89 protein-coding genes, 1 tRNA gene, 1 other RNA gene and 5 pseudogenes (1 of these 96 running past the window's edge) are annotated in these 95,527 nt (G+C 40.8%); 86 read left to right on the top strand and 10 right to left on the bottom strand.

Going from position 1 to position 95,527, the window contains the following annotated elements:
• Positions 1–457 precede the first annotated feature (457 nt).
• The 18 genes and pseudogenes from tet(O) (at position 458) to C1G49_RS05850 (ending at position 12,865) form a co-directional block, all read left to right on the top strand.
• The gene (tet(O), locus tag C1G49_RS05945) at positions 458–2,377 is read left to right on the top strand and encodes a tetracycline resistance ribosomal protection protein Tet(O) (RefSeq protein ID WP_105124962.1); all 1,920 of its coding nucleotides are present in this window, start codon (positions 458–460) and stop codon (positions 2,375–2,377) included.
• Between the two features lie 51 nt (positions 2,378–2,428).
• Positions 2,429–2,602, top strand: coding sequence for a cysteine-rich KTR domain-containing protein (locus C1G49_RS05940; RefSeq protein ID WP_011528024.1), 174 nt, complete (start codon positions 2,429–2,431; stop codon positions 2,600–2,602).
• Between the two features lie 489 nt (positions 2,603–3,091).
• Positions 3,092–3,601, top strand: coding sequence for a sigma-70 family RNA polymerase sigma factor (locus C1G49_RS05925; RefSeq protein ID WP_000872511.1), 510 nt, complete (start codon positions 3,092–3,094; stop codon positions 3,599–3,601).
• 94 nt (positions 3,602–3,695) lie between these two features.
• A pseudogene (locus C1G49_RS05920) lies at positions 3,696–4,111 on the top strand (sigma-70 family RNA polymerase sigma factor).
• Positions 4,112–4,194: 83 nt separating this feature from the next.
• Positions 4,195–4,668, top strand: a complete 474-nt coding sequence (locus C1G49_RS05915) for a sigma factor-like helix-turn-helix DNA-binding protein (RefSeq protein ID WP_105124961.1) — start codon at positions 4,195–4,197, stop codon at positions 4,666–4,668.
• A gap of 55 nt (positions 4,669–4,723) precedes the next feature.
• A pseudogene (locus C1G49_RS11510) lies at positions 4,724–4,846 on the top strand (helicase SNF2); the annotation flags it as partial.
• A 70-nt stretch (positions 4,847–4,916) separates the two neighbouring features.
• Positions 4,917–5,216, top strand: a complete 300-nt coding sequence (locus C1G49_RS05905; protein WP_000194866.1) for a DUF5962 family protein — start codon at positions 4,917–4,919, stop codon at positions 5,214–5,216.
• A gap of 13 nt (positions 5,217–5,229) precedes the next feature.
• On the top strand, positions 5,230–5,520 hold the full coding sequence (locus C1G49_RS05900) for a DUF5966 family protein (RefSeq protein WP_024413658.1): 291 nt from the start codon (positions 5,230–5,232) through the stop codon (positions 5,518–5,520).
• 95 nt (positions 5,521–5,615) lie between these two features.
• A complete protein-coding gene (locus C1G49_RS05895) occupies positions 5,616–6,254 on the top strand; it encodes a hypothetical protein (protein ID WP_024413657.1) in 639 nt (212 codons plus the stop codon).
• A 39-nt stretch (positions 6,255–6,293) separates the two neighbouring features.
• On the top strand, positions 6,294–7,370 hold the full coding sequence (locus C1G49_RS05890; RefSeq protein WP_105124960.1) for a toprim domain-containing protein: 1,077 nt from the start codon (positions 6,294–6,296) through the stop codon (positions 7,368–7,370).
• Between the two features lie 53 nt (positions 7,371–7,423).
• A complete protein-coding gene (locus C1G49_RS05885) occupies positions 7,424–7,651 on the top strand; it encodes a DUF5965 family protein (protein ID WP_031912843.1) in 228 nt (75 codons plus the stop codon).
• Complete coding sequence (locus C1G49_RS05880; protein WP_105124959.1) at positions 7,648–8,037, top strand: DUF5945 family protein; 390 nt, start codon at positions 7,648–7,650, stop codon at positions 8,035–8,037. The genes C1G49_RS05885 and C1G49_RS05880 overlap by 4 nt, the downstream gene beginning before the upstream one ends.
• A 49-nt stretch (positions 8,038–8,086) precedes the next feature.
• A complete protein-coding gene (locus C1G49_RS05875) occupies positions 8,087–8,383 on the top strand; it encodes a hypothetical protein (RefSeq protein ID WP_161941140.1) in 297 nt (98 codons plus the stop codon).
• A 177-nt stretch (positions 8,384–8,560) separates the two neighbouring features.
• A complete protein-coding gene (locus C1G49_RS05870) occupies positions 8,561–9,628 on the top strand; it encodes an Abi family protein (RefSeq protein WP_105124957.1) in 1,068 nt (355 codons plus the stop codon).
• A gap of 53 nt (positions 9,629–9,681) precedes the next feature.
• On the top strand, positions 9,682–9,924 hold the full coding sequence (locus C1G49_RS05865) for a hypothetical protein (protein WP_002936408.1): 243 nt from the start codon (positions 9,682–9,684) through the stop codon (positions 9,922–9,924).
• A gap of 343 nt (positions 9,925–10,267) precedes the next feature.
• Positions 10,268–10,630 (top strand): SAG1252 family conjugative relaxosome accessory protein, encoded by a 363-nt coding sequence (locus C1G49_RS05860; protein WP_105124956.1) that lies wholly within the window; start codon positions 10,268–10,270, stop codon positions 10,628–10,630.
• 2 nt (positions 10,631–10,632) lie between these two features.
• Positions 10,633–10,998 (top strand): MobC family plasmid mobilization relaxosome protein, encoded by a 366-nt coding sequence (locus C1G49_RS05855; RefSeq protein WP_105114595.1) that lies wholly within the window; start codon positions 10,633–10,635, stop codon positions 10,996–10,998.
• Positions 10,985–12,865 carry an SAG1250 family conjugative relaxase gene (locus C1G49_RS05850; RefSeq protein ID WP_105124955.1) on the top strand — a complete coding sequence of 627 codons (1,881 nt, stop codon included), beginning with the start codon at positions 10,985–10,987 and terminating at the stop codon, positions 12,863–12,865. Before C1G49_RS05855 ends, C1G49_RS05850 begins: the two co-directional genes overlap by 14 nt.
• A gap of 138 nt (positions 12,866–13,003) precedes the next feature.
• Here C1G49_RS05850 and C1G49_RS05845 read toward each other — a convergent pair whose 3' ends face one another.
• The 3 genes from C1G49_RS05845 to C1G49_RS05835 are packed head-to-tail and all read right to left on the bottom strand — an operon-like array spanning position 13,004 to position 17,305.
• A complete protein-coding gene (locus C1G49_RS05845; protein ID WP_105124954.1) occupies positions 13,004–13,801 on the bottom strand; it encodes a hypothetical protein in 798 nt (265 codons plus the stop codon).
• Between the two features lies 1 nt (position 13,802).
• The gene (locus C1G49_RS05840) at positions 13,803–15,926 is read right to left on the bottom strand and encodes a peptidase domain-containing ABC transporter (protein WP_105124953.1); all 2,124 of its coding nucleotides are present in this window, start codon (positions 15,924–15,926) and stop codon (positions 13,803–13,805) included.
• Positions 15,923–17,305 carry a hypothetical protein gene (locus tag C1G49_RS05835; protein ID WP_105124952.1) on the bottom strand — a complete coding sequence of 461 codons (1,383 nt, stop codon included), beginning with the start codon at positions 17,303–17,305 and terminating at the stop codon, positions 15,923–15,925. Before C1G49_RS05835 ends, C1G49_RS05840 begins: the two co-directional genes overlap by 4 nt.
• 193 nt (positions 17,306–17,498) lie before the next feature.
• On the opposite strand from C1G49_RS05835, the gene C1G49_RS05830 reads away from it, so the two are divergent.
• The 3 genes from C1G49_RS05830 to C1G49_RS05820 all read left to right on the top strand — a co-directional run bounded on the left by C1G49_RS05830 (position 17,499) and on the right by C1G49_RS05820 (position 20,576).
• Positions 17,499–17,693: a hypothetical protein gene (locus C1G49_RS05830; protein WP_105124951.1), complete on the top strand. Its 195-nt coding sequence runs from the start codon at positions 17,499–17,501 to the stop codon at positions 17,691–17,693.
• Between the two features lie 234 nt (positions 17,694–17,927).
• The gene (locus tag C1G49_RS05825; protein ID WP_238595850.1) at positions 17,928–19,634 is read left to right on the top strand and encodes a hypothetical protein; all 1,707 of its coding nucleotides are present in this window, start codon (positions 17,928–17,930) and stop codon (positions 19,632–19,634) included.
• Positions 19,635–19,640: 6 nt separating this feature from the next.
• Positions 19,641–20,576: a glycosyltransferase family 2 protein gene (locus tag C1G49_RS05820; protein ID WP_105124950.1), complete on the top strand. Its 936-nt coding sequence runs from the start codon at positions 19,641–19,643 to the stop codon at positions 20,574–20,576.
• 366 nt (positions 20,577–20,942) lie between these two features.
• On the opposite strand, the pseudogene C1G49_RS05815 reads toward C1G49_RS05820, so the two are convergent.
• A pseudogene (locus C1G49_RS05815) lies at positions 20,943–21,805 on the bottom strand (IS982 family transposase).
• A 75-nt stretch (positions 21,806–21,880) separates the two neighbouring features.
• Positions 21,881–23,223: pseudogene (locus tag C1G49_RS05810) on the bottom strand (IS3 family transposase).
• A gap of 190 nt (positions 23,224–23,413) precedes the next feature.
• Between C1G49_RS05810 and C1G49_RS05805 the strand changes: the two are divergent.
• The 10 genes and pseudogenes from C1G49_RS05805 (at position 23,414) to galE (ending at position 31,927) form a co-directional block, all read left to right on the top strand.
• Positions 23,414–23,617, top strand: a complete 204-nt coding sequence (locus tag C1G49_RS05805) for a helix-turn-helix domain-containing protein (protein WP_105114600.1) — start codon at positions 23,414–23,416, stop codon at positions 23,615–23,617.
• Between the two features lie 267 nt (positions 23,618–23,884).
• A complete protein-coding gene (locus C1G49_RS11160; RefSeq protein WP_165865314.1) occupies positions 23,885–24,025 on the top strand; it encodes a hypothetical protein in 141 nt (46 codons plus the stop codon).
• 100 nt (positions 24,026–24,125) lie between these two features.
• Positions 24,126–25,700 carry a recombinase family protein gene (locus tag C1G49_RS05800; protein ID WP_105114601.1) on the top strand — a complete coding sequence of 525 codons (1,575 nt, stop codon included), beginning with the start codon at positions 24,126–24,128 and terminating at the stop codon, positions 25,698–25,700.
• Positions 25,700–27,304 (top strand): recombinase family protein, encoded by a 1,605-nt coding sequence (locus tag C1G49_RS05795; protein ID WP_105114602.1) that lies wholly within the window; start codon positions 25,700–25,702, stop codon positions 27,302–27,304. The genes C1G49_RS05800 and C1G49_RS05795 overlap by 1 nt, the downstream gene beginning before the upstream one ends.
• Positions 27,297–28,733: a recombinase family protein gene (locus C1G49_RS05790; RefSeq protein ID WP_105114603.1), complete on the top strand. Its 1,437-nt coding sequence runs from the start codon at positions 27,297–27,299 to the stop codon at positions 28,731–28,733. Before C1G49_RS05795 ends, C1G49_RS05790 begins: the two co-directional genes overlap by 8 nt.
• Positions 28,734–28,837: 104 nt before the next feature.
• Positions 28,838–29,167 (top strand): annotated as a pseudogene (locus tag C1G49_RS05785) (NUDIX domain-containing protein); the annotation flags it as partial.
• Between the two features lie 9 nt (positions 29,168–29,176).
• Positions 29,177–29,950 (top strand): TIGR01457 family HAD-type hydrolase, encoded by a 774-nt coding sequence (locus C1G49_RS05780; RefSeq protein WP_105124949.1) that lies wholly within the window; start codon positions 29,177–29,179, stop codon positions 29,948–29,950.
• On the top strand, positions 29,940–30,554 hold the full coding sequence (locus tag C1G49_RS05775; RefSeq protein WP_105124948.1) for a TIGR01906 family membrane protein: 615 nt from the start codon (positions 29,940–29,942) through the stop codon (positions 30,552–30,554). The genes C1G49_RS05780 and C1G49_RS05775 overlap by 11 nt, the downstream gene beginning before the upstream one ends.
• Before the next feature lie 83 nt (positions 30,555–30,637).
• Positions 30,638–30,814: a 30S ribosomal protein S21 gene (rpsU, locus tag C1G49_RS05770; RefSeq protein WP_000048054.1), complete on the top strand. Its 177-nt coding sequence runs from the start codon at positions 30,638–30,640 to the stop codon at positions 30,812–30,814.
• Between the two features lie 99 nt (positions 30,815–30,913).
• Positions 30,914–31,927: a UDP-glucose 4-epimerase GalE gene (gene galE, locus C1G49_RS05765; RefSeq protein ID WP_105124947.1), complete on the top strand. Its 1,014-nt coding sequence runs from the start codon at positions 30,914–30,916 to the stop codon at positions 31,925–31,927.
• A gap of 88 nt (positions 31,928–32,015) precedes the next feature.
• Here the strand turns inward: galE and mscL are convergent, their stop codons facing one another.
• Positions 32,016–32,375, bottom strand: coding sequence for a large conductance mechanosensitive channel protein MscL (mscL, locus tag C1G49_RS05760; RefSeq protein ID WP_105124946.1), 360 nt, complete (start codon positions 32,373–32,375; stop codon positions 32,016–32,018).
• A gap of 182 nt (positions 32,376–32,557) precedes the next feature.
• Between mscL and dnaG the strand changes: the two genes are divergently transcribed.
• The 9 genes from dnaG to aguB all read left to right on the top strand — a co-directional run bounded on the left by dnaG (position 32,558) and on the right by aguB (position 43,466).
• Complete coding sequence (dnaG, locus tag C1G49_RS05755) at positions 32,558–34,345, top strand: DNA primase (RefSeq protein ID WP_105124945.1); 1,788 nt, start codon at positions 32,558–32,560, stop codon at positions 34,343–34,345.
• Positions 34,346–34,347: 2 nt separating this feature from the next.
• A complete protein-coding gene (rpoD, locus tag C1G49_RS05750; protein WP_105124944.1) occupies positions 34,348–35,466 on the top strand; it encodes an RNA polymerase sigma factor RpoD in 1,119 nt (372 codons plus the stop codon).
• 380 nt (positions 35,467–35,846) lie between these two features.
• Positions 35,847–36,170 carry a metal-sulfur cluster assembly factor gene (locus C1G49_RS05745; protein ID WP_024379411.1) on the top strand — a complete coding sequence of 108 codons (324 nt, stop codon included), beginning with the start codon at positions 35,847–35,849 and terminating at the stop codon, positions 36,168–36,170.
• 518 nt (positions 36,171–36,688) lie between these two features.
• Positions 36,689–38,137 carry an aminotransferase class I/II-fold pyridoxal phosphate-dependent enzyme gene (locus C1G49_RS05740; protein WP_105117992.1) on the top strand — a complete coding sequence of 483 codons (1,449 nt, stop codon included), beginning with the start codon at positions 36,689–36,691 and terminating at the stop codon, positions 38,135–38,137.
• 2 nt (positions 38,138–38,139) lie between these two features.
• Positions 38,140–38,997, top strand: a complete 858-nt coding sequence (gene speE, locus C1G49_RS05735; RefSeq protein ID WP_105117991.1) for a polyamine aminopropyltransferase — start codon at positions 38,140–38,142, stop codon at positions 38,995–38,997.
• Positions 38,997–40,256 carry a saccharopine dehydrogenase family protein gene (locus C1G49_RS05730; protein WP_105117990.1) on the top strand — a complete coding sequence of 420 codons (1,260 nt, stop codon included), beginning with the start codon at positions 38,997–38,999 and terminating at the stop codon, positions 40,254–40,256. The genes speE and C1G49_RS05730 overlap by 1 nt, the downstream gene beginning before the upstream one ends.
• Positions 40,257–41,384 carry a carboxynorspermidine decarboxylase gene (nspC, locus tag C1G49_RS05725; protein ID WP_105117989.1) on the top strand — a complete coding sequence of 376 codons (1,128 nt, stop codon included), beginning with the start codon at positions 40,257–40,259 and terminating at the stop codon, positions 41,382–41,384.
• Entirely contained in the window at positions 41,381–42,484 is a 1,104-nt protein-coding gene (gene aguA / locus C1G49_RS05720) for an agmatine deiminase (RefSeq protein ID WP_105117988.1), read from the top strand. The genes nspC and aguA overlap by 4 nt, the downstream gene beginning before the upstream one ends.
• A gap of 106 nt (positions 42,485–42,590) precedes the next feature.
• Positions 42,591–43,466: an N-carbamoylputrescine amidase gene (aguB, locus tag C1G49_RS05715; protein WP_105124943.1), complete on the top strand. Its 876-nt coding sequence runs from the start codon at positions 42,591–42,593 to the stop codon at positions 43,464–43,466.
• A 39-nt stretch (positions 43,467–43,505) separates the two neighbouring features.
• Here the strand turns inward: aguB and C1G49_RS05710 are convergent, their stop codons facing one another.
• A complete protein-coding gene (locus tag C1G49_RS05710) occupies positions 43,506–44,099 on the bottom strand; it encodes a TVP38/TMEM64 family protein (protein ID WP_105124968.1) in 594 nt (197 codons plus the stop codon).
• Positions 44,100–44,209: 110 nt separating this feature from the next.
• Here C1G49_RS05710 and ssrA point away from each other — a divergent pair.
• The 3 genes from ssrA to add all read left to right on the top strand — a co-directional run bounded on the left by ssrA (position 44,210) and on the right by add (position 45,805).
• Positions 44,210–44,557, top strand: a transfer-messenger RNA (tmRNA) gene (gene ssrA / locus C1G49_RS05705).
• A 2-nt stretch (positions 44,558–44,559) separates the two neighbouring features.
• A tRNA-Ser gene (locus C1G49_RS05700) sits at positions 44,560–44,647 on the top strand.
• Between the two features lie 150 nt (positions 44,648–44,797).
• Positions 44,798–45,805 carry an adenosine deaminase gene (gene add, locus C1G49_RS05695; protein ID WP_105124942.1) on the top strand — a complete coding sequence of 336 codons (1,008 nt, stop codon included), beginning with the start codon at positions 44,798–44,800 and terminating at the stop codon, positions 45,803–45,805.
• Positions 45,806–45,852: 47 nt separating this feature from the next.
• On the opposite strand, the gene C1G49_RS05690 is transcribed toward add, so the two are convergent.
• From C1G49_RS05690 to C1G49_RS05680, 3 genes are read right to left on the bottom strand one after another with little or no spacing between them, the layout of a single operon-like run.
• Positions 45,853–46,635: an ABC transporter permease gene (locus C1G49_RS05690; protein ID WP_105124941.1), complete on the bottom strand. Its 783-nt coding sequence runs from the start codon at positions 46,633–46,635 to the stop codon at positions 45,853–45,855.
• 16 nt (positions 46,636–46,651) lie between these two features.
• On the bottom strand, positions 46,652–47,359 hold the full coding sequence (locus C1G49_RS05685; RefSeq protein ID WP_024379421.1) for an ABC transporter ATP-binding protein: 708 nt from the start codon (positions 47,357–47,359) through the stop codon (positions 46,652–46,654).
• Positions 47,352–47,726 carry a GntR family transcriptional regulator gene (locus tag C1G49_RS05680; RefSeq protein WP_044689247.1) on the bottom strand — a complete coding sequence of 125 codons (375 nt, stop codon included), beginning with the start codon at positions 47,724–47,726 and terminating at the stop codon, positions 47,352–47,354. The genes C1G49_RS05685 and C1G49_RS05680 overlap by 8 nt, the downstream gene beginning before the upstream one ends.
• 154 nt (positions 47,727–47,880) lie before the next feature.
• On the opposite strand from C1G49_RS05680, the gene C1G49_RS05675 reads away from it, so the two are divergent.
• The 43 genes from C1G49_RS05675 to C1G49_RS05465 all read left to right on the top strand — a co-directional run.
• Positions 47,881–50,991, top strand: coding sequence for a DNA polymerase III subunit alpha (locus tag C1G49_RS05675; RefSeq protein ID WP_105124940.1), 3,111 nt, complete (start codon positions 47,881–47,883; stop codon positions 50,989–50,991).
• An 82-nt stretch (positions 50,992–51,073) separates the two neighbouring features.
• Positions 51,074–52,084, top strand: a complete 1,011-nt coding sequence (pfkA, locus tag C1G49_RS05670) for a 6-phosphofructokinase (protein WP_105124939.1) — start codon at positions 51,074–51,076, stop codon at positions 52,082–52,084.
• Between the two features lie 64 nt (positions 52,085–52,148).
• Positions 52,149–53,654 carry a pyruvate kinase gene (gene pyk / locus C1G49_RS05665; protein WP_105124938.1) on the top strand — a complete coding sequence of 502 codons (1,506 nt, stop codon included), beginning with the start codon at positions 52,149–52,151 and terminating at the stop codon, positions 53,652–53,654.
• Positions 53,655–53,881: 227 nt separating this feature from the next.
• Positions 53,882–56,752, top strand: coding sequence for an IdeS/Mac family cysteine endopeptidase (locus C1G49_RS05660; protein WP_105124937.1), 2,871 nt, complete (start codon positions 53,882–53,884; stop codon positions 56,750–56,752).
• A 249-nt stretch (positions 56,753–57,001) separates the two neighbouring features.
• Entirely contained in the window at positions 57,002–63,859 is a 6,858-nt protein-coding gene (locus C1G49_RS05655; RefSeq protein WP_105124936.1) for a ZmpA/ZmpB/ZmpC family metallo-endopeptidase, read from the top strand.
• A gap of 590 nt (positions 63,860–64,449) precedes the next feature.
• On the top strand, positions 64,450–64,956 hold the full coding sequence (locus C1G49_RS05650) for a GNAT family N-acetyltransferase (RefSeq protein WP_161942092.1): 507 nt from the start codon (positions 64,450–64,452) through the stop codon (positions 64,954–64,956).
• Between the two features lie 64 nt (positions 64,957–65,020).
• Positions 65,021–65,926: a hypothetical protein gene (locus C1G49_RS05645; RefSeq protein ID WP_105124935.1), complete on the top strand. Its 906-nt coding sequence runs from the start codon at positions 65,021–65,023 to the stop codon at positions 65,924–65,926.
• Between the two features lie 122 nt (positions 65,927–66,048).
• Positions 66,049–66,516, top strand: coding sequence for an 8-oxo-dGTP diphosphatase (locus C1G49_RS05640; protein WP_105124934.1), 468 nt, complete (start codon positions 66,049–66,051; stop codon positions 66,514–66,516).
• Positions 66,517–66,695: 179 nt separating this feature from the next.
• A complete protein-coding gene (locus C1G49_RS05635) occupies positions 66,696–67,166 on the top strand; it encodes a EutP/PduV family microcompartment system protein (RefSeq protein WP_238142210.1) in 471 nt (156 codons plus the stop codon).
• Positions 67,167–67,175: 9 nt separating this feature from the next.
• On the top strand, positions 67,176–68,270 hold the full coding sequence (gene cobD / locus C1G49_RS05630) for a threonine-phosphate decarboxylase CobD (protein ID WP_105124933.1): 1,095 nt from the start codon (positions 67,176–67,178) through the stop codon (positions 68,268–68,270).
• Positions 68,263–69,129, top strand: a complete 867-nt coding sequence (locus C1G49_RS05625) for a kinase (RefSeq protein WP_105124965.1) — start codon at positions 68,263–68,265, stop codon at positions 69,127–69,129. Before cobD ends, C1G49_RS05625 begins: the two co-directional genes overlap by 8 nt.
• 19 nt (positions 69,130–69,148) lie before the next feature.
• Positions 69,149–70,195: a nicotinate-nucleotide--dimethylbenzimidazole phosphoribosyltransferase gene (gene cobT, locus C1G49_RS05620; protein ID WP_419579753.1), complete on the top strand. Its 1,047-nt coding sequence runs from the start codon at positions 69,149–69,151 to the stop codon at positions 70,193–70,195.
• Between the two features lie 15 nt (positions 70,196–70,210).
• On the top strand, positions 70,211–70,819 hold the full coding sequence (locus tag C1G49_RS05615; protein ID WP_105124931.1) for a cob(I)yrinic acid a,c-diamide adenosyltransferase: 609 nt from the start codon (positions 70,211–70,213) through the stop codon (positions 70,817–70,819).
• 181 nt (positions 70,820–71,000) lie between these two features.
• Positions 71,001–72,356, top strand: coding sequence for a cobyrinate a,c-diamide synthase (locus C1G49_RS05610; RefSeq protein WP_105124930.1), 1,356 nt, complete (start codon positions 71,001–71,003; stop codon positions 72,354–72,356).
• Positions 72,357–72,359: 3 nt separating this feature from the next.
• Positions 72,360–73,307 carry an adenosylcobinamide-phosphate synthase CbiB gene (gene cbiB / locus C1G49_RS05605; RefSeq protein WP_105124929.1) on the top strand — a complete coding sequence of 316 codons (948 nt, stop codon included), beginning with the start codon at positions 72,360–72,362 and terminating at the stop codon, positions 73,305–73,307.
• Between the two features lie 9 nt (positions 73,308–73,316).
• Entirely contained in the window at positions 73,317–74,000 is a 684-nt protein-coding gene (locus C1G49_RS05600; protein ID WP_105124928.1) for a cobalt-precorrin-8 methylmutase, read from the top strand.
• 9 nt (positions 74,001–74,009) lie between these two features.
• Positions 74,010–74,705: a cobalt-precorrin-8 methylmutase gene (locus tag C1G49_RS05595; RefSeq protein ID WP_105124927.1), complete on the top strand. Its 696-nt coding sequence runs from the start codon at positions 74,010–74,012 to the stop codon at positions 74,703–74,705.
• Between the two features lies 1 nt (position 74,706).
• Positions 74,707–75,831 (top strand): cobalt-precorrin-5B (C(1))-methyltransferase CbiD, encoded by a 1,125-nt coding sequence (gene cbiD / locus C1G49_RS05590; RefSeq protein ID WP_105124926.1) that lies wholly within the window; start codon positions 74,707–74,709, stop codon positions 75,829–75,831.
• Positions 75,822–76,436, top strand: coding sequence for a cobalt-precorrin-7 (C(5))-methyltransferase (locus C1G49_RS05585; RefSeq protein ID WP_161942091.1), 615 nt, complete (start codon positions 75,822–75,824; stop codon positions 76,434–76,436). The genes cbiD and C1G49_RS05585 overlap by 10 nt, the downstream gene beginning before the upstream one ends.
• On the top strand, positions 76,426–76,989 hold the full coding sequence (locus tag C1G49_RS05580; protein WP_105124924.1) for a decarboxylating cobalt-precorrin-6B (C(15))-methyltransferase: 564 nt from the start codon (positions 76,426–76,428) through the stop codon (positions 76,987–76,989). The genes C1G49_RS05585 and C1G49_RS05580 overlap by 11 nt, the downstream gene beginning before the upstream one ends.
• A gap of 5 nt (positions 76,990–76,994) precedes the next feature.
• Positions 76,995–77,768 carry a cobalt-precorrin-4 methyltransferase gene (locus C1G49_RS05575; RefSeq protein ID WP_105124923.1) on the top strand — a complete coding sequence of 258 codons (774 nt, stop codon included), beginning with the start codon at positions 76,995–76,997 and terminating at the stop codon, positions 77,766–77,768.
• The gene (locus C1G49_RS05570) at positions 77,743–78,804 is read left to right on the top strand and encodes a cobalt-precorrin 5A hydrolase (RefSeq protein WP_419579750.1); all 1,062 of its coding nucleotides are present in this window, start codon (positions 77,743–77,745) and stop codon (positions 78,802–78,804) included. Before C1G49_RS05575 ends, C1G49_RS05570 begins: the two co-directional genes overlap by 26 nt.
• 20 nt (positions 78,805–78,824) lie before the next feature.
• Positions 78,825–79,550 (top strand): precorrin-3B C(17)-methyltransferase, encoded by a 726-nt coding sequence (gene cobJ, locus C1G49_RS05565; RefSeq protein WP_105106638.1) that lies wholly within the window; start codon positions 78,825–78,827, stop codon positions 79,548–79,550.
• Positions 79,547–80,320, top strand: coding sequence for a precorrin-6A reductase (gene cobK / locus C1G49_RS05560; RefSeq protein ID WP_105124922.1), 774 nt, complete (start codon positions 79,547–79,549; stop codon positions 80,318–80,320). Before cobJ ends, cobK begins: the two co-directional genes overlap by 4 nt.
• A 17-nt stretch (positions 80,321–80,337) precedes the next feature.
• Positions 80,338–81,792, top strand: a complete 1,455-nt coding sequence (gene cobA / locus C1G49_RS05555; protein ID WP_105124921.1) for a uroporphyrinogen-III C-methyltransferase — start codon at positions 80,338–80,340, stop codon at positions 81,790–81,792.
• Complete coding sequence (locus C1G49_RS05550; protein WP_105124920.1) at positions 81,789–82,556, top strand: sirohydrochlorin cobaltochelatase; 768 nt, start codon at positions 81,789–81,791, stop codon at positions 82,554–82,556. The genes cobA and C1G49_RS05550 overlap by 4 nt, the downstream gene beginning before the upstream one ends.
• Before the next feature lie 9 nt (positions 82,557–82,565).
• Positions 82,566–83,261, top strand: a complete 696-nt coding sequence (locus C1G49_RS05545; RefSeq protein WP_105124919.1) for a cobalt-factor II C(20)-methyltransferase — start codon at positions 82,566–82,568, stop codon at positions 83,259–83,261.
• A gap of 19 nt (positions 83,262–83,280) precedes the next feature.
• Positions 83,281–84,003: an energy-coupling factor ABC transporter permease gene (locus tag C1G49_RS05540; protein WP_105124918.1), complete on the top strand. Its 723-nt coding sequence runs from the start codon at positions 83,281–83,283 to the stop codon at positions 84,001–84,003.
• Position 84,004: 1 nt separating this feature from the next.
• Positions 84,005–84,286 (top strand): energy-coupling factor ABC transporter substrate-binding protein, encoded by a 282-nt coding sequence (locus tag C1G49_RS05535; protein WP_105116866.1) that lies wholly within the window; start codon positions 84,005–84,007, stop codon positions 84,284–84,286.
• Positions 84,273–84,938: a cobalt ECF transporter T component CbiQ gene (gene cbiQ, locus C1G49_RS05530; RefSeq protein ID WP_105116865.1), complete on the top strand. Its 666-nt coding sequence runs from the start codon at positions 84,273–84,275 to the stop codon at positions 84,936–84,938. Before C1G49_RS05535 ends, cbiQ begins: the two co-directional genes overlap by 14 nt.
• A 9-nt stretch (positions 84,939–84,947) precedes the next feature.
• On the top strand, positions 84,948–85,787 hold the full coding sequence (locus C1G49_RS05525) for an energy-coupling factor ABC transporter ATP-binding protein (RefSeq protein WP_105124917.1): 840 nt from the start codon (positions 84,948–84,950) through the stop codon (positions 85,785–85,787).
• Positions 85,750–87,237 (top strand): cobyric acid synthase, encoded by a 1,488-nt coding sequence (locus C1G49_RS05520; protein ID WP_105124916.1) that lies wholly within the window; start codon positions 85,750–85,752, stop codon positions 87,235–87,237. The genes C1G49_RS05525 and C1G49_RS05520 overlap by 38 nt, the downstream gene beginning before the upstream one ends.
• Positions 87,238–87,257: 20 nt before the next feature.
• The gene (locus C1G49_RS05515) at positions 87,258–87,842 is read left to right on the top strand and encodes a cob(I)yrinic acid a,c-diamide adenosyltransferase (RefSeq protein ID WP_105124915.1); all 585 of its coding nucleotides are present in this window, start codon (positions 87,258–87,260) and stop codon (positions 87,840–87,842) included.
• 2 nt (positions 87,843–87,844) lie between these two features.
• Positions 87,845–88,279: a precorrin-2 dehydrogenase/sirohydrochlorin ferrochelatase family protein gene (locus tag C1G49_RS05510; RefSeq protein ID WP_105124914.1), complete on the top strand. Its 435-nt coding sequence runs from the start codon at positions 87,845–87,847 to the stop codon at positions 88,277–88,279.
• 16 nt (positions 88,280–88,295) lie between these two features.
• Entirely contained in the window at positions 88,296–89,555 is a 1,260-nt protein-coding gene (gene hemA / locus C1G49_RS05505) for a glutamyl-tRNA reductase (protein ID WP_105124913.1), read from the top strand.
• Positions 89,542–90,450: a hydroxymethylbilane synthase gene (hemC, locus tag C1G49_RS05500; protein ID WP_105124912.1), complete on the top strand. Its 909-nt coding sequence runs from the start codon at positions 89,542–89,544 to the stop codon at positions 90,448–90,450. The genes hemA and hemC overlap by 14 nt, the downstream gene beginning before the upstream one ends.
• Entirely contained in the window at positions 90,447–91,169 is a 723-nt protein-coding gene (locus C1G49_RS05495) for a uroporphyrinogen-III synthase (RefSeq protein WP_105124911.1), read from the top strand. The genes hemC and C1G49_RS05495 overlap by 4 nt, the downstream gene beginning before the upstream one ends.
• The gene (hemB, locus tag C1G49_RS05490) at positions 91,156–92,130 is read left to right on the top strand and encodes a porphobilinogen synthase (protein ID WP_105124910.1); all 975 of its coding nucleotides are present in this window, start codon (positions 91,156–91,158) and stop codon (positions 92,128–92,130) included. Before C1G49_RS05495 ends, hemB begins: the two co-directional genes overlap by 14 nt.
• A gap of 4 nt (positions 92,131–92,134) precedes the next feature.
• Positions 92,135–93,421 carry a glutamate-1-semialdehyde 2,1-aminomutase gene (hemL, locus tag C1G49_RS05485; protein ID WP_105124963.1) on the top strand — a complete coding sequence of 429 codons (1,287 nt, stop codon included), beginning with the start codon at positions 92,135–92,137 and terminating at the stop codon, positions 93,419–93,421.
• Positions 93,414–93,998, top strand: coding sequence for a bifunctional adenosylcobinamide kinase/adenosylcobinamide-phosphate guanylyltransferase (gene cobU / locus C1G49_RS05480; protein ID WP_105124909.1), 585 nt, complete (start codon positions 93,414–93,416; stop codon positions 93,996–93,998). The genes hemL and cobU overlap by 8 nt, the downstream gene beginning before the upstream one ends.
• Entirely contained in the window at positions 93,995–94,717 is a 723-nt protein-coding gene (gene cobS / locus C1G49_RS05475; protein WP_105124908.1) for an adenosylcobinamide-GDP ribazoletransferase, read from the top strand. Before cobU ends, cobS begins: the two co-directional genes overlap by 4 nt.
• Positions 94,714–95,319 carry a histidine phosphatase family protein gene (locus C1G49_RS05470; RefSeq protein WP_105116854.1) on the top strand — a complete coding sequence of 202 codons (606 nt, stop codon included), beginning with the start codon at positions 94,714–94,716 and terminating at the stop codon, positions 95,317–95,319. Before cobS ends, C1G49_RS05470 begins: the two co-directional genes overlap by 4 nt.
• A protein-coding gene (locus C1G49_RS05465) for an NADH-dependent flavin oxidoreductase (RefSeq protein WP_105116853.1) crosses the window boundary here: on the top strand, positions 95,300–95,527 show its 5' portion. 873 nt of this gene lie beyond the right edge of the window; 228 of the gene's 1,101 nt are visible here — the first part of the coding sequence; the start codon lies at positions 95,300–95,302; its stop codon lies off the right edge, out of view. The genes C1G49_RS05470 and C1G49_RS05465 overlap by 20 nt, the downstream gene beginning before the upstream one ends.

Genomic DNA, 95,527 nt, shown 5'->3' with positions numbered 1-95,527 from the left:
TGTTTTTCATTATTAGTTACCAACTTGTCCCATAGTAAGTTCTAGCTTATTTTTTTGTCTCAGTCTAATTTCCAGTTTTGGCGTTAGACTAGAACTTACTTTGAGAATTTAGGAAATCCTGCCGCTTTTTCTGCTTTAGTTTGTCAGCTTGACAAATAAAGGGTTAAGGAATATAATTAGATTCAGTATTATACAAGGAGTTGATAAATATGCGGCAAGGTATTCTTAAATAAACTGTCAATTTGATAGTGGGAACAAAAAGTAGCAGTCCCGTTTCACTTTTAATATGGGGCTTAGTTTTTTGTACCCAGTTTAAGAATACTTTTATCATGTAATTTTATATGCCCGAAAACATATAAGTGTTTTGGGGCTATTGGAGTTATTTACCCAGTGATAGGAGTATTTATCACTGGGTATTTTTATGCCCTTTTTTGGGTGTTGATAGGAGGAAAATCACATGAAAATAATTAACTTAGGCATTCTGGCTCACGTTGACGCAGGAAAGACAACATTAACGGAGAGTTTATTGTATACCAGTGGTGCAATTGCAGAACCAGGGAGCGTAGATAAAGGCACAACAAGGACAGATACAATGAATTTGGAGCGTCAAAGGGGAATCACTATCCAGACAGCAGTGACATCTTTTCAGTGGGAGGATGTAAAAGTCAACATTATAGATACGCCAGGCCATATGGATTTTTTGGCGGAAGTATACCGTTCTTTATCCGTATTAGACGGAGCAGTATTATTAGTTTCTGCAAAGGATGGCATACAGGCACAGACCCGTATACTGTTTCATGCACTACAGACAATGAAGATTCCGACAATTTTTTTCATCAATAAAATTGACCAAGAGGGGATTGATTTGCCAATGGTATATCAAGAAATGAAAGCAAAGCTTTCTTCGGAAATTATAGTGAAGCAAAAGGTTGGGCAGCATCCCCATATAAATGTAACAGACAATGACGATATGGAACAGTGGGATACGGTAATTATGGGAAACGATGAACTATTAGAGAAATATATGTCAGGGAAACCGTTTAAAATGTCAGAACTGGAACAGGAAGAAAACAGGAGATTCCAAAACGGAACGTTATTTCCCGTTTATCACGGAAGCGCTAAAAACAATCTGGGGATTCGGCAGCTTATAGAAGTGATTGCCAGTAAATTTTATTCATCAACGCCTGAAGGTCAATCTGAACTATGCGGGCAGGTTTTTAAGATTGAATATTCAGAAAAAAGGAGGCGTTTGGCTTATGTGCGTCTGTACAGCGGCGCATTGCATTCGAGGGACGTTGTCAGAATATCAGAAAAAGAGAAAATAAAAATTACAGAGATGAGTATTCCTACAAACGGTGAATTGTGTTTAGCAGATACGGCTTACTCTGGTGATATTGTAATTTTACCAAATGATGTTTTGCAGCTAAACAGTATTTTGGGGAACGAAATACTGTTGCCGCAGAGAAAATTTATTGAAAATCCGCTCCCTATGCTCCAAACAACAATTGAAGTAAAGAAATCCGAACAGCGGGAAGTGTTGCTTGAGGCACTTACAGAAATCTCAGATGGCGATCCTCTTTTAAAGTATTACGTGGATACTACAACGCATGAAATTATACTTTCCTTTTTGGGGAAGGTACAGATGGAAGTTATTTGTGCCATTCTTGAGGAAAAGTATCATGTAGAGGCAGAAATAAAAGAACCTACTGTTATATACATGGAAAGACCGCTTAGAAAAGCAGAATATACCATCCACATAGAAGTCCCGCCAAATCCTTTCTGGGCTTCTGTCGGGTTGTCCATAGAGCCGCTCCCTATTGGAAGCGGAGTGCAGTATGAAAGCAGAGTTTCACTTGGATATTTAAATCAATCGTTCCAAAATGCGGTTATGGAGGGGGTTCTTTATGGTTGCGAGCAGGGGCTGTATGGATGGAAAGTGACAGACTGTAAAATCTGTTTTGAATATGGATTGTATTATAGTCCTGTAAGTACCCCCGCAGACTTTCGGCTGCTTTCCCCTATCGTATTGGAGCAGGCTTTAAAAAAAGCAGGGACAGAACTATTAGAGCCATATCTCCACTTTGAAATTTATGCACCGCAGGAATATCTCTCACGGGCGTATCATGATGCCCCAAGGTATTGTGCAGATATTGTAAGTACTCAGGTAAAGAATGACGAGGTCATTCTGAAAGGAGAAATCCCTGCCAGATGTATTCAAGAATACAGGAACGATTTAACTTATTTCACAAATGGGCAGGGAGTCTGCTTGACAGAGTTAAAAGGATACCAGCCAGCTATTGGTAAATTTATTTGCCAACCCCGCCGCCCGAATAGCCGTATAGATAAGGTTCGGCATATGTTCCACAAGTTAGCTTAACAGCTTGCAAAAGTCATATAAAATGAGATTTGAAAGGATTAGAGACTAATTATGATGAAATGCGAATGGATATTGTGTCCTGTTTGTGGGAGCAAAACCCGTAATAAAATTAGGAAGGACACTGTTTTGGAGAATTATCCCCTTTATTGTCCAAAATGCAGACAAGAAAGCTTGATTAAAGTTGACAACTTGAAGATAACTGTCATCAAAGAGCCAGACGCTTAAGACGCAGAGCCGATGAAATTGTGGAACAATTCACGAATCATCGGCTCTTTTTGTTTCGTATTTGAAAGAACAAACTCACCAAATAAAAAAAACGATATTCGGGTGGGTTATTTTGTTATACCCTAAATTACCCTCTGAATTTGTTTTTAAATTTGGAGGGATTTTTTTATGTTCTTTTTTCGGGCGGTTATTCATCTGCTCATACGAAGTAAAATTTATCAATACATAGCATATCAGAGAATGGCAGGAAACCAGTTAAAAAAATTTCTGCCAGTGCAGCGGTACTTCTCACCTTGAAAGTGGAAGTACAATCTCCATACAACAGAATTTGTATTTCCCATAACCGTGAAGGTCACAGAGCCTTTGCGGTTTTTCTTTTGTCGTTTTTTGTTGGAAAGTGCCGCAGGGCTGTTTCTGGTGTGCGTTGCCGCTCCCCGCCTCTCCATCTGGATTTTTACATTTCAAAAATTCAGATTGGAGGTATTAGCGGTGAAATACGCACCAAGAAAAGTATATATCAAAGAAAGCGGCGGCTATGTGGAACTGTCCTATACGGATTTCTGCCGCCGCAGGCAAGCCGACAAGGGATATATGGACAAGCTGTTTATCCCCGTCCAAGGTTGTCTGCTTGAAGTCGTAAGGGAGCAATATGCGGACTTCTACCGTGACAGGGAGCGGTGGCGTTACCTGCAAAAATTAGATGCGAGGAACAGCCTGCTATCTCTGGACGGATTTACGGACAGCGAGGGGAATCCTCTGGACTTTATCGCTGATGAAGCGGCGGACATTGCGGAAACCGTTGTCAATGCTGTTATGGTGGACAGGCTGAAAGCCGCCCTGCCTTTGTTGTCGGATAGTGAGCAGGAGTTGATACAGGCAATCTTTTTTGACGGACTTTCCGAGCGTGAAGTCGGGGCGAGGTTAGGCATAACCCAGAGCGTTGTGAACAAACGCAAAGCCAGAATCCTAAGAAAACTAAGAAAGATAATAGAAAATTAAAATTTAAGGCGTTCAGCCCCCTTGTTTTTTCCTTTGGGAAAATGAGGGGGCTTTTCTCTGCCCTCTCAATCAATTCTGATTGGAGGAAGAAAGAATGGCATACAACCACGGACGGGAGGACAGGAAATGGCGTATCTGGAAAGAAGCGGAGGAAAAGCTGCTGCGTGAGTGCGGCGTTGCATTGAGCAGATACGCATAGCGGACAGGGCAGACTTCAATTCCAACAGGCGGTTTTACCGATGGACGAATGACGTTGCGGAATACCTTGAGGACATGGCAGACAGGGAGCGGCAAGCGGAGGTGAATACAGTTGCGGAGTTACTGGACGAGATTGAGAGCGAAAATCTCTATCAAGTATTAGTCACGGTGGACGGGCGTACCTTGAAAATCGTCCTGCTGAAAATGCAGGGGTATTCCACAAAGGAGATTGCCCCACTTGTGCATTTGACGACTGGTGCCATCTATGCGAGGTTAGACCATCTGCGGAAGAAGCTTCGGAAAATTTTGTAAGCGTCTAATACATCCCATTATTCTGCGGGCTACTGGGTGGGGAGTGGAATCTCCCCGCTTATTTTTGGCAGGAGGAAAACGGGATGGCATATAAAGCTAAGGCGTACACGCTTCGGGAGGAATCCACGGAAAGCGGTATAAGGTATTTTATCAGTTTTAAGGACGGGCAGGGGGAACACCACGAACTGGAAGTATCCGAGCAGTTATTCTTTGAATTTCGGCAGATGGAACGCAGGAACAGGAATCTTCTCCAATGGGACGAGCGGCACAGGGAGTTTTCGGAAGTATGGGACGAAACGCTGAACAGGCGGGCGTTAAAGCTGCCTAAGAGCATTGAGGAACAAATGATTGAAGCAGAACGGGCGGAACTGCCCTGTAAGGCGGTTGACAGACTGCCAGAGATACAAAGGCGACGTTTCCTGCTCTACTACGAGTATGAGTTCAATTTTTACCAAATCGCCGCTATGGAGCATTGCACCGCTTCTGCAATACAGAAATCCGTTGCTGTTGCAAAGAAGAAAGTAAAAGCGGAAATGAGGAAATATCTCCAACCATGACCGACACCGCCCGAAAAAGAAATGGCATTTAGCAAAAACGTATGTTGACGATGGCTATGATGTTTTAGCTCCCTTGGTTGAAAAAGAAGCAGAGATTGAAGAGATAGATGCAGCTTTGGCCAAGTTTAGTGAAGATACAACACCCCAAAAGAAGCAACAAATAGCACTTGAGATATAAGAAAAAAGGCTGACAAATAATTTTGAACGCGGTAAAATGAAGTCAAGAAATCACAAAAGGAGAATAGATCATGACCCAAACACTAGAAGAAATGCGTTATCAACTAGAAGAATGGTTGTCACAAGGCTTTACGAGTTCAGAAGATAGGGCAAACTACCAAACTTTAAAGGAACAGTATGAAGATGAGACCTTTGATTACAGTTTTTCAAGGCGTGAAATTACTGGACAGCTGGAACTCATCATCACAAGTCGTGAGAATGATTTTCCTAGCTTAGATGAGGTGACAAAGACGGAATACCTTGATTTGGTTGCCCAACTAGATGATTTAGACAAGAGACAGGCTGACTACTATCGCAAGCAATTAGCCTAGAAAGAGGTGTAAGATGTTGGAGCAAATTCTACAAAGCCTTTTGATTATCGCAGCAATAGGACTGATGTTGCTCGTCCTTTATCGGATTGTGAAAGTTTCAGTTGCTTTGTTTCTTATCGGACTCATCAGTGGATTAGTCTTTATAGAAATCTATGGAATCTACCTCTTCTTTACTGAGAGATACCTCTATACAGAAGATTTAGCCACCAATGGTATTTGGAGTTTTACAGGATTTTTTATTGCTTTGAATCTATTTCTCGTTTTAAGCTTTATTATAAAGTGGTGGAGAAATAGAATAGTTTAACACGGAGGATTACCGATTGGTAGTCCTTTTTCTTGTGATAAATTTTCCAAGATAATCTTGTTATGATGTGGCTATCACTAATAAAGGAGTAAGCCATGTTAAATAAAGTGAAAGCTCGATTTCTGATTGGAGTAGGAGGTTTAATCGCAGTCAGTTTTATGGTCATGATTGGCTATACGATTGGCTCACAATCCGTTTCAAAACAAACTGAGCACCAAATACGAGCAGAAGCCAATAAACTTGTGACAAAGGAAAAGCAGGAGGAAAGAGCGACAGTCCTATCAGATGAGCTTGTCAAAGAATTTCTTACTCAATATTTCACCAAGGTCCAGCTTGGTGAAAATAACGCTCGTATCAAGCCCTACATGACGGATTCGGCATTTTCAGAAGAGGAAGCAAATCAGAATAAAGCAATTAATCAAGTTTATAAAGATTATATGCTTGACTACCGATTTGAATCAGCCAGTATCTATGTCAATACAGAAAGCAATGTTGCACTTGCGGAAGTTACCTACCAAGTGACCTATGTTTCTGATTTGAGTGAGCAACAACAGCGAACCACTCAGACAGAAATCAAGACGGTTATGTTATCCTACTCCAAAGTTTCCGACAAGCTCCTGGTTAATCAGTTGACCATTTGGAATGGGAAACTGGAGGACATGAAAGAAGCCACAAATGGTGCTAATTCCAGCATACCAACGATCCAAGGAACTACAACAAGTGAGAACAACTAGCAGGAGACAGTCTTCTGCTTTTTTTGATAGGGAGACAAGATGACACGAATTAAAATAGTAAAACAAAAGGCCATTTTAGATGTGGCTGAAAGTTTAGGTTATTCCTTCAGACGTTTATCAGGACACATTTATGAACACCCAGACCATGATTCCTTTCGGATTTTTGCCGATACCAATACTTTCAAATGGTTTTCAAGAGATATACAAGGGGATGTGATTGACTTTGTTCAATTAGTGGCAGGTGTTACTTTCAAAGAGGCTGTATCCTATCTTGAAACTGGAGATTTTGAACAAGCTAAGTTGATAGAAGAAACTTATCAACTGTTTCAATATTATTTGCATGAAGAACCCTTTCAGCAAGCACGTATTTACTTAAAAGACATCCGTGGCCTAAGTGATCAGACTATCAATACCTTTGGTAGACAAGGATTGCTTGCTCAAGCTACTTATCAATCGGAGCCCGTATTAGTGTTAAAAAGCTATGACCACAACGGGACCTTACAGGCCGCAAGCCTTCAAGGTCTCGTCAAAAATGAAGAAAAACACGATCGAGGTTATCTCAAAAAAATCATGAAAGGATCTCATGGCTATGTCGGTATTAGTTTCGATATTGGGAATCCTAAGCGACTCATTTTTTGTGAATCAGTTATCGATATGATGAGTTATTATCAACTTCACCAAAAGCAGCTATCAGATGTTCGCCTGATTTCAATGGAAGGCCTAAAACTTTCAGTGATTGCTTATCAGACTTTGCGTCTAGCAGCAGAGGAACAGGGGAAATTGGCATTTCTAGATACAGTAAAACCAAGTAGACTTAGCCATTATCTTCAGGCAATACAAGAGACGACAACCTTTTTTCAAACTCATTCAAACGTCATAACAATGGCTGTTGATAACGATGAAGCAGGAATAGAATTTTATCAGAAACTGTCAGATAAAGGACTTCCGATTTTTCAAGATTTGCCACCATTGCAAAGACTTGAAACAAAGTCAGATTGGAATGATATTGTGAAACAGCAGAGTGAACTATCTTTAAGTGATTTTATCCAAACAGCCCAAGCAAAAGTCAATAAGAATCATCCTCCACCTAAATGGAAACATGCATTGGAATTGTGATAACAAAATCAAGTCCGCTATCATAATCTAGAAAGTGACAAGGAGGACACCCTATGAGTGTGATTGAACGTCTGGCTGAAAAAGTAGCTAGACAAGAAGAAAAAGTCTCGCGTGAGACTGAAAAATTGGAACACTATCGAGACCAACTACAAACAGCTATGTACAGTACCTTTATCAAACGGCAACAATCTAGTCAGTTGTCATTTCATGAAGCACTAGAGCAAGCCTTTGGTAAAGAAACCACACTACACCCAGATTACAGAAATGAGGTTATAGAATGAGTAAAACATGGAATTTTGATCAGCCACTAGATGATGTGAAACCAACATCATCCCATGAAGAACGAGCTAAAATCGCAGCACTTTTCCATAAACAAGATGAAAAACCAATTGAAGAAGTAGATTATGTGGCTGCTTATGAACAGCAACAAAAGGAGTCAGAATCTAAAGATGTACAAACGCTCGCATCAACCGTTAAACAAAGTCAGCCGAAGAAAGTAAATATCACAAGTGACTATAAACAACACTTGGCTGATACCATTGCACAAAACAACAAGGATATTTCCGCCTGTCAGAAGCAAATTGAAGAACTTCATCAATTGATTGATGAAAAGAAAATCCAAAACAAAAAGTTGCAGGCTATTTCAGTAGCCATTGATGATTTATAAGTCAGGTAGTCCTATGCGGGCTACTTTTTTACAATTTAAGGAGAAGAAAATGAAATTCTTTCAAAAGAAAAAACAGAACCAGGATCAATTTAAACGACTGATTCATCGACTATCTGAGATGTCAGATATTGAACTAACCAAAGTATTACAACTCCTAGATGTGGTCTTTGATTCTAGTTTCAAGTCTAGTGAGAGAGTGGAAATATCTAGGGACATTATAACCGATGAGGAACAAAGTCTTGATAAGTCAATTCAAGAAGCGAAAAATAAACTTAACACGGAACAATTCGAAAAAAATATTGAGAGATTTAGACAAGGTAGGCGAGAGAGCAATAATAACAAATAACAGACCAATTATTTTGGCCTGTTTTTTGAAATATGTGTTATAGTTGAATCAAACGAAGTAAAAATATTTCTTGCTTAGTAGGAGGTGTTGTGGTATAATTTAGTTAGATTAGAAGTCATCGAAGGTACAGCAATGTATAACTAGGTGGCCTTTTTTCATATTGCGGAGAGATATTTTATGCCTAATAATGTATTTGAATTAATAAATTTTAAGGACTATTTGCCGTTAGATTTAGATATTACTGATAAAACTAGGTTGGTTTATAGACCAGTATTAGCACCAACTCAATTAAAATGTTCTCTTGAGCCGGCTTTAACTGAAGAACAGTTATATGCCCATATGAAAGAAAACTCTAACTGGTCTTTCAAATACAATGGGAATGATGATTTTTATAAACAGGATTGTATTGACTTTTTAAGAGATATAGACTTCCAATCATTCTCTCAATATGGGAAGTTGGTGGACAGAAAATACATAGAAGCAAAAAGAGTTTACTTATTTGATAGCTACTTTAGAAATTTTCTTCAAGAGATATTGGAGCGTATCGAAGTTTTTTTGAAGAAGAGTACAGCTGATGCTCTGACGATTGGATACAATAAAACTTCTTATATTTTTGAAGATGATGCTCTCTATTATTCAGAACAATCTAAATACCGAAAAGAAAATCTTAAGAGGCAGGATATTGTTTTGAAAACAAAATATCATTTGTCACGATTGATTTTGGAAAAACAAGATGATGCCACAATCAAGAATCAGATTAACCAATATGGGGTCGTGTTACCTTGGACCGTTTTTCGTTTAATGACATTTGGAAATATAGCGTCCTTCCTCGTTGCCCTACAACCAGAATATCGAAATAAGGTTGCTGCCTATATTAGTCTTCCCTTGGACAAGGATGATAACATTCCAGCTAAAATCTTATTGTCTTGGTGTAACGCTCTTCGTTATCTTAGGAATATTTGCTCACACAATGGCAGATTATATGGTCGCTTACACCATACACTGCCAGTTTTTCATCATTCTGACAGAGAGTTGCTAGTGACAGACTCAGAGAATGATAGCAAGACACTATTTATCTATTTTATAGCAATGAGACATCTTATCTTGTCAATGTCCATAGAAACTAAGAATTTTTGGAATAAAAAATTACAAAAGCTTCTGGAAGAAAGTAATCAAGAACAAGTGGATTTGAGACACTATGGTTTTCCAAAAAATTGGATGGATTTATTGGCGATAAAGATATGATAAGTGCTTAGATGGACACGGACTAAAAAATAGATTAGAACGGAGGTAAAGTATTGAATCTTATTTCAATCAAAGAATTTGTCGAATTGACTATCAATAATAATCCAGACATCAATCCCAAAGAGCTTGAAGAAACCTTGCGTGCAGTACTTGAAGAAAAAGAAGGAGGGGCAAGGTGTATGAATTGTGGATCTCCTATTTGGGTAGCAGGGAGTGCACTGGTAGGGAGCTACATGTGCTTCACGTGTCTAACAGGTGAAGCCGATGGTAGTGATGATTTTGAAGTTTTAGGTTAAGCTATTTCATTTCAGAAATTTTTCGAGAGCCAAATGGCTCTTTTTCTTTTCCTGTGATAATTTTTTCAGCTCTCTCTTGTTACACTCTATCTAGTTTTAGAAAATCAACCCTTGACTTTTTCTTGGGGGTTTGGGGGCGAAGCCACCATGTTTTCTTATCGTCGGCTGACCAACCTGTAAGGTTTGGGTTCAGCTGGCGATTAGATTTTAGGTTATTGTGGACACAATAACTGAGCTCGCAAAAGCCGAAAAAGGAAACTTTGAGGCTTTTAGGAAGTTCCCGTATCAGATACGGTATCGGTGCTAACCCGATAGAGGGAAATGTAAGAAGGAGTGAATCATCATGACAGAGACTTATCGGACAATTCGTAAGGAAATCAATTTGACGCTTGAGGAATTTGAGCAGATTCAACAACTGATGATGAAAGAGAATGCGGAGCAGTTTTCTCCCTTTGTCAGACAAAAGCTGTTGGACCTTGTCAATAACAAGGATGATATCAGAGATTGGTTTATCCTTTGGCAATCTCAAAAAATCGAACAAATCAGTAGAGATATTTTACAAGTAGCAACTCTAGCAGAACGAGACCAACAAGTCACATCAGAATACTTAAGAATTATATTGACTTGTGTTCAAGAACTGATGGCAGAAGTGGGGAAGACAATACCACTCAGTTTAGAATTTCGAGATAAGTATATGAGAGGTTAGCTATGGAAAATCGTTACCGAACTAATCTCAAAAAAGTATTTCTAACAGACCAGGAACTTGCGACCTTGAACAATCATATCAGTCAAAGTTCTTGTACAAATTTTTCTGCTTATGCCAGAAAAGTTCTACTTAATCCCAATATGACCTTTTTAACAATTGACACTAGCAACTATCAAGACTTGATTTTTGAATTACGCCGAATTGGCAATAATATTAACCAGATAGCCAGAACCGTCAATCAGACAAAACTTCTGACGGTAGAGCAGCGAGATAATCTGAAATCTGGCATAGGTCAACTGATTGCGGAAGTTGATAAGGACTTCGATGTCAAGTGCCAAAAGTTGAGGGCATTTTATGGTAGTCACTAAGCATTTTGCTGTTCATGGCAACAAATACCGTAAAAGTCTTATCAAGTATATTCTGAATCCAGATAAGACTGACCAACTCAAATTGGTTTCAGATTTTGGAATGAGCAACTACCTAGACTTCCCAAATTACGAAGAAATAGTTGAGATGTATCAGGCCAATCTTGTCAATAATGATAGGCTTTACAATTCTAGAAATGACCGACAACAGGCCAAGCAAACTAAAATTCATGCTCATCATCTTATCCAGTCATTCTCGCCCGAAGATAATTTAACACCTGAAGAAATCAATCGTATTGGTTATGAGACGGTAAAGGAGTTAACTGGAGGAAACTTTCGCTTTATTGTGACGACCCACACAGACAAACATCATCTGCATAATCATATCCTCATCAATTCCGTTGACCTCAATTCTCATAAGAAACTCAAATGGGATTATGCCCAGGAGAGAAATTTACGGATGATTTCTGACCGCCTTGCCAAAGAAGCAGGTGCCAAAATTATCACACCGAACCGCTATTCTCATGAGAAGTTTGTGACCTATCGCAAGAGTAATCACAAATTTGAGTTGAAGCAACGTCTTTATTTTCTGATGGAGAATAGTAAGAACTTTGGTGACTTTATATCTAAGGCAGAAGCCTTGAATGCTCAGATTGATTTTTCAAGAAAGCATGCTCGATTTTTGATGACAGATATGCCTATGAAGCAAATCATCCGAGGCAAGCAGTTAGATAAGCGTCAACCCTATACCGAGGACTATTTTCGAGAGCAATTTGCCAAGCGAGCGATTGAGCAACGCTTGGATTTCCTCTTACCCAGAGTTTGTGACCTTTCACAGCTTTTGGAATTTGCACAAGAACTCAACCTCACTATTTCGATGAAACAAAAGCATGTGGTTTTTACTCTGACAGAAAATGGCCATAGTATTACAGTCAATAATCAAAAACTTAGTTCAAAAAATCTCTATGATATTCAATTTTTCGAGACTTACTTTGAGAAACGCGGAAAAGTACCTGCTATTGACCAATCTCAACTTATTTCTGACTTTGAGAGGTACTGTGAGAAACAAGATAAGGACAAGCTAGCTTATGAAGAATTGCAAGAGGCTTATCAAGACTTTAAGGAGAAGCGAGACCAGGTTCAGGAGTTTGAGGTTGTTTTAGCTGATCATCAGATTGATAAGCTAGTCAAAGATGGTCTCTTTATCAGAATGAATTACGGCGTTAAAAAAGACGGCTTGGTCTTTATCCCAAATCGTCATTTAGATATTAAACAGACAGAGAGTAGCAAATCTTACCATGTCTTTATCCGTGAGACTGCTCAATTCTTCATTTACAATAAGGAGGTGTCCGAACTCAATCGCTATATGAGAGGGCGTGAGCTCATTCGTCAGTTAACCAATGATAGCAGTAGTATTCCAAGAAGAAGACGACCAACCATTGATACACTTAAGAAAAAGATCGAAGAGATAAATCTCCTTATTGAGTTGGATACGGAGAATAAGTCTTATCAAGAAGTTAAAGATGAGATTGTTAAGGATATTGCTCAATTAGATTTAACCATTACAGAGTTGCGGGACCATATAGCTCATCTCAACAAAGTTGCGGAAGTCTTGCTTAATCTGAACAATAACGATATAGAGAACCGCCGTTTGGCCAGATATGATTATTCCAAGATGAATCTTACTGCAGCTATAAAACTAGAAGAAGTTGAGAAAGAGATTGAAGTTTTTCAAAATGAACTTAGTAAGTGCATAGATGAATATGAATATCTAGTTAAAAAATTAGAAAATTTTAGTGAAATTTTAGATAATATTGGTATAAATAATAGGAATGTTGAGATTAGATTTAATGAAACTATTCCACTTTAGTCACCAACTAGATGGATAGAAAAATTAACAAACGGACTCTTTAAATTTTCATAGACTCGATTTGTTAGTTTTTGGTTTCATATTTTCAATTTTAGGCAGGCTAAGATTTTTTTTAGACTCAACTTTATCTATAATAATCTACTTTATGTAATCAAAATCACTGTCAATCCAATTATTCTTTGAATCACCATGCTTTTGTAAAACGATATTTCTACTTCCATTATTATATGATACTATGATTTTATAGCGCCCTCCCTCTTTATCGTGACCTGTTAATTTTATATCAAAATTAGTAATTGCCATTATATCTTCAATAGTTGAACAATTTTCGTAAGTTTTCAATAAAGTTTCATCAATACTTAAGATTTGGTCCTTATCCCAATTTGGTTCACCAATTGTAACACTATCAAAAATGAAGTCTATGTATTTGTTTGGTTTACTGTTAATGTATTGAATTAAGAATTGATTATCATCAATAACTATTTGCTTCACCTCTAAATCAGGATATTGACTTATATAGTTTCCTTCAAGGAATTGCAGATAATTTTGATTTATTATCTTAATCAACTGAGGCTCTATCTCTTGGTAGTATTTTGCATAAACTTCATTAATGTAATTATATGCCGGAGAATTTTTTCGATAAGCTACTACACTTTCTGATTTTTTTATTATCAACTCCCCTTTATCATAAGTAAAAGTTGATTTTAGCTGATCCTTATCTGTGAAAGTCATAGTTCTTTCATCAACTACACCAGTAGCTGCTTTCCCTTTAACTTTACCATTTTCTATGGTAAATGAAATCTCGTCATTACCCTCCAAAATTGCGGCATAAGAAGAGTAGTCACCATCATATGAGGTTGGTTTGTCATTTGATTTTTGACTTGAACATCCAGTAAAAGTGAATATAGCAAGTAAAATAATCAATAATTTCATCATATTAGCTTTCCCTTTCTTTACGTACTAGTTTACCTGTCTCGATATCGAGTATGAAATCACATACATCAGCGACTTTATTCCCATGATCAATAAACAATAATATATTATCTTTGAGATTTTCAAACATAAATTTTAATAACTTATTTTCTGTGTCAGAATCTATATTGGAGAAGCCTTCGTCGAAAATTAATATTTTCCTACTACTCAATATCGTTCTGCAAAATGAAATAATTTGTTTTTGTCCTTCAGATAGATTGCTACCATTTTCATATATACTAGTTTCAAAACCGTAGTCTAAATTTTTAAGAAGATTTTCGAATATCCCTGATCTTACCATTTTATTAAATAGTTTGGTTTGGTCAGATGAGTTTCCGTTAACAAATAGATTGTCATACAAGGAACCAGAGAAAACTTTATTTTCAGTTGATGAGTAACCGATGGTGTTCCTTATGGTATCTACTGATAATTTTTGATAATTTTTACCATCTAAGTAAATTTCACCTTGATAATTATCAATTAATTTTATTAAAATTTTAGCAAATGTACTTTTTCCGCTTCCATTAGGTCCTTTTATAAATATTTTATCGCCTTCGTTAAATTGAACAGATAAATTATTTATTAGATTTTTGGAACCATAAGAAAAAGTCAGGTTATCAATTTTTATATTATAACTATCCAATTGTTGGTTTTGTCCATAGTTCTCAGATTCTACTTCTTTATATTCTAAAAGTCGTTCAAAAGATACTACAAATTGTTGATGCTCTTTTTGTAAAATAAACAAGCTTGCTATTGAGGAAAGAAACATACCGGTTAAATTTTGGAAAACTATCATGTTTCCTAAAGAAAGTCTATTCGATTGAATTAGACCTATGCCGAACCAGGTAATCAACAACATACCTAGTTCTTTTATGTTAGTGGTTATAAAATTAAACTGATTTTCTAGTAAATTGGCAACTCTTCTAATATCCATAAGTTTTTTAGTAGCTATTGACAATTTTTGTAAATAATTTTTTTCAAGTATTTGAACTTTTATAAGTTCAAATATATCTATACTTTCACTAAATTTGGTTATTACTCTAGCTTCATACTCCATTGTTTCTCTTTGCTTTTGAGAAAATTTCGGAATCATATATAAACAAGTGATAAGATAGAGAAGACAAATTATGACTACAATCAGAAATAAATCTACCCGAATATTAATCAATGTCGTTCCAATAACAATAATCATAATAATATCTGATAAAAATGTTGTAATAACTTTAGAGATAAAACCACTTAAAGAATTTATATCATCAAGTCTTGTTAATGAGTCACCTACTTTTTTTGATTTGATAAATTGTGAAGGTAATGAGATGAACTTTTCAAAAAATTCATTTTGTAATAGTAATTGAATTTTTATGTCAATTTTAGTAAGCAAATTTGAGGTTATATAGGATATAATATTTTTAAAGAAATAGAAGCCTACCAACATTGAGAAGAAAATATTTTTTTCTATTAGTATTGAATTAAAAACTGTAATACTATTATTATTTCCAATGTGAATGAAATTATCAATAATTACTTGATATGCTTTTGCACTTATAATTGAAAAGACAGAAACACAAAAAATTAGTGTAGAAGCAACATATAAAACTCTTCTATACGGGTATATTAAACTTAATGTATCTTTAATGCTTGTTCTAGCATAGATTTTGAATTTCTGAGATTTTGGATCAAACGCTACAATGTTTCCTGTCCATAAATCATTAAATTCATTAATATTTAGTTGTTTATCACCTGAACTAGGATCAAATATAAATACTTTGCTATTGAAAATATTTTTTATTACTACAAAATGTGTAAGTCCTTCGCCCTTATTAATATGTGCAATAAAAGGAAATATTATTTCTTTCTTCTTTATAGCCTGTATTAGTTCTTCCAAATTACCTTGAAGCCCTTCAGCATAAATACCAAATATATTAGAGGTATCGATTATATCTTGAATGGATGAACCATATGCTCCTCTATGCATTCTTTTTTTTACTTCATGTAATGATACTTTATTTTTAAATCTACTTAAAACGGTCGAAAGAGCAGCTGCAGCACAGTCTAACTCATCATATTGAAGAAATTTTTTGTAAATCATGTTAACCTCACGTATTTCTTATCTCTATATTTTTTGAGTTTATATATAAGGAATGATAAAATAAGTGCAATAAAAATCAAGGATAAATAAACCAAAAATTCATGTACCATTGGAACAGAGCGTAATTCTATCATATTAATGGTTGTTAGCTTTATTTTATCTAAATTATTATATATAGGAATGTCGTCTTGGATAGGAAATTTTGGAGAGTATTGGCTAATATAGTTTATATAGATATTGGAACAATAATTTGATAGTCCTATGCCTAAAACAAAGGATAACATGATAGATAATATATGATGTTTTATAAACTGTTTGTTATTTCTTATGTTTGAAAATGAATAGACATAGTAAGTAACCAATGATATAAATGAAATAACTACGATTGAAATAGTTATTTGAGGAAAAATTTGATAGACATCATATCTCTCCAGACTATATAATACTTTAACATATGGGAATAGTTTTAATTTCGATGCAAGTTTGTCTTTTATACTATTTGTTGCTCTATTATTTTTAGGAACAATACTGATTTCATAGGTTTGAAATGACTCTAGATGTTTTAAAAGTTTATCATTATCTGTAATAGTGTTTCCATAAAAATCTTTTATATTTTCAAACTCAGCAGGAGATGTTTCAATTTGTTTAGTTAATAATTTTGAATTAATTATTTTTGCATAATTATTTGTAATATAAATATTTGTTGATAGTAAGTTAGTATAAAATTGTGATTCTTTAGAGTCCTGACTTACCAAGGAAGTAGTATTAGCTTTAAAAATACCAATAATTTCAATTGGAATTAATATAATGTCATCATGATCGGTAGAGTCATGCTCATGCTCGTGTTCGTGTTCGTGTTCAAAGCGATTACCGATAGCTTTTATATTATAACTATCTCCAATTTTTAAATTATTTTTCCTGGCAAAATTCTCGGATATTAATGCTACATTTGATTCTTGAGTTATTTCTTGCTGATTAAATACCCTACCATCTATTAAAAGTATTTTCTCGATAAATAAGTCATATGGAAATGGCTGATTACCTCCAATTAATTTTATATGTTTTAAAGGATCGTTTTCGCTCAGGTTATCTTGTACAACATATGCAGGTGTACTGACACTCATGTATTCAACTTCAGGGAAATTACTTATTTGATCTAAAGTATCTTTATCTGGATAAGTTTTTATAATAACTTTACCTGCGTTTATGTCTGATGCAATTGTATTAAAATTTTGAGCAATCCCTATCTTGTTACCAATAATAGTCTCAAGATAATAGTTCAACCTCACATTTCCTTCTAATATGCTCCACGAAAAAATTAAACTTAATAATATTAGTAATTCAAGTAATATTTTTCTAGTTTTCAATTTTTTTAACATAAAATAATCTCCCCAATCTTATACTATATAACTATTATACATTATTTGTTTAACGTTGTGTGATAGAAAACGCAAAAAAAATTAAGCGCTTTCAATTATATTATTGCTTTTCTGTCTTAATTATGTTATCATCAATATAAAGTACAATACAGTTTGTTGTTGATTACATTTTTTGCTTATAAAGGAGGCAATCATGAAAAAATTATCAATTAAACAAAGTTCAGAAGTAGTGGGTGGATTTCGTTGGAAATGTAAGCATACGTACCATAGCAAATGGGCTGGTAATACTTTTGTTAGTTCTTGGCATGCTTTCTTCAACACAGCCAATACTGCAATGAATGAACATAGACGCACTTACGGTCACACAGATACTTGGATTTCTGAATAGTAATATTTAATTTTTGTATTGTACCTTAAAAGCCGATAAAATCGGCTTTTAGATTTTTATTATGTTAAGTACAGGCAAATAATCATCATCCTTTTAGACTATGAATCCGTTAACTTTTTGGTAGTGTATATATATTTGTATTTTGATAAATTCTTTTTTAGACTCATAATTTAAAAATATTGAATATACTAATATGCTCTTCTATTATTTAATAAATTCCAAGGAGAATTATGATTGACTTCGAAAACAAATAATAAATATCTACACTCATTTTTTTTAATAGGCTTAGCCTCCCTCACTCTTTGTTTACCTCAAATTATATCAGGAAAAATGATTTTAGGTTCGGACTCAATATTTCATTTCAATCGATTTTATGACACGTCTCAACAATTCAAAAATCTAGATTTTCATTATTTTATTTCATTATATGGCTTTCAAGAATCTGGTCGTATTGTTAATGCCTTATATGGTCCTTTTTTTGCTTATTTTCAAGGAATATTAGTTTTAATCAGTAGGAATTGGTTTACATATCAGTTATTTTCCAATTTCTGTTTGTATAACTTAGCAGGATTTTCCATGTATATTTTTTTAACAAAAGCTAAGTTGGAAAGGGAGTATACACTTATTGGAGCTATATTATATTTATCAACTTATTCTATTCAATATTGGATAATTAGGCAGGGGTTTACCTCTTGGGGAGCTGCCTTACTTCCTCTAGCATTGAGCATATTATTTAAGTTTTATCAAACAAAGAAAATACCAAGGTGGTATTTGGGAATCTTAACAGCCTTAGTATCACAAATCCATATGTTGTCAGCATTCATTTTAATACTGATGTATATTCCATTTTTTATTTATATGTTTTTGAAAAATAATAAAAAAATTGTCTTTTTAAAGGATTTGTTTATTGAAATATGTCTGTTCTTCTGCTTAACATTGAATATTTGGGGTAGTTATTTTATTGTATTAAAAGGTAATCGCCTAATACCTCCGATTGTCAATATTAATATGAGTTTGAATACTATTAATCAAAATAGCTATTATTGGCTATTAAATCCTGCGATTCTGTTTTTCATGTTAGTAGCAATTTATCATATATTTTTTTTAAAATGGAAGAGGATAAATAATTCAGAGATAAAAATATGGTTTTGGGTTATGACGGTGTTTTTAGTGCTATCGTCTAGTTTAATACCATGGTCTTATTTGGTAAAGATAAAAAATCCTTTCGCAGAGTTAATTCAATATCCGTTCAGATTTTTTGTACCTGTTTCTATTATTATTATTTATCTTTTTCTAAAATTGGTTCAATCTAAGCAACTCCTTAAATATCATAAAAAAATGCTTCTCATTTCATTCCTTGCATTATCCTTACTTCAAACACTTACCTTAGTTACTATTACCACGAATAATTGGGATTCTAGCAGTAATTTCATGCCCTCAAAGTATAAAGTACATTTTTTGAGCGATAGTGCTAATATCAAAAAGTCATTTTATGATGCTAATAAGGAGAAAGCTCTGAATATGGTTGCCAAGGGAACTCCCGATTATCTACCACTCTATGGTGAAAAAGATGAGAATATTAATTACTATGACATGTACTTAGAGAAGATTGTTTATCAGAAAAAAATAAAAAAATCTATTAAGGATGGGAAACTGATTATTGAGTGGACGGCAAATGCAGACAAGGAAGTAGAATTACCAATCATCGTTTACAAAAATACCATTTTAGAAATAAATGAAAAAATAATACCACACGACCAAATATCTTTGAGTCAAATAGGTACACTAAAAATTAGTCAAATTCCTTATAAGGAAAATCGCATAACCCTTTCATATAAAATACCAACGGAGTTTACAATATTTTTAGTTATAACTTTTTTGACATGGTTACTGATAGTAGTTATCTTGTTAAAAAAAATGATAATTTACCTAAGGAGTTAAGTTAATATGTCGAAACAAGAACTTTCAATAATTATTCCGTGTTATAATGAGGAGGAGACAATCCCTTCTTTCATAACTACAATAAAATTAGTAGAAAAACAGTTGAAAGAAAACTTGCAATTTAATTATATATTTGTTAACGATGGTTCCAAAGATAAAACTCTAGAAGTTCTTAGAAAAATTTCCGATAAGTTTGAAAATGTCCACTATCTTTCATTTTCTCGTAATTTTGGGAAAGAAGCAGCGCTCTTAGCAGGTTTAAAAGAAGTAAAAGGTGATTTTGTAGCGATAATGGACGCAGACCTTCAAGATCCACCAGAAATGTTGACTGATATGTACCGAATAATCCAACAAGGTTTTGATATAGTTGGAACTAAAAGAATTGATCGCAGAGGTGAGCCGATTATTAGATCCTTGTTCGCAAAACTTTTTTATAAATTGATAAATGTTGTATCTGATACAAAATTAGTTGATGGAGTTCGTGATTTTAGTCTTATGACTCGGCAGGTTGTCGACAGTATCCTAGAATTTAGTGAAGTTAATCGTTTTTCTAAAGGTATTTTTTCCTGGGTTGGATATAATGTTACCTATTTGCCTTATGAAAATAGAGGACGTGTAGCAGGAAAAACTTCTTGGAGTTTTTGGGGTTTACTTCGTTACTCATTGGAGGGTCTTGTTAATTTTTCTGAGGCGCCTTTAAATATTGCATTCTGGGCTGGAACATTTTCCTTTATCTTATCATTAATAGGCGTCTTGTTTGTTGTTGTGAGAAAGTTAACAATTGACGGAAGTGTGTCTGGTTGGGCTAGTCTTGTTACAGTTATTTTATTTTTAGGTGGATTGCAGCTGATGGTACTTGGAATAATTGGTAAATACTTATCAAAAATATTTTTAGAAACTAAGAGAAGACCAATATATATCATAAAAGAGAAGAGTTTATAGTTTGTGCCAAACTCTATTTAAACAAAGCAACGGATTTGATACCGTTGCTTTTTCTTTATAAAGATATTACACCGTATCTCGCAGTTTTTCTAAAATTGATATAGTTATGACTTATCCTTAAATAGTAAGAACTTAATTTAAAAACTATCTGGTATTTGGTCGAGGTATCATAAGATAAAATATGTTTTAAATGATTTTTTTCAATAAAAATTGAATTATTCTAGTTCATGGAATAGAAATTGCCAAGAAAAAGTACTTACTTTTTTTAAAATATTTAGACTATTGCCAAAGGTTTATAGTGGAAAAAACTAAGTATAGTTACTATTATACTACAATAGCAACTTACTCAATATTTTACTCATGGTGCTAGTTAATCTTGAAGTATCTCAGATTGTAAGCTAGTATAATTTGCTCCAGCCTTAACCGCAGACCTGCTAAACCTCTAGTCAGTGTGTGTTCTATATCAAAAAGACCGCAAATCTCTGAGAAGCAAGTCTCAATGGTTCGTCTCATAGCCATCAGTTTCCAATGATTATGTTGTTTAGCTCCTGCCATATTTTGGCGTAAGGCAGTCCATAGATGATAGCCTTTTAGGGTCAAATGATCTTTAAGTACCTTACTAAGATAGCCTAAATCTGCCAAAATATAAAGTTGTCGGCAATTTTCTAGTAAGTTATCAACTGCCCTACTATCATGGACTGATGCAAGTGTCACAACATAATTCAGAATATAGCCTGATAAAGTTACCAGCATGTGTACTTTGAATCCATAGAACCACAGATGTTTGGAAGCGTTGTAGCCAATATCTGCTGCGTCGTTAAAAATACGTGTTCTATAGTTACGGACAGGTTGGTAAAGTGGCAAGGGAAAGCTAGCTATAATAACAATGAAAACAGGTGAGATTTGAGTATTCATTGCTTTTCTAATGACTTGAACTAACCAAATCAACTGTCTTGCTCGTCGATTAAAGCGACTTCTTTAAAGAAGTTCGCTGCAATGAAAGAGTTGGCAGATACGGTAGAAATGCCGTTTTGACTTAATCCTAGTTCAGCTTGCAAAAGAAGCAAGACTAATAGAGATTCGTCTGATACCTTGGACAAGCTAATGTTACGACGGTGTTTTAAGCCATCTGGACAATTATCACGATAGAGCTGGTGGCAAATTTTTGATAATTGCTTCAAATTCCATTGTAAGTGATGGGATTTAACAGTATACTGTAAGTGGCTCATTTCGACTACCTCCTGTTTGTTTCGGCACTTACAGTATAGTTCTTTTGTACTGACCCCTAAAAGTTGGACAAATAATTACTGAAAGGATTTAGTTCTGTATTGGACAGGGCTAAGTCCTATTAGTTTAGTTTTGATTTGTTTGTTGTTGTAGTAAAAAATGTAAACTGTGATAGCTTGCTCAAGGTCATCAAGGGATTGATAAGACTTCTCAAATCCATAAAACATTTCCGATTTGAGAATGCCAAAGAAGGACTCCATCATCCCATTATCTGGACTATTTCCCTTGCGAGACATGGATGGACGAATGCCCTTGGTTTTCAAAAAGTGATGGTAAGACTGGTGCTGGTATTGCCAGCCTTGGTCACAGTGAAGAATGGTTCCGATGTATGAATCCGCTGGAAAAGCCTTCTCAAGCATGGTTTTAACTTGTTTCAAATCAGGTGACCGAGACAGGGTAAAATCAATAATCTCACTATTATAGCCATCAAGATCAGGCGATAGATAGAGTTTCCCTTCAGGTAAGGCAAATTCCTTCACATCGGTATAACACTTCTCGTAAGGTTTAGAGCCTTCAAATTGACGTTTAATCAGATTATTAGCCTTCTTACCCACCTCACCTTTGTAAGAAGCATACTTGCGCTTACGACGAATGCGAGCCGCTAAGCCTAACTCTTTCATCAAGCGCTGCACCTTCTTGTGATTGATGATAAAGCCACGATTTCGTAATTCTAAATGAATCCGACGATAGCCGTAATTGCCCCTGTACTCATCATAAATAGATTGTATTTCATCCTTGATAGATTTCTCCTTATCTGGATTAGCTAGTCGCTTCACTTGATAGTAATAGGTGGAACGTGGTAAATCAAGGATTTCAAGTAAAGTCACTAGGGAAAACTGATGCGTTAATGCTTGACTGATTTCTGTTGCTCTTTGCGCTTTGCTTCGTCCCTCAAGCGGTATTCTCTCAGCTTTTTTAGCACAGCATTCTCCGCTCTAAGATATTCTAATTCCTTCTGAAGACGTTCAACTTCTGTCATCTCTTCCCAGGTTTTCTTATGTTTGCGCCCCATTTTACTCGGTCTCCACCTTTGTTTCTCAACAATAGTATACCCGTATTTCTTGTATTGCGCTATCCAATTTGGAAGAGTGCCTTGATTTAGCAGTGCATAATCAAGAGAAACAGAGAGCTGGGACTGACCATCAAGCAAGACTTTATCAATCATTTCCTGCTTTTACTCGGGTGAATAATACCGATTTTTACCCTTATCAACAATCTCAACACCATATCTATCCATGAGTTTAACCATGTACTTGAGATTGGAAGTACAGATTCCATATCGCTGACTTAACTGAGGCCATGATTCACCTCTCTATCTCAACTTGTATATACCTAGTTTATCTTCATAACTTAATTTCATCAGAAAAGCACCCCAAAAGTTAGATACAAAATCTAACTTTTGGGGTGCAGTTCATTTTGGGCTTTTTATTGTATTTTGAGATTAACTAGCACCACGAGTAATATTTTATTTAAAATTAAATTATGCATATTTTGCATAAATTAGTTAATTTGATTATCGCTCACTTACAATATTAGTAAGAGGATTGATAATGTATATTAGATTAAAGAATTTAAGAGAGGATAACGATTTATCTCAAAATCAGATTGCTATGTATCTTCACTGTTCACAATCGGCTTATTCCAGAATAGAGAGTGGGAGACAGGATGTGCCTACTCTATATCTAAAGCAATTAGCGAGATTGTATGATGTAACTACAGATTATATTTTAGAAATGGAAAAATCTAATTATTAATAATCCTTTGTCCTTTGACAACTGAATAGACCAAGGTGGGACTTTCTTATTTGTTGAGCAGTTTAGTCTGGTTCGCCATGATATGAGCGACAATAATCAGCTATAAAATAGAATGGTACTCTATTTGCCAAGATACAAACTAAGGACAATGATACTTCTGCACGTTCAGGCTGCCAGCGATAAAGGACAGCGGGTGAGATTCCCATGAATGACCTAACCAGTCGTTCCCACGGAGGTCATTATTTTAAATTTAAGGAATAATATAGTATGACAAAAACAACAACAGAAAAGGAGACATCGCAGGTCGTCATTGAAGGCTATAAGGTAACTGTAAAAGTCACCGATAAGCCACTATGTCTAACGGATATTTTAGATGATTTACTTGGCAAAAAGTTAGAGAAAATATAAACTTTTAGCGGACAATTAACAGTAAATTATGTAAAATAGAATGGTAGAACTTTAATCCTTGATCGATCCGCACCTAAGAATATCGATTAAGGAGAAAACAATGACACAAGCCTGTATTTATTTACGCCTATCACGAGATGATGGAGATAATATCGAAAGTAACTCCATTGTCAATCAGCGTTCACTTTTAAGAGACTACGCTGAAAAGCATGACCTTATCATTTTAGAAGAATTTGTAGATGATGGTATTAGTGGTTTAACCTTTAATCGTCCTGATTTCAACCGCATGATGACAATGGTTAATGAGAAAAGGATAGATACAATTATCGTCAAAGACTTATCTCGGTTTGGGCGAGACTATATTGAGACTGGGAAGTATATTCAAAGGATTTTCCCTTCCATTGGTGTGAGGTTTATCTCGGTCAATGATCATTATGATAGCTTGACTGCGGATACAAATGAAACACACCTAGTTCTGCCGATTAAAAGTCTTATCAATGATAGCTACTGTCGGGATATTTCCATGAAAGTCCGTAGCACACAAAAGGCTAAGCGCCAGAACGGAGAATTTATAGGAGCATTTGCTCCTTACGGTTATTGCAAAGACGATAACGAGAGGAACCACCTAGTAGTGGATGAGAGTATTCGTCCTATCATTGAAAAAATCTTTAGGCTCAAGCTAGAGGGGTATTCTTCAAATAGGATTGCTACTTATCTTAATAAAGCTGGCATCGCAACCCCACTTCAACATAAGAAATCTTGTCAAGAAAATTTCAAGGGATTTTATGGTACCTCTAATCAGTGGAGTACCAAATTGGTTAATCGTATTCTGGTCAATAGAGTTTATACAGGGACTTTGGAGCAGGGAAAACATACGAAACTGAATTACAAATCGCAACAGTCTCTAAAGGTCAGTCCAGATGACTGGGTGCGGGTAGATAAAACACATGAAGGTATTGTATCTGAAAGCACCTTTGAGATTGCCAATCGCTTATTACTTAGAGATGTCAAGAATGGAAAAGGTCAGCCATCTTTGTTTGTAGGCTTACTCTTTTGTAAAGACTGTCAATCGCAGATGATACAGCGAAAAGTCCGTTACAAGCAAACAGAGACTAATCAGTACATTTGTAGTACATACAACAAGGGACAAGGTTGTAGCCGTCACGCTATTAAGCACGATAGTCTGCTGGAAGTCATTTCAACCTTGATAGCTCAACACCTAGAGTGGAAGTCCTATCTGATTGAACGTATCCCTGACTATCTGTCAGAAGAGTCATTTCTTGAAATTGACTTTACGCTACTAGTGACCGAACGCAAGAAGTATGAGCGATTACTTCACTCCCTGTATGTGGACCTAGATGATGGTCTTATCAATGAGTCGGAGTATCAGGAATTTCAGCGACATTATCGCCAAAAGCTGAAGCAGGTTGAAGAAACCATTGCTCTAAAAAAAGGATTAGCTCAGGAACTCTATCATAAGCTTCAAGATAGGGAAGCTTGGTTGAAGCAGTTAAGTGAGTTGAGAGAGACAGACTACTTAAACCGCTTGACATTGGTTTCTCTCTTAGATCGGATTGATATTGGAGAAGACCATGAGATTACGCTAGTCATTCATGATATGAAAGAGTTGGATATGCTCCAACAGTTTTCACATCTGGAAACGGAGGTGGTTTGATGGCTCGCACGAAGAACCGCTACTGTACAGAAGAAACAGATACCATTCAGGTTACAACTTATCGAACTGGTATTTACATTAGATTATCGAAGGAAAGAACAGAAACTTGGAGAAATAAATCACAGTCATTAGAGACTCAAGAAGGCTTAGCGAGAACATTCGCCAAAGCTAAGGGCTTAATGGTTGCCAAAACATATACTGACTATGAGTATTCAGGCACGAAGTTTAATCGCCCTGCCTTTCAAGAAATGATGGGAGATGTCAAAAAGGGTCTTATCAATTGTATTCTGATTAGAGACTTATCACGTCTAGGTAGGGATTATATTGAGATGGGGCGTCTTATTGATAAAGTTTTCCCTTTCTTGGGCGTTCGTTTCATCTCTATCAATGATAACCTTGATACCCTTAACGGACTTGGAGAAAAGAAGTCGTTTGAGGTAGAAATTAAGAATTTAGTTAACGACCTTTATTCTAAAGAGATTTCAAAAAAATTGACATCCTACAATATTCATCAAGCTAGTAAGGGTTATTATATCGGTACATCAGCGCCTTATGGTTATCAATTAGATAAACAGGAACAAGGAACACGATTAATTATTGATCATCAAGTAAAGCCAGTTCTTGATACTATTTTTCGAAAAGCGATTGAAGGCCAATCAATGCCGAAAATAGCTGCATATTTGAATGAGCATAGAATTGCAGTACCGCTGGCATATCGGGAAACTGGAGATCTCTATAGAATTGACTGTGATCATCGACTTTGGAAATCGGGCAATTTACTTCGCCTGGTTAAAATGCCAGTTTATCGTGGAGAATTGCTTCAGAGAACACGCAGTAAGAATTTGTTAGAGAGTCAGCCGATTCGTTATGAAAATGCTCATAAATCCTATATCAGTCAAGAGGATTATAGCAGAATTCTACAACATTCAAGAAGCCGAAAATCGCAAAAACTTTCTACTAGGGAACGAACTCCGAATCGTTATAAGGGTTTGATTTATGCACATGGAAAGTATACCCAGTTACCTAGATACTGTAAGCATTTTAAGAATGAAGATTATTATACATTTATGGATTATATCTATGATTCGGATCATGTAACAAAGCAGACCGTTTATATTAGTGAAAAGGCTTTAGATAGAATTATCTCGGAGTTCATTCAAGATGAACTGAATCGTTTAGGAGGAATAAAACAGCTAACATCAAGGTTGAGAACCAGAAAAGAGGATTGTATCAATACTTATCATAAGCAAGAAAGACAGCACCAACAAGCTATCATGCGCTTACGAGAAGAAATAAGTGATTTATATGCTTCATATAGTTTGGTACGAACTGAAAAAACAGCCTATCTCACTCAAAAATCAGAGAAGGAAGCTCAAATAGGGATACTTTCACAGGAAATAAGACATTGTGAGACGGCTATCGGGCAACTGGAAGAAGAACATCAGAAGCAGATAAATTGGATCAAATCGCTAACTCAATGCCAAGGAACAGATAGCCTAACCTCGGAACTATTACAGGCAATCATCGAACGCATCGAAGTTGGTGTGAATAAACAGGTGACGATTACGTTTCGCTGTCAGATAGGAGGTGTGGAGAATGTCTAAAGTGGCTTTATACCTTAGACTATCTGTCGATGAGGCTGGAACTGATGAAAGCAATTCCATTGTCAATCAAAGACATCTACTTCATCATTTTCTTGATAATTCTTCTGACTTCCAAAACTTTCAGCGAGAAGAATTTGTGGACGATGGTTTCTCAGGGACAAGCGTCAATCGCCCAGCTTTTCAGCGGTTGATGACAAGAGTTAAGTCCGGCGAGATTCGTCATATTATTGTTAAAGACCTCTCACGATTTATGCGTGATTATCTGGAGTTAGGGAACTACTTGGAAAACATATTCCCCTTTTTAGGAGTGAGGTTCATTGCTCTAAATGACCAATATGATAGTCTTACTTCAGAGAATAATGGTGTTGAGATTGATGTCTCCTTTAAGAATTTACTTAATGAATTTTATGCCAAGGATGTTTCTGAGAAAGTCAAAAGTGCTATGAATACTATGAAGCGTTCAGGCAAGAATATGAGTTGGTTACCACCGTTTGGCTATCTCAAAGACCCTACAGATCGCTTTAAGATTATCATTGATGCGGCTGTAGCACCTATCGTGAGACAAATCTTCAGATTAAGTATTGAGGGACTGGGGGATAAAAAGATTGCATTACTCCTTAATGAGGAGAAGACCATTACTCCAGCTGAGAGGAAAATGCAAGTCAGTCAAGCCAAATATCAGAAGTCAATTATTTTAACTGATGAGCAACAACGTAATATTTGGACCTCAAATACCGTCCGACAAATACTGAAAAACGAAGCTTATAAAGGCACTTACCTCTTTAACACGAGGACCTATATTAAGGGCAAGCATATTACACGCCCTCAATCAGAATGGGAGCGGATTGAAAATAACCATGAGGCTCTTGTTACTCCTGAAGAATTCGAGCAGGCACATCGAGCTCGACAGTCACGAAGAACTCATCAGTCTCAGCAGAAATCTCGTTCGACAGAAGATATTGTTTTACGTGGTTTTGTTTTCTGTGAACACTGCCAACATCGTTTGTCTCTAATTAGAAATCATAATCAAGGCCATTATTTTTATTGTCGCTACTGTAAAAGTCAAGGGCATTCGATGCATTCTTGTAAAGTAGATAAGATTGAGAAGGTTATTTTTGAGGATTTGAAGAATAAATCTCAAGAACCAAGAAAACTATTGAGAGTTAATCTACTCCATGACATAGAGAAGCTAAAGGAAAAGAAATTGGCCGCTTTCCAAGATTATAAGGAAAATCGTATCACTCGTGATGATTATATCGCTAAAAAGCAAGAGTTAGATGACAAAATAGTACATTTAGAGGAGAACTTACAAACGACTAAAGTAGCTGATAAATTTAGTGGCCAGACCTTATCAAGAGAAGTAATAGAAACTCATGTTGAGAAAGTCATCGTCGACTGTTTGGGCTTCTTTGAGGTTATCTATAAATAACTTAAGAAGGGACTTGGTATTCAAGTCTCTTTCTTGCATTTAGAAAATGTGATATAATCAATTGAAAAATGAATAAAATTTTCGTCAATTCCTTGACATAAGAGGGTTGGTGCGATGTGGACCAGTCTGTCAAGGACAATGTGGTCAAGGAAGTCAAGGAAGAAGCGGGGCTGGATGTGGAGGCTCAACGTGTGGTGGCGATTTTGGACAAGCACAAGAACAATCCTGCCAAGTCTGCCCACCGTGTGATCAAGGTCTTCATTCTATGCCGTCTCCTTGGCGGAGAATTTCAGCCCAATTCGGAAACAGTTGCCAGTGGCTTTTTCAGCTTAGACGATTTACCGCCGCTCTCGCTTGGGAAAAATACTCCTGAGCAGTTAGCACTTTGCTTGGAAGCTAGTGGATCTGAGCACTGGGAAACACGATTTGATTAAGGAGAAAGTATGACCTATCAAGGTTATTTGATTGATTTAGACGGAACTATTTATGAGGGGAAGAAACGAATTCCTGCTGGTGAACGGTTTATTCATGGCTTGCAGGAGCGCAACATTCCCTATCTATTTGTGACCAACAATACCACCCGCCGTCCTGAGATGGTGCAGGCTATGTTGGCGGAGAATTTTAATATCCAAACACCGCTTGAAACCATCTATACGGCCAGTCTGGCTACAGTAGATTATATGAATGACTTGGGCAAGGAAAAGACAGTCTATGTCATTGGAGAAGACGGGCTCAAGTCTGCCATTTTTGAGGCTGGTTATGTGGAAGATACGGAAAATCCAGCCTATGTTGTTGTCGGCCTGGATACCCAGCTGACCTATGAAAAACTGACTATTGCTACCCTGGCTATTCAAAAGGGAGCGACTTTTATTGGTACCAATCCTGACCTCAACATTCCGACGGAGCGTGGTCACTTGCCAGGTGCTGGTTCATTGATTGCACTTTTGAAAGCTGCTACCCGAGTAGAGCCGATCTTTATTGGCAAGCCTGAGGCCATTATCATGGACAAGGCTCTGGAGATTTTAGGCACAGAGCGTAGCCAAACGGTTATGGTGGGGGATAACTACCTGACAGATATTCGGGCTGGGATTGACAATGGTTTTCCAACTCTTTTAGTCCTGACTGGATTTACCAAGCCAGAAGAAGTAGCAGACTTGCCCCTTGCTCCGACCCATGTCCTCAACAGCCTAGATGAATGGAGTTTTGATGAGAACTAAGTTACAGATTATCGGAACGATTTTATTTGTCTTGTCGGCAGCAGTTCTAGGTACCATCTATCTAGCTTGGCTAATTTATCCGCTTGAGATTTCTTTTTTAGGGTTGGAAAAAGTTGTTTACATGAAGTCATCAGATATTTCCTATGATTTTAATATTTTGATGAACTATCTGACCAATCCATTTGCAAGTGTTTTAGATATGCCAAATTTTTCCTCTTCAACTGATGGTCTCAAACATTTTGCGGATGTGAAAGGCCTCTTTCATCTGGCACAGGTTATTTTCCTGATTAGTTTGCCTGCGATTTTCTATTTTTGGAAAGAAGTGGTGCGAAAAGGATATGGAAAATTCTATCGAACTGTTTTTATGTGGATGGCTCTTGCTCCCGTGATGATTGCAGTGATGGGCATGCTGATTGGTTTTGATAGTTTCTTTGTCCTCTTCCATCATCTGCTATTTCCAGGTGATTCTACCTGGCTCTTTGACCCACTGAAAGATCCGGTTATTTATATACTTCCACAGGAATTTTTCCTTCATTGCTTTATTCTCTTTTTCATCCTATATGAAGCGCTCTCTTTGCTGTGGCTTAGGATGGTTAAAAAATAACATTAGCCAAGAAAAACCTCTTGACAATGTGGTGAATTTACAGTAAAATAAGTAAGACTTTGAAATTGAGGGGAGTGAAAATAATGTCAAAAACAGTAGTACGCAAGAACGAATCACTTGATGATGCTCTTCGTCGTTTCAAACGTGCGGTTACTAAAGCTGGTACTCTTCAAGAAACACGCAAACGCGAATTCTACGAGAAACCATCTGTAAAACGTAAACGTAAATCAGAAGCAGCTCGCAAGCGTAAAAAATTCTAATTGAATTTGAACAGCCTGAGGGCTGTTTTTTGTTTACTTTTCAGCCTGTCTAACTTATAATAGGTATATAAAATATTGTCCAAGTGAAAAGGAGTATATATGAGTATCTTGGTTACAGGTGGAGCTGGCTATATTGGTAGTCACACCGTTGTGGAGTTGTTGAAGTTGGGAAAAGACGTTGTCATCGTAGATAATCTCTCCAACTCAAGTATTTTGGTTTTGGATCGCATCGAAACCATCACTGGCAAACGTCCAACTTTCTATGAATTGGATGTAGCAAATAAGGTTGCCTTGCGTGAGGTTTTTGAAAAAGAAAGTATTGAATCAGCTATTCACTTTGCTGGCTATAAGGCGGTTGGTGAATCTGTTGAAAAGCCAGTCATGTATTATGAAAATAATATCATGTCTACTTTGGCTTTGGTGGAAGTTATGGCAGAGTTTGGTGTCAAGAAGATTGTCTTCTCGTCCAGCGCAACGGTTTATGGCCTTAACAACCCATCACCTTTAGTTGAAACCATGCCAACCAGCGCAACTAACCCTTATGGTTACACAAAAGTCATGTTGGAACAAATCCTACGTGATGTGGAAGTAGCGGACAAGGAATGGAGCGTCGCCCTTCTCCGTTATTTCAACCCAATCGGTGCCCATGAATCAGGTCTAATCGGTGAAGATCCAGCTGGTATTCCAAACAACCTTATGCCGTTTGTGGCTCAAGTTGCTGTTGGTAAACGCCCAGAACTTAGCGTCTTTGGTAATGACTATGATACAGTGGATGGAACTGGTGTTCGTGACTATATCCACGTGATTGACTTGGCTCTTGGTCACATCAAGGCGCTAGAAAAAATCTCAACGACAGCAGGTGTCCACACCTACAACCTCGGTTCTGGTCAAGGAACCAGTGTTTTAGAACTGGTGCAAGCTTTTGAAAAAGTGAACGGTGTGCCGGTACCTTATAAAATTGTAGACCGTCGCCCTGGCGATGTGGCAACTTGCTATGCTAAAGCCGATAAGGCTTTGGAAGAACTCGATTGGAAAACAGAGAAAACAATTGAGGATATGTGTCGAGATACATGGAACTGGCAGTCTAAAAATCCAAATGGATATGAAGGATAAGAAAAGATGTGAGTATTGGCTCACATCTTCTTTTTGTCATAGTGAAAAAAGAAAAACAGGCACAGGGCCTGTTTCACTATCTTATTGATTATTTTTTCAACAAGTCGCGGATTTCTGCAAGCAATTCTTCTTGAGTTGGACCAGCAGGCGCTTCTTCTTTCTTAGGCATTGCTTTTTCAGCAGCCTTAACGATGAAGAAAAGAACAGTACCGATGATCAAGAAGTTGATAACAGCGCTCAAGAAGTTACCATAAGTAACACCATTCCAGCTCAAGTCAGCAATTTTATCTGCGCCAGCAGCTTTCAAAGCTGGTGTAAGCAACAATGGTGTGATCAAGTCAGCAACGAATGAATCGATGATGGCTTTGAAGGCAGCACCAAAAATTACTGCAACTGCAAGGTCAATAACATTACCTTGGAACAAAAACGCTTTTAAATCTTTCAACATATCCTAAATATGTCCTTTCATAAAAAATTTTACTCTATCTATTATAACCATAAAAAAATATTTTACAAGCAATTTGTTTCAGAAATTTTACATTTTTCAAGTTTTGGTATAAAATAGAATATGTTAAACTAAGGGAAGAGTGTCCACTTTTCAATTAGCAAATGGGATGTTGAGGAGGATATATGCTGTCAAAAGATAAAATAACAGAAATCAAACAAGCCCTCAATATCGTGGATGTGATTGGTGAAACAGTTGCTTTGACCAAGGCAGGACGCAATTTTCTTGGTCTTTGTCCCTTTCATGGAGAAAAAACTCCTTCCTTTAACGTCATTGAGGATAAACAGTTCTATCATTGTTTTGGTTGTGGTAAGTCTGGAGATGTTTTTAAATTTATTGAGGAAACCCGTGGTGTTTCTTTCACTGACGCGGTAGCCATTTTGGCAGAAAAAGCTGGGTTTCAGGTAGAAGTATCCACCAATCATTTTCAGCCTAAGAAGGAAAATCCACATCAAGCTCTTTATGATATCCATCAAGATGCGACAAAGTTTTACCATGCCTTGTTGATGACGACAAAGATGGGCGAGGAAGCTAGAAAATATCTCCATCAGCGTGGTTTAACAGATGAAGTTATTAAGAATTTTCAACTAGGTTTAGCACCAGATGGACAAAATATTCTTTATCAGAAACTTTCCCAGAACTACGATGAAGAAAGCCTGCTTCATTCGGGTCTTTTCAATCCCAGTGAGCAGAACATGATCTTCGATGCTTTTCAAGGGCGGGTCATGTTTCCGCTAACCGATGAATATGGTCGAGTGATTGCCTTTTCAGGTCGAATTTGGACAGAAAAAGACCTGCAGAACAAGCAGTTAGCCAAGTATAAAAATTCTCGTAGCACAGCTATTTTCAATAAAAGTTACGAACTATATCATTTGGATAAGGCCAAGGCGGTCATCAAAAAACAGCGGGAAGTCTATCTGATGGAGGGGTTTCTGGATGTTATTGCAGCCCACCGTGCTGGTATTGAAAATGCGGTTGCTTCTATGGGAACTGCTCTGACTAGAGAGCACGTTGGTCATCTGGCCAAGTTTTGTAAGAAAATTGTTTTGACCTACGATGGTGATAGAGCTGGGCAGGCTGCTACCATGAAAGCGTTGGACGAATTAGGAGATTTTCAGGTGGATATTGTCAGTCTGCCTGACAATATGGACCCTGATGAATTTTTACAAAGAAATTCTGAAGAAGCCTTGCGAGAGGTTTTGACAAAATCCCGCATTAGTGATGTGGAATTTTTAATCCAGTATCTGAAGCCAGAAAACCCAGATAATCTACAAATGCAGATAGAATTTGTGGAGAGGATTGCTCCGATTATCGCAAGGGTTTCGTCGATTACAGCGCAAAATTCTTATATTTATAAGGTTGCGGAAGTCCTATCCGATTTTGACTATGGTCAGGTGGAGCAGGCTGTGAATGCCGTTCGCTTACATCAGCGACAGGAACGAAGTCAGCAAGCCTATCATCAACAGAAGGAACAGGTCTATGCACCGCCTCTTCAGGCTATTTCCCGGCTGACAGGTCTTATCCGAACTGAAAATCACCTGCTTTACCGTATGGTCGAGCACCCTTATATTTTAAATGAATTTCGTTTGCGAGAAGATTTTTATTTTGCGACACCGGAATTGCAGGTATTATATGAATTACTGAAAAATCAAGGTGAGATTAGTAGTTTTGGCTTATCCCAGTTAGATGATACCGTTCAACAAGCCTGGTATCGGATTTTGGAAGAGCGTCTGCCAAAGGAAGTGGCGCAAAATGAAATTGAAGAATTGGAATTTCGCCGTGACAAGGAATTGTTACGAAAGGAAAATCAACACCTAACACGGAAAATCCGTGAACATTCCCATGTAGGAAATGCTGATATTGCCCTCGATGAGTTACAAAAATTGCTCGAGAAAAGAAAACAAATGGAGTAAATATGACAAACAAAAAAGATAAAAAGACAGAAGTAACGACCTTTGATGTGCAAGTTGCTGAATTTATTCGTAATCACAAAAAACAAGGTTCAGCGACCGATGATGAAATCAATGACCAGCTGGTTATTCCGTTTACACTTGATGCTGATGGGATTGATGACTTGCTCCAACGAATTCAGGATGCAGGAATTTCGATTGTGGATAAGGAAGGTAACCCATCTGCGCGTGCTTTGCAAGTTGAAGAAGAGCCAGAGCTTTCTGATGAAGAATTGCTAGGAAGCACGTCCGCAAAGGTTAATGACCCTGTCCGCATGTACTTGAAAGAAATCGGAGTTGTTCCGCTTTTGACCAATGAAGAAGAGCAAGAATTAGCCTTGGCAGTTGAAGCTGGCGATCCTGAAGCAAAACAACGTTTGGCTGAAGCTAACTTGCGTTTGGTTGTTTCTATTGCTAAACGCTATGTGGGGCGTGGTATGCAGTTCCTTGATCTTATCCAAGAAGGAAACATGGGTTTGATGAAGGCTGTTGACAAGTTTGACTACTCAAAAGGTTTCAAATTTTCAACTTATGCGACTTGGTGGATTCGTCAGGCCATTACCCGTGCCATTGCAGACCAGGCTCGTACTATCCGCATTCCAGTTCATATGGTAGAAACCATTAACAAATTGGTCCGTGAACAACGTAATCTCTTGCAAGAGTTAGGACAGGATCCAACGCCAGAACAAATCGCTGAGCGTATGGATATGACACCTGAAAAAGTCCGTGAAATCCTCAAGATTGCCCAAGAACCAGTGTCTTTGGAAACCCCAATCGGTGAAGAAGATGATAGCCATTTGGGAGATTTCATTGAAGATGAAGTAATTGAGAATCCAGTTGACTATACCACTCGTGTTGTCCTCCGTGAGCAATTGGATGAAGTTTTGGATACACTGACAGACCGTGAAGAAAATGTTCTCCGCCTCCGCTTTGGTTTGGATGATGGAAAAATGCGTACCCTAGAAGATGTAGGTAAAGTCTTCAACGTAACTCGCGAACGTATCCGCCAGATCGAAGCCAAAGCCCTTCGCAAACTCCGCCACCCATCCCGTAGCAAACCACTCAGAGATTTTATTGAGGATTGATTTTGTCTGGGAGACAAAATCAACCGCTCGTTGAAAACAGGAAACGAGCGAGAGTTCCGGGGGAGGTTTTTAACGCCTGCTTGAAAATAAGAGAGCAGGCTAACCCAGTGGTGTTTTAACCCGAGCCTAGAAATAGGAAAGCGTGGCATAAGCCTACGGATAGGCTTTCTCAACGTCCGCCTAGAAATCCGAAAGCGGACAAAGTTCGGTGGCACTTATCAGGCCGCTCGCTGAAAACAGGAAACGAGCGAGAGTTCGGGGGAGGTTTTGACACAAAACTGGTTTGTTTCATTTCCAACCTTCAATAGTTCATGGCTCATTTGGATGAAATTTTTGTTCCTTTAGATGACAATGCAATAGTGAAAAAGAAAGAGAGAAAAATGGCTTATACAGAAGAACAGGTAAAAGAAATTCAAGAGCGTATTTTTCATGCTCTTGAGGATGTGATTGACCCTGAGCTAGGAATTGATATTATCAATTTGGGGCTCATTTATGAAATTCGTTTTATCGAAGGTAAGGCCGAGATTGATATGACTCTGACAACTATGGGCTGTCCCTTGGCTGACTTGATTACCGATCAAATTCATGATGTCTTAAAAGATGTTCCAGAGGTAACGGAAGTAGATGTTCGCTTGGTTTGGTCACCGGCCTGGACAGTTCAAAAAATGAGCCGTTACGCTCGAATTGCTTTAGGAATTAAATAGTTTCAAAAAGATGATTTCGAATATTCGAAGTCATTTTTTTAGAATTGTTCATGATTTTGTTGAAAAAATATCAATTTTCCACTTGTCAAATCGGAATATTCGTGTTAGAATATACAAGCCTAGGAAAAGTTATTATACCTATTCTAGCAAATATCAGACCTATATGGGATGGGTAGCTCTGCTATTTATCATAACCAAAGCCTACGGACAGGCGGGTCGAATGCCGAAGCGTGGCGTAAGCCACATTATTGATAGGGTTAAAAGCCTACATTTTATAAGTTGATGTTGGGAAGGTTTTCCTAATTTCTAATTTTGTCAGTGTGGTGAAAGCACACGTCATCTTGTGAAACGGTCAATAAAGTACGTATATATTTGCACTGGAGAGTAGGAAACGGTAGGCACATAAACTCAAGAGAAGAATAAAAAACGTCAATTTGGATTGTAGAGCAGGATGAACCCTGCTCTTTTTGCTTTTTTAAAAAAGGGTAGGAGTCCATCAAGCAAAGGAGTTTTTCAATATGAAAAATCAACACCAAGCCCCTATTTATCAGGGATTGGTACAGTTACGCCGAAAAAGGATTGTTCCCTTTGATGTGCCTGGACATAAGCGGGGACGGGGTAATCCAGAGTTGGTCGAACTGTTAGGAGAAAAATGCGTGGGGATTGATGTCAATTCCATGAAACCCTTGGATAACTTAGGGCATCCTGTGTCCATTATCCGAGAGGCCGAAGAATTGGCGGCAGAAGCCTTTGGTGCCAGCCATGCCTTTCTCATGGTTGGAGGGACAACCTCTTCTGTCCAGACCATGATTTTGGCGACCTGTAAGGCGGGTGATAAAATCATTTTACCTCGCAATGTCCACAAGTCTGCCCTCAATGCTTTGGTCCTATGCGGAGCTATACCAGTCTATGTGGATATGAGTGTGGAGCCACGGATTGGTATTGCTCTTGCATTGGAAAATGAAGCTTTTGAACGGGCGATTTATGAGCATCCTGACGCGGTTGCTGTCTTGATCAACAATCCGACCTACTATGGTATCTGCTCAGACCTGCGTACCTTGACTGAGAAAGCTCACGCAGCGGGCATGAAAGTTTTGGTGGACGAGGCTCATGGTGCGCATTTGCATTTTTCGGAAAAATTGCCAGAGGCGGCTATGGATGTGGGAGCTGATATGGCAGCTGTTTCCATGCACAAATCAGGTGGCAGTCTGACCCAGAGCTCGCTCCTATTGGTCGGTCCTGATATGAATGTGGAGTATGTCCGCCAGATTATCAATCTGACCCAGTCGACATCCGCTTCCTATCTCTTGCTGGCTAGTTTGGATATTTCACGGAGAAATCTGGCCCTTCGTGGCAAAGAATCTTTTGAAAAGGTCATTGAAATGTCTGAGTATGCTCGCCGTGAAATCAACGCTATCGGTGGCTACTATGCCTATTCCAAGGAATTGATCGATGGTAAAACGGTGCATGATTTCGATGTCACCAAGCTCTCCATCTATACGCAGGGCATTGGTCTGACAGGGATTGAAGTCTATGATTTGTTGCGGGATGAGTACGACATCCAGATTGAATTTGGGGATATTGGCAATATCTTGGCCTATATTTCCATCGGTGACCGCCTGCAGGACATCGAGCGACTGGTAGGGGCACTGGCTGACATCAAGCGTCTTTACTCACGAGATGGTTCGGATTTGATTTCGGGAGAATACATCCAGCCGCAGCTGGTATTGTCACCGCAGCAGGCTTTTTATGCAGAGCGCGAAAGCCGTTCCCTGCAAGAAGCAGTTGGTCAGGTCTGTGGGGAATTTGTCATGTGCTATCCGCCTGGTATCCCGCTTTTAGCTCCAGGTGAACGAGTGACCCAAGAAATTGTTGACTACATCATCTTTGCCAAGGAGCGTGGTTGTTCTGTTCAAGGTACCGAAGATCCAGATGTCAACTACATCAATGTCATTAAGGAGGGCTAGTCATGGAAATGTGGTTTTCAGAAGTTCAAACACCTGATGTAAAATTGTCCATTCGCACCAGTCAACAACTTTATGCTGGCAAGAGTGAATTTCAGGACATCGCTGTGTTGGACTCGCCAGCCTTTGGAAAAATATTAACCCTTAATGGTCGTGTTTTATTCTCGGATGCAGATGACTTTGTCTACAATGAGATGGCTGTCCATGTGCCCATGGCCGTCCATCCCAATCCTAAGAAAATCTTGATTTTAGGTGGTGGAGATGGTGGGGTTGCTCAAGTTCTCAGTATGTATCCTGAAATTGAACGTATTGACGTTGTAGAGCCAGATGAACTTTTGGTTGAGGTCTGTCGAGAATATTTCCCAGACTATGCATCGGGTTTAGAAGATGAGCGGGTCGAGGTTTATTTACAGGATGGTCTGCGTTTCTTGCGCAACTGTGAAAACGAATATGATATCATCATCAATGATGCGACAGATCCATTTGGACACACGGAAGGGCTCTTTACCAAGGAATTTTACGGTAATGCCTATCGGGCTTTGAAGGAAGATGGGATCATGGTTTACCAACATGGTTCGCCATTCTATGACGAAGATGAGTCTGCCTTTCGTTCTATGCATAGAAAGGCGACCCAGTCTTTCCCTATTAGCCGTGTTTATCAGGCCCATATTCCGACATCTGCGGCGGGTTATTGGTTATTTGGCTTTGCCTCTAAAAAATACCATCCCATTGAAGATTTTGATAAGGAAAAATGGAAGGCGCGTCAGCTTTTCACAGAATACTATACCGCAAACTTGCATATTGGAGCATTTCTCTTGCCCCGTTATGTCGAAGATATTTTAGAAGAAGAGGAGAAAAAATAATGAGTCGTTTATTAGTGATTGGTTGTGGCGGAGTTGCCCAGGTTGCCATCAGCAAGGTTTGCCAGGCAGAAGATACCTTCAAGGAAGTCATGATTGCCAGCCGTACCAAGTCCAAGTGTGATGATTTGAAGGCTGCCTTAGAAGGAAAAACTTCCGTAAAAATTGAAACTGCCCAAGTGGATGCGGATAAGGTAGAAGAAGTGATTACCTTGATTGAAAGCTACCAGCCAAAGGCAGTCTTGAATGTGGCCCTTCCCTACCAAGACTTGACCATCATGGATGCTTGCTTGGCGACAGGCGTGGACTACATCGACACCGCCAACTACGAGTGCGAGGACACCGAAGACCCAGAATGGCGGGCTATCTACGAAAAACGATGTGCAGAAGAGGGCTTCACAGCCTACTTTGACTACTCATGGCAGTGGGCTTATAAGGAGCGTTTTGAAAAAGCAGGCCTGACAGCTCTTTTGGGATCCGGATTTGATCCAGGGGTGACCAGCGTATTTTCAGCCTACGCACTCAAGCATTATTTCGATGAAATTCATTACATCGACATCCTAGACTGTAACGGTGGGGATCATGGCTATCCATTTGCCACCAACTTCAACCCTGAAATCAACTTGCGTGAGGTTTCAGCACCAGGCTCCTACTGGGAAAATGGCAAATGGGTGGAAGTGGAAGCTATGTCTATCAAGCGAGAGTACGATTTCCCAGAAGTGGGTCAAAAAGACATGTACCTCCTCCATCACGAAGAAATCGAGTCGCTGGCTAAGAATATTCCAGGTGTCAAACGCATCCGCTTCTTTATGACTTTCGGTCAATCCTACTTGACCCACATGAAGTGCTTGGAAAATGTTGGTCTTTTGCGGACAGACCCAATCAATTTCAACGGACAAGAAGTGGTGCCAATCCAATTCCTCAAGGCATTATTACCAGACCCAGCCAGCCTTGGTCCACGTACAGTTGGGAAAACCAACATCGGCTGTATTTTCACAGGTATCAAGGACGGTGTAGAGAAGACTATTTACATCTACAATGTATGTGACCACCAAGAGTGCTATAAGGAAGTTGGTTCACAGGCTATTTCCTACACAACTGGCGTGCCAGCTATGATTGGAACCAAGCTTGTCATGGACGGAACTTGGAAGAAGCCAGGCGTTTACAACTTGGAGGAATTGGATCCAGATCCATTTATGGACTTGCTCAACCAATATGGCTTGCCATGGCAAGTAGTAGAAAATCCTGTTTTGGTGGACTAGATGAGAATTGAACAAGTTCCAACACCAGCCTATGTCATTGATGAAGCCAAGCTGGTCAACAATTTAGAAATTCTCAAGTCTGTCCAAGACCGTACAGGCTGTAAGGTACTCTTGGCTCAAAAAGCTTTCTCCATGTATGCCACCTATCCACTAATTAGCCAATATTTGGCTGGCACAACTGCTTCAGGACTTTATGAAGCTAAACTTGGTCGTGAGGAATTTGGTGGCGAAGTCCATGTCTTTGCCCCCGCCTTTAAGGATGCAGATTTGGATGATATTTTGGAAATTGCAGACCATATCGTCTTTAACTCAAAGCGCCAACTCCGTAAGCACGCTGACAAATGCAGAGCAGCAGGAGTAAGCATTGGTCTGCGGATCAATCCCGAATGCTCCACACAAGACGAGCATGCACTTTACGATCCCTGTGCAACAGGCTCTCGCTTTGGTGTTCGTATCAGTCAGTTTTCAGAAGACCTGCTAGACTTGGTGGATGGCCTGCATTTCCATACTCTCTGCGAACAAAATTCAGATGATTTGAAAACCACCTTGGAAGCTGTCGAGGCTAAATTTGGCCCTTACCTCCACCGTATTAAATGGCTCAATATGGGCGGAGGCCATCATGTGACCAGAGAAGACTATGATGTAGATTTGCTGATTTCCTCTATCCAGCACATGCAGGAAACTTATGGGCTGGAAGTCTATATCGAGCCAGGAGAAGCCATTGCTCTTAATGCAGGCTATCTGGTGACAGAGGTTCTGGATATTGTTGAAAATGGCATTGAAACGCTTGTGTTAGATGCTTCGGCTACCTGCCATATGCCGGATGTCTTAGAAATGCCTTATCGCCCACCGCTTCGCTATGGCTTTGAGGCAGGTGAAAAAGTCTATACATACAGACTGTCTTCCAATACCTGTCTGACGGGTGACATCATCGGCGATTATTCCTTTGAAAAGCCTGTGGAGATTGGTGACAAGCTCTATTTTGAAGATATGGCCATCTATTCTTTCGTTAAAAACAATACCTTTAACGGCATTGGGTTACCTAGCCTAGCCATCATGGACGAGGCTGGCGACTGCCGTATTATCAAGGAATTTGGTTATGAAGATTTCAAAGGGAGGTTGTCATGATAGAAAGTCCAAAAGCAGCGGGTTACCGTATGCCAGCTGAGTATGAGCCCCATCATGGTACACTCATGGTGTGGCCGACTCGCCCAGGATCCTGGCCCTTTGATGGTCAGGGGGCGAAAAAGGCCTTCAGCCAGGTCATTAAAACCATTACTGAAAGCGAGCAGGTCTATCTCTTGGTCGATGAGGCACACCGTGAGGAGGCACAGTCTATGCTGGGTGATGACGTAACCTATCTGGACATTCCTACCAACGACGCATGGGCGCGTGACACAGGTCCGACGGTTTTGATCCATGAAAATGGCAGAGCTTTGTCTGTCGATTGGGCTTTTAATGCTTGGGGCGGAAGCTATGATGGTCTTTATCAGGACTATGAGGCAGATGATCAGGTGGCTAGTCGATTTAGTCAGGCCATCGGTCTGCCAATCTATGATGCCCATCCCTTTGTCCTAGAAGGCGGAGCTATCCATAGCGATGGGGAGGGAACCATCTTGGTGACCGAATCCTGTTTACTGAGCCCAGGACGTAATCCCCATTTGACCAAGGATCAGATTGAGCAAGTGCTTCTAGATACTCTTGGAGCTGAAAAGGTCCTCTGGCTGCCTTATGGTATCTACAATGATGAAACCAATGAACACGTGGACAATGTTGCAGCCTTTGTTGGTCCAGCCGAGATAGTTTTAGCCTGGACAGATGATGAGTCAGATCCCCAATATGCCATGTCCAAAGCTGATTTGGACTACTTGGAAAAGCAAGTGGATGCCAAGGGTAGAAAGTTGACCGTTCACAAACTGCCTATTCCCAAACATCCTATTCTAATAACAGAAGAGGACTTGCCAGGCTATGTCTATGAAGCGGGGGAAGAAGTACGGACAGCTGGCGAACGTTTGGCGGCTTCCTATGTGAATTTCTACGTCAGCAACGGTGCGGTTCTGGTGCCCCAGTTTGCTGATGAGCATGATGCGCAGGCACTTGAGCTCCTCGCGCAGCTTTTTCCTACCAGAAAAGTCGTCGGCATACCCGCCCGTGACATCCTGCTTGGGGGTGGGAATGTTCATTGTATTACCCAGCAAATTCCTCTTTATGGGGCTAAATGTCCCTGATATTGCGTCAAGTCGGTTTGGCATACTCTAGTATAGCCTGTACCGTCTTTCCTTATCTCAGGAACATTCTATCTCCCATAAAGAATTTATGAAAAGGATAAATAATATGAGAAATGTTACTGTAGCAGCTGTTCAGATGCAGTGTAGTCAGGACCTTTGGGAAAATCTGGCGACCGCAGAGCGTTTGGTCAGACAGGCTGCTGGGCAGGGCGCGCAGATTATTCTCCTGCCTGAACTCTTTGAGCGTCCTTATTTTTGTCAGGAACGCCAGTATGATTATTACAACTACGCCAAGTCTGTAGAGGAAAATGATGCTGTTCAGCACTTTATTCCCATTGCCAAGGAATTGCAGGTGGTTTTGCCCATTTCTTTTTATGAAAAGGATGGCAATAGCCTGTATAACTCGATTGCAGTCATCGATGCGGATGGTAATGTTTTGGGAGTTTACCGCAAGACCCATATTCCTGACGACCATTATTACCAGGAGAAGTTTTACTTCACACCTGGAAATACTGGATTCAAGGTCTGGAAAACACGTTACGCTAAGATTGGCATTGGCATCTGTTGGGACCAATGGTTCCCAGAAACTGCTCGTTGTCTAGCTCTGAATGGGGCAGAATTGCTCTTTTATCCAACCGCCATTGGTTCGGAGCCGATTTTGGACACGGATAGCCAAGGTCATTGGCAGCGGACCATGCAGGGACATGCTGCGGCCAATATCACACCAGTTATTGCAGCCAATCGTATCGGTTTGGAAAAAGTGCAGCCTTCCGTTGAAAATGGTGGACAGTCTTCAAGTCTGCGTTTCTATGGCTCCTCTTTCTTGACAGATGAGACAGGAGACATTTTGACCAAGGCTGGACGGGAGGAAGAAACAGTCTTGCTAGCTACTTATGACTTGGATAAGGGTGCGCGTGAACGTTTGGATTGGGGACTCTTTAGGGATCGTCGACCGTATATGTATCAGAAAATTACAGAATAAATAAAACAGCCTTGTCAGATGATAAGGCTGTTTGGACTATTATTTGAGGATTTGTTGTAAAAATTGGCTTCCATAAATCCAAAAGAAGCTGTAGGCAACGATGGAAAATGGACGACAGAGGAGAGTGATGGTGATAAATTTTCGATAACTCATGCTAGTTAAGCCTGTAATCATGACAACAATATCAGCAGGAGATATAGGTGAGAGCATGCAAAGTATGAAGAAAATTTCATAACCACGTTTATTATCTATTTTACTCTCATATTTGAAAAAAGTTTCTTCACTCATAAACAGTAAACAGAATTTTTTTCCATACCGACGAGCCAACCAGAAGAGAATAATACTACCGACGGATATGCCAACATAATTTAAGAAAAATCCCCACCAGAAATTGAAAACAAGAAATCCAACAACGGTAGTGACCCCACCTGGTATGATTGGGAAAATAACTTGAATAATTTGTAGGATTAGGAAAAACAAGCTACCAAAGGCCCCTTGGTGTTTAATCCAATCGGACAAGACATTCTGATCGTTTAAAATGCCAATCTTATATAACCAAAATAGAAAAATAAATGTCCCTATCAGTGTAATAATACTCAATACTTGAATTGCTTTTTGCCAGAATTTATACATAATTATATTGTACCATATTTCAAAAAATTTTAAAATTGTAAGGAAATTGTAAAAAATAGCTTTGCTTTTTGCGAAAAAATCTGCTATAATAATTTTCGTATCAAACCTAAGGGGTTGTTACGGATTCGACAGGCATTATGAGGCTTGTTCTGCAACTCATCGGCAGATGTAAAAATGCCAGTTAAATATAACTGCAAAAAATACAAACACTTACGCATTAGCAGCTTAATAACCTGCCTGCGTGACCAGTCGCGAATTGCTTGTGTTTGCTGATTGGTCTTAAAATAACAAGCTACGTTGGGATTGAGTCAGGCTGTCCCAAAAGAGATGAACTGACTCGCTTGTGCTAGGTTTGAGTTATGTATCGAGCCCAAGTTAAAGCAAGACATAACCTATGGTTGTAGACGAATAAGTTAGCAGGTGTTTGGACGTGGGTTCGACTCCCACCAGCTCCATATATGGAAGATTACTCAAGAGGCTCAAGAGGCCGTGTTGGAAACGCGGTAGGCGTGTAACAGCGTGCGTGGGTTCGAATCCCATGTCTTCCGTATGGCAAGAACGATGAAAATCGTTCTTTTTTTTCTTGCACTTGAAACTATCTAATAAGAATAATGTTCATTTTTTGTGAAAATTATCTTGTAATTTGTCAAAAATGTGATATGATAGTTAACAATATACTTACGAAAGAGGTATTGTTAATGTTGAATGTACAAGAATTAGCCAAGACAGAATTGCATTGCCATTTGGATGATTCCCTATCTTTATCGGCAATCCGACAACTTGCCCAACTGGCAGAAATTTCCATTCCAGACAAGGATGAGGAACTCAGAAAATTGGTCAGTATAGAGGGCAAGGTTGATGGCCTGATGACCTATTTGCAAACCTTTGACTTTATCCGTCCACTTTTACAAACAGTAGAAGCATTGGAATTAGCAACCTACGATGTTCTAAGCCAAGCGGCTGAAGATGGCGTTCTATATATTGAACTTCGTTTTGCACCAGAATTATCGACTGACAAGGGTTTGACTATCCTGGAAGCTGTGAAAGCCGTCTTGCGTGGGATGGAAAAGGCTCAGAAGGAATTTGGTATAGTTGCCAAGCTCTTGGTCTGTGGCTTGAAACAAACTGATCCAAGTCAGACCAGAGAAATCTTTTCTGCTATTGCCGATCTGGCACCGAAAGGATTGGTTGGTTTTGATTTTGCTGGAAACGAGGCAGACTACCCAACTCAAGAGCTGGCAGAGTTGATTGACTACACCCAATCTCTAGGCTATCCCATGACCTTCCATGCTGGTGAGTGTGGTTGCGTGACCAATGTAGCCCAAGCTCTGACCTTGGGTATCAAGCGGATTGGACACGGAACGGCTCTTAGTGGTCAAGCTGAGGTTATTCAGGCTTTTGTCAATAGCGGAGCAACGCTTGAGATGTGCCTGACTTCAAATCTCCAGACCGGAGCAGCTCAAACTCTAGCAGATTTCCCCTATGAACAGCTGGTTCAAGCAGGAGCAAAGATTACCATCAATACTGATAATCGAACGGTCTCCAATACAAACCTAAATAAAGAATATCAGCTATTTATAGAGTATTTTGGAACGACCAAGGAAGAATTTTATCAATTCAACAGAAATGCTATTCAAGCAAGCTTTGCCAGTGAAGAAGAAAAGGCAAACTTACTTGATATCCTAGCTCAAAAGTATAATTTGTAAAAAGAAAGCTCTAGGCCATGTCAGAACGACCGGCAAAGAGCTTTTTCTTATTGCAAATTCAATTTCTTGGTCATGATAAAGTGTGTACCAAAATAGTAGGCAAAGGCCAGAATAATATTGATCAAGGCCAAGATAGGACTTGGGTATAATGGTAGCCCGGCATTATAAAGATTCTCTAGATAATTGGTAAAAACGAGAGTTCCAAACACACCAACTATAATTGAAATGCCGAAATAGGTTAAAATGGCAAACAGTAGACGGTGGTCTTTAAACAGTTGACCAACAGAGATGGAGAAGTAGATCAGCAAGATTCCCGTTGTTGACTCAATCAGCATATAGAATAGATGTGCAAATATGACAGGCCAGTCTAATGCTTGAATGAGGGTTTGGAGTTCAGGGATAACAAATTCTCCACTTCCGAGCATGAGAACAGCTAAAATGATTCCGATTGAAAGAACAATGGTAACACCTGCTAAAAAGTACCAAACCAATGAAGCTACAAGTTTGCTGAGGATAATTTGGTGGCTGGAGACAGGCAAGGTCATGGTCAAATAGCCCTGACGGCCATAGACATTTTTTCTAAAACGATTGATGACCATGAAAAAGGTGGATAAACCAAGTGCTGCAATTAAGATACCGAAGGTCATTGAGAATGTACCGAAAAGGACCATTTCAGCACCACCAGGTTCTGTGGTTCCAGCTTGTGCCCGTAAGGTCAAAGCTTGTAACCAGAATCCAAGTATGGCAGATAGGGCCAATGCCCCAGCATAAATTCCTAAATACCATTTCCCAACAGATTGAAATTCATATTTGACTAATTTCTTAAACATAGCAATCTCCTTCTAACTAAGCCTTAAAGTCTTGGCGGAAGAGTTCATCAATAGACTCGCCACTTTCAATACGAAGGTCATCCACGTTTTCATGGCGAATAACGCTACCATATTGAAGGAAAATTACTTCGTCCAAAATTTGTTCAACATCTGAAATCAAATGAGTGGAGATGATCACAGAGGCAGTAGGCGAATAGTTGTTGACGATGGTTTTTAAAATATAATCACGAGCAGCAGGGTCAACACCACCAATTGGCTCATCTAAGACATAGAGTTGTGCCTGACGGCTCATTACCAAGATCAGCTGAACCTTTTCCTTGTTCCCTTTTGACAGGTGTTTCATACGACTGTTCAAGTCAATTCCCAAGTCTTGCAAGAGATGGAGGGCACGTTCCTTGTCAAAGTCTGCATAGAAATCTGTAAAGAAGGTGATAGCATCAGAAACCTTCATGCTTTCATCAAGATAGGTCGTATCTGGCAAATAGGATACAATTGCCTTGGTTTCAGGTGATGGAGTGCGACCGTTGATAAGGACTTGACCATACTCAGGTTGCAATAGTCCATTGATGAGTTTGATTAACGTCGTCTTACCAGAACCATTTGGTCCCAAAAGTCCAATAATCTTACCAGCAGTCAATTTCAAGTTAACATTATTGAGAGCTACAGCACCGCCATAGGATTTTGAAACCTGTTGTAATTCGACCAGGGTATATGCGTTATTCATAAGACACTCCTTTCAAATAATCATCTAACTGGTGGGTTAATTCATCTTGATTGAAGCCCAAGTCCAGCATATTGGTCACAAAGTTTTCAAGTTCTTTCTGTGCCAAATGAAGACGGGTCTGTGAAATCAATTCTTGATTGTCTGTGACGAAACGTCCTGTTGTGCGGACCGAGTAAACAAATCCTTCCGTTTCCAAATCAGACAGGGCCCGTTGCACCGTGTTTGGATTGACGCCAGCTGTTTCAGCCAAGTCACGCACGGTTGGCAATTTATCTCCCGATTTTAGTTGATTGGTTACAATCTGTAATTTTATAGTATTACTGATTTGAATATATATGGGCATATTGTTGTCAAATTTCCAAGCCATTATTCTTTCCTTTCTAGGCATTTTTTTGCCAATACCTATGTTCTAACTAAATAATACAATAAAACATGATAAATTGCAAGTCTTTTGATTGAATTTCTTAAAAATATTTTCCTAGATTATTTGGTATAATAGAAGAAATAAAAAGGAGAAGACCATGCTGGCACAACTAGATACAAAAACCGTCTATACCTTTATGGATAGCATGGTGACGATTGAAGAATATGTAAAGAGAGCCAAGTCGCTGGGCTACAAAGCCTTGGGGATGATGGATAAGAATAGTCTATATGCGGCTTACAGTTTTATGGAAACTTGTCAGAAGGCAGGCATACAGCCAATCATCGGTTGTGAATTGGACTGGCATTTTGCAGGTCTGGAGGGGGAATTGACTACCCAGATCATCGCTTTGACAACCAAGGGTTACCAGAATCTCTTGAAAATTTCTACAGCTAAAATGACAGGGCAGGATGATTTCGAGGCCATTCGTCAATATCTGGTGGATGTTGCTATTATTGTTCCCTATTATTCAGGGATTGAGCAGTTAGACCTTGGAATGGATTATTACATCGGAGTTTCTGCGGATGTAGACGTGCAGACTTTTCACCGCCCCATTTTACCTATCCACACGGTTCGTTTCTTTGAAGAGGAACAGTTGGAGAGTTTGCAGGTTCTTCATGCTATTCGGGATAATGTGCCGCTCAATCAAGTGGCGGATTTGGATAAGCGACAAATTCTTTTATCTGCGGAAAGTTTAACCAGTCTATTTTCCAGTCGTTTTCCTCAGGCGGTAGACAATCTGCGTGACTTGGTAGCAGGTATTTCCTACCAATTAAATACTGACTTGAAGTTACCTCGTTTCAACCGTGAGCGACCTGCAGTGGAAGAATTGCAGGAGAAAGCCTATCAGGGCTTGGAAGAAAAAGGATTGACGGGGGCTGTCTATCAGGAACGCCTGGAAAGAGAATTGTCCATTATTCATGAGATGGGCTTTGATGATTATTTCTTGATTGTCTGGGACCTGCTCCGCTTTGGACGTAGCCAGGGCTACTATATGGGTATGGGTCGTGGTTCTGCGGTGGGGAGTTTGGTTGCCTATGCCTTGAATATTACAGGTATTGACCCTGTCAAACACCATTTGCTATTTGAACGCTTTTTAAATAATGAACGCTATAGCATGCCGGATATTGATATCGATATTCCAGATATTCATCGCCCTGACTTTATTCGTTATGTGCGGGACCGCTATGGTACGACTCACGCTGCCCAGATCGTGACCTATTCAACCTTTGGTGCCAAGCAGGCCATTCGTGATGTTTTCAAACGCTTTGGAACTCCTGAGTATGAGTTGACCAATATTACAAAGAAAATCTCATTTAAGGATAATCTTTCATCAGCATATCAACGTAACGCAGCCTTCCGACAGATTATCAATAGTAAAATCGAATACCAAAAAGCCTTTGCCATTGCCCAGCAAATCGAGGGTCAACCTCGCCAGACTTCCATTCACGCAGCCGGTGTGGTCATGAGTGACGAGGACTTGACTGATACCATTCCACTGAAAATGGGTGATGATATGCTGGTGACCCAGTATGATGCCCATGCAGTAGAGGCCAATGGCTTGCTCAAGATGGACTTTCTTGGTCTGCGAAATCTGACCTTTGTGCAAAAAATGGCAGAAGGGGTTCGAGAACGCTACCAGAAAGAAATCGACATTTCTCAAATCGACTTAGAAGATAGAAAAACCTTGGAACTCTTTGCAGCGGGTAAGACCAAGGGGATTTTCCAGTTTGAACAACCGGGTGCCATTAGCCTTCTACAACGGGTTCGCCCAGAGCGATTTGAGGATGTGGTAGCCACTACCAGTTTGAACCGACCTGGTGCCAGTGATTACTCGGATAATTTTGTCAAACGCAAACATGGGCAGGAAAGAATTGACCTGCTGGATCCATCCATTGCACCGATTTTGGAAGGGACCTACGGTATTATGCTTTATCAGGAGCAGGTCATGCAGATAGCCCAGGTCTATGCAGGTTTTACATTGGGGAAAGCCGACTTGCTTCGTAGGGCCATGTCCAAGAAAAATGCCCAAGAAATGCAGGCTATGGAAAATGAGTTTCTGGCAGGTGCGCGTGAGCGAGGTCATGAGGAAGGAAAAGCCAGAGAAATTTTTGCCATGATGGCTAAGTTTGCAGGTTACGGTTTCAACCGCAGTCATGCCTATGCCTATTCGGCCCTAGCCTTTCAGATGGCCTACTTTAAAAGCCATTATCCAGATGTCTTTTTTGATGTCATGCTCAATTATTCTAGCAGTGCATATATTGAAGATGCCCTGCAATTTGACTTTAAGGTTGCCAAATTATCAATCAATACCGTCCCCTACTATGATAAGTTTGACAAGGACAAGATTTTTCTGGGTTTGAAAACCTTGAAAGGTCTGCCTAAGGATTTTGCCCTCTGGATACTGGACCAACGACCATACAAGTCCGTGGAAGATTTTGTCTTGAAACTTCCTGACAATTATAATAAGAAAGAACTCATGGTTCCTCTTATTCATATTGGTCTCTTTGATGAGTTTGATAGCAATCGAAAGAAAATTCTAGAAAATCTAGACAATCTCTTTGTCTTTGCTGAGGCGTTTGGGACCTTTTTTGCGGAGGAAAATTATAGCTGGACAGAGGCAGAGGATTTTAGTGAGGCTGAAAAATTCGAATTGGAACAGGACTTGTTGGGAGTTGGCATTAGTCCACATCCCCTGGTCAAAATCTGCCGTGAGTCCAAGCGAACTCTTACAGACCTAGCTGATTTGGTGGTAGCTAGTCGGGTGACCATCCTGGTACAAATTCAATCCATCCGCTTGATTCGGACCAAGAAAACGGGTGAACAGATGGCCTTTCTCCAGGTAACCGATACCAAGAGAAAGCTAGATGTGACGCTCTTTCCAGAAAGCTATCGTCAATTTTCTCAAGACCTGAGAGAAGGGGCAATTGCCTACATGACAGGAAGGGTACAGGAACGAGATGGACAAATGCAACTGGTTTTAGAACAATTGGAGCCAGTCAGTCTGGAAAAATTTTGGATTTTGTTGGAAAACAGGGAGCATGACCATGCAGTCGCTCGGATTTTGGAAAAGTATAAGGGAAGTATTCCGGTTATTCTCCACTATCAAGATTCCAATCAGACTATTCAAGCGGAGCATTATAAGGTTATGAAAACGCCTCAATTAGAGGAAGAGTTGAGAGAATTTGTCATGAAAACGGTTTTTCGTTAAAAAATGGCAAAAAGTCAAGCAAGTTCTGCCTAAGTGTGTTATAATAAGGCAGTTAAATTGAAAAGTAAAAGGAGCAAATGAAATGAAGCGTATTGGTGTTTTGACCAGTGGTGGCGATGCCCCTGGTATGAATGCTGCCATCCGTGCAGTTGTTCGCCAAGCAATTTCAGAAGGAATGGAAGTTTATGGTATCAATGAGGGCTATGCTGGTATGGTAGCTGGTGATATTCATCCATTGACTATCCGTTCAGTAGGTGACATCATCTCTCGTGGTGGTACTTTCCTTGGTTCTGCTCGTTACCCAGAATTTGCCAAGTTGGAAGGCCAACTGAAAGGGATTGAGCAGTTGAAAAAACACGGTATTGAAGGTGTTGTTGTTATCGGTGGTGATGGTTCTTACCACGGTGCCATGCGTTTGACAGAGCACGGCTTCCCAGCTATTGGTGTGCCTGGTACAATTGACAACGATATCGTTGGTACAGATTTCACAATCGGTTTTGATACTGCCGTTACAACTGCTATGGATGCCATTGATAAGATCCGTGATACATCATCTAGTCACCGTCGTACTTTCGTTATCGAAGTAATGGGTCGTCATGCAGGTGACATCGCTCTTTGGTCTGGTATCGCTGCTGGTGCAGATGTTATCGTTGTTCCAGAGGAAGAATTTGATATCAAAGATGTAGTTGCTAAAATTAAGCAAGGCTATGAAACTGGTAAGAAACACAGTATTGTTGTTTTGGCTGAGGGTGTTATGCCAGTAGCTCAATTCGCAGAAGAATTGAAGGCGGCTGGTGATGTGAGCGATTTGCGTGTGACAGAACTTGGTCACATCCAACGTGGTGGTTCACCAACTGCACGTGACCGTGTCCTTGCTTCTCGTATGGGTGCTCACGCTGTTAAATTGCTTAAAGAAGGTCGCGGTGGTCTTGCCGTTGGTATCCGCAATGAGCAAATGGTTGAAAATCCAATCCTTGGTACAGCTGAAGAAGGAGCTTTGTTCAGCTTGACAGAAGATGGTAAGATCATTGTCAATAATCCACACAAGGCTGACTTGGGTCTTGCTACATTGAACAGAGAAATCTCGTTCTAATTTCTGAATATCATTCGTTAACTAGGGTCATAAGACCAGTATATTTTAAAGGAGTTTTTGTTAGATGAATAAACGTGTAAAAATCGTTGCAACCCTTGGTCCTGCGGTAGAAATCCGTGGCGGTAAAAAATTCGGTGAAGATGGTTACTGGGGCGAAAAATTAGATGTTGAAGCTTCAGCACAGAAAATCGCTCAATTGATTACTGAGGGCGCTAACGTATTCCGTTTCAACTTCTCACACGGTGACCACCAAGAGCAAGGTGACCGTATGGCAACTGTACGTCGTGCAGAAGAAATCGCTGGTAAAAAAGTTGGTTTCTTGTTGGATACTAAAGGTCCAGAAATCCGTACAGAATTGTTTGAAGGCGATGCAAAAGAGTATACTTACACAACTGGTGAGCAAATCCGTGTTGCAACTAAGCAAGGTATCAAGTCAACTCGTGAAGTTATCGCTTTGAACGTTGCGGGTGGTTTGGATGTCTTTGACGATGTTGAAGTTGGTAAGCAAGTTCTTGTTGACGACGGTAAACTTGGTTTGACGGTTGTTGAAAAAGATGCTGACAAACGTGAATTTGTAGTAGTTGTTGAAAACGACGGTGTTATCGCTAAGCAAAAAGGTGTGAACATCCCTAACACTAAAATTCCTTTCCCAGCACTTGCTGAACGCGATAACGCTGATATCCGTTTCGGTTTGGAACAAGGTTTGAACTTCATCGCGATTTCATTCGTTCGTTCTGCTAAAGACGTTGAAGAAGTTCGTAACATTCTTAAAGAAACTGGTAACGAGCACGTTCAACTCTTCTCAAAAATCGAAAACCAACAAGGTATCGACAATATTGATGAAATCATCGAAGCTTCAGATGGTATCATGATCGCTCGTGGTGACATGGGTATCGAAGTACCATTTGAAATGGTTCCAGTTTACCAAAAAATGATCATCACTAAAGTAAACGCAGCTGGTAAAGCAGTTATCACAGCAACAAACATGTTGGAAACAATGACTGAAAAACCACGTGCAACTCGTTCAGAAGTATCTGACGTCTTCAACGCAGTTATCGATGGTACAGATGCTACAATGCTTTCAGGTGAGTCTGCAAACGGTAAATACCCAGTTGAGTCAGTTCGCACAATGGCAACTATCGCTAAAAATGCACAAACTCTTCTTAACGAATATGGTCGTTTGAACTCAGACAAGTTCAACCGTACATCTAAGACAGAAGTTGTTGCCTCAGCAGTTAAAGATGCTTGCCACTCAATGAACATCAAGTTGGTTGTTACAGTTACAGAAACTGGTTACTCAGCTCGTGCTATCTCTAAATACCGTCCTGATTCAGATATCTTGGCAATTACTTTCACTGAGAAAGTTCAAAAATCAATGATGTTGAACTGGGGTGTTATTCCAGTTGTGACTGAAAAACCAGCTTCTACAGACGACATGTTTGAATTGGCTGAGAAAGTTGCAAAAGAGCAAGGCTTGGTTGAAGCAGGTGATGACATTGTTATCGTTGCCGGTGTTCCAGTAGGTGTTGCTGGTTCAACAAACACAATGCGTGTTCGCACTGTAAAATAATGTATAAAGAAAAAGCCTATTGTATCAACGTTTCTGCGTTGTGCAATAGGTTTTATTTTCGTTTTGGGGCATTTTTGGGGCAAATTATAAAGGTAATTCATCAATAACTTCAATTCTATCAAGTCCTTAGCTTGAATGATAGGCTTTTTTGAATATGTGGTATGATTTTGCAAAATTCAAATTGTATTGATATAATATGAGGTGAATAAGTTGAAAGAGATGGACATATGGGCATTCACATTCGTTTTTCGTTGAGAAAACTAGCAGTTGGTTTAGTTCCAGTAGCTTTTCTTTTTCTTACCCATCAATTTACTCTATCTGCCAAGGCAGAAATGCTTTCTGCTTTGGAAGGAGAAGCTGTCCAGGTGGAGAACGGCTTGGTTCCACATACGATTGAAATCATAGAGGAGGCAGAAGAAGAGCAAGAGAATGATGGCGCGCTTACAGGTCTGAATGTTTTAGTGGGAAGTGACAACCTAGCTCAAGCTAGTGAGAATGAAGTAGCCCCTTCTGAGCAGGAAAATGAGTTGCTTGAACCGAATGTTGATCAGCTTTTAGATCCTACAAGTATCGAAATCCATGCAGACTTGGAAACGATGGTCATCCCTGAGCACGAAGATAGTAGCCACCCTTCTAATCTACCAGTAGCAGTCCAGAAAGATGTGGTTGAACAGCCTATCAGTCTTTATACTAGCGAAGATGGTCAGTACAGAGAAATTATTTGGGCACAAGGTATAACGCCTCCTAGCATGGGGCAAGGTGGTGATTTAAAAAAAGAAGTAACGGGAGAATTCATTGAGTATACCATGCCTTATGAAGCCGGAAAGGGTTATTATGATGCTAATAAGAGCTTGGATGCTTCCTTAGAAGATTTGAACTTGTGTTTTGCTGCCGTTTCTTCTAATATGTTGCATTGGTGGTTGGAACAGAATGGTCCTTATGTTCAGCGTTTCATTGAGGAAAAATATAGTTCAGCAGAAAATCAGCAAGATTATCCTTTGACGGATGTACGACGCTATCCAAATTCTTTTGAAGACCAACAAAATAGCCGTATTTTTAATCTTTTCAAGACCTACTATGGGCACCGCTTGAATGGTTTTGTGTCTGATGCTTTGGTGGACTTATTTATCAATGGCTATTCCCCTAAAAATCATGGAGGGGTCAATTTAGAAAATCCAGATTTAGTGCCAGATAAACGGGGCGGTTTTTTCCATGAGGTCTTTCACGAGAAAAAGCTGACTGACCGAATGTTTAGTGGAGATTACCGCTACTTTGGGAATTTGGTTCGAACCAACTTAGAAAATCAAAGCTTGCTTGGCCTGTCCTATAGAACCTTTGGGACGACTACTCATATTGTAACGGTATGGGGAGCAGAGTATGATGATAAGGGGCAAATTCGTGCGGTCTACATTACGGATTCTGATGATCAGCATGGTCCCATTGGCTTGAAACGAATGGGTATTACCCAGGATACTTCTGGAAATCCTCGTCTGAATAATAATGTTGTCAGAAATTCTTTTGGTTCACACTTGGACTACGTTCATACCATCAATCTTGGTAGGAAGCACTGGGAAACTTATTTCAATGGATTGGAAGATGAAAAACAGACTGCTAGACAGAAGCTTTCTGAAGCTAAATTAGTCTTACACCAAGCTATTCGTGATCAAGAGGGTTTTTCGGAGAAGGAAGAAAGGTCTTATATTGCCCTAATCGAAGAAACATATCTTGAGGGTCTGGAGCAAATCAATCAAGTTAGGGAAAAGCAGGAACTATCAGAAATCTTGCAATCCGCTCTGCAAAGTTTACAAGAACTAGCTCAGGAGCACTTGGTTGCCAAAAGTAGCTCGGTCTTTAGGTTGCTTCCAGTAGGAGAACTTACAGCCAAAGGTCCTTCCCTTCGTTACAATCTCCCTGTAGGCCAATTATCTGTTAAAGGTCCTTCGGTTTCACACAGCCTTCCAGTAGGAGAAATATTTGCAAAGGGTTCTTCAGTTTCACACAGCCTTCCAGTAGGAGAATTATTTGTTAAGGGCTCTTCAGTTTCTCACTCCCTTCCAGTAGGAGAAATATTTGCAAAGGGTTCTTCAGTTTCACATAGCCTTCCAGTCGGAGAAATATCTGTTAAGGGCTCTTCAGTTTCACACAGCCTTCCAGTCGGTGAAATATTTACTAAGGGCTCCTCGGTTTCGCATAGCCTTCCAGTCGGTGAGATATCTGTTAAAGGTTCTTCAGTTTCACACAGCCTTCCAGTAGGAGAAATATTTGCAAAGGGTTCTTCTGTTTCTCAATCCCTTCCGGTAGGGGAACTATTTGTAAAAGGTTCCTCGGTTTCACACAGCCTCCCAGTAGGAGAAATATCTGTTAAGGGTTCTTCAGTTTCACATAGCCTCCCAGTAGGAGAATTATTTGTTAAGGGCTCTTCAGTTTCACACAGCCTTCCAGTAGGAGAAATATTTGTTAAGGGTTCTTCAGTTTCACATAGCCTTCCAGTCGGTGAAATATTTACTAAGGGCTCCTCGGTTTCACACAGCCTCCCAGTAGGAGAAATATCTGTTAAGGGCTCTTCGGTTTCACATAGCCTACCAGTTGGGGAACTATTTACAAAGGGTTCATTTGTTTCTCATAGCCTTCCAGTCGGTGAGTTATCCATTAAAGACACCTCAGTTTATTTTCTTTCCGAGAAGGTGTTAGTGGAAGATTTAATAAGTTTGGAAGAGTGGTCAGTAGAAAGTTGGCTAGGCACTCAACAAGTCGAAACTATTCACTCAGATAGGAATATTCTCAGCAGCCCTATCGATGAGCCGGTAGGTAATCAAATGAAGGCCGAGGGAGAGCCCCATGCTTTAGACTATTCATCAGAAGTGATGCTTGAGGAGGGAATAGCTGAAACAAAAAAAGTAGATACTACAGAAAATGACTTATCGAGCAAACAGAAAGAAGAGCGTTTTGGTTTGGCAACTGCTAAAGAACTCATAAGAACAGTGATGGCTGGTGAAAATGAGTTGGTTTCCCTTCCAAATTTGGTGGTAATAGTTCTTCTAGTAACGACTATTATTAGTTACTGGCTACTGGCTTCCTCTATTTTTAAGAGAGATTGATGTTATTGGTGCTTAATGGACATCAGTTCACAACTAAAATAATGAGATTGAAAAACGAATGGTGATATTGAGTAAAATATGTTATTCAGCATTGCTCATTCGTTTTTTACTTGCACGTCAGATTAAGTATGTGTCTACTGTAATTCTTCAAATAGAAGCTTTTCGGTAGCCAGTAAGCCGTAATACTTGTTTCCTTATCCTTGAGAGAGTATAATGGAAGGGTATATTTTTAAGGGGATTTGAGAAATAATGAACAAACATTTCAATGAGAAAGAAGAGCGTTTTTCACTGCGTAAATTATCAGTAGGTCTTGTTTCAGCAACGGTAGCAAGCCTATTTTTTGCAGCTTCCGTGGTGGCTGCACCTGCTGTTAGTGCTCAGTCAATCAACTATACATATGTAACCGAGCAAGAATTAACAGAGGCTGAAAAAGAGCTCATTATTCGGGATTTGCCAGGTTTAGCACAGGCGACGGATGCTAATTATTATTTAGTCTATCGTCCGGTCGGAGCAAGCAAGCCATCCACGGTTGTAAGTACAAACAGTCGTTCGGAAATTTTACCGAAAACAGGTGTTATGGAAACAGGCGCCATGGCCCTTGCTGGAATTTCTCTTCTTGTTCTTGCCATAAAAATTGGCAAAAAAGGGAAGAAGGAGCTTGCAGGTGTTATTTTATTAGCAGCTACTGGTGCAAGCTTCTTGGCACCAACCAGCTCTGCCTTGACTAGCCACATTTTGGCTCAATTCAACCATGCGGTAGAAAGATCAGCAGGCCAGGCCTTGCCAGCGCCTGCTGAAATTGAAGGCTATGTCTATGTGGGCTATTTTAAAGATAGCAGAGCAGAGGAGAAATTGTCTACTGAAGCACAAAAAACGCCTGAAAAAGAAACTGTAAAGGATACTACGGAAGAAACAGTTACAGAAGTTCCGAATACAGCACCAAGTCATCAACTGCCAACTGTTGAGATTTCTGAAAAGATTATTACCAAGTCAGAAGTGATTGCTTTTGATACTCAGACGGTTGAAAATCCTGCCTTGGCAGAAGGAACTGAAGAGGTAATTCAAGAGGGGCAAAATGGTGAGCGTACTATCACAATTAAGCAGACATTTGCAGATGGTCAGCTTTTGAAGGAAGAGGAAGTTTCGTCAGAAATTTCTAAGACAGTCACACCAAAAATCATTGAGATTGGAACCAAGAAAGCTGAGGCAACCATAGTTACCGAAGTTCCTCAAACTGCTCCAACTCATGAGCTTCCAGCTGTAGCTATTACTGAAGAAGTGTCATCACATACAGAATCTATTTCTTTTGAAACAGAGGAAGTCTATGATGATACCTTACCAGAGGGAACTAGGCAGACAGTTCAAGCTGGGCAGGCAGGGCAAAAGACCTTTGAGGTTAAGAAAACATTCGCGGATGGCCTTCTCATCAAAGCAGAAGTCCTTTCTGAAACAGTCAGTCAGGCTCCTGTTAATCAGGTAGTGAAAGTTGGAACCAAGAAGGCAGAAGAGCCAGCCATTACAGCTCTTCCAGATACGGCTCCGACGCATGAAGTTCCAGAAATGATCTTGACAGAAGATACGACTACAAATACGGAGGCTATTCCCTTTGAAACTCAAGTTATCTACGATGATAGCTTGGCTGAAGGCACACGAAATGTGGAACAAGTTGGTAAAGCCGGAGTTCAAACGACTGTTATCAAGAATTTCTACGCTGATGGTGTTTTGCTTAAAACTGAGCAAGTTTCAAGCTCCGTAACAAGCTTGCCAGTGACGGAAATTGTTCGTCTTGGTACAAAGAAAGCTGATGTGGTTACCACGGAAACAGAGCAAGATACCAAAGTCCTTCCGTTCGAGATTAGTTATCAAGACGATGCGACCTTGCCAGTTGGAGAAGAAAAAATCATTACTGCTGGTCAAAACGGTCTTGCCACTATTACGACAACCTATACGGTCATTAACGGTGTTCGCCAAGCAAATCCGACGGTTACTGAATTGGTAACTACTCAGCCAGTGGCTCAAGTTGTTGCTCGTGGCACGAAACCCGCTAGCCCAACTCCAGTTGAGGGAACAGAGGCTGTAAAAGAAACAGTTGAAATCCCATTTGAAACCAAGGTAAGTGAAAGTGCGGACCTCTATGTTGGCGAAGAAAAGGTTGTTACGGAAGGCAAAAATGGCAGCAAAAACATTACCACAACCTATGTAACAATCGACGGAGTTCGCCAGCCAAATCCAACTGTGACTGAAACAGTTGTAGTTGAACCAACAAGCAAGGAAGTTCTCAAAGGTACCAAACCAATCGAAGGAACAGAAACAGATAAGGAAACTGTAGCCATTGCCTTTGAAACCAAGGTAAGTGAAAGCGCGGACCTCTACACGGATGAAGAAAAAGTAGTGGTTGAAGGTAAGGATGGTAGCAAGGAAATAACTACTACTTATCAAACCGTCAAAGGTGTTCGCCAGCCTAACCCAACCGTATCAGAAAAAGTTATCCTTGAGCCAACGACAAAGGAAGTTCTCAAAGGAACCAAGCCAATTGAAGGTACGGAAGAAGACAAAGAAACGGTCAATATTCCATTTGAAACCAAGGTAAGTGAAAGTGCGGACCTCTACACGGATGAAGAAAAAGTAGTGGTTGAAGGTAAGGATGGTAGCAAGGAAATAACTACTACATACCAAACTATCAAAGGTGTTCGCCAGCCAAATCCAACTGTGACTGAAAAGGTTCTAGTTGAGCCAACGACCAAAGAAGTTCTCAAAGGAACCAAGCCAATTGAAGGTACGGAAGAAGACAAAGAAACGTTCGATATTCCATTTGAAACAGAATACATTGATGACCCAACACTTCTAGTAGGTAAGACTAAGGTTGTGACCAAGGGAGTAAATGGTTCTAAGACAGTAACGACAACTTACCAGACCATCAAGGGCGTTCGTCAGGAAAATCCTACTGTAACAGAAGAAATTACCAAAGAACCAGTTAAGCAAGTCATTGCGCGTGGTACAAAAGTTGAGAAAGTACCACAAGTGATTATCACAGATCTGGTAGAAAATGATGATGCAAAATCAGCGACCGTTAGCTACAAGTTGACAGATGAAACAGCCAACTTCCTCCGTGCTGTTGCCCTCCTCTATGACAATACAGGTGCCTTGGTTCAAGAACAGGCCATTACAGATCCAAATGGCCAGTTGACACTTGAAAATCTTGATTTCTATACAGACTATACAGTCAAAACTAAGATTTTCTATACAATGGTAGAGCAGGAACAAAGCTCTGAGCAAGAAGCTATTCTTGAAAGTATGCACCAGTTTGATCTAGTTTACAAGAAGATTGAAATCAAGGACATTGATGCAGTGACGGTTTACCGCCGTAAAGATGGTAAGTATGTCGGTCAAGAGTTTTTAGAAGAAATTCCAGCATCGGCTAATGAACTATTTATCAAAGTAACATCCGATCGTTTCAAAGAAGTTTACCTACCAGTTTCAAGCGTTGAAGAAACGACCTTAGATGGCAAGGCAGTCTTCAAATTGGTTTCTTCCTTTGACCAGTTGGTAGAGGATAAGAACAGCCAATACGTTGCAAATCGTGAATTTTACATTCCGAAGATGGTAACGGATGCAAATACCTATACTTCCTTCAAAGCCTTGATTGACGCCATGAAGGCAAATCCAGGCGGCACATTTAAATTGGGTTCTCATTTGGATGCTAATGAAGTTCCTGTTGGAGATATTCCATCTTATGTGACTGGATTTAGCGGTACCTTGGATGGTGTAAATGACGGATATGCCTTCTCAATCAGTAACTTGAAAGCTCCACTTTTCTATAACCTTGGTGGTAAAGTTCAAAACTTGGACATCAAGAATGCTCATTTACAGACAAGCACCACCAATCCTCTTGCTACCATTGCCGTTAATGCTAATAATGCATTAGTCACAAACGTGGCTGTAGAAGCCAACCTAAAAGGACCGCAAAACGTATCTGGTTTAGTTCATTCGGCAACTAATACGACTATTAAGGATGTATCCTTCAAGGGTAGTATCGAATTAACTGGAACCGCTGCAAGTCTAACTGGTGGTATCTTGGGTAACGGTACGATGGCAAGTGTTGGAAATGCCAAGGTTGATGCAACTATTACTCTCCCAGGTACAGAAAACCAAGTAGCTGGTGGTATTGTCGGACGTACCATGCTTGTCTACGATGTACCAGGAAGTGTCTATAATTCGTACGCAACAGGCTCTATAGTGACGACAGAAACAGGTGGTATAGTCGGCGGCATTGCAGGTGCCAACCAAGTAACTGGTGCCTATGCTCCATATAGTGGTAATGTTAATAACGTTATCAGCGATATGACTGGTGCGACAAGTATTATCGGTCAACCAGCAAATCCAACCGGTAAGATTAAAGACGGCTTCACAACAACTTCAGATACATTGGGCAATGTCAAGGCTATCACGAATGAAGAAGCACAAGCAAAAGTTCAAGCAATGGGCATCCAAGCGACTTTGGAAGATTCAAAACCTCTCAATCTTAACCCTTATTCCGTCAATTATCTAACTCTAGATAAGGCTCAGGCTGACCATGAAACTGCTTACTACAACATGGAGAAAATCCTTCCATTCTACAACAAGGAACTCCTTGTTTACTATGGAAATAAGATTGCGACAGATGACAAACTCAACAGAGTTCGTTTGCTTGATGTTGTTCCAATGAAGGATACTGCCTTTATAGCAGATGTGCATACTGAAAAAGCTAATATCAACAGAATCATGCTCCATTATGCGGATGGCACGGTGGATTATAAGGCGGTTTCATACCTTGAAGATTTCAAGAATAACCATGTGGTAGAATACACGATTGTTGGTACGGACTTGATTTACACGCCGGAGTCCTTCTTGAATGATAGAAATTCTCTTGTAAATGATTTGGTAAGCAGCTTGTCTACAGTGGTTCTGGATTCAGATGCTATGAAAGCCGTTGTCAATTATCCAACTAAATTGGATGCCAACCGACAAACAGGGACAGCAAAAGATTTCTACTTTGGCGAAAGTTTTGACCAAGTTAAGGCTAACCTAGAGAGTAATGTACGTAAGATTTTGGTTGCTAGCCTAAACGGTCAAGGTCAGGCTTCCGAAGCCTACATAAAAGAGAAGATTACTGACAATAAGGAAGCCTTTCTTCTCGGTTTGACCTACTTGAACCGTTGGTATGATATCAATTACGGGGATGTGAATACCAAAGAATTGACCATTTTTGAGCCTGATTTCTTCGGAAATGATGCTGCCTCTGCCCTTGATATGATTTTGGCAATTGGCAATGGTGGCTATGAGGTTCTTCGTGCCCATAACAACGTAAGTACCTATGCTGCAGCTATCGGTAAGCAAAATAACAAGGCTAGTCTATTCGACATGGTGGAAGCTTACCGTAAACTCTTCTTGCCAAATCTATCAGACAATGACTGGTTCAAACAAACAACCAAGGCCTATATTGTTGAGAGTAAATCGCAGGTTGCAGAAGCGGCAGCCAAGCAAGAAAGTGCTGAGAAACATAGCAAGTACGCACTTGCTGTTTACGATAAGATTACCAATCCAGCTTGGGAATACCGTCAGATGCTCTTGCCTCTATTGACCCTGCCGCAAGAGGACATCTTCATCATCAGCAACATGAACACCTTAGCAGTAGGTTCCTATGAACATTATGTAGATGATTACAAGGATCCTGCTAAACGAGATAGTGTCCGTCAGTTGGTCGATAAGGCGGCTGAAATGCAGCGGGACAATGCTGACTTCTGGTATAAGATCCTTGATGAAGAAAATCGTGACAAGCTCTTCCGCACGGTGTTAAATAATGAAGGCTTCCTAATGAATGGCCCAGATGGTCAGAAAGTCTATCGTAATTTACTCGCCGATGTAGATGCAATTCAAGACTACTATGGCCCGATTAACAAGTGGTATGCAGAGGGTGGAACTAAAACTGCCTATGCAAACGGAAAAGAAACCTTCTATGTCCTCTATAATATGCTAGACAATTATGGTACAACTCTCTATACCCATGAAATGGTGCATAACCAGGATGGAAGTACCTATCTTAAAGGATATGGTCGCCGGATGGGACAAGGAATGGAAGTATATGCAGATGGCTTGCTCCAAAACGTATCTTCTGTCGATCGAACAATCCTTGGCTTCAATGCTGTCTTCAATAGTGACGCTGCTAATCGTGTGCATGTCGGAGATCCGACTGTTCGTTTCAACAGCGAAGCGGACTTTAACCAGTATTTCCACAATCAATTTGATGTTCTCTATCTACTAGACTACATCGAAGGAATGACTGTCCTTGAAAAGCCCAATACCGTTAAGAAGGACTGGTTCCTCAAACTGGAAAATTACTACATTCAGGAAAATGGCAAGGATACTCATGCTGGTAACCGAATGGCAACCCTGACAGAGGAAGATGCTGCTAAATTGACTACGTTTGATGACCTAATCAATGGAAGTATCATTGATCGCTATGGCTATCAAAGTGCTAAATACGACCAAAACTTACAACGTAATGGCTACTACAGCGTTCCGATGTTTGCAGGTAACTATTCAGCCTTGTCTAATCCAAATGGCTCACCAGGTGACTTTATGTTCCGTCGCATGGCCTTTGAGCTAATTGCTGCCAAAGGTTACACAGATGGTTTCATACCATACGCATCTAATCAGTTGTCTGATTATGCCATGAACCAAAACTCTATTACTTATGATACTTGGAACAAGAAAAATACAGGCTTGATTACAGATAAACACGTCTTTGACCAAGTCTTTAATGGACAGTATGCAAGTTGGGAAGAGTTCAAGAAAGCCATGTTTATGGAGCGTGTGGATAAGGCCCAAGCAGGTAAATTGAAACCATTCACTATTCAGTATGAATTAGGTGTTGCAAACTCAGCGAAAGAAGTAAGGATTGCGAGCTATGATGACCTTCAAAGATTGATTAGAGAAGCGATTGATGCGGATATTCAAAATAAATCCTATGGTAGCGATAAGAGCCGACTATCAACTTTGAAAATCAAGATTTATCAAGCCTTGATGCAATCAACAAACGACTTTAGAACATCTATTTTCAATCCATAATCTATTGAAAGAAGTCAACCCGGGTTGGCTTCTTTTTCCTATTTTTAGATAGATTATTTCGAGCTCTGGGTTTGGAATAGTAAATATTAAAATTGTTTATACAATTTAAGCAAAACCCTTGAAAACTGAGGGGGGGTGATATACTAGTAGTGGTATTTTATATATCGTCCTTTCTAGCTAGGGTAAAAGCTGCAAGATTGTCTACTAGAAAATGATTGTTTACCAATCAAATGATTTATTAAAGATAACTCTCCCCCCAAAAAATCTAACTATCACTAAGAAAATTTTATCAGGAAAATAATTGGTTTCTTGTAGATTTTTTGCAGAAAATGGCAGGGTCCATCTAGCCTAGATGGATTCTATCAAACCTAGCGAAGATAAGTAGTTCTTATTCAGATGCGACTAGCAGTTATGATGGAAGAGCTTGTAGTTTGGTACGATTTACAATAAAATCCAATTCAATGAAAGTAAAAGGCTCTCTATTCTCCAGTCAGGTATTGCTGTCTTGGTAAGGAAGAGCCTTTTTATCTTGTTAATACCATGTAGAATGATATAATATAAAATGTACTCTTAAAAGTTTGAGGTAGTATATGTTTATCAAAGATATGGAAACCGAGAAGGAAATTCAAGGCAAGGCTTATGTTCATTGGAAGGCTTGGCAGGAGGCTTATGCTGATTTGTTACCGCAGGATTTTCTCCAAAAGACCTACACCTTGGAACGGTGTCAAGACTGGGCTGTCCGTTATCCTCAAAATATCCTGGTGGCTCTGGTGGACGAGCAGGTGGTTGGCTTTGCCTGTTACGGTGCCAGCAGTCAGGCGGACTTGTCGCAAGCAGGTGAGATATATGCCCTTTATGTTCTGGCGGATTACTACGATCAAGGAATTGGCTACCAGCTTATGCAGGCGGCCTTGGAAAAATTGCAGAGCTACCATCGGGTTTCTCTCTGGGTATTGGAGGGGAATGCGCGTGCGATTGCCTTTTATGAAAAGGTTGGCTTCCGTTTTGATGGCCTAAAGAAAATTGTCAATCTAGGAGCAGAGCGAATAGAATACCGAATGGTCTTAGAATTACCAGGTGGAAATTCAAAAGAATAATATAACAAATATTGAATAACCCGCTTTGATGTGCTATAATAAGGCTGAATCAAGGAGGGTTTTTATGATTTTACTGACCAATAATCGTTTACGTGTTGAAATTTCTGAACCAGGCGAACGGCCAAATGATACTTTTCGTTTTGATCGAGCAGGCTTTATTTCAGATGTTACACTGGATGGCGATACACACTTTGGTGCTAATGAGCCTATGAACCTACGGCATTTATCGTCTGGTGGTAGAGGGCTGTGCTGCGAATTTTCAGGAGATTTTTCTGCTGGGGCTCAAGTTGGTGACTATTTCCCTAAATTAGGTGTGGGCTTGATTAAGCAGGATAGTGAACTAGGTTACCAATTTGCCCATAAATACGATGAGGTCATTCCCTATCCTGTCGCCTACAGCCATACGGAAACTTCTGCGACATTTTTTACAGAAGCGGTAGCTTGTTTGGGGATTGCTGCTGAGATTGAAAAGACTATTCGGATTGAGGAGAATGCTCTTATTTTAGAAGCCACAATCACCAATGTTGGCGACAAGGCATTTGAAACAGAAGAATATTGCCATAATTTCTTGAGTATCGACGGTATGGCTATTTCACCGGATTACCGACTGGACTTGCCAGATATGAATGATCTGGGTCATGATCGCTTAGAAGGTTTTGGTGGCTATGACCATAACAACTTTATTGCGGATGGTAAGGCCATCACCTTCGAAAAATGTGAAACGGATGTTTCCCTCAGTGTTCTTAGCACCGATAAGGCAAACCTCGGTGATACATTTACCTGGAAACTCAGCCATAAAGGGGCTCAAGCAAGTATTACAGGTATTGATAGTGTCAAACCGACCAGCTTACTCCTATGGGCGACAGACCACATTGTCAGTCCAGAAATTATTCAGACCATTAGGCTTTCGCCGGGCCAAAGTCATAGTTGGACCCGTCGCTGGATCTTTGAAGCCAATCCTCGTTGGTAGTGTTCAGTCAAGGCTAGTCGGCCTTGGCTTTTTTTGATAGAATAGATGTACTTGGTTTCTATTGTTGATTGTGACAGAGAAAAATTTATTGACTGATTTGTTTTGAAATGTAAGGAGTTATGATGGCTAGAAAAGAAATGGTCACATTGACCAATATGTGTTTGATTGAGGATAAAGATGGGAATGTGGTAGTGCAAATTCGGGATCCTGAACGCTATCGTTGGTCAGGTGTTGCCTTTCCTGGTGGGCATGTTGAAGAAGGTGAGAATTTTTATGACTCGGTTGTTCGGGAAGTTGAGGAAGAAACTGGCCTGGTCATCACAAACGCTCATCTGGTTGGTATCAAGCATTGGCCTGACAAGGAAGGGCATCGCTATCTGGTCTTTCTCTATAAGGCAACGGAGTTTACTGGAACCCTTCAATCAACTGAAGAGGGAGAGGTACGTTGGGTCAATAAAACAGACTTACCGCAGATGGACTTAGCCTATGATTTGCTAGAAATCCTAAAAGTCATGGATGACCCAGATTTGTCTGAGTTCTTTTATACTCGAAAAAATGATGATGGAGAGTGGGATAAGAATTTTAGGTAGGCTTGCTTCATTTTTTAAGTTGACGAAGACTGGAATATAGTATATACTATACTTGTTAATATATAAAAGGCAAAGGGGCCTGTTGTTCGCAATGAAGCGGAAGTTATAGAACAACGGGATAACTTTGCCTTTTTTATTTCTAAATTAGTTGATGACAGAGCATTTCTCTTTTGGAAAATATGAATCGAGAGGATGATTACATGGGGCTTGAATCGAAAAAAATTATGTTTGTTGGTCCAGTTGGGGTTGGAAAAACGACGTTGACACAACGGTTGAAAGGGCTTGATATCAATTACTTCAAAACACAAGCCATTCAATTTTATGATTCCATTATTGATACACCTGGGGAATTTTTACAACATCGGCGTTATTACAATGCCTTGTCTGTAACAGCAGCAGAAGCGGAGGTAATTGGATTACTAGCTTCAGCAACAGCCACCATGCAGACTTTTCCACAAGGATTCTCCTCTTTGTTTAACAAACCAGTGATTGGAATTATCACCAAGGTTGATTTGGTGACGGATCCTAGCAGCCTTGAGAAGGCTAGAGCGCAATTACTGGCAGCAGGTGCTAAGGAAATTTTTGAGGTATCATTAACAGATAATCAAGGAATTGACGAGATTCGGCGCTATTTGACCAAGGAAAGTTGAGGTGATGGGATGAAGGTAGAGCACGGTGGAAATATGAATCAGCTTGCCTGTGATTTGGGCTTTCATCCAGAGGAGTGTTTGGATTTTTCAGCCAATATCAATCCTCTTGGTCTTTCAGAAAACGTAAGATTAAGTGTCATACAAAGTTTAGATAAATTGGTCCATTACCCTGATGTGACTTATTCACAGTCCAAGGCAGCCCTGGCTGAATACCATTCTTGTCCGCCCCAGCAAATTCTTCTATCGAACGGTGCGGTAGAGATCTTTTATGACCTGGCTAGATATTTGAAGCCTAAGAAGATATTGCTTTTAAGTCCGACATTTATGGAATATGAAAAAGCTTTTAAGCAGGTTGGTTCAGAGCCTATTTATCATGTATTGGAAGGACCAGATTATAGTTGGACTTTTGAATCAATCTTACCCAACTTGGAGAAGCTGTCATCTGGGGATTTGGTCCTGATTTGTAACCCAAATAATCCAACAGGGACTTTGGTATCCAATCAATTCTTGTTATTGGTAGCTGAATTTCTAAGGCAAAAAGGGGCCTATTTGGTTCTTGACGAGGCCTTTATGGACTTTGTTTTAGACAAGGCTGCCTATTCCCTGGTGGATCATTTGAAGGACTATCGAAATGTCATTGTTGTTCGCTCTTTGACAAAATTTTATGCTATTCCAGGCTTGAGGTTGGGTTATGCCTTATCTAGTAATACAGACTTGATTGCAGCAATGGATGACATGCGACCACCTTGGACCATCAATGCATTGGCAGATGCCTTGCTACCTGTTATTCTCAAGGATAGTGAGTATCACCATGCGACAGAAGAGTGGCTCAAGAGTGAGCAGGAATTCCTTTATAGAGAATTGGCTGCCTTGCCTCATTTGAAAGTCTTGCCACCGACTGTTAATTACATTTTCTTTGAATACGAGGGAAATGACAGTCTGAGGGAGCTTTTAATTCAAGAAAAAATATTTATTCGTTCCTGCCATAATTACCATCATCTGAACGACCGCCACTATCGAGTAGCCATTCGATCAAGAGAGGAAAATGGTCGCTTGATTGAGGCTTTAAGATCTGTGCTAGGAAAGTGTGATGGTCATGTCTAGGAACAAATGGTTTTCCTGTCCAGGTTCATGTGGGGAATTGTTTCAGGGGGTTAAGGATGGTCAAGAATTTTTGCTGACCTACGGTATCAATCGCAAGTCCTATGCAAGACTTATCAGAGAGGAGGAAGAAACGGAGTTTGCAATAGGAGAAAAGGTTGTCAAGGTCTTGGATTATCTTGATCCGATAGAGGATGGATGGAAGCTCGAGAAGAAATCCAGTCTTCCAATCGGTAAAGGAATGTCCAGTAGCACGGCAGATATGCTGGCAAGCCTACAAGCCTTAGCCTTTGTTCAAAATAGGCATTTGACTGCCGACGAAGTGACTAAGTTTTGTTGTCAGATTGAGCCAACGGATTCGATTGCCTTTGCTGACTGGACGGTCATCAATCCCTTGACGGGTCAGATATTGTTCCAAACGGATTGGAAGCCAGAACTTTATGTCTATATTCTTGAACCCAGAAAGACTGAGTGGACAGTCGAGCTGGTTAGAATGACAGAATGTCCTACTTATCCAGTCCAAGCATCAGAAGGACTGTTAGAACTGTTTCAGCAGGCATGCCAGTCAAAAAATGAACTTCTTTTGGGGCAGCTTGCAACTACTAGTGCCTTGTTGAACAATACTCGTCTGCCCAAGCCCTATTTGGCAGACATCCTGTCCATTGTGAAATCATTGGGACTGCTAGGTGTCAATGTGGCTCACAGTGGAACGGTTGTAGGTATATTGATGACAAAAAGTCAATTACCACTGATTTCTACAATAGAAGCTAATTTTTCTAAGGGAGAAATTGGCAAGTATTATGACCAACGCTACCTTTCAAAGATTTGTTTTGAAGGTGTTCGAAGGGTGAAAGGAGGTTAAGGTGGAAAAACTACAAGATATTTTGAGTGAAATTAAACCACTAGAAAAGCTTGAAATGGAAAAGGGCAAAAAGGTTTGTGACCAGCTAGCCAAGCCACTGGGTGCTCTTGGTAAAATGGAGACCATCTATGCGCGCTTGTTTGCCATGTTTCATGGAGACATTGACCTTTCTAAACAGATGGTAATGGTTTATGTAGCTGATAATGGTGTGGTTGCAGAGGGTATATCTGCTAACCCGCAGGAAACGACCTATATCGTAGCCCGTAATATGCTAGAAGGCAAAACGGGGCTGTGTGCCATTTCAAGACATGTAGGTTCAGATGTCAAGGTAGTGGATATAGGGTGCATGAAAGATGTTAATAGCGACCAAGTTTGTAAGGTCAGGAGAGGGACAGGCAATATCTTGAAAGAGCCTGCTTTGACTAGAGAGCAAGCTGTCGAAGCGATTTTGGTTGGCTATAGAGAAACGGTTGCCTGTATTCAGAAAGGCTATAGACTTTTTGGAACTGGGGAGATGGGAATTGGCAATACGACAACCTCAGCAGCAGTGATTAGTGCTCTTTTGAATGTAGAAGCTAGTCAAGTTACTGGCTACGGAGCAGGGTTGACAGAAGGGATGAAATCCCATAAAACACAAGTGATTGCTTCAGCAGTTGCTCACCATGCTCCCTACAGTGACGTTCTGGACATTGCTGCAAAAGTTGGTGGATTAGATATGCTGGGTATGGTAGGAACCTATTTGGCCTGTGCTCATCATCAACTTCCCTGCGTGGTGGATGGCTTGATCTCCATTACAGGCTTGCTGATCGCTAGTCAATTAAATGGTCATGTTTTAGATTATTGTTTTGCTTCCCACCTTTCCACAGAACCCGCCTATCGTTTGGTTTGTGAGCACCTGGGATTAGACCCCATGCTCTTGATGGATATGAGATTGGGAGAGGGATCGGGTTGTCCATTAGCCTTCTTTTTAATGAGCAATGCAGTTTATACGATTGAATCAATGCCTACTTTTTCAGAGGGAAAATTGAGTAAGGATGATTATATCGACATTCGTCAATCAAAATAGAAAGTGAGAATTCAAATGCAGTTATATACAAAAACAGGTGACAAAGGCTTGACCAAGCTGGTTGGTGGTCAGAGTGTTGCAAAAGATGCAGAGCGTGTTAATGCTTATGGTACCATTGATGAATTAAATTCTTGGATTGGTTATATCATTACTAAAATGGATCCAGCAGATGCCTTGAAAGATGAATTGTTGCAACTACAACATTATCTTTTTGACTGTGGTTCGGATTTATCAACGCCGCATGGTGTCTATCCTTATAAGGTTGACAAAACCATGGTTGATTGGATTGAGGAGCGCATTGATACCTATGCGGATATCCCACCAGCCTTGGAAGTGTTCATTTTGCCAGGTGGAAATGAAATTGCAGCAATGGTCCATATTGCACGCACTATAGCTAGACGTGCAGAGCGACACATTGTAGGCACTATGTGGACTACGGAAATCAATAAAGAAGTCTTGGTATTTGTAAACCGTCTGTCTGATTACTTCTTTGCCTTGGCGCGTGTGATCAATTTTACCCATCAGCAGCCAGATATTGCTTATGAAAGAGGGGCAAAAGTCTTTCATAATATTACCAAAGCTGATGTGGAGCGTTGGGCCAAGGCTAGGGAAGAAGGAAGATAGAGCATTTTTAAAACCGTTTTCGTTTACATATTGACATAATGCTCTAGAAGGTGTAGAATGATTTTATAAGAAAAATCATTTGACACAATGGCGTGTTAAAATCAATAAATGTGAGCAACGGGGCTACAAAAAATATCACTATTTTTTGTAGCCCTTTTTTGTTTGATAGAGGTGGAAATACATGAAACAATTTATGTTAGCAGGTGTTTCTAGTGGAGTTGGAAAAACAACTGTTACTCTAGGGATTTTAAAAGCTTTGACCGAGAAAGGTCTACGAGTACAACCATATAAGGTTGGTCCGGATTATATTGATACGGCTTATCATAGTCGGATTAGCAAGCGAATTTCCCGTAATTTAGATAGCTTTATGATTCCTGATCAAGCTGCTTTAGACTGGTCGTTTAGAAAATGGCATCAGGATGTTGACATTGCCCTTGTTGAAGGGGTGATGGGCCTATTTGATGGTTTGGGTACGGATAAAGATTGTGCTTCGTCGGCTGCGATTGCGAAGAAATTAGATATACCTGTTGTCTTGATCATCGATGGGAAAGCCACTTCAACATCAGCGGCGGCCATGGTACACGGTTTTTCAACCTTTGATCCAGACTTGACGATTGCAGGAGTAATTATCAATCGAGTTGCTTCACAAACGCATTATGAACTGATAAAAGGAGCCATTGAACGCTATACGGATGTGGAAGTTTTAGGCTACTTTCCTAAGAATATTCAGGTAGAACTGCCTTCACGACATCTAGGCCTAGTGCCTGATGTTGAGATGGAAAACTTGGAGAAACATTTCTCTATCTTAGGTCAGTTGGCTCAAGACCATATTGACTTAGACCGCTTGCTTGAGAAGGTAGATATAGCTGGTGAAGAACCGTCAAATCCATTCCGCACTTCAAAACATTTCCCGCTAAAAATTGGCTATGCTCTTGATGATGCCTTTCATTTTTACTATGAGGATAATTTGGATTTGTTAAGGGAATATGGGGTGGACTTGATTCCCTTTAGTCCCCTTAATGACAAAGAATTACCTGAAGCAGATGCTTACTATTTTGGAGGAGGCTTTCCAGAGGTCTATGCAAAGGAGTTGATGGAAAATCATTCTTTCAGGAAGTCTGTTTTGCAGGCCCATCAAGAGAACAAATCCATCTACGCAGAATGTGGGGGCCTGATGTATCTAGGTAAGGAACTGCAAACTGGAGAGGGTTCTTATGATATGGTAGGGATATTTGATGGTGTCAGTCTTATGACAGACCGGCTAAAAAGCTTTGGTTATTGCCAAGCTAAGACTCAGGTTAGGAGCTTATTTGGTCCAAAGGATACGGTTGTTAGGGGCCATGAGTTTCACCATTCAGTATTCCAAACCAATGAACCCACCGTCTTGCAACTGGAAAAAGTTCGAGATGGGCAGGTTGTTTCTAGCTGGACAGGTGGCTATCAAACTGGTAAAACCTTTGCTAGCTATCTGCATGTTCATTTTTATCAAAATCAGCTCTTGTTGGAAAATTGGCTCAGGAGTATTGGTGAGGAATAGCCTATGTATTTGATTGCGATATTCATTGCCGTTTTATTGGATTGGCTACTGGGAGATCCCTATAGTTGGCCACATCCAGTCAAGCTGATCGGTCATTTCATCAGCCTATTCTTGAAAGGCCAGCCTAATAATCCAAAAGGGAAATATGTCTACGGGCTTTTATTATGGTTGGTTACAGTTGGACTGACAGTGGGAGTCACCTATTTCTTGTTGGCCCTATCTGCACGTTTTTCACCTATTCTTTATTGGGGAATGTGGATCTATCTAGCCTATACCACCTTATCGACAAGGTGTTTGGCTTTTGAGGCCTTGAAGGTCTTGAATACGTTAAAGATGGGGACTATTGAAGAGGCTAGATATCAGGTTAGTATGATTGTTGGACGAGATACTAGCCAGTTGACAGCAGAGGAAATTTCTAAGGCTACTATTGAAACAGTGGCGGAAAATACAAGCGATGGCGTGATTGGTCCCTTACTATGCTTGTTCATCGGTGGACCAGTCCTAGCTATGGCCTACAAGGCTGTTAATACCTTGGATTCTATGGTTGGTTACAAGACGGAAAAATACAGGCAGATTGGCTTTATTTCTGCCAAGTTGGACGATGTAGCAAACTTGATACCTGCTCGACTGACTTGGCTCTGCTTGATGATTGCTAGTCATATTTTACAATTAGATAGCAAAGAAGCCTGTCGCATTGGTATTAGAGATCGTTACCAACATGCCAGTCCTAATAGTGCCTTTTCAGAAGCAGTGGTTGCAGGTGCCTTAGGTATTCAGCTTGGTGGTGCCCATATTTACCATGGCGAATGGGTTGAAAAACCGACCATTGGTGAAGCTGTTCGTCCCGTAGCATTTTCGGATATTGAAACGACTGTTCACTTACTTTATATGAGTACAATAGTTTCTCTGATGTTATTTAGTGTGATTTATTTATTATTGACTAATTTTTAGGAGCCGTACATGACTTACATTCAAAATCCATCCTCTATTGAGGAAACAAGTTTTAAAATTATCCAGTCCATTATTGATGAGGAGCATCCAGATTATCGTTTTCAAACAGAGATGGAAGAGTCTATTATCAAGCGGGCTATCCATACTTCAGGTGACTTTGATTATCTTTATAATTTGCGTTTTACCCATGACGCTAATCAGAAAATTGTAGAGGTTTTAAAAAATAAAGGGACCTTGGTACTGGATTCCAGCATTTCTCTCAATGGTATCAATAAGCGTGTCTTGGATCAAATGAGTGTAACCTATACTTGTCTGATAAACGATGAAGCTGTTGCTCAACTAGCTAAGGAAAAAGGGATTACACGGGCTATGGCTGCTGTGGAAGTGGCAGCTAAGATTCCAGGTCCCAAAGTCTTTGCTTTTGGCGGTGCTCCTACAGCCCTATCTTATTTGTTGGAATTGGTTGAGGCAGGGCAAGTAGATGTTGAGGCAATCATTGGTGTACCAGTGGGCTTTATCAATGTTGAAGAATCCAAGTCAGACTTGCTGGCTTCGCCCATTCCTGCCATTGCAACGATTGGTAGAAAGGGTGGCAGTACCATTGTCGTTGCTATTATAAACGCGATTATCTATCAGTTGAAAGAAGTTTTGACTGGGGATTATGTTCGTTATTCAACACCAACAAATAAGTAGGAGAACTTTATGGCCTATATAACAGATGCACATCAGATTGAGGCGGCTAGCTATCAAAAAATTCAGGAAATCATCACTGAGCAACACTCTGGGTTTGTGTTCACAGATCCCTACCAGGAGGCAGTTTTAAAGCGAGTTGTTTTTACCAGTGCAGACTTTGATTACCTCTACAATATACAGTTTTCTAATTATGCTATTGAGGAAATTGTAAAGGTCTTGAAAAATAAGGGGACCATCTTCACAGATACGACTATGGTGTTGGGAGGTTTCAATAAAAAATTGCTGGATCAACTTGGTGTTGCCTACCGTTGCTTAGTGAATGAGCCAGAAATTTTCAAAGAGGCCAAGGAGAAGGGAATTACCCGTTCAATGGCGGCTGTGGAACATGCAGCCAAGGTCGATGGTCCCAAGCTCTTTGTTTTCGGAAATGCTCCAACCTCTATTTTCAAGGTTTTGGAAATGGTTGAAGCAGGTCTACTAGAACCTGTTCCAGTCATCGGGGTTCCAGTTGGTTTTGTTGGGGCAGCAGAATCAAAATTACAGCTCCATGAGAGCCAGTTACCAGCCATATCTGCGCTTGGTCGAAAGGGTGGCAGTACGATTGCAGCAGCTATCGTGAATGCTATACTCTATCAGTTGAAAGCTGAGGATAAGGAAGGGCAACTTTTCTCACCTTCAAGAAAAGGCTATTGTCAAGGTAAATAAGATGGATGAATATGTTTATGTTGATGGAAAAAAGCTAAAAAGAGGCTTTACGACAGGAACCTGTGCGACAGCGGCGACCGTTGCAGCTGTAAACATGATTTTACAACAGGAAATTGAGGAGAAGGTGACGGTAAAAACGGCTTCAGGCGTTCAAGTTACTATGGACGTTCACACACCTTCCTTTGGTGAACAAACAGCTACGGCAGCTATTCAAAAAGATGGAGGCGATGATGCCGATGCGACCCATGGATTATTGATTTTTTCAACGGTTACCTTATTACCCCATCAGACGGAAATTGAAATTGATGGAGGTGAGGGAGTTGGTCGGGTGACGGAGGTTGGTCTGGCCAATGCGGTCGGTATGGCAGCTATAAACCCAACCCCTCGAAGGATGATTGAAGAACATGTTCGTGACTTGATTGGTCCAGATTGTGGAGCAAAAGTCTTGATATTTGTTCCTGGAGGCGAGGAAGTTGCTAAGGCAACCTATAACTCACGTCTGGGTATTTTGGGCGGTATTTCTATTTTAGGTACTACGGGGATTGTCAATCCCATGTCTGAAGATAGCTGGAAGGCAGCCATTACAGTCGAGTTGTCCATGCTTTATAATAAAGGCTATCGTTCCGTTGTCCTATCGCCTGGCAAATATGGCGAAGCCTTTGGAATGGATGGTCTAGGCCTGCCCAAAGAGCAGATTGTCAATATGAGTAATTTTGTGGGGCACGTTCTAAAAGAAGTTCAGAGAATTGGATTTACAAAGGTACTGATGGTTGGGCATATGGGCAAGTTAGTCAAGGTTGCATCGGGAACCATGTCCACTCATAGTAAGGATTCTGATGGACGCATTGATACCTTAATAGCTAATTTAGCCCTCATGGGTGCCCCTCTGGAAATGTTACAGAAGGTCAATGCTTGTTTGACAACAGATGCAGCAGCAACCATTATCAAAGAATATGGATATGAAGGGATTTATCAGATTTTAGCAGACAAGATTAAGGCTAAGACAGAGCGGTTGCTCAAGTACCGTCAACCTACGGTGACCATTGATGTTGTCTTATTTGGAACAGAGGATGGCTACCTAGCTTCAACCAAAAGCTTAGCGGAAATCCAGGAGGAGTGGTCATGATAGATGTGATTGGCATTGGTCCAGGAAATCCAGCCTACTGTCTGGTTGGTCAACTGGATCGTTGTGAGCAGGCAGACTATATCTTGGGAAGCGAGCGTCATTTAGAAGTCCTTCCTGATAGGCTCAAGGAGAAAGGGGTTATAGCTCCTAAAAAATTGAAAGACCTAGAAGCCTTATTGGCAACATATCCCCTAGAAGCTTCTATAGTTTACTTAGTTTCAGGAGATCCCTTGATCTACGGATTGGGCAAGTGGATGTCTGAGAAGTTTCCAGGTAGAGTTAGCATTTTATCGGGGATTAGCTCCATGCAATATTTGGCCAGCAAGGTTTGTTTGCCTATGAATGATGCTTATTTAACTAGTAGTCATGCTAAGCTTCCAAACTTTGATTTGATCATGAGTTTGCCCAAGGTCTTCATGGTGACAGATGCCCAGGTTGGTCCCTATCAAATTGCGCAGGAGGTCCTCAAAAGGGGACTTAAACGGAAAATCATTATCGGTGAACATCTGAGCTACGAAGATGAGGAAATCAGTATTCTAGCAGCAGAAGATGTGGTTGATCGTGACTATAAAATGAATGTGGTGGTAATTGTAGATGAAGGATAGTGAATTTATTCGGACCAAGGTCCCTATGACAAAATCAGAGATTCGCGCCATTAGCATTGATAAACTAGATTTGACACATGCTAGACGGATGCTGGATGTGGGGTCTGGGACTGGTAGTGTTACGATTCAAGCGGCTTGTAGCTATCCTCAGTTAGAGGTAGTAGCTGTGGAGCAGAATCCTGATGCTTTAGCCCTAACCAGACAAAATATAGAGAAATTTCAGTGCCAAAACATCACTCTTTATGAAGGGAAGGCACCGATTGAACTGCAAGGTCCCTTCGATGCTATTTTTGTCGGTGGGACTGGTGGAAACATGCAGGAAATTTTTGACTGGTGTCAGAAACTTCTCCTTCCTGGAGGCAGGCTGGTCTTGAATTTTATACTTTTGGAAAATGCCTTAGAGGCAGCCCAGATTGCTGAAACCATGAATTGGGAAGACCTAGAACTCACCTCAGTACAAGTTGGCAACTGGACAAGTTTAGGAAAAGGTCATTACTTCAAACCACAGAATCCAACAATCGTGGTTTCTTGTCAAAAAGCTAAAAAGGAGTAGAGAGAATGTCGAAAGTACATTTTGTTGGTGCAGGTCCTGGTGATGTGGAACTGATTACCTTGAAGGGTTATAAGCAGTTATCCCAGGCGGATGTTGTGATTTATGCAGGTTCCTTGGTCAATTCAGCCCTATTGGATTACTGCAAGGAAGGTGCAGAAATTTATGACAGTGCAGGAATGCATTTGTTGGAAATTATTGATGTCATGGAAGCAGGTGTCAAGGCGGGCAAGGAGGTTGTTCGTTTACAGACAGGTGATTTCTCCATCTACGGCTCTATCCGTGAACAGATTGAGGAGATGAAGAAGCGAGGAATTACATTTGATTGTACTCCAGGTGTCAGCTCCTTCTTAGGAGCGGCTTCTAGTATTGGAACAGAATACACAGTGCCTGAAGTTTCCCAAAGTGTCATCATTACCCGCATGGCTGGCCGTACGCCTGTTCCAGAACGCGAGTCCTTACGAAGCTATGCCCAACACCGTACTTCAATGGCTATTTTCCTATCTATTCAAGGCATTGAAAAAGTGGTGGAAGAATTGGTTCAAGGTGGCTATCCGACCACTACACCTGTTGCGGTCATCTATAAGGCAACTTGGCCAGAGGAGAAAAAGGTTTTCGGCACACTTGAATCCATTGCAGAGAAGGTCAAAGAAGCGGATATCAGTAAGACAGCTCTGATTCTGGTTGGTGATTTTCTAGGACAGGAATTTTATTATTCAAAACTCTACCATGAAGAATTTGAACACGAGTATCGCCATGGGAAAAGTAGCCATGCCCAGTAAGGTTGCCCTTGTCGCCCTGACAGAAACTGGCAAAGAAACGGCTCTAAGGTTGAAAAGCAAGTGGGCACGACCCTGTCATATCTATAGCCTGCCTAAATTGGCAGATAACCAGGTGACAGCTTTTGATAAGCGTCCTACTCAGGCAATAGCAGAGCTCTTTCAACAAGTGGACGTTCTGGTCTGCATTATGGCGACGGGAATTGTTGTCCGTGCCATTGCTCCTGTTGTTGAGGACAAGGCAGCAGACCCAGCAGTCATTGTTCTAGATGAAAAGGCGACAAATGTTATTAGTCTCTTAAGTGGTCATTTGGGTGGAGCAAATGAAGTGACTAGGGAAATCGCTACTCTTTTGGAAGCCAATCCAGTCATTACAACGGCAACGGATGTCCAAAATGTTGTTGCCTTGGACACTCTTGCCAAATCCGTCAATGGATGGCGGTCTGACCTGCGTCCCTTGGTCAAGGTTTTCAATGGTTTGTTGGCCAATCGTGAAAAGGTCTATTTTTACCAAGAAAAACCTTGGATAGATGATGTGCGAGGCTTAAGCCTTCTTGAAGCCAATCAAGTGGATGAAGTCCTAGCTGGAGATGTCCCCCTTATCCTCTTACAGACAAAGGAAATGACCAGCAAGCGCGAACATCTTGCGGTCATTTATCCCAAGCCCTATGTACTTGGAGTTGGGGCACGAAAAAATGTTTCTTCTGAGATTTTTCATCAAAATTTTCAACTATTTTGTCAGGAAGAAGGAATTGAGCAAACCGAAATTGCGAGGATTGTCAGTATTGATGTCAAGAAGGATGAACAGGCAATTTTGAACTTGGCAGAAAGCCTATCTTGTCCCTTTGATGTGTATAGCAAGGAGGACTTAGAGAAGGTTGCTGACAAGTATCCTTGTTCGGATTTTGTGAAAAAAACAGTTGGAGTAGGAAGTGTGGCACTTGCTAGTGCAGATCTTGCCAGCAAGGGCCAGGTTCTAACAAATCGATTTGCAAAAGATGGGTGTACCTTTGCTTTAGGTAAAGTCCCTATAAACTAATAGATATAAAGGAGAATGCTATGCTCTATGTGATTGGATTAGGTCCTGGGAAAGAGGAACTAATGTCTGGAGAAGCCCTCAAGGCTATCGAGGATTGTGAGATTATTGTTGGTTATTCGACCTATATGCGTTTGATTCTGCATTTGGTAGAAGGTAAGGAATTAGTGGCGACAGGTATGCGGAAAGAAATTGAACGCTGCCAAAAAGCGATTGATTTGGCTTTGGAAACAGGTAAGAATGTCGGTGTTGTATCCAGTGGTGATGCAGGCGTTTACGGCATGGCTGGCTTGATTTTAGAGCTGATTGGTGATGATTCTGATTTAGAAGTTAAGGTAATTCCAGGCATTACAGCTAGCTTGGGTGCTGCAGCAATTATGGGGGCTCCCTTGATGAATGACTTTTGTCATATCAGTCTGAGTGACTTAATGACTCCTATGCCTGTTATTGAAAAACGACTCCACGCAGCTGCACAGGGTGATTTTGTGATTTGTCTCTACAATCCACGTAGCAAGGGTCGGCCGGACCATCTGTCCAAAGCCCTTTCAATCATTGCGGAGTATAAATCACCAGATACCATTGTCGGCATCGGTAAGGATATTGGTCGAAAGAAAGAGGAGTATATCTTAACAACCATTAAAGACTTGGATGAGTCCTTGGTCGATATGACAACTATTGTTATCGTTGGAAATAAAGAAACCTATATCAAAAATGGTCGCATGGTCACTCCTAGAGGATACACTCTATGATGAAATTACTCTTGGGAGGAACCTCAGATAGCACAGAGATTTTGGCTCTGCTAAATGATCTAGATATCGAGGTAACAACATCGGTGGTGACAGATTATGGGAAACATCTGGCATCTAAATTCGGTCAACCAGTCATTCAGGGGCGTTTGACGGCAGAGGATATGGTCAGTTTTGTCCAAGAACACCAAGTGGATGAAATCATCGATGCCACTCACCCATTTGCTGATTTGGTTTCCAAGGAGGCTATGAGAGCAGCAGAGCTTGCTGGGATTTCTTACCTGCGGTATGAGCGGAAGGAAACGGGGGATTTGACGGGAGCCCTAGTGGTAAACTCTACAGAAGAAGCTATTTCTCTGATAAAAGAAAAAGGCTACTCTACTGTTTATTTGGGAACAGGAAGTAAGACCTTGCCCCTCTTTGTTAAGGGCTTACCTAATGTACGAATTGTGGCCCGTGTTCTTCCAACTTCTGAGGTTTTGCTGGCTTGCGAACGCTTGGGCATGGTCGCTGATCAGATTGATGCCATTAAGGCACCCTTTTCCAAGGAGTGCAACAAGGAATTGATTTTACGGTCCAAGGCTCAAGCCTTTGTCTCCAAAGAAAGTGGCAGTGTTGGTGGTATTCGTGAGAAAATCACAGGCTGTCAAGAATTGGGTGTCGATTGCATTATTATCGGCAGGCCTAAGGTGGACTATCCTAAGAAGGTGTCGTCCATAGAAGAATTAAAAGACTACATAGAAATAGTTCAAAACGAATGCCAAATAGTTTAACAATGAAAGGAGTTAGAATGACAGGATTTGTAAGTTTGTTGGGGGCGGGACCTGGTGACGTTGAACTGATAACGGTCAAGGGTGCTAGAAGATTGCGTGAAGCAGATGTTTTGGTTTATGACCGTCTAGTTAATCAGGACTTGTTTTCCTATCTATCAGACAAGTGTCAGCTGATTGATGTTGGAAAAAAACCAGGCATGCCTTGCATTCGCCAGGAAGAAATCGAGCGAATTCTCATTGAGAAAGCTAAGGAAAACAAACGTGTTGTCCGACTGAAAAGTGGAGATCCCTATATCTTCGGACGAGGTGGTGAGGAAGCACAAGCCTTGGTAGAGGCTGGAATTCCTTTTGAGATTGTTCCAGGAGTCACATCCGCTATTGCAGGAGCCACTTATGCAGGCATCCCAATGACTTTTAGGGATAAGGCGACCAGCTTCCATGTCTTTACAGGTCACCTGCAGGATGAAATGGAAAATCTGAATTGGGCAGCTATTAGTCAGCTCAAAGGTACCCTAGTCTTCTTAATGGGGATGAAAAATCTGTCGCTTATTACACAAGAACTTGTCAACAATGGTTTTTCCAAGGATACCCCTGTTGCTATTGTAGAATGGGCAACCCATCCAAGCCAACGTTCTATTGACGGTACCTTAGCTACCATTGAAGAATTAGCCCTGCAAGAGAATATGAAAGCTCCTTCTATCATCCTAGTAGGTGATGTGGTTTCGTTCAGGAAAGAATTAAATTTCTATGAACATCTTCCCTTGCATGGCAAGCGAATCTTTTTACAAGATTCTGCGACTGGGAAGTTACCAATCTACTTAAAAGATGATGGAGCGACCTTGGTTAAATTTCCAAGTCGTACACGGGTTAACAAGCTGGCCTTTGAACTACCAGATTGGTCACAAGTGGATGGAATGGTATTTTCTGATAGGCAGAGTTGGGAGCTGTTCTTAGCTCGATTGCGAGAAGAAGGGATTGATTTACGAAGTCTATCCCATGTTCAATTTGCAGCCATTGGTCACCATACTGCTAAGACACTGGAAGAAGCAGGGATTTTATTGGTAGCAAAAGGGACAGAAAGTAAGGATCTGGTCATTAAGGATTTACTAGAAAAGACTGAGGACTCTTGGTATTTAGTGGCTCCAGAACACAAGCTGGCAGATTTAAGAAGCTTATATGACTTCCCTGTGCTGGTCACCCATAGTCTTGCATTTGATAAAGAATTAAGTCCTCAAGATTGGACGAATCTTGATTGTGTTTGCTTGCCAAATTCAGTTGCTGCGGCTAATTTTGTGACTCTCGTGGAGGAAACAGGGCTAGACCTTCAGGAACTGCCAATTATCGTTATGGGAGAAACAACACGTGATAAGCTGGTGGAAGCAGGCTATTCAAATATTATTGAAACGGACCAACCAACTATTCTAGCTGTTCGGGATAAATGCCGTGATATTTTAATAAAGGAGACTCTATGACAAAAGCTATATTATTGGTGAGTTTTGGAACAACTCATCCAGAAACCAGACAAAAAACGATTGGTGCCTGTGAATTGGCCATTAAAGACGCTTTTCCCCAGTATGCTGTTTATCAAGCCTTTACTTCCACAGTTGTTTTAAAACGCATAAAGGAAAATGAGGGACTGGACATTCCAACTGTTAAACAAGCTCTGGAACAAATGAAGGATGAGGGTATTCGAGAAGTTTACATTCAACCATTACACATTATTGCTGGATCTGAATTTGAAAAAATCTTGAATCAATCAAAAGAATTCCAATCCTATTTTGACATCATAAAAGTTGGTCAGCCCTTGCTCCACAGTGAAGACGACTATCAGCAAGTCAAGCAAGTACTGATTGACCAATATGGTCATTTTGGTGAACAGGCAGCTACTGTTTTAATGGGACATGGAAGCCAACATAATGCTTTTGTAGCCTATGCGGCTTTGGATCATATGTTGGCAGGGAGCTCAGTCCATATTGGTTGTGTAGAAAGCTATCCACCTGTTGAGCAGATTGAGGAGAAATTAAAATCTAAGGGAATCAAAGAAGTGCATTTAGCACCATTCATGCTTGTGGCGGGAGAACATGCAACCAATGATATGGTGTCAGACGATGAAGATTCGTGGAATACCTACTTTAGCCAACGCGGCTATGAAGTGATACCTCACTTAATTGGTTTAGGAGAATATGCAGCTATTCGGGATAGATATATTCAACACCTTAGTAAAATTATTGAATAGGAGTAGCTTATGGCGAGATTTTATGGAATCGGTATTGGACCTGGTGACAGCGAGTTAGTGACAGTAAAAGCCAGTCGTATCCTAGGAGAGCTTGATATTCTTTATACTCCCGAAGCCAAGAAAGGCACCAAAAGTTTAGCACTAGAAATTGCTAGTCCCTATGTTAGCGAAGACTTGACCATCAAGCAACGGCATTTTCCAATGGTGCGGGATAAGTCGCATAAAGAAAGTCAGTGGCTAGAAATCGCTGAGGAAATTGTTGCAGATGTTCGAGCAGGTAAGAATGTAGGCTTTATCACTCTCGGTGATCCCATGGTTTTCAGTACCTATAGTTATCTATTAGATATTATCGGAAACCGTATCGAAACCAAGACCATACCTGGAATAACATCTTATAACAGTATCGCTGCAGAAGCAGGCTTGCCCTTGGTCATGGATGAGGAATCCTTTGCAGTTGTTCCAGCGACTGCAGGTGTTCAACGCTTAGAGGCTGTATTAGCAACACATGAAACGGTTGTTATCATGAAGGTGGCCAATCATCTTGCTGAAGTGCTTCCCTTGTTAAAACAGTTTGATCTGCTTGAAAAAACGATTCTTGTTAGTCGTTCTAGTACAGAACAACAAGAGATTCGTCGTGGCATTGCCAATCTTTCTCAGGATGAAACATTATCCTATTTCTCAACTATGTTAGTTAAAAAACATTAAAAAATTAAAGGAGAATAACATGAAAAAGTTATTGAATCTTATAGCACTTGTTGCTTTGCTGACCCTAGTTACAGCTACGCCAGTAGCAGCCATGCACATTATGGAAGGTTATTTACCTCCTGCTCATGCCTTGCTCTGGTTTGCTATCTTCGCTCCATTCTTCCTATATGGATTGTACCAACTAAAAAAATCGGTTCAGAGCAATCCTGAAAGCAAGGTTGGCTTGGCTTTGTCAGGTGCCTTTGTCTTTATTCTGTCAGCCCTGAAAATTCCATCTGTAACAGGTTCAACATCTCATCCAACAGGTGTCGGCTTTGGTACAGCTATGTTTGGTCCAAGTGTCATGGTAGTTTTAGGAACAATCTGTTTGCTTTTCCAAGCTCTTTTCTTGGCTCACGGTGGTTTGACAACTCTGGGAGCAAATGGATTTTCAATGGCAGTCGTAGGCCCATTTGTCGGTTACTTTGTCTATAAATTAGCTCTGTCTATGAAAGTCAATAAGCGCGTGGCTATTTTCCTCTGTGCCTTTGTAGCTGACTTGGCAACGTATTTAACTACTTCGCTACAATTATCATTGGCCTTTCCAGATGCACAAGCAGGTGTCGTTGGTGCTGCAATGAAATTTATGGGTGTCTTCATGGTTACACAGATTCCAATCGCTATCATTGAAGGTCTTTTGTCAGTAGTATTGTATAACTTGGTTGTAGCCAATGCTAAAAAAGAAGAAGTAGGGGTATTCTAAGATGAAAAAGCAAAATATTTTCTTGTTATTGACCTGTGTCTTAATTGCTGTCGGTGCCTTTTTCCTAGCACCTAAAGATGCTGAATTTGGTGGTTCGGATGGGGGAGCTGAAGTAGCCATTACAGAGGTTAATCCAGACTATGAACCATGGTTTGCTTCGATTTACGAACCAGCTAGTGGCGAAATTGAGAGTCTTCTCTTCACGCTTCAAGGTAGCATTGGTGTTGGTATTATTACCTATGTATTGGGTTATCATAAGGGAAAGAAATATGTTAATCATTGATCAATACGCCTACCAGAACAGACTGGTCGGGCTATCTCCCAAAGTAAAATTAGGGATTTACCTATTGTTGCTAGGAATTTCTTTTACAGGAATTCCTAGCCTACAATGGGCTATTATAGTGGCCGTATTTCCGGTGACTTGTTATGTAGCAAGGTTACATTGGAAAACCTATGCAAAATGGCTATTGTTAACCCTGCCTTTCGTTCTTATCAGTTTAGTAACCATGGCCGTGAGTTTTCAAGCATCTCCTTCGCAGGATGTCCTTCTCGCCTTGCCTTTGTGGAAGGGCTATGCAGTCATCAGCCAGGCCAGTCTAGTTCAAACCCTTGAGGTGTTTGTGAGAAGTTATGCTTGTTTGATGTCTACCTACTTTTTTGTTCTTACTGTACCATTTAGACAGTTGATTGACTTGCTAAGAAGTTTTCGTATTCCAAACGAATTATTGGAAGTTATTGTCTTTATGTATCGTTTTATCTTCATGTTTTTGGAAGAATTTCTCGTCATGCGGGATACACTTGATTTGAAATTTGGTTTTGGAACAATGAAACAGAGTTATCAAACCATGGGCTTATTAGCTAGTCAATTATTTACTAGATTGATGAGAGCAAATCGACAGATCAATGATATGTTAGAATTTCGCTTTGATCGTTAGGAGGTCATCATGCTGAGTGTGGAGAATATCAGTTATACCTATAATTTCGATTTTGGTAAGGTCCTAGAAGATGTGAGTATGGACTTTGACAAGGGGCAAATCGTCGGTGTCTTAGGAGCCAATGGTTCTGGTAAATCTACCTTGATGAAGGTCATCATGGGACTTTATCAGCCCCAAAATGGGAGGGTATTTTACCAAGAGAAACCGCTCGTTTATTCTAAAAAAGCATTATATGCCTATCGCCAAGAGGTCGGAATTGTTTTTCAAGACCCTGAACAACAATTGTTTTATTCAGTCGTGGAAGATGATGTGGCTCTTGCCCTTCGAAATCTTTCCTATCCTGAGCAAGAAATCAAGGAGCGGGTGGATAAGGCTTTAAAGGATATGCATATTGAACATCTGCGAAATCGGCCTGTTCACTATCTGAGCTATGGGCAGAAGAAAAAGGTTGCGATTGCAGGTGTCTTAGCCTTACAACCCAAGTACTTGTTGCTGGATGAGCCGACTGCAGGACTGGATCCGCGTGGTCGAGATCACATGATGATTTTGATGAAAAAGTTGGCCAAGCAAGGTACGAAGATAATCTTGACCAGTCACGATATGGATTTGATGTATGACTGTTGTGACTACGTTTATCTACTTGATAAGGGAAGATTGGTCTTGGAAGGAGATGTGGGCAGTGTCTTTTTAGAGAAGGAGACACTAGAGAAGGCGCGCCTATCTTTACCTTGGCTAGTTAAACTACATCTAGCAATGGGCCTTCCATTGGCAGAAAATGAACAGGTATTTTTTGAAAGGATTGGAAAAGACTATGGCAAAATCGTTGATGGTTCAAGGAACTGCATCTGATGCTGGTAAGAGTATTATCGTAGCGGGATTGTGTCGTATTTTTAAGCAGGATGGCCTGCGGGTTGTGCCCTTCAAATCACAGAATATGGCCCTGAATTCCTACATTACTAAAACAGGTCAGGAAATGGGACGGGCTCAGGTCTTTCAAGCAGAGGCTGCTCAGGTTGAACCAGATGTTCGCATGAATCCTGTTCTCCTCAAACCAACTTCTGACCGAAAATCCCAGGTTGTTTTCATGGGTCAGGTTTTGACCGATATGGATGCTGTTGAATATCACGAATTTAAGCAGGAACTGCTTCCTAAGATTAAGGATGTTTATGAGGAACTGAGTTCTGAAAATGATGTCATCCTTCTTGAAGGGGCAGGAAGTCCTGCTGAAATCAATTTGAACGACAGGGATATTGTCAATATGGGCATGGCGAGACTGGTGGATGCACCTGTTATCCTGGTTGCAGATATTGACAAGGGCGGTGTCTTTGCCTCGATTTATGGGACAATCATGCTCATGCCAGAGGAGGACCGCCAGCGGATCAAGGGAGTGATTATCAATAAATTCCGAGGGGATGTTGCCCTTCTTCAGTCAGGAATTGATATGATAGAAGAGTTGACAAAGGTTCCTGTCTTGGGTGTTGTCCCTTACGCTCAGCTCCATATTGACAGTGAGGATAGCGTGGCCCTTGTTCAGAAAAGTAGGAAATTCAATCTAGAAAAAGACCTGGATGTAGCGATTATCAACCTGAACAGGATGTCCAATTTTACAGATTTTAATAGTCTGGAAATGCATCCAGATGTATCTGTCCGCTATGTTGGATCCGCTGATGAGCTTGGCAGTCCAGATCTCTTGATTTTACCAGGAAGCAAGAATACCATTGAAGATATGGTCTATTTGGCAGAGTCAGGCTTGGATAAAGAGATCCATCGTTGTTTCCAAGAAGGAAGTGCTATTTTTGGCATCTGTGGTGGCTATCAGTTGCTGGGGCAAGAGCTCTCCGATCCTCTAGGGGTGGAATCGAGCATTGAGGATATGGCGGGGCTAGGTCTTCTGGAAACGACCACTATTTTCCGAGCCAACAAATGTACCACTCAAGTTCAGGCTAAGCAGGGAGATTACAGCTTAGAAGGTTATGAAATTCACATGGGGGAAACCCAGTTGGCTGACGGTGTTCAACCATTTTCAACTATTGTCTTGCAAAATGGAGAAGCGACGGACCGCCAGGACGGAGCCATTGGACATGGAGGTCAGGTTCAAGGAACCTATCTACATGGCATTTTCGACAATGTGGCCTGGACTCGTGACTACCTCAATCAACTGAGGATCAAAAAAGGTTTGCCTGCTCTCGACCAACAAGTAGAAACCATTCAGACCATGAAAGATAGAGAATACGATAAATTAGCAACTATTTTGAGAGAGTCGCTAGATATGACAGCTATCTATGACATCTTAGCTTGACCGTTAGGAAGGGAAAATGTATGCGAATTTATACAGGATATGGAGATAGAGGGAAAACCCGTCTTTATGGTGGTGACCGAGTTTCCAAGACCCATGAGCGCGTGGAAGCCTACGGGACTATGGATGAACTGTGTTCCCTGCTTGGAAGAATTGTTGCGGAGATGAGAGAATACGTAGAACTGGACGACCTTCGACTAGAGTGTGAGCAAATCCAGCAGCAGCTTTTTGATTGTGGCAGCGACCTAGCTACACCAAGGGAATTGCGGCCCTACAAGCAGGAAGAAGCTACAGTGAATTGGCTGGAAGAACGTATGGATGCCTATATGAACCAGCCACCGCAGTTGGAAAAGTTCATCATACCAGGTGGGCATTTGATTGCCAGTTCTTTTCATATGGCAAGAACGCTCACTCGACGATTGGAACGTCGGATGGTAGCCTTAATGGAGATAGAAGAAAAAGTAAATCCAGTCGGTCTTGTCTATATTAACCGTTTATCAGACTACTTTTTTGTCCTAGCTCGCCTGGTTAATTTTAGACTAGGGGTTGCTGATACGGTCTATGAACGCAGCTCTAAGATTTTTCGAAGTCGAAAAAAGGAGGCATGATTATGTACCCTGTTATGATCAACATAAAGGGAAAAAAGGTAGTTGTGATAGGAGGGGGAAAGGTTGCTTCCCGAAAAATTAAGGGCTTGCTAGATCAAGGAGCCTTGGTGACTGTCATCAGTCCAGACCTGCATTCAAGCATTGATGCGACGCAGGTGACCTGGCTTGCTAGACCCTATCAAAAAGGTGATTTAGAGGGGGCAAGATTAGCCTTTGCCTGTACCGACCAAGCCAGTGTCAATCTGCAGGTAATGGCGGATGCTGGACCTAGTCAGCTGGTCAACAATACTGGTGACAAGAACCACTCTGATTTTTATAATGTAGCAATGGCCAAGGGAAAAAATTTTTCTGTCATGATTTCAACAAATGGTGCTTCAGCTGCCTATTCAAAAGCTATACGCCAGAAAATTGAAGCACTATTAGAAGACTTAGAATGAAAAAGGTTAGTATGTTATGGACCTATTATATGTTGGATTGACCCATCAAAATACGCCATTTAGTTTGCTGGAGAGGGCACATTTTTCCGACGAGGAAGTGGACCAGGCCTTAGAGGCACTGAACCAAGAGAAAAGTATTTTTGAAACGGTCATTGTATCGACTTGTAATCGAACCGAGCTGTATCTAGTGGTGGACCAGCTCCATACAGGACGCTATTACGCTAAACGCTTTTTACAGAACTGGTTCCAGCTAGAAGCGGAGGAAGTGGAACCTTGTCTAATCTTCAAAGAAGCCAATCAGGTCTTAGAACACCTGCTCAGAGTGTCCATTGGCCTGGAATCGAAGATTTTAGGGGAAACTCAAATTCTAGGTCAGTTGAAACGGGCCTTTGCCCGAGCTCAGACAGTAGGAACGACTGGTGTCATCTTAAATCAAGTCTTTAAGCAGGTCATGACCTTTGCCAAACGAATGCATGAAGAGTACCGCATCAATGCTCGGCCTATTTCCATAGGATTAACAGCAGTGCAACTGTTGGAACAGACTGATTTTGACTATTCTAGAAAAAGGGTAGCGGTTATCGGCCTGGGTGAAATCGGCCAACTTGTAACCAAGTATTTGCTGAAAAAGCCTTTTGAACAAGTCCGTTTGGTCAATCGAACAGTTTCCAAGGCCCAGCATTTTCTGCAGGACCAACGTGTCCAGGCTTTTGGCTGGGATCAGCTTGAAGCGGCAGTTGCGGATGCGGATGTCATTTTCTCAGCTGTAAAAGTAGGAGGCTACATTCTCTTTCCGCCTATGTTGAAAGAAAGTGTCATTGCCTTTGATCTTTGCCTGCCTAGGACCATTCACCCAAGTGAGCAGATGACCCTTTACACCATTGAGAATCTCAGCAATCAACTAGAAGTCTATCATGAAGAACGGAGAGAGATTGCTGAACAGATTGTTTTGGAAATAGAAGGAGAGTTGGTCAAATACCAAGCCTGGCAAGCTCAGTTGGGAATTGTGCCTCTCATCCGTGAACTGAGGGAGAAAGCCTTGCAAATTCATGCCACATCCCTAGAAAGTATCAATCGGAAGATACCTAATTTGACCGAGAGGGAACAGAAACAAATTTCTAAACACATGAAAGGAATTGTCAATCAGTTGATTCGAGAGCCCATTTTACAACTCAAGGAAATGTCTGTTGGAGAAAGGTCTGACTACGACATTGCCTTGGTCTGTAAACTTTTTGGCTTACAAGCAGATAGACTAGGAGAAGACCATGACAGTAATTAGAGTTGGAACCCGCCAGAGCCAGCTAGCACTGACTCAGACCAATATGGTTGTAGATGCCCTTAAGGCCTTGCATCCTGATGTTGCGTTTGAACTGGTTCCTTATAAAACGACAGGGGACAAGCTAGTTCATGTCAGCCTCCAAAAAATTGGTGGAAAAGGCGTTTTTGTCAAGGATATTGAAAAGGCACTGGTGGAAAAAGAGATTGATATAGCAGTCCATAGCTTGAAAGATGTTCCAGGGCTACTAGCTGAGGGATGTGTCATTGGAGCCTGTCCGGAGCGTGAGGATGTGCGTGACTGTTTGATTTTCAGGGAAGCAGGTATGACCTTGGCTAGCTTGCCAGCTGGATCAGTAGTGGGGACTAGTAGTCTTCGCCGTCAAGTTCAGCTTGAGGCTGTTCGGCCTGACTTGGTCTACAAGTCCCTGCGTGGAAATATCGACAGCCGTATCCAAAAGGTCCGTGACGGCCAGTACGATGCTATTGTCTTAGCAGTTGCGGGGATCAATCGGCTTGGCTGGACCAGCCAGGCTGACTTGGACATCGAATATTTGGATGAATCCATTTGTCTTCCTGCCGTTGCCCAGGCAGCTCTGGGAATCGAATGTCGGGCGGATGACCAGCAAGTTTTGGACATCTTATCCAGTATAAACCATCCTGAAACCGCAGTCTGCGCCGGCATTGAGCGGGAATTTTTACGTGGAATGGGGGCTGACTGCACCTTCCCAATCGCTGCCTTGGCCAAACAAGTTGGAGCCGACTATCAGTTAGAGGTCATGCTAGCAGATAGCGAGAAGAACTGCCACCGCATCAGCCTATCTGGTCATGACGGCTTCCAGTTGGCCAAGGAGGCCGTGGAGAAATTAAATCAGCTAGGGGTTGAGCCAGCAAGATGACAGCAACGATTGTAGTAACAAGAGATGGGACCATAGATTTGGACCTGCGAGCAGCTTTGGAGAATGCAGGCTTTCAGTTAGCAACTGTTCCCCTAATAGCTTTTCAGGCCCATCCTCTGCCTCAACAAGTTAAACAGGAGTTGGAAAAGGCTGATTGGCTGTTCTGCACCAGTGCAACAGCCTTTGAGTGCTTCCTGCCCCATCTTCCATCTTCTATACAGATTGCCAGTATTGGTGAGCAGACCAGTCGTTCCATAAGGGAAGCAGGACGGTCAGTGACTTTTGAGTCGACTAGCCAGTATGGAAAAGATTTTGTAGCGGAGTGGATAGCACTTGGCTTAGAAAGGCAAAAGATTTTGCTCCCCCAGAGTCACTTGGCTAATCCACTCATAGCAGAAGGTTTGAGGCAGGAGGGGCATTCTGTACTAGCTTGGGAGATGTATGACACGGTTGCCCATCAGGCAGGTCAGGCTCAGCTTGCTCCCTATTTGGAATTGGATAGGGTCCTTTGGACCTTTGCCAGTCCATCTGCCTGGCACAGTTTTACAGAGGTAGTCAAAAAGTTCCCTGCCAGCCATAAAATAGCAGTCATTGGAAAAACAACAGCCCAAGCGGTGATGGAATCTGGTTATGAGGTAGACCTCATGCCAGACAAGCCTTCTATCACAGCCATGCTAGAAACCATCATGGATAAGGAGAAACGATATGGTATTTTTTAGACACAGACGTCTGAGAAGGACAGAAGGGATTCGTGATTTAGTCAGGGAGACCCAGCTACTGACCACAGACTTGATTTATCCTATCTTTGTGAAAGAAGGTCTTGATGACAAGCAGGAAGTAGCTTCCATGCCAGGAGTTTATCAATTCCCCTTGCATCATTTAGTCGATGAAGTAGCAGAAGTTGAAAAATTAGGGTTAAAGAGTATCATACTTTTTGGCATTCCCAAGGAAAAAGATGAGATTGGCAGCCAAGCCTCTTGTGAAACAGGCATTGTTCAGGAAGCGATTGGCCTGATTAAGAAGCACTTCCCTCAGCTTGTCGTGATCGCAGATACCTGCTTGTGTGAATTTACCAGTCATGGACATTGTGGGGTGTTAAAAGGTCAGGAGGTGGACAATGATGCTTCCTTGACCCGCTTGGTAGAAGTTGCCCTGAGTCAAGCCAGGGCTGGTGCGGATATCATTGCCCCATCCAATGCCATGGACGGCTATGTCGAAGCTATCCGTCAGGGACTGGATCAGGCTGGTTTTGAAGACATTCCCATCATGTCTTATGCCATTAAGTTTGCCTCTAGCTTTTATGGACCGTTTCGTGACGCTGGCGAAAGTGCTCCAAGGTTTGGCAATCGGAAGACCTACCAAATGGATCCTGCTAATCGCTTAGAAGCCTTGAGAGAAGCCCTGAGCGATGAAAAAGAAGGGGCCGACTTCCTCATGGTTAAGCCAGGTCTAGCCTTCTTGGACATTCTACGAGAATTAAGGCAGCAAACTAAGCTTCCCTTAGTTGCCTACAATGTCAGTGGAGAATATGCCATGGTTAAGGCTGCAGCTCAAAATGGATGGATTGATGAGGAGGCAGTTGTTCTTGAAACCTTGACAGGCTTTAAACGTGCGGGTGCAGACTTGATCATCACCTACTTTGCAAAAGATGTAGCCCGCTATTTGAAAGAGGAAGGATAAGATGATGCAGACTCAACAATCTAAGTTCGCATTCGAACAAGCCCAAACGGTTTTTCCAGGTGGGGTCAATAGTCCAGTTCGAGCCTTTAAGGCCGTAGAGGGCAGTCCAGTATTTATTGACAAGGCCAAGGGTGCCTATCTCTATGATGTGGATGGAAATCGCTACATCGACTACGTTCTATCCTGGGGTCCAATGATTTTAGGTCATGCAGAAGATCGGGTCATTGAAGCGGTCAAGTCAGCCGTGGAATGCGGTACTAGTTTCGGAGCACCAAGTCCCTTGGAAACCCGCTTAGGACAGCACCTGCAGGAACGAATTCCCTATCTGGAACGGCTGAGAATGGTCAGTTCGGGGACGGAAGCTACCATGAGTGCTATTCGCTTGGCACGTGGAGTGACCCAGAGGGATAAAATCGTCAAGTTTGTTGGCTGTTACCATGGACACAGTGATTCCTTCCTCGTACAAGCAGGGTCTGGGGTTGCCACCTTTGGCTTACCAAATTCTCCTGGAGTGACAGAAGCAACTGCTCAGGATACTCTTACTCTTCCCTATAATGATAAGGCTAGCCTTCAGGCCTGTTTTGAAGAGATGGGCTTAGAAATTGCCTGCGTCATTATCGAAGCTGTGGCAGGAAATATGGGACTGATTCCAGCAGAGCAGGACTTTATCCAAGCTATTCGTGACCTCACAAGCCAATATGGTGCCTTGTTTATTATCGATGAGGTGATGACAGGCTTTAGGGCCAGCTATACTGGAGCTACGGGCTTGTACGGTGTGGAGCCAGACTTGTTGTGCTTTGGTAAGGTTGTTGGGGGAGGCTTCCCAATGGCCCTCTTTGGAGGTAAGAAGAAGTATATGGACTATATCGCTCCCATGGGGGCGGTCTATCAGGCAGGTACCTTGTCAGGCAATCCAATTGCTATGACAGCTGGCTATGAAACCTTGGTGTCCTTGACACCGGATATCTTCAAGGATATGGAGGCACGAACCAATCAGCTTTGCCTAGGTTTGAAAGAACTGGCTGTCAAGTACCAGATTCCCCTCCAGGTTGTACAGGTTGGTACCATGTTTGGATTTTTCTTTAACGAGCGGCCTGTTCGGAATTTTGAAGATTCCAAGGCCAGCGACCAAGAAGTCTTTGCCCGTGTCCATGCAGGTTTACTCAAACAAGGGATTTACCTAGCACCTTCCCAGTATGAATCAAATTTCATGTCCGCAGCTCATACCAAGGAAGATATTGACCAGACCTTGCAGGCCTTTGATACTGTTTTTGGAGAAATATATGGGTAAAATTGTCTTGGTAACTGGAGGAGCTCGAAGTGGCAAATCGCAGTTCACAGAAGAGCAAATCTGGGAGAAAGAGCGAGTATGTTATATAGCGACAGGAATGAGTTCAGGCACCGACAGTGAATGGCAGGAGCGGGTCCGGCTGCACCAAGAACGCCGCCCAGCTTCTTGGACAACCCATGAGCAGTTTGCAGATCTTGGATCCTGGTTGAAAGACCAAACCTACAACTACTATTTGCTGGACTGTGCTACCATGCTGACGACTAATCTCCTCTTTCAGCTGGTTGAAACCTATTTCCCTGAGAAAATAGCTATGGAGGATACTAACTTTCTCAGCAAGGAAGAACAGGCCTTTATCAGTCGACAGATTCAGGCTCAATGGCAGGCTATCCTACTTGCTCATGGGGCAACGGATAGTCAGCTCTACATTGTCACCAACGAAATTGGACTGGGCATCGTCCCAGATACCAAGTTGGGACGGTATTTTAGAGATCTACTTGGACAGGTGAATCAGTTCTTAGCAAAGGAGGCGAGTGAGGTTTATCTGGTGATTTGTGGCCTTGCTCAACGCTTAAAATGATACATGCACTGATTATTTACACACAATTTTTTAGCCGAATTCCCATCAACAAGGAAGTGGATATTGCTCATATCCAAAAAGGAGTTCCCTATCTGACCTTATTTGGACTTTTACTAGGGAGTATTACAGGCCTGTTTTACTACCTAGCTCAATTGGTCTTACCAGGCATTGTTGCTTGGTGCCTTAGTTTTCTCTTTGATGTCTTGCTGACAGGAGGATTTCACTTAGACGGCTTGGCAGATACTGCAGACGGACTCTTTTCATCCAGGAAAAAGGAGAGAATGTTGGAAATCATGAAGGACAGTCGTATTGGTAGCAATGGTGTCCTGGCCTTGATTCTCTACTATGCTTTGATGTTGGTGGCCTATCCCTATCTTCCTGAGCCAGGTTGGTTTATCGTGGCGGCCCTGTCCATGATAGGAAAGGCAGGACTAGCCCTGCAGCTCTATCAGATGCGCTATGCACGGGCTGAAGGGGGGACAGGCAACTTTTTCTCAGGGACGACAGGTGGCCAAATCGTTCTGTCTCAGGTCTTGCCGCTAGCCAGTCTAATGTATGTCTTTAGCTACAAAGGCTTACTTGCCTACGGCTTTGTCTTACTTGGCTCGCAGGTCTATCGCCGGTTTGTCTACCAAAAAATTGACGGCCATACAGGTGACACCTTAGGAGCCTTTGTAGAAGTGGCTCAACTCCTATTTATTATTGGGTTAATCATATGAAAATCTACCTCATGCGTCACGGTGAAACCGATTTGAACAAAAAACGCAGTTTTTATGGAAGCTTGGATGTTTCCATCAATCAAAGAGGGAAAGAACAGGCTCTAGTCTTGGAAAATCAGATGCGAGATATTCCCATTGACAAGGTCTATGTCAGCTCTTTAAGACGTAGCCAGGAAACAGCCCAGCTTGTCTTTCCTATACATCATCCAATCCCCTTAAAGAACATGGATGAAAAAGGTTTTGGACTGTGGGAAGGCCTGACTGCCGATCAGATTCAGGAGCAATTTCCGCTGGAATGGGAGGCCTGGTTAGCAGCACCATTTACCTACAGACCACCGGAAGCGGAAGCCTTTAGAGACTTTCAAGACCGGGTTTGGACTGAAACGGACAGATTGGTCAATGAACATCCAGGTCAATCACTGGCCCTTGTTGCTCACTTAGGTGTCCTAAGGTTGATTTACCAGCGTTTAGTAGATCCATCGGCTCTATTTTGGGATATTGATTTTCCCCAAGGAACTGTGACAGTGGTAGAAAAAGAAGGAACAGATGTTACTGCATATCTTTTAGGAAAAGAGGTTGTAGATGATAAAAACAATTCATGATTCTGTACAGCTGACAGAGCAGTTGTACACTAGAAATCGAGTGGTACTGGCTCCCATGACCCTCAGTGTCTGTCAGCCGGGAGGCTATGTATCGCAAGATGATATTGATTTTTACACTCGTCGTGCTAGCCAAGTGGGCATGGTCATTACAGGCAGTGCCTATGTACATACGCAAGGGCAGGCATTTAGAGATAGTTTCAGTGTCGCA

Source organism: Streptococcus suis (assembly GCF_002960625.1).
GTDB lineage: Bacteria > Bacillota > Bacilli > Lactobacillales > Streptococcaceae > Streptococcus > Streptococcus suis_T.
This window is presented reverse-complemented; position numbering and strand designations above follow the sequence as displayed.

Bases quoted from the DNA above. Each gene is read 5' to 3' on its own strand.
- C1G49_RS05790 (WP_105114603.1), top strand. From the start codon at position 27,297: ATGTCTAAAGTGGCTTTATACCTTAGACTATCTGTCGATGAGGCTGGA.
- C1G49_RS05780 (WP_105124949.1), top strand. From the start codon at position 29,177: ATGACCTATCAAGGTTATTTGATTGATTTAGACGGAACTATTTATGAG.
- hemC (WP_105124912.1), top strand. From the start codon at position 89,542: ATGACAGTAATTAGAGTTGGAACCCGCCAGAGCCAGCTAGCACTGACT.
- C1G49_RS05650 (WP_161942092.1), top strand. From the start codon at position 64,450: ATGTTTATCAAAGATATGGAAACCGAGAAGGAAATTCAAGGCAAGGCT.
- C1G49_RS05890 (WP_105124960.1), top strand. From the start codon at position 6,294: ATGACACGAATTAAAATAGTAAAACAAAAGGCCATTTTAGATGTGGCT.
- pyk (WP_105124938.1), top strand. From the start codon at position 52,149: ATGAATAAACGTGTAAAAATCGTTGCAACCCTTGGTCCTGCGGTAGAA.
- cbiD (WP_105124926.1), top strand. From the start codon at position 74,707: ATGGATGAATATGTTTATGTTGATGGAAAAAAGCTAAAAAGAGGCTTT.
- C1G49_RS05880 (WP_105124959.1), top strand. From the start codon at position 7,648: ATGAGTAAAACATGGAATTTTGATCAGCCACTAGATGATGTGAAACCA.
- C1G49_RS05710 (WP_105124968.1), bottom strand. From the start codon at position 44,099: ATGTATAAATTCTGGCAAAAAGCAATTCAAGTATTGAGTATTATTACA.
- rpoD (WP_105124944.1), top strand. From the start codon at position 34,348: ATGACAAACAAAAAAGATAAAAAGACAGAAGTAACGACCTTTGATGTG.
- C1G49_RS05860 (WP_105124956.1), top strand. From the start codon at position 10,268: ATGACAGAGACTTATCGGACAATTCGTAAGGAAATCAATTTGACGCTT.
- C1G49_RS05645 (WP_105124935.1), top strand. From the start codon at position 65,021: ATGATTTTACTGACCAATAATCGTTTACGTGTTGAAATTTCTGAACCA.
- C1G49_RS05850 (WP_105124955.1), top strand. From the start codon at position 10,985: ATGGTAGTCACTAAGCATTTTGCTGTTCATGGCAACAAATACCGTAAA.
- cobS (WP_105124908.1), top strand. From the start codon at position 93,995: ATGATACATGCACTGATTATTTACACACAATTTTTTAGCCGAATTCCC.
- cobD (WP_105124933.1), top strand. From the start codon at position 67,176: ATGAAGGTAGAGCACGGTGGAAATATGAATCAGCTTGCCTGTGATTTG.
- C1G49_RS05900 (WP_024413658.1), top strand. From the start codon at position 5,230: ATGTTGGAGCAAATTCTACAAAGCCTTTTGATTATCGCAGCAATAGGA.
- C1G49_RS05600 (WP_105124928.1), top strand. From the start codon at position 73,317: ATGACTTACATTCAAAATCCATCCTCTATTGAGGAAACAAGTTTTAAA.
- nspC (WP_105117989.1), top strand. From the start codon at position 40,257: ATGAGAATTGAACAAGTTCCAACACCAGCCTATGTCATTGATGAAGCC.
- C1G49_RS05675 (WP_105124940.1), top strand. From the start codon at position 47,881: ATGCTGGCACAACTAGATACAAAAACCGTCTATACCTTTATGGATAGC.
- C1G49_RS05625 (WP_105124965.1), top strand. From the start codon at position 68,263: ATGTCTAGGAACAAATGGTTTTCCTGTCCAGGTTCATGTGGGGAATTG.
- cobJ (WP_105106638.1), top strand. From the start codon at position 78,825: ATGCTCTATGTGATTGGATTAGGTCCTGGGAAAGAGGAACTAATGTCT.
- C1G49_RS05580 (WP_105124924.1), top strand. From the start codon at position 76,426: ATGAAGGATAGTGAATTTATTCGGACCAAGGTCCCTATGACAAAATCA.
- C1G49_RS05845 (WP_105124954.1), bottom strand. From the start codon at position 13,801: ATGATGAAATTATTGATTATTTTACTTGCTATATTCACTTTTACTGGA.
- add (WP_105124942.1), top strand. From the start codon at position 44,798: ATGTTGAATGTACAAGAATTAGCCAAGACAGAATTGCATTGCCATTTG.
- C1G49_RS05510 (WP_105124914.1), top strand. From the start codon at position 87,845: ATGTACCCTGTTATGATCAACATAAAGGGAAAAAAGGTAGTTGTGATA.
- C1G49_RS05835 (WP_105124952.1), bottom strand. From the start codon at position 17,305: ATGTTAAAAAAATTGAAAACTAGAAAAATATTACTTGAATTACTAATA.
- cbiQ (WP_105116865.1), top strand. From the start codon at position 84,273: ATGTTAATCATTGATCAATACGCCTACCAGAACAGACTGGTCGGGCTA.
- C1G49_RS05840 (WP_105124953.1), bottom strand. From the start codon at position 15,926: ATGATTTACAAAAAATTTCTTCAATATGATGAGTTAGACTGTGCTGCA.
- C1G49_RS05740 (WP_105117992.1), top strand. From the start codon at position 36,689: ATGAAAAATCAACACCAAGCCCCTATTTATCAGGGATTGGTACAGTTA.
- dnaG (WP_105124945.1), top strand. From the start codon at position 32,558: ATGCTGTCAAAAGATAAAATAACAGAAATCAAACAAGCCCTCAATATC.
- C1G49_RS05545 (WP_105124919.1), top strand. From the start codon at position 82,566: ATGGCGAGATTTTATGGAATCGGTATTGGACCTGGTGACAGCGAGTTA.
- C1G49_RS05570 (WP_419579750.1), top strand. From the start codon at position 77,743: ATGGGAAAAGTAGCCATGCCCAGTAAGGTTGCCCTTGTCGCCCTGACA.
- C1G49_RS05885 (WP_031912843.1), top strand. From the start codon at position 7,424: ATGAGTGTGATTGAACGTCTGGCTGAAAAAGTAGCTAGACAAGAAGAA.
- C1G49_RS11160 (WP_165865314.1), top strand. From the start codon at position 23,885: ATGACAAAAACAACAACAGAAAAGGAGACATCGCAGGTCGTCATTGAA.
- C1G49_RS05495 (WP_105124911.1), top strand. From the start codon at position 90,447: ATGACAGCAACGATTGTAGTAACAAGAGATGGGACCATAGATTTGGAC.
- speE (WP_105117991.1), top strand. From the start codon at position 38,140: ATGGAAATGTGGTTTTCAGAAGTTCAAACACCTGATGTAAAATTGTCC.
- galE (WP_105124947.1), top strand. From the start codon at position 30,914: ATGAGTATCTTGGTTACAGGTGGAGCTGGCTATATTGGTAGTCACACC.
- C1G49_RS05525 (WP_105124917.1), top strand. From the start codon at position 84,948: ATGCTGAGTGTGGAGAATATCAGTTATACCTATAATTTCGATTTTGGT.
- C1G49_RS05800 (WP_105114601.1), top strand. From the start codon at position 24,126: ATGACACAAGCCTGTATTTATTTACGCCTATCACGAGATGATGGAGAT.
- C1G49_RS05540 (WP_105124918.1), top strand. From the start codon at position 83,281: ATGAAAAAGTTATTGAATCTTATAGCACTTGTTGCTTTGCTGACCCTA.
- C1G49_RS05875 (WP_161941140.1), top strand. From the start codon at position 8,087: ATGAAATTCTTTCAAAAGAAAAAACAGAACCAGGATCAATTTAAACGA.
- C1G49_RS05745 (WP_024379411.1), top strand. From the start codon at position 35,847: ATGGCTTATACAGAAGAACAGGTAAAAGAAATTCAAGAGCGTATTTTT.
- C1G49_RS05690 (WP_105124941.1), bottom strand. From the start codon at position 46,635: ATGTTTAAGAAATTAGTCAAATATGAATTTCAATCTGTTGGGAAATGG.
- C1G49_RS05795 (WP_105114602.1), top strand. From the start codon at position 25,700: ATGGCTCGCACGAAGAACCGCTACTGTACAGAAGAAACAGATACCATT.
- pfkA (WP_105124939.1), top strand. From the start codon at position 51,074: ATGAAGCGTATTGGTGTTTTGACCAGTGGTGGCGATGCCCCTGGTATG.
- C1G49_RS05660 (WP_105124937.1), top strand. From the start codon at position 53,882: ATGGGCATTCACATTCGTTTTTCGTTGAGAAAACTAGCAGTTGGTTTA.
- aguB (WP_105124943.1), top strand. From the start codon at position 42,591: ATGAGAAATGTTACTGTAGCAGCTGTTCAGATGCAGTGTAGTCAGGAC.
- C1G49_RS05535 (WP_105116866.1), top strand. From the start codon at position 84,005: ATGAAAAAGCAAAATATTTTCTTGTTATTGACCTGTGTCTTAATTGCT.
- C1G49_RS05550 (WP_105124920.1), top strand. From the start codon at position 81,789: ATGACAAAAGCTATATTATTGGTGAGTTTTGGAACAACTCATCCAGAA.
- C1G49_RS05680 (WP_044689247.1), bottom strand. From the start codon at position 47,726: ATGGCTTGGAAATTTGACAACAATATGCCCATATATATTCAAATCAGT.
- hemA (WP_105124913.1), top strand. From the start codon at position 88,296: ATGGACCTATTATATGTTGGATTGACCCATCAAAATACGCCATTTAGT.
- cbiB (WP_105124929.1), top strand. From the start codon at position 72,360: ATGTATTTGATTGCGATATTCATTGCCGTTTTATTGGATTGGCTACTG.
- hemL (WP_105124963.1), top strand. From the start codon at position 92,135: ATGCAGACTCAACAATCTAAGTTCGCATTCGAACAAGCCCAAACGGTT.
- rpsU (WP_000048054.1), top strand. From the start codon at position 30,638: ATGTCAAAAACAGTAGTACGCAAGAACGAATCACTTGATGATGCTCTT.
- C1G49_RS05615 (WP_105124931.1), top strand. From the start codon at position 70,211: ATGCAGTTATATACAAAAACAGGTGACAAAGGCTTGACCAAGCTGGTT.
- hemB (WP_105124910.1), top strand. From the start codon at position 91,156: ATGGTATTTTTTAGACACAGACGTCTGAGAAGGACAGAAGGGATTCGT.
- cobA (WP_105124921.1), top strand. From the start codon at position 80,338: ATGACAGGATTTGTAAGTTTGTTGGGGGCGGGACCTGGTGACGTTGAA.
- C1G49_RS05830 (WP_105124951.1), top strand. From the start codon at position 17,499: ATGAAAAAATTATCAATTAAACAAAGTTCAGAAGTAGTGGGTGGATTT.
- C1G49_RS05820 (WP_105124950.1), top strand. From the start codon at position 19,641: ATGTCGAAACAAGAACTTTCAATAATTATTCCGTGTTATAATGAGGAG.
- C1G49_RS05855 (WP_105114595.1), top strand. From the start codon at position 10,633: ATGGAAAATCGTTACCGAACTAATCTCAAAAAAGTATTTCTAACAGAC.
- C1G49_RS05805 (WP_105114600.1), top strand. From the start codon at position 23,414: ATGTATATTAGATTAAAGAATTTAAGAGAGGATAACGATTTATCTCAA.
- C1G49_RS05595 (WP_105124927.1), top strand. From the start codon at position 74,010: ATGGCCTATATAACAGATGCACATCAGATTGAGGCGGCTAGCTATCAA.
- C1G49_RS05940 (WP_011528024.1), top strand. From the start codon at position 2,429: ATGATGAAATGCGAATGGATATTGTGTCCTGTTTGTGGGAGCAAAACC.
- C1G49_RS05685 (WP_024379421.1), bottom strand. From the start codon at position 47,359: ATGAATAACGCATATACCCTGGTCGAATTACAACAGGTTTCAAAATCC.
- C1G49_RS05575 (WP_105124923.1), top strand. From the start codon at position 76,995: ATGTCGAAAGTACATTTTGTTGGTGCAGGTCCTGGTGATGTGGAACTG.
- C1G49_RS05610 (WP_105124930.1), top strand. From the start codon at position 71,001: ATGAAACAATTTATGTTAGCAGGTGTTTCTAGTGGAGTTGGAAAAACA.
- C1G49_RS05870 (WP_105124957.1), top strand. From the start codon at position 8,561: ATGCCTAATAATGTATTTGAATTAATAAATTTTAAGGACTATTTGCCG.
- mscL (WP_105124946.1), bottom strand. From the start codon at position 32,375: ATGTTGAAAGATTTAAAAGCGTTTTTGTTCCAAGGTAATGTTATTGAC.
- cobK (WP_105124922.1), top strand. From the start codon at position 79,547: ATGATGAAATTACTCTTGGGAGGAACCTCAGATAGCACAGAGATTTTG.
- C1G49_RS05905 (WP_000194866.1), top strand. From the start codon at position 4,917: ATGACCCAAACACTAGAAGAAATGCGTTATCAACTAGAAGAATGGTTG.
- C1G49_RS05775 (WP_105124948.1), top strand. From the start codon at position 29,940: ATGAGAACTAAGTTACAGATTATCGGAACGATTTTATTTGTCTTGTCG.
- cobU (WP_105124909.1), top strand. From the start codon at position 93,414: ATGGGTAAAATTGTCTTGGTAACTGGAGGAGCTCGAAGTGGCAAATCG.
- aguA (WP_105117988.1), top strand. From the start codon at position 41,381: ATGATAGAAAGTCCAAAAGCAGCGGGTTACCGTATGCCAGCTGAGTAT.
- C1G49_RS05730 (WP_105117990.1), top strand. From the start codon at position 38,997: ATGAGTCGTTTATTAGTGATTGGTTGTGGCGGAGTTGCCCAGGTTGCC.
- C1G49_RS05635 (WP_238142210.1), top strand. From the start codon at position 66,696: ATGAATCGAGAGGATGATTACATGGGGCTTGAATCGAAAAAAATTATG.
- C1G49_RS05520 (WP_105124916.1), top strand. From the start codon at position 85,750: ATGGCAAAATCGTTGATGGTTCAAGGAACTGCATCTGATGCTGGTAAG.
- C1G49_RS05655 (WP_105124936.1), top strand. From the start codon at position 57,002: ATGAACAAACATTTCAATGAGAAAGAAGAGCGTTTTTCACTGCGTAAA.
- C1G49_RS05470 (WP_105116854.1), top strand. From the start codon at position 94,714: ATGAAAATCTACCTCATGCGTCACGGTGAAACCGATTTGAACAAAAAA.
- C1G49_RS05515 (WP_105124915.1), top strand. From the start codon at position 87,258: ATGCGAATTTATACAGGATATGGAGATAGAGGGAAAACCCGTCTTTAT.
- C1G49_RS05915 (WP_105124961.1), top strand. From the start codon at position 4,195: ATGGCATATAAAGCTAAGGCGTACACGCTTCGGGAGGAATCCACGGAA.
- C1G49_RS05640 (WP_105124934.1), top strand. From the start codon at position 66,049: ATGGCTAGAAAAGAAATGGTCACATTGACCAATATGTGTTTGATTGAG.
- C1G49_RS05895 (WP_024413657.1), top strand. From the start codon at position 5,616: ATGTTAAATAAAGTGAAAGCTCGATTTCTGATTGGAGTAGGAGGTTTA.